The sequence below is a fragment of the Terriglobus albidus genome (assembly GCF_008000815.1).
GTDB classification, from domain to species: domain Bacteria; phylum Acidobacteriota; class Terriglobia; order Terriglobales; family Acidobacteriaceae; genus Terriglobus; species Terriglobus albidus_A.
In genome coordinates, this window is sequence record NZ_CP042806.1 from 748,184 (window position 1) to 863,526 (window position 115,343).

Annotated in this window: 96 protein-coding genes, 1 tRNA gene, 1 other RNA gene and 1 pseudogene (2 of these 99 running past the window's edge); 56 read left to right on the forward strand and 43 right to left on the reverse strand. The window is 59.7% G+C overall.

All coding sequences use genetic code 11. The annotated features are described in order from the left end of the window. Positions 1-184, reverse strand: partial view of an esterase-like activity of phytase family protein gene (locus tag FTW19_RS03120; RefSeq protein WP_147646283.1) — the beginning only. It extends 1,244 nt beyond the left edge of the window; the window shows 184 of its 1,428 coding nt (coding positions 1-184); the start codon lies at positions 182-184; the stop codon falls past the left edge of the window. Between the two features lie 549 nt (positions 185-733). Here FTW19_RS03120 and FTW19_RS03125 point away from each other — a divergent pair. Further along, on the forward strand, positions 734-1,162 hold the full coding sequence (locus tag FTW19_RS03125) for a winged helix-turn-helix domain-containing protein (protein ID WP_147646284.1): 429 nt from the start codon (positions 734-736) through the stop codon (positions 1,160-1,162). Between the two features lie 99 nt (positions 1,163-1,261). On the opposite strand, the gene FTW19_RS03130 is transcribed toward FTW19_RS03125, so the two are convergent. From FTW19_RS03130 to FTW19_RS03150, 5 genes are all read right to left on the reverse strand, one after another. Beyond that, positions 1,262-2,851, reverse strand: coding sequence for a S53 family peptidase (locus tag FTW19_RS03130; RefSeq protein WP_147646285.1), 1,590 nt, complete (start codon positions 2,849-2,851; stop codon positions 1,262-1,264). Positions 2,852-2,880: 29 nt separating this feature from the next. After that, positions 2,881-3,723 carry a hypothetical protein gene (locus FTW19_RS03135; protein WP_187143225.1) on the reverse strand — a complete coding sequence of 281 codons (843 nt, stop codon included), beginning with the start codon at positions 3,721-3,723 and terminating at the stop codon, positions 2,881-2,883. A 390-nt stretch (positions 3,724-4,113) separates the two neighbouring features. Beyond that, positions 4,114-4,689, reverse strand: coding sequence for a hypothetical protein (locus tag FTW19_RS03140; protein WP_147646287.1), 576 nt, complete (start codon positions 4,687-4,689; stop codon positions 4,114-4,116). Between the two features lie 221 nt (positions 4,690-4,910). Then, positions 4,911-5,573, reverse strand: a complete 663-nt coding sequence (locus tag FTW19_RS03145; protein ID WP_147646288.1) for a response regulator transcription factor — start codon at positions 5,571-5,573, stop codon at positions 4,911-4,913. Then, a complete protein-coding gene (locus FTW19_RS03150; protein WP_187143227.1) occupies positions 5,573-7,042 on the reverse strand; it encodes an ATP-binding protein in 1,470 nt (489 codons plus the stop codon). The genes FTW19_RS03145 and FTW19_RS03150 overlap by 1 nt, the downstream gene beginning before the upstream one ends. Before the next feature lie 167 nt (positions 7,043-7,209). On the opposite strand from FTW19_RS03150, the gene FTW19_RS03155 reads away from it, so the two are divergent. After that, positions 7,210-8,139, forward strand: coding sequence for a bestrophin family protein (locus FTW19_RS03155; protein ID WP_147646290.1), 930 nt, complete (start codon positions 7,210-7,212; stop codon positions 8,137-8,139). A gap of 15 nt (positions 8,140-8,154) precedes the next feature. Continuing rightward, on the forward strand, positions 8,155-9,042 hold the full coding sequence (locus tag FTW19_RS03160) for a universal stress protein (protein ID WP_147646291.1): 888 nt from the start codon (positions 8,155-8,157) through the stop codon (positions 9,040-9,042). A 193-nt stretch (positions 9,043-9,235) separates the two neighbouring features. Here the strand turns inward: FTW19_RS03160 and FTW19_RS03165 are convergent, their stop codons facing one another. Beyond that, positions 9,236-10,432 carry a hypothetical protein gene (locus tag FTW19_RS03165; RefSeq protein WP_147646292.1) on the reverse strand — a complete coding sequence of 399 codons (1,197 nt, stop codon included), beginning with the start codon at positions 10,430-10,432 and terminating at the stop codon, positions 9,236-9,238. A 66-nt stretch (positions 10,433-10,498) separates the two neighbouring features. Between FTW19_RS03165 and FTW19_RS03170 the strand changes: the two genes are divergently transcribed. Then, the gene (locus FTW19_RS03170; RefSeq protein ID WP_147646293.1) at positions 10,499-10,915 is read left to right on the forward strand and encodes a DUF2251 domain-containing protein; all 417 of its coding nucleotides are present in this window, start codon (positions 10,499-10,501) and stop codon (positions 10,913-10,915) included. 95 nt (positions 10,916-11,010) lie between these two features. On the opposite strand, the gene FTW19_RS03175 is transcribed toward FTW19_RS03170, so the two are convergent. Then, positions 11,011-13,080, reverse strand: coding sequence for a TonB-dependent receptor (locus tag FTW19_RS03175; RefSeq protein WP_187143228.1), 2,070 nt, complete (start codon positions 13,078-13,080; stop codon positions 11,011-11,013). Positions 13,081-13,162: 82 nt separating this feature from the next. Between FTW19_RS03175 and FTW19_RS03180 the strand changes: the two genes are divergently transcribed. Further along, entirely contained in the window at positions 13,163-13,549 is a 387-nt protein-coding gene (locus tag FTW19_RS03180) for an RNA-binding S4 domain-containing protein (RefSeq protein ID WP_147646295.1), read from the forward strand. Positions 13,550-13,561: 12 nt separating this feature from the next. Beyond that, complete coding sequence (locus FTW19_RS03185) at positions 13,562-13,852, forward strand: ArsR/SmtB family transcription factor (RefSeq protein ID WP_147646296.1); 291 nt, start codon at positions 13,562-13,564, stop codon at positions 13,850-13,852. A 279-nt stretch (positions 13,853-14,131) separates the two neighbouring features. On the opposite strand, the gene FTW19_RS03190 is transcribed toward FTW19_RS03185, so the two are convergent. Next, a complete protein-coding gene (locus tag FTW19_RS03190; RefSeq protein ID WP_147646297.1) occupies positions 14,132-15,994 on the reverse strand; it encodes a 30S ribosomal protein S1 in 1,863 nt (620 codons plus the stop codon). A 356-nt stretch (positions 15,995-16,350) separates the two neighbouring features. After that, positions 16,351-17,442, reverse strand: coding sequence for a Rieske 2Fe-2S domain-containing protein (locus tag FTW19_RS03195; RefSeq protein WP_147646298.1), 1,092 nt, complete (start codon positions 17,440-17,442; stop codon positions 16,351-16,353). Positions 17,443-17,664: 222 nt separating this feature from the next. Here FTW19_RS03195 and FTW19_RS03200 point away from each other — a divergent pair, with 222 nt between their 5' ends. Further along, positions 17,665-19,593: an ArnT family glycosyltransferase gene (locus FTW19_RS03200; RefSeq protein WP_147646299.1), complete on the forward strand. Its 1,929-nt coding sequence runs from the start codon at positions 17,665-17,667 to the stop codon at positions 19,591-19,593. Between the two features lie 170 nt (positions 19,594-19,763). Here FTW19_RS03200 and hpnI read toward each other — a convergent pair whose 3' ends face one another. From hpnI to FTW19_RS03215, 4 genes are read right to left on the reverse strand one after another with little or no spacing between them, the layout of a single operon-like run. Beyond that, positions 19,764-20,924 carry a bacteriohopanetetrol glucosamine biosynthesis glycosyltransferase HpnI gene (gene hpnI / locus FTW19_RS03205; RefSeq protein ID WP_147646300.1) on the reverse strand — a complete coding sequence of 387 codons (1,161 nt, stop codon included), beginning with the start codon at positions 20,922-20,924 and terminating at the stop codon, positions 19,764-19,766. Positions 20,925-20,929: 5 nt separating this feature from the next. Beyond that, positions 20,930-21,067, reverse strand: a complete 138-nt coding sequence (locus FTW19_RS25680) for a hypothetical protein (RefSeq protein ID WP_187143230.1) — start codon at positions 21,065-21,067, stop codon at positions 20,930-20,932. 5 nt (positions 21,068-21,072) lie between these two features. Continuing rightward, positions 21,073-22,320, reverse strand: coding sequence for an ABC transporter permease (locus FTW19_RS03210; protein ID WP_147646301.1), 1,248 nt, complete (start codon positions 22,318-22,320; stop codon positions 21,073-21,075). Continuing rightward, positions 22,321-23,547: an ABC transporter permease gene (locus tag FTW19_RS03215; protein ID WP_147646302.1), complete on the reverse strand. Its 1,227-nt coding sequence runs from the start codon at positions 23,545-23,547 to the stop codon at positions 22,321-22,323. 78 nt (positions 23,548-23,625) lie between these two features. Between FTW19_RS03215 and rnpB the strand changes: the two genes are divergently transcribed. From rnpB to FTW19_RS03240, 5 genes are all read left to right on the forward strand, one after another. After that, positions 23,626-24,052: RNase P RNA component class A (rnpB, locus tag FTW19_RS03220), an RNA gene on the forward strand. 502 nt (positions 24,053-24,554) lie between these two features. Beyond that, positions 24,555-25,124: a biotin transporter BioY gene (locus FTW19_RS03225; protein ID WP_147646303.1), complete on the forward strand. Its 570-nt coding sequence runs from the start codon at positions 24,555-24,557 to the stop codon at positions 25,122-25,124. 12 nt (positions 25,125-25,136) lie between these two features. Further along, positions 25,137-25,556, forward strand: a complete 420-nt coding sequence (locus FTW19_RS03230) for a DUF1284 domain-containing protein (protein ID WP_147646304.1) — start codon at positions 25,137-25,139, stop codon at positions 25,554-25,556. Between the two features lie 218 nt (positions 25,557-25,774). Next, positions 25,775-26,161 carry a PadR family transcriptional regulator gene (locus FTW19_RS03235; protein WP_147646305.1) on the forward strand — a complete coding sequence of 129 codons (387 nt, stop codon included), beginning with the start codon at positions 25,775-25,777 and terminating at the stop codon, positions 26,159-26,161. 5 nt (positions 26,162-26,166) lie between these two features. Then, entirely contained in the window at positions 26,167-27,210 is a 1,044-nt protein-coding gene (locus tag FTW19_RS03240; protein WP_147646306.1) for a hypothetical protein, read from the forward strand. A gap of 3 nt (positions 27,211-27,213) precedes the next feature. Here FTW19_RS03240 and FTW19_RS03245 read toward each other — a convergent pair whose 3' ends face one another. Next, entirely contained in the window at positions 27,214-27,786 is a 573-nt protein-coding gene (locus tag FTW19_RS03245; protein ID WP_147646307.1) for an NAD(P)H-dependent oxidoreductase, read from the reverse strand. On the opposite strand from FTW19_RS03245, the gene FTW19_RS03250 reads away from it, so the two are divergent. The 3 genes from FTW19_RS03250 (at position 27,757) to hemB (ending at position 31,206) form a co-directional block, all read left to right on the forward strand. Beyond that, on the forward strand, positions 27,757-29,232 hold the full coding sequence (locus FTW19_RS03250; RefSeq protein ID WP_147646308.1) for an ethanolamine ammonia-lyase subunit EutB: 1,476 nt from the start codon (positions 27,757-27,759) through the stop codon (positions 29,230-29,232). The two genes, FTW19_RS03245 and FTW19_RS03250, sit on opposite strands and share 30 nt — an antisense overlap. Further along, entirely contained in the window at positions 29,229-29,960 is a 732-nt protein-coding gene (gene eutC / locus FTW19_RS03255; protein ID WP_147646309.1) for an ethanolamine ammonia-lyase subunit EutC, read from the forward strand. Before FTW19_RS03250 ends, eutC begins: the two co-directional genes overlap by 4 nt. Before the next feature lie 253 nt (positions 29,961-30,213). Next, the gene (hemB, locus tag FTW19_RS03260; RefSeq protein ID WP_147646310.1) at positions 30,214-31,206 is read left to right on the forward strand and encodes a porphobilinogen synthase; all 993 of its coding nucleotides are present in this window, start codon (positions 30,214-30,216) and stop codon (positions 31,204-31,206) included. A 176-nt stretch (positions 31,207-31,382) separates the two neighbouring features. On the opposite strand, the gene FTW19_RS03265 is transcribed toward hemB, so the two are convergent. Continuing rightward, positions 31,383-31,928, reverse strand: a complete 546-nt coding sequence (locus FTW19_RS03265; protein WP_147646311.1) for a hypothetical protein — start codon at positions 31,926-31,928, stop codon at positions 31,383-31,385. A 127-nt stretch (positions 31,929-32,055) separates the two neighbouring features. On the opposite strand from FTW19_RS03265, the gene FTW19_RS03270 reads away from it, so the two are divergent. Then, positions 32,056-33,078: a VWA domain-containing protein gene (locus tag FTW19_RS03270; RefSeq protein WP_147646312.1), complete on the forward strand. Its 1,023-nt coding sequence runs from the start codon at positions 32,056-32,058 to the stop codon at positions 33,076-33,078. Between the two features lie 10 nt (positions 33,079-33,088). Continuing rightward, positions 33,089-35,503 carry an endonuclease MutS2 gene (locus FTW19_RS03275; RefSeq protein ID WP_147646313.1) on the forward strand — a complete coding sequence of 805 codons (2,415 nt, stop codon included), beginning with the start codon at positions 33,089-33,091 and terminating at the stop codon, positions 35,501-35,503. Between the two features lie 103 nt (positions 35,504-35,606). Here FTW19_RS03275 and FTW19_RS03280 read toward each other — a convergent pair whose 3' ends face one another. Next, a complete protein-coding gene (locus FTW19_RS03280; protein ID WP_147646314.1) occupies positions 35,607-36,551 on the reverse strand; it encodes a VWA domain-containing protein in 945 nt (314 codons plus the stop codon). 83 nt (positions 36,552-36,634) lie between these two features. Between FTW19_RS03280 and FTW19_RS03285 the strand changes: the two genes are divergently transcribed. From FTW19_RS03285 to FTW19_RS03305, 5 genes are all read left to right on the forward strand, one after another. Next, a complete protein-coding gene (locus FTW19_RS03285) occupies positions 36,635-37,243 on the forward strand; it encodes an AAA family ATPase (protein ID WP_147646315.1) in 609 nt (202 codons plus the stop codon). A gap of 3 nt (positions 37,244-37,246) precedes the next feature. Beyond that, positions 37,247-37,765 (forward strand): DinB family protein, encoded by a 519-nt coding sequence (locus FTW19_RS03290; protein WP_246153723.1) that lies wholly within the window; start codon positions 37,247-37,249, stop codon positions 37,763-37,765. A 107-nt stretch (positions 37,766-37,872) separates the two neighbouring features. Beyond that, entirely contained in the window at positions 37,873-39,288 is a 1,416-nt protein-coding gene (gene lpdA, locus FTW19_RS03295) for a dihydrolipoyl dehydrogenase (RefSeq protein WP_147646317.1), read from the forward strand. 119 nt (positions 39,289-39,407) lie between these two features. Further along, on the forward strand, positions 39,408-40,139 hold the full coding sequence (gene lipB, locus FTW19_RS03300; RefSeq protein WP_147646318.1) for a lipoyl(octanoyl) transferase LipB: 732 nt from the start codon (positions 39,408-39,410) through the stop codon (positions 40,137-40,139). Between the two features lie 141 nt (positions 40,140-40,280). Continuing rightward, the gene (locus tag FTW19_RS03305; protein WP_147646319.1) at positions 40,281-41,915 is read left to right on the forward strand and encodes a 2-oxo acid dehydrogenase subunit E2; all 1,635 of its coding nucleotides are present in this window, start codon (positions 40,281-40,283) and stop codon (positions 41,913-41,915) included. 113 nt (positions 41,916-42,028) lie between these two features. Here the strand turns inward: FTW19_RS03305 and FTW19_RS03310 are convergent, their stop codons facing one another. After that, a complete protein-coding gene (locus tag FTW19_RS03310; RefSeq protein WP_147646320.1) occupies positions 42,029-45,820 on the reverse strand; it encodes an Ig-like domain repeat protein in 3,792 nt (1,263 codons plus the stop codon). 280 nt (positions 45,821-46,100) lie between these two features. Further along, entirely contained in the window at positions 46,101-47,447 is a 1,347-nt protein-coding gene (locus FTW19_RS03315) for an aspartate aminotransferase family protein (RefSeq protein WP_147646321.1), read from the reverse strand. A gap of 230 nt (positions 47,448-47,677) precedes the next feature. Here FTW19_RS03315 and FTW19_RS03320 point away from each other — a divergent pair, with 230 nt between their 5' ends. The 5 genes from FTW19_RS03320 (at position 47,678) to purF (ending at position 53,758) form a co-directional block, all read left to right on the forward strand. Beyond that, positions 47,678-48,124 (forward strand): hypothetical protein, encoded by a 447-nt coding sequence (locus FTW19_RS03320; RefSeq protein ID WP_147646322.1) that lies wholly within the window; start codon positions 47,678-47,680, stop codon positions 48,122-48,124. 187 nt (positions 48,125-48,311) lie between these two features. Next, positions 48,312-48,752: a dUTP diphosphatase gene (gene dut / locus FTW19_RS03325; RefSeq protein WP_147646323.1), complete on the forward strand. Its 441-nt coding sequence runs from the start codon at positions 48,312-48,314 to the stop codon at positions 48,750-48,752. Positions 48,753-48,775: 23 nt separating this feature from the next. Beyond that, on the forward strand, positions 48,776-49,921 hold the full coding sequence (locus FTW19_RS03330; protein WP_147646324.1) for a hypothetical protein: 1,146 nt from the start codon (positions 48,776-48,778) through the stop codon (positions 49,919-49,921). 52 nt (positions 49,922-49,973) lie between these two features. Further along, positions 49,974-52,289 (forward strand): phosphoribosylformylglycinamidine synthase subunit PurL, encoded by a 2,316-nt coding sequence (gene purL / locus FTW19_RS03335; protein WP_147646325.1) that lies wholly within the window; start codon positions 49,974-49,976, stop codon positions 52,287-52,289. Further along, positions 52,289-53,758, forward strand: coding sequence for an amidophosphoribosyltransferase (gene purF / locus FTW19_RS03340; protein WP_147646326.1), 1,470 nt, complete (start codon positions 52,289-52,291; stop codon positions 53,756-53,758). Before purL ends, purF begins: the two co-directional genes overlap by 1 nt. A gap of 283 nt (positions 53,759-54,041) precedes the next feature. Here purF and FTW19_RS03345 read toward each other — a convergent pair whose 3' ends face one another. From FTW19_RS03345 to FTW19_RS03365, 5 genes are all read right to left on the reverse strand, one after another. After that, positions 54,042-54,509, reverse strand: a complete 468-nt coding sequence (locus FTW19_RS03345) for a Rid family hydrolase (RefSeq protein WP_147646327.1) — start codon at positions 54,507-54,509, stop codon at positions 54,042-54,044. Continuing rightward, positions 54,506-55,003 (reverse strand): DinB family protein, encoded by a 498-nt coding sequence (locus tag FTW19_RS03350; protein WP_147646328.1) that lies wholly within the window; start codon positions 55,001-55,003, stop codon positions 54,506-54,508. Before FTW19_RS03350 ends, FTW19_RS03345 begins: the two co-directional genes overlap by 4 nt. Further along, the gene (gene purD / locus FTW19_RS03355; protein ID WP_147646329.1) at positions 55,004-56,284 is read right to left on the reverse strand and encodes a phosphoribosylamine--glycine ligase; all 1,281 of its coding nucleotides are present in this window, start codon (positions 56,282-56,284) and stop codon (positions 55,004-55,006) included. 244 nt (positions 56,285-56,528) lie between these two features. Continuing rightward, a complete protein-coding gene (gene rsmI / locus FTW19_RS03360; RefSeq protein WP_147646330.1) occupies positions 56,529-57,395 on the reverse strand; it encodes a 16S rRNA (cytidine(1402)-2'-O)-methyltransferase in 867 nt (288 codons plus the stop codon). Further along, entirely contained in the window at positions 57,392-58,462 is a 1,071-nt protein-coding gene (locus FTW19_RS03365) for a CBS domain-containing protein (RefSeq protein WP_246153548.1), read from the reverse strand. Before FTW19_RS03365 ends, rsmI begins: the two co-directional genes overlap by 4 nt. Positions 58,463-58,534: 72 nt before the next feature. On the opposite strand from FTW19_RS03365, the gene rsmD reads away from it, so the two are divergent. Then, positions 58,535-59,110: a 16S rRNA (guanine(966)-N(2))-methyltransferase RsmD gene (gene rsmD, locus FTW19_RS03370; protein ID WP_147646332.1), complete on the forward strand. Its 576-nt coding sequence runs from the start codon at positions 58,535-58,537 to the stop codon at positions 59,108-59,110. A gap of 39 nt (positions 59,111-59,149) precedes the next feature. Further along, on the forward strand, positions 59,150-59,710 hold the full coding sequence (locus FTW19_RS03375; RefSeq protein ID WP_147646333.1) for a Maf family protein: 561 nt from the start codon (positions 59,150-59,152) through the stop codon (positions 59,708-59,710). A 247-nt stretch (positions 59,711-59,957) separates the two neighbouring features. Here FTW19_RS03375 and FTW19_RS03380 read toward each other — a convergent pair whose 3' ends face one another. From FTW19_RS03380 to FTW19_RS03395, 4 genes are all read right to left on the reverse strand, one after another. Further along, on the reverse strand, positions 59,958-61,058 hold the full coding sequence (locus FTW19_RS03380) for a M20 family metallopeptidase (protein WP_147646334.1): 1,101 nt from the start codon (positions 61,056-61,058) through the stop codon (positions 59,958-59,960). Further along, positions 61,055-61,825 (reverse strand): gamma-glutamyl-gamma-aminobutyrate hydrolase family protein, encoded by a 771-nt coding sequence (locus FTW19_RS03385; RefSeq protein WP_147646335.1) that lies wholly within the window; start codon positions 61,823-61,825, stop codon positions 61,055-61,057. Before FTW19_RS03385 ends, FTW19_RS03380 begins: the two co-directional genes overlap by 4 nt. A gap of 230 nt (positions 61,826-62,055) precedes the next feature. Further along, positions 62,056-62,739 (reverse strand): YqaA family protein, encoded by a 684-nt coding sequence (locus FTW19_RS03390; protein WP_147646336.1) that lies wholly within the window; start codon positions 62,737-62,739, stop codon positions 62,056-62,058. A 52-nt stretch (positions 62,740-62,791) separates the two neighbouring features. Next, positions 62,792-63,274 carry a MogA/MoaB family molybdenum cofactor biosynthesis protein gene (locus FTW19_RS03395; RefSeq protein ID WP_147646337.1) on the reverse strand — a complete coding sequence of 161 codons (483 nt, stop codon included), beginning with the start codon at positions 63,272-63,274 and terminating at the stop codon, positions 62,792-62,794. Positions 63,275-63,364: 90 nt separating this feature from the next. Between FTW19_RS03395 and FTW19_RS03400 the strand changes: the two genes are divergently transcribed. Both FTW19_RS03400 and miaA read left to right on the forward strand, forming a co-directional pair. After that, a complete protein-coding gene (locus tag FTW19_RS03400) occupies positions 63,365-64,444 on the forward strand; it encodes a TonB C-terminal domain-containing protein (RefSeq protein WP_147646338.1) in 1,080 nt (359 codons plus the stop codon). A 118-nt stretch (positions 64,445-64,562) separates the two neighbouring features. Further along, positions 64,563-65,507 carry a tRNA (adenosine(37)-N6)-dimethylallyltransferase MiaA gene (gene miaA, locus FTW19_RS03405; protein ID WP_147646339.1) on the forward strand — a complete coding sequence of 315 codons (945 nt, stop codon included), beginning with the start codon at positions 64,563-64,565 and terminating at the stop codon, positions 65,505-65,507. Positions 65,508-65,657: 150 nt separating this feature from the next. Here miaA and FTW19_RS03410 read toward each other — a convergent pair whose 3' ends face one another. Together FTW19_RS03410 and FTW19_RS03415 are read right to left on the reverse strand one after the other, a co-directional pair. Beyond that, a complete protein-coding gene (locus FTW19_RS03410) occupies positions 65,658-65,873 on the reverse strand; it encodes a PGPGW domain-containing protein (protein ID WP_147646340.1) in 216 nt (71 codons plus the stop codon). A gap of 6 nt (positions 65,874-65,879) precedes the next feature. Beyond that, on the reverse strand, positions 65,880-68,009 hold the full coding sequence (locus tag FTW19_RS03415; RefSeq protein ID WP_147646341.1) for a molybdopterin-containing oxidoreductase family protein: 2,130 nt from the start codon (positions 68,007-68,009) through the stop codon (positions 65,880-65,882). A 15-nt stretch (positions 68,010-68,024) separates the two neighbouring features. Here FTW19_RS03415 and FTW19_RS03420 point away from each other — a divergent pair, with 15 nt between their 5' ends. Further along, positions 68,025-68,465, forward strand: a complete 441-nt coding sequence (locus FTW19_RS03420; protein ID WP_147646342.1) for a YybH family protein — start codon at positions 68,025-68,027, stop codon at positions 68,463-68,465. Positions 68,466-68,726: 261 nt separating this feature from the next. Here FTW19_RS03420 and FTW19_RS03425 read toward each other — a convergent pair whose 3' ends face one another. Beyond that, positions 68,727-70,412, reverse strand: coding sequence for a M20/M25/M40 family metallo-hydrolase (locus FTW19_RS03425; protein ID WP_147646343.1), 1,686 nt, complete (start codon positions 70,410-70,412; stop codon positions 68,727-68,729). A gap of 143 nt (positions 70,413-70,555) precedes the next feature. Here FTW19_RS03425 and FTW19_RS03430 point away from each other — a divergent pair, with 143 nt between their 5' ends. The 3 genes from FTW19_RS03430 (at position 70,556) to plsX (ending at position 72,428) form a co-directional block, all read left to right on the forward strand. Next, on the forward strand, positions 70,556-71,101 hold the full coding sequence (locus FTW19_RS03430) for a YceD family protein (RefSeq protein WP_147646344.1): 546 nt from the start codon (positions 70,556-70,558) through the stop codon (positions 71,099-71,101). 79 nt (positions 71,102-71,180) lie between these two features. Then, the gene (rpmF, locus tag FTW19_RS03435) at positions 71,181-71,366 is read left to right on the forward strand and encodes a 50S ribosomal protein L32 (RefSeq protein WP_147646345.1); all 186 of its coding nucleotides are present in this window, start codon (positions 71,181-71,183) and stop codon (positions 71,364-71,366) included. A gap of 33 nt (positions 71,367-71,399) precedes the next feature. Next, positions 71,400-72,428 (forward strand): phosphate acyltransferase PlsX, encoded by a 1,029-nt coding sequence (plsX, locus tag FTW19_RS03440; RefSeq protein WP_147646346.1) that lies wholly within the window; start codon positions 71,400-71,402, stop codon positions 72,426-72,428. Positions 72,429-72,773: 345 nt separating this feature from the next. Here plsX and FTW19_RS03445 read toward each other — a convergent pair whose 3' ends face one another. Together FTW19_RS03445 and FTW19_RS03450 are read right to left on the reverse strand one after the other, a co-directional pair. Continuing rightward, positions 72,774-74,069, reverse strand: coding sequence for a GGDEF domain-containing protein (locus FTW19_RS03445; protein WP_147646347.1), 1,296 nt, complete (start codon positions 74,067-74,069; stop codon positions 72,774-72,776). Between the two features lie 111 nt (positions 74,070-74,180). Next, on the reverse strand, positions 74,181-74,762 hold the full coding sequence (locus FTW19_RS03450; protein ID WP_147646348.1) for an O-methyltransferase: 582 nt from the start codon (positions 74,760-74,762) through the stop codon (positions 74,181-74,183). A gap of 94 nt (positions 74,763-74,856) precedes the next feature. On the opposite strand from FTW19_RS03450, the gene FTW19_RS03455 reads away from it, so the two are divergent. The 4 genes from FTW19_RS03455 to FTW19_RS03470 all read left to right on the forward strand — a co-directional run bounded on the left by FTW19_RS03455 (position 74,857) and on the right by FTW19_RS03470 (position 79,670). Next, a complete protein-coding gene (locus FTW19_RS03455) occupies positions 74,857-76,119 on the forward strand; it encodes an NAD(P)/FAD-dependent oxidoreductase (protein WP_147646349.1) in 1,263 nt (420 codons plus the stop codon). 11 nt (positions 76,120-76,130) lie between these two features. Then, positions 76,131-77,534, forward strand: a complete 1,404-nt coding sequence (locus FTW19_RS03460; protein ID WP_246153549.1) for a serine hydrolase domain-containing protein — start codon at positions 76,131-76,133, stop codon at positions 77,532-77,534. Positions 77,535-77,606: 72 nt separating this feature from the next. Next, the gene (gene mltG, locus FTW19_RS03465; protein WP_147646350.1) at positions 77,607-78,668 is read left to right on the forward strand and encodes an endolytic transglycosylase MltG; all 1,062 of its coding nucleotides are present in this window, start codon (positions 77,607-77,609) and stop codon (positions 78,666-78,668) included. A 114-nt stretch (positions 78,669-78,782) separates the two neighbouring features. After that, the gene (locus FTW19_RS03470) at positions 78,783-79,670 is read left to right on the forward strand and encodes a DUF4292 domain-containing protein (protein ID WP_187143232.1); all 888 of its coding nucleotides are present in this window, start codon (positions 78,783-78,785) and stop codon (positions 79,668-79,670) included. Positions 79,671-79,941: 271 nt separating this feature from the next. On the opposite strand, the gene FTW19_RS03475 is transcribed toward FTW19_RS03470, so the two are convergent. The 3 genes from FTW19_RS03475 to FTW19_RS03485 form a co-directional block, all read right to left on the reverse strand. Next, positions 79,942-80,187 (reverse strand): GIY-YIG nuclease family protein, encoded by a 246-nt coding sequence (locus FTW19_RS03475; RefSeq protein ID WP_246153550.1) that lies wholly within the window; start codon positions 80,185-80,187, stop codon positions 79,942-79,944. A gap of 239 nt (positions 80,188-80,426) precedes the next feature. Then, positions 80,427-81,401, reverse strand: a complete 975-nt coding sequence (locus tag FTW19_RS03480; protein WP_147646352.1) for a Gfo/Idh/MocA family protein — start codon at positions 81,399-81,401, stop codon at positions 80,427-80,429. Between the two features lie 5 nt (positions 81,402-81,406). Continuing rightward, positions 81,407-81,607 (reverse strand): hypothetical protein, encoded by a 201-nt coding sequence (locus FTW19_RS03485; RefSeq protein ID WP_147650445.1) that lies wholly within the window; start codon positions 81,605-81,607, stop codon positions 81,407-81,409. Positions 81,608-81,753: 146 nt separating this feature from the next. Here FTW19_RS03485 and FTW19_RS03490 point away from each other — a divergent pair, with 146 nt between their 5' ends. The 5 genes from FTW19_RS03490 to FTW19_RS03510 all read left to right on the forward strand — a co-directional run bounded on the left by FTW19_RS03490 (position 81,754) and on the right by FTW19_RS03510 (position 85,581). Then, complete coding sequence (locus FTW19_RS03490) at positions 81,754-82,608, forward strand: HipA family kinase (protein ID WP_187143234.1); 855 nt, start codon at positions 81,754-81,756, stop codon at positions 82,606-82,608. A 109-nt stretch (positions 82,609-82,717) separates the two neighbouring features. Further along, positions 82,718-83,545, forward strand: a complete 828-nt coding sequence (locus FTW19_RS03495) for a DUF3037 domain-containing protein (RefSeq protein ID WP_348641841.1) — start codon at positions 82,718-82,720, stop codon at positions 83,543-83,545. Positions 83,546-83,704: 159 nt separating this feature from the next. Further along, entirely contained in the window at positions 83,705-84,202 is a 498-nt protein-coding gene (gene purE, locus FTW19_RS03500; protein WP_147646354.1) for a 5-(carboxyamino)imidazole ribonucleotide mutase, read from the forward strand. Beyond that, positions 84,199-85,353: a 5-(carboxyamino)imidazole ribonucleotide synthase gene (purK, locus tag FTW19_RS03505; RefSeq protein WP_147646355.1), complete on the forward strand. Its 1,155-nt coding sequence runs from the start codon at positions 84,199-84,201 to the stop codon at positions 85,351-85,353. The genes purE and purK overlap by 4 nt, the downstream gene beginning before the upstream one ends. A 30-nt stretch (positions 85,354-85,383) precedes the next feature. Further along, positions 85,384-85,581, forward strand: coding sequence for a hypothetical protein (locus FTW19_RS03510; RefSeq protein ID WP_147646356.1), 198 nt, complete (start codon positions 85,384-85,386; stop codon positions 85,579-85,581). A 511-nt stretch (positions 85,582-86,092) separates the two neighbouring features. Here the strand turns inward: FTW19_RS03510 and FTW19_RS03515 are convergent. Together FTW19_RS03515 and FTW19_RS03520 are read right to left on the reverse strand one after the other, a co-directional pair. Further along, a complete protein-coding gene (locus FTW19_RS03515) occupies positions 86,093-87,145 on the reverse strand; it encodes an IS110 family transposase (RefSeq protein ID WP_147645765.1) in 1,053 nt (350 codons plus the stop codon). A gap of 127 nt (positions 87,146-87,272) precedes the next feature. Then, a complete protein-coding gene (locus FTW19_RS03520) occupies positions 87,273-87,974 on the reverse strand; it encodes a hypothetical protein (protein ID WP_147646357.1) in 702 nt (233 codons plus the stop codon). A 455-nt stretch (positions 87,975-88,429) separates the two neighbouring features. Here FTW19_RS03520 and FTW19_RS03525 point away from each other — a divergent pair, with 455 nt between their 5' ends. Further along, positions 88,430-89,539 carry a serine hydrolase domain-containing protein gene (locus FTW19_RS03525; protein WP_147646358.1) on the forward strand — a complete coding sequence of 370 codons (1,110 nt, stop codon included), beginning with the start codon at positions 88,430-88,432 and terminating at the stop codon, positions 89,537-89,539. Between the two features lie 142 nt (positions 89,540-89,681). On the opposite strand, the gene FTW19_RS03530 is transcribed toward FTW19_RS03525, so the two are convergent. After that, positions 89,682-93,425 carry an NACHT domain-containing protein gene (locus tag FTW19_RS03530; RefSeq protein ID WP_147646359.1) on the reverse strand — a complete coding sequence of 1,248 codons (3,744 nt, stop codon included), beginning with the start codon at positions 93,423-93,425 and terminating at the stop codon, positions 89,682-89,684. Positions 93,426-93,573: 148 nt separating this feature from the next. On the opposite strand from FTW19_RS03530, the gene FTW19_RS03535 reads away from it, so the two are divergent. The 10 genes and pseudogenes from FTW19_RS03535 to FTW19_RS26390 all read left to right on the forward strand — a co-directional run. Next, positions 93,574-94,092 carry a cupin domain-containing protein gene (locus tag FTW19_RS03535; protein WP_147646360.1) on the forward strand — a complete coding sequence of 173 codons (519 nt, stop codon included), beginning with the start codon at positions 93,574-93,576 and terminating at the stop codon, positions 94,090-94,092. A 485-nt stretch (positions 94,093-94,577) separates the two neighbouring features. After that, on the forward strand, positions 94,578-95,669 hold the full coding sequence (locus tag FTW19_RS03540) for a LacI family DNA-binding transcriptional regulator (RefSeq protein WP_246153551.1): 1,092 nt from the start codon (positions 94,578-94,580) through the stop codon (positions 95,667-95,669). A 268-nt stretch (positions 95,670-95,937) separates the two neighbouring features. After that, on the forward strand, positions 95,938-99,300 hold the full coding sequence (locus FTW19_RS03545) for a TonB-dependent receptor (protein WP_147646361.1): 3,363 nt from the start codon (positions 95,938-95,940) through the stop codon (positions 99,298-99,300). Between the two features lie 519 nt (positions 99,301-99,819). Next, on the forward strand, positions 99,820-101,217 hold the full coding sequence (locus tag FTW19_RS03550) for a glycoside hydrolase family 30 protein (protein WP_147646362.1): 1,398 nt from the start codon (positions 99,820-99,822) through the stop codon (positions 101,215-101,217). A 258-nt stretch (positions 101,218-101,475) separates the two neighbouring features. Then, on the forward strand, positions 101,476-102,966 hold the full coding sequence (locus FTW19_RS03555) for a carboxylesterase/lipase family protein (protein WP_246153552.1): 1,491 nt from the start codon (positions 101,476-101,478) through the stop codon (positions 102,964-102,966). A gap of 25 nt (positions 102,967-102,991) precedes the next feature. Further along, positions 102,992-105,277 (forward strand): beta-glucosidase BglX, encoded by a 2,286-nt coding sequence (bglX, locus tag FTW19_RS03560; RefSeq protein WP_147646363.1) that lies wholly within the window; start codon positions 102,992-102,994, stop codon positions 105,275-105,277. Between the two features lie 13 nt (positions 105,278-105,290). After that, complete coding sequence (locus FTW19_RS03565; RefSeq protein ID WP_147646364.1) at positions 105,291-107,024, forward strand: coagulation factor 5/8 type domain-containing protein; 1,734 nt, start codon at positions 105,291-105,293, stop codon at positions 107,022-107,024. An 877-nt stretch (positions 107,025-107,901) separates the two neighbouring features. Next, on the forward strand, positions 107,902-109,005 hold the full coding sequence (locus FTW19_RS03570; protein WP_147646365.1) for an MFS transporter: 1,104 nt from the start codon (positions 107,902-107,904) through the stop codon (positions 109,003-109,005). 301 nt (positions 109,006-109,306) lie between these two features. Continuing rightward, positions 109,307-109,504 carry a hypothetical protein gene (locus tag FTW19_RS03575; protein ID WP_147646366.1) on the forward strand — a complete coding sequence of 66 codons (198 nt, stop codon included), beginning with the start codon at positions 109,307-109,309 and terminating at the stop codon, positions 109,502-109,504. A 978-nt stretch (positions 109,505-110,482) separates the two neighbouring features. After that, positions 110,483-110,932: pseudogene (locus tag FTW19_RS26390) on the forward strand (sce7726 family protein); the annotation flags it as partial. Positions 110,933-110,987: 55 nt separating this feature from the next. On the opposite strand, the gene FTW19_RS03585 reads toward FTW19_RS26390, so the two are convergent. The 3 genes from FTW19_RS03585 to FTW19_RS03595 all read right to left on the reverse strand — a co-directional run bounded on the left by FTW19_RS03585 (position 110,988) and on the right by FTW19_RS03595 (position 112,993). Then, positions 110,988-112,157 (reverse strand): beta family protein, encoded by a 1,170-nt coding sequence (locus FTW19_RS03585; RefSeq protein WP_147646368.1) that lies wholly within the window; start codon positions 112,155-112,157, stop codon positions 110,988-110,990. 269 nt (positions 112,158-112,426) lie between these two features. Further along, positions 112,427-112,503, reverse strand: a tRNA-Pro gene (locus FTW19_RS03590). A gap of 217 nt (positions 112,504-112,720) precedes the next feature. Continuing rightward, positions 112,721-112,993, reverse strand: a complete 273-nt coding sequence (locus FTW19_RS03595; protein WP_147646369.1) for an oxidative damage protection protein — start codon at positions 112,991-112,993, stop codon at positions 112,721-112,723. 174 nt (positions 112,994-113,167) lie between these two features. Here FTW19_RS03595 and FTW19_RS26080 point away from each other — a divergent pair, with 174 nt between their 5' ends. Then, positions 113,168-113,284 carry a DUF3565 domain-containing protein gene (locus FTW19_RS26080; RefSeq protein WP_246153553.1) on the forward strand — a complete coding sequence of 39 codons (117 nt, stop codon included), beginning with the start codon at positions 113,168-113,170 and terminating at the stop codon, positions 113,282-113,284. A 354-nt stretch (positions 113,285-113,638) separates the two neighbouring features. Here the strand turns inward: FTW19_RS26080 and FTW19_RS03605 are convergent, their stop codons facing one another. Beyond that, positions 113,639-115,343 carry the 3' portion of a M61 family metallopeptidase gene (locus FTW19_RS03605; protein WP_147646370.1) on the reverse strand. 185 nt of this gene lie beyond the right edge of the window, so 1,705 of the gene's 1,890 nt are visible here — the last part of the coding sequence; the start codon falls outside the window, past its right edge — the gene reads right to left on this strand; its stop codon occupies positions 113,639-113,641.

A 115,343-nucleotide genomic window follows, 5' to 3' on the forward strand; every position in this document is an offset into this window, starting at 1 on the left:
CACCCAGGAGATTCGCAGGTGCTCCATTTTCCAGGGTGTAGTTCAGTCCGGACAGGTCTTTGTAAAGACCGGCGCGAGAGGTTGTCAGTTTCCCATTCGCAATCAGACTGACTTGCGCCTTCGCCGGTAGCAGTACGCTGCTGCACACCAACGCCATCGACACGTGTAGGAATGCTTTCTTCATTGGGGGAAGTCTCCTGAATATCCGCGAACCGCAGCGGTGTAGCGGATGCTAAAGAGGCCTTCCGGCGGGCAGCATCAACACAGGATGAATTCGGTTCTGCCAGAGGTCACCAGAGACCTGCCATGGGGCGCAATGGTGGTCGTATCGGGTCGCCTGTGTCAGGGGAAAAGGAGACTCGATTCCCTCAGGCAACCGCGGTTATTCACTTAGTTTGAGGTTCACCCAAATTTCTTTTACCTGTCATTTGACAGTTGTCAAGGTCATGCGACCGCCTCTGCTGACTACGGTAGATAGCACGGAGAGTCTAAGACTGGTTACCTGGTACCTAGGAGAAGAAATACGCTTTTTCCCTTACAAAACCAAATTTGAATCAAGGGGGAAGCGGTTTTTTACGGTCGGATACTCTCCCAACTGGCAGTAAGGTAACCCGGAAAGAATAACCAAAGAGTTCGTGGGAAAACTCTTTGTTTCTTGTCATTTACCCTACATATCCGCCAGCATCACTAGACCGTTCGACAAAGAACGGGAGCTGTAGTGGAGAGGGGTAGTATGCAGTTCCTCGGACAATACACATTAGAACGTAACCCACTGAGCCTCACAAGAGGCCTGGTTGTTGTAAATGCGACGAAACGGCAGCTACAAGCGCTGTCAGTCCTGCTGGATGCCCAAGGTGAAGTTGTTAGCCGCGAAGACCTGCTCAACAAGGTCTGGTTCGATGCGGCGGTTGAAGATCACAATATCACTCAGACCATTTTTATGCTGCGGCGTCTTCTTGGCCGCTTGCCGAATGGAGCGGACTATATCGAAACCATCCCCAAGCGCGGATACCGTATCTCTCGTGCCGCGCTGCAACCTGTATGGGCCGACGATACATCGCTGACTCTGCTTCCCTTGGAAAAGAAGAAGCCGATGCGAGCGAAGGTCGCCGATGCGTTTCGAGGCATCTTTCATTTACATCGACATGTCCATGCCAGCTAAAGGATCTGGTTCGGCGCCTTTGAGGACGTAGTTCATCAGGCAGAACCGTGACGAGCCGCTTCCGGCGCGAATCGAAGCGCTCGTCACCTTCTGACCGGCTTATCGGTCTCTCAACTTCGCTACAGCCTTTTTCGTGGCCGATCGGCTTGCCAACAGCGAAATGATGGCGGTGCCGATAGGAGTTCCGAGGCCGGTGCAGGCATCCCAGCCGGTGGCAGCCTGGTAGTTGCCGTTGTTTCCGTTGGTGATATCCCGAAAGGCCTTGGATCCTGCTGCCGCGTAGAGCTTCGATTGAAGCAGGCCGGCGGCGTTCTTGTTCTGGCTATTACTCAGGGCGATGAGACCCGCCCATAGCGGAGCGACAGCGCTGGTTCCCCCAATCACCATCGTCTGACCGTCAACCCGTACCCGGTAGCCGGTGGTGGGATCGGCATCACCGGCAACGTCGGGAACACCCCGTCCCGGCTGTGTAGCGGTGATCGATGATTGCCATGTGGGTTGCGGGAAGGCGGTGCTGATGCCGCCGCCGGTAGCGCCTTCATTGCTGGCGGTTTCGTTCCACACCACCTCGCTGCTGATGCTATTGCCGGTGGCCGTGAGCCGCGTGCCTCCGCAGGCGAGAACATTGGGACTGCTCGCGGGAAAGTCCACGTGGTTTGCTCCATCGCCCACGCCGTCATCAGAGCCATTGTCGCCGGCAGCGGCGGTGACGGTAATGCCGAGCGCTGCTGCTGCCTTGCAGGCCTGATCGAGCGCGTTGCGGGCCTGTGCTGTCCATGACGATTCGGGGCCGCCCCAGCTTATCGAAATAACTGTTGGCTTGTTCCTGGTGTCATGCGTGGCAGTCGTGATGGCATCAAGAAAACCCTGATCGGTATTGGGAGCGAAGTAGACGGCGATCTTTGCCCCTGGAGCCACTGCCGCCGCAACTTCAATATCGAGCATCACTTCACCGTCGGCTCCGCTTGCGTCCCCAGGTGAGTTTTTGCCGCCATCGACAGAGACGGCGGTGACGGTGGGCTTCGCGATACCGAGAGATTTGAAGTAGGCGGTCAGATCGGCAGTGCGGAAACCACCCCCCAGCTCGATGAGAGCGATGGTCTGGCCGCTGGCTTTGGCGCCCTGGGGAAACTGGTAAAGCTGTGCGATCTGGGGTGGAGTAAAGGACGTCGAAGCAGCGCGAGGACTTACGATCCGAAAGTGAGGCTTCGCCTGGGGACGGTTATCGAGGCCGAGAACAGCCTGTACGTACGGCAGAAGCGATGCGGGAAGATGGATCGCTCCTTCGCGTACGCGATAACTGACATCGCCGGCGGCCTGCTCATGCAGGGTTACGCCGAATGCCTTCTCCATGCTGGCGACCGTGCCGGTCAGGACAACAGTGCAGCGTGCGGGTTCGGACTTGGCGGTGAGACCAAAAGCCTTGGCGAACGCTGTCACAGCTTTCACGCCTGCAGGGTCGGAGCTGTGGGCGGCTTTGAACTGAGCGCGGGTGAGGTGCTTGCCTGCAACCGCGGAGCTGGGGATGGGCTTACTGCAATGGAGAATGACGGAGACGCTGATGCGCTTGCGCGAGCTGGTAGCGGTGCGGGCTGTGGCTGCGGCGAATGAGGGCTTCTCGCTGCCAGGAAGCGGCGCCCGCGGTTCTGTCTGATAGTCGGCTCTGGTGTTTTGGTTTGCGCGAGGCATGATTGACTCCTGCGCGTTGGATGCACAAGTCACGGCACGTGTCGGTCGTTCTCATGAACAATGCGTGACGTGACTTGTAGCTGATGATAGTTGCGATAGGTGGCGAGGAAGGACCAGACGGTCTTGTGGAACGTTCCGGCGCCCTGGGTGACCTGCAGGTTGATTGTGGACGGCAGCCAGAAAGTCTCACCATTGAGTGCGACCGGTGCGTAGTCGACGGTGATGACCCGCTGACCCACAACAGCCGATTGATAGAAATATCCCGGTTGGATGACGTGACGCGGGGTACGGATCTCCAGGTGTGTGATCTCCATCGAGGTGGGATCAATGATGGCGACCCCGGTACTCTTCTCCGAGAGAAGACATTTGGCAGAGTCCTGGGAGGTGAGAACAGTAGCGAAGCGGGCGGTGTAAGGATCCATTGGCCGGTTCTTCTTGGCTCGCTGCAAGGTGTAGTTGATGCAGGCTGCCTGGTTGACAGAGACGACGGCGAGGCCGCCTTCAAACGCTCCATCAAGCAACGTGGGACTCTCTGTATTCTGTTTGCGGGCCGCTTTCCCGTTCGCACTCTTGATCTCGCGCGATTCGATAAGAGATGTCGTGCCATCGGGATTGGGAGTTCGCTTCAGGCGAAAGATGGCCTCAGTTACGGTGTTCTGGTCTGGAAGACCAGGCTCCACCTTCGAGATGACCTCCTCATCACAGAAAAGGCTGGGGAGCCGAGTGTCGTAGCGGTTCAGATTTGCTTCCAGCCGCTGCAGTATCTCTCCCAGGGTGGCCGCCTTCTGCACCTGGGCCGGTAGCAAGGGTGACATTGCAAGCGACGCAGTAAGCACAACGGTCGTAGAGGATGTTCTTAATTTATCCCGCAATTCGCACCTCCTTCGTCTCATCGATAGTCAGAGGTCAATATGTGCGATGTGTCGAGCTTATTGACGGTTGGTGGCGGCAGAAGGTCAACCCAGCTCGTGACGATCTATTTGGAGCACCGCAAACGATACGCCAGAAGTTGTTGCGCCCCTCGCAATCATTTCGCGCCGCAGGTGCGAATGTCTTGCTTAAGGGGACGGCTTCAGCCGTCCCACATCATGCCTGTTAAGAAAGCGGCTTCAGCCGCTGAGGTCCAGCTACATCGTGGAGCATGCTGTGGCGCCCCTAGCATTTTTCCTGTAGGTATAGGGCTTCCGTATCTATGGGCGTTTTCCGCAATGAAAACGCCGCTGCACATCCTTTCCGGGATACCCAGCAACAGAGAAAATGCCCTAATCAGCACCTGTAAGCTTCAACCAGCGTCCTCTTTCGAAATACCAAACGATGGATGCTTTCTCAAGAAACTCATCCTCAATTCCCTGGTGGTCGATCGCAGGCGGTTTCGGTCCTCCGTATGCGCGATAGTGCTCGAGTATGAAATCCTGGCCAACGGGCTGAATGGCACGCACGAATATCTGTCGTCCCTGAAAATCTGTTTCAAGATAATTGCGATCTGCCCGCGTTGCGAGACTAGCCGGTGCTCGATTCTCACCCTTCCTGTACACGAGGATGCTTGAAACACCTCGGACGGAGCAAAGCACAGCCAAATCCATCTGCCCTGGTCTTGCAAACTCTCCTCGGATGACGTTATTGGGTTTGCCATTATCTCCGGACTGAGGGATAAGACATCCTCGCTGCTTGAGGTCAGCGGAAACTCCCGCAGGCAACTCGCGAAATGCTGATGGAGAGAGATAGACACCTTGTTGCTTCGGGCCGCCGGATCTCTGGCCGTAAGTTAGAGCAGAACAAAAAAGAACAACTGTCGCCAACAAGGAGATATGCATAGCTTTGTTCGCCAACTCAGTCATAGCTGATCATTATCAAATTCGATTTGAGTTTTTACCAGGGAATATAGAGGTATTCCGAACCCACCCTAGCGTCTCAGAAGCTCTGGTTGCAAATGTTGTCATCCTGAACGTAGTGAAGGACCTGCTTTTCAATGCTTCGGACGGCAAAAGCTCTTCATGATCTAGCCACGAACTTTGGGGACAAGACACTAGCAACCAGGAACCAGCAACTAGCAACTAGTTCACAACTGTGCCCGATACCGCTCGATTGCCAACAGCACCAGTTGCGACCGTGTCCTCACACCGGTCTTCGAAAACAACTGTTGCAGCGTCGCCTTCACTGCACTCTCTGAGATGTTCAGCTCCGCGGCGATCTCTTTGTTGGCTAGCCCCTGCAGCAGGTAACGAAGTGTCGTGCGCTCCCTGTCTGTAAATCGCGGAGCATCCTGCGGTGTGTTCGCGGCGACGATAGTTTGCAGATACTGCTGATCGATCAGCACGCGTCCCTGCGAGACCTCGAAGATCGCGCGCTGCAATGACTCCGGCGAATCCTGCTTATGAAAGATTCCCGAGATGCCCAGGCGGATCAGTGTCAGCGCATCGTTATCCGGAAGCCCGGCAGTCACCAGCAGCACCCGGCCTTCGAACTTCTCGCGTTGCAGCGCCCGCATGAACTCCAGCGCCGTCTGACTGCCGAGGTCGTAGTCCAGGATCAGCACATCCGGCTTCGCCGCGATGATCTGCGGCAGTGCCGTCGATGGCGTGCCGCTGTGCCCCGTAATCTCAAACCGGTTGTCGCTCTCTAACAGACGCAGCAGGCCCTCACGGAAGAGCGCATGATCATCCAGAACAAACAGACGGACTGTCTTCGTACCCGTGCTCGAACTCGTATCTGTACTGCTCACTACGCCTCTACCTCCACCACATTGTGTTCGATGCTGCCTGAAGCGGCAAAGCGCAGAGTCAGCTCGAAGGTTGCGCCTGCCGCCGTCGGTACATGATGCAACTCGCCGCCGAAGCTCTTCACTATCGCACGCGCCACATACAGGCCTAGGCCTGTGCCGTTAGTCGAGGCCGTGCGGAAAGGCTGAAACAGCCCAGAAGGATCGGCAATGGCCGGCCCGTTGTTCGTGATCCGCAGTACCGCACGTCCATTGCGGTCCAGCGCATGGATCGTCAGCCGCGGCTCATCGGTCTCTTCGGCGGCGCGCAACGCATTCTGCGAGAGATTCAGCAGCACCTGCAGCAGTCCATCGCGTTCGGCCTGCACCAGGGGGAAACTCGCCGGTACATGCCACTCCAGTTGGCCGCCGATCTCCTCCCAGTCCTGCCCGATAATCACACGCAGCTCATCTGCCAGCGACGACAATTGCACCGGTGGATGCTGCATCCGGGCCTGGTTCCGCAGATCGAATGAGGCCATGTTGCTTAACCCGGAGACCAGGTTTCTCAACGCCTCAAAGTCTGGATCCCTCGAGAGATGCCCATGCCGCTCCAGGTTCGATGAGACCACGGCAATTGCCGAACACAGGTTGCGGATCTCATGCGATACCGCGCCTGCCAACACACGGTTATGCTGCGTCAACTGCTCGAAGTGCGCATGCTCGCGCTCGCGGACATCGTTGGATGTATCGACCAGGATTGCCGCCAGCCTCCGCTGCTCTCCATCGCCATAGATTGAGAACCACGCACTTGCTGGAAAGTGGGTTCCATCCGCGCGGCTTGCCCAGGTGCTTGTGCTGGTCCGGATGCGTCCCAAGTCCGCGGGCAGCCGCAGGGCATCATCGAAGAAGGTTACAAAGTCGCGGATCGGCCGCTGCAGCAGCGACTGCTCGTCACGCAGCTCGAACATCGTATGCGCCGCCCTGTTTGCCGCAAGTATGCGTCCATCGGCGGCGACTGTCAGGATCGCAGCCGGCGAGCTTTCGGCCATCAGCCGCAGTTGTTCCTCTGCCCTGCGTCGCAGCTTCTGCTCAAACCGCACGCGCGCGTAGTGCAGCAACACCACCCGTCGTGAGTCATTGATCTGGTAGATCAACAGACCGCAACCGGTGTATGCAAGCGTCGCCATGGCGAAACGCAGCAGGTGCTCGAGCTGGGTCTCATCGGCAGTAAACAGGCCGCGTGTGTAGGCGCAGAAGACGGACGCTACCACAATCTGCCATCGTGTCAGGACGGTGGAGGCAACCACTACCGGAAAGATATAGAGGATCCCCAGCGAGAAGTCGAAGTCGTAGATCCACTCCAGCAGCGCCAGCACCGCAACCATCGCTACCGCCAACGTCAGCATGTGTTTCCGGCTCGACGCGAAACGACGTACCCGGTTATTGATCCGGATACGGCGGCGTCTGCGGCGTGCGGCGGCGGTAGGCATCTCCTTTATTAGACGCCACCGTATCGCTCGATGCATCTCGCTTTATCCAAAAGATAGCCTTGCTACCCATCCTCCGGCAGCGGCAAAAGACCCATGGAACGATAGGCCGGGATAGCCCACGATCTCACGTCCAATCGAATGCAAAGAGAGAGGAACCGCATCCTTCCATGATTGTTCGTGACCGACTTCCGCTGAAACGTATCTGGCCGCAGGCCTGGCGCCGCCTGCTCATCCTTCTGTTCTTCGACTGCACCGTCGCCGTAATCTATACCGTCTTCAAGCACCATTGGATCTCGTTGAACGGCCTGCCCGTTGCGCCCCTTGCTTCGGCGTTGACCATCTTTCTCGCCTTCCGTACGAACGCAGCCTATGGCCGCTGGTGGGAAGCGCGCTCCCTCTGGGGACAGCTGGTCAACTACTCGCGCGCCCTCGCGCGGCAGTTCCTCACCATGCTCGATGACGAGCTTGAGCCCAAGGACCGCATCCCGCTGAGCAAACAACTTGTACTGCACCAGATCGCCTTTCCGCATGTACTGCGTTGCCATCTGCGGAAACAGACGCCCTTTTCTGAGATCCAGTCCATTCTCGGCAAAGACATTGCGGATGAGATGCGCCGGTACAAGAACGTTCCCGCCGCGCTGCTCGTCCGTATGGGCGGCCTCTTGAAGCAGGCTCGTAACGAAGGCATGCTCGACAGCTTCCGCTGGGCTGCCATTGACGAGAATCTCACCGTGCTCGCCAACATCCAGGGAGCCTGCGAGCGTATCAAGAACACGCCTCTGCCGCGCCAGTTCGACTATCTGCCGCGCATTCTGGTCGATGCTTTCTGCTGGCTGCTCCCGCTCGCGCTGGTCCAGGATCTTGGGCTGATGACGCCCATCGCCAGCACGCTCATCAGCTTCACTTTCATCGCCGCGGACCTGATGAGCCGCGAGATCTCCAACCCGTTCGACAACACCATCCATGACACGCCTATGACTGCGCTCTCCCGCACCATTGAGCTCAACCTGCGTGAAGAGATGGGCGACGAAGGTCTTCCTCGCGAGTTCCGCAAACAGCTCGCCGAGCTACAGCCCGTCGACGGATTTGTCTTCTAAAAAGGAGCAACACAGATGCTGCAGCACACACGTCACATCATCTTCGCCACCAACTTTTCAGATGCCTGCCACGCTGCTATTCCCGCCGTGGCCCGCTGGGTGGATATGCTCCAGTGCAAGCTCACCCTGCTGCATGTTTACGACGCTGATCGCGTCCTCTATCGCGACGCCAACTCGTTGCTGCAATCCTTTTTCGCCGAGGCCGACAACTATCCTCAATGCCAGCGTGTATTGATGAGCGGTGATCCGGCGGAGGGCATTTCGGAGTTTTGCCAGAGACACCGCGATGCCCTACTTGTCTTACCTCCCAGCGACCAGACCGGACTTCCGCGCCCGTGGCACCGCTCCCTCCGCGCACGCATGATCCAGACCCTGCCCATCCCCGTGTGGACGCTTGGCCGCACGCTCGTTGGCTCGGCACTTGCGGCCAACAGCGATCGTCATCTCGGTGTCTGGCTCAGCAGTCCGGAGGAAGGTCTCGCCCATGTCCGTCACGCTGCAAAGTATGCCGCGCAGACCGGGTCGACGCTGCATCTGTTGCACGTCGTACCCGATGTGAATGAAGGTTCACTGACACACACATTGCATACGCAGGCTCCGCTGGGCGAGGAGTACGCCGAAGAGTGGTTGACCCAGGTGGCCGCCAGCCTGGACAGCGCACAGCGCGTTGAGATTCACGTAGGCCAGGGAAAGGCCCGCCGTGTGTTGCCCAGGCTCATCCGGAGCAGTGGAGCGGAGTTGCTCATGGTCAGCCAGAACTCCGCCATAGAACGCGGCCTCTTCCGCTCTGAAGTAAGCTCCATCTTCCGCGAGTGCTGCTCGGGCATTGTCAGCGTACCGATGACTGGGCAGGGCAACCTGAAGATCAGCTCCTCTCCCGCAGTGCTGGAAGAAGTTGCTTAAAGCTCCCCTGTTGAACCCTTCTCGCCCCCGTTCCCTTCGCCTGGGAACGGGGGATTTTTTGGGATGGTTGAATGGTGGAATTGTTGAATGGTTGGGACACCACTAACCTTTTGGGTGTGTTCAGATATTCCATGCAATGGGTGGGAGATCGAGCGAAGCTCGATACGGTTTTTCCATTCAACTATTCAACCATTCAACTAACCAACCACACCGTAGCAACTAGCAACTGCACTGCCAGCAGTGCTCCACTCAATGCCAGGAACAACTTCCGCTGCTTCGTCTCCAGCGCATCTGCAAAGACGCCACCGGAAAAGGCGAACAGGAAGGGCAACGCCCATATCCATGGAGCAGATCGCACGCTCGTCGAGACCATCGGTAGCAGCAACAACGCCACCAGCAGCGGCACTGTGTTTCCGAAGTAGCGCGAGCGCCGTACGGTGAACCAGAGGAAGAGAGACACCAGCAAGGCGATCTCAATCGCTGCATTCTCCATCCAGTTGGCGAAGAAGAGGCCCGCTCCGTTCAGCGAGAACCAGAAGCGTGCTGCTCCTGCCGTAAAGACATAGCTGAAGGGCCCAATGCGGAAGGAGAAGAAGGCAAAGACGATCGCCATGGAACCCACAGCCGCCAGCACCATCGCCTGCATCACTGGACCGCGCCGGCGTTCCGCGAGATACATCATCAGGACGAAAGCGACGATGTAGCCGATCACCGCGGCCAGAATATGCGCGGTCGCGGTAAGTCCCAGCGCCAGGGTCAGCAGCAGGATGCGTGGCTTCCACTTGCGCCGCGGTCCCTGCATGGCGTGTGCCACACCGATGCCGGTATAGATCAGACCAAAGATGCCCGATGCCGCCAGGATCTCGTTGTTCGGTGTGGTTGAGATACGCAGGATTTCAGGACAGAAGCTGTACAGCCCCAGCGCGAAGAAGCCGCCTTCATTGCCGAAGAGCCGCCGGGCCACCCACCACAGCGCTCCGCCCAGCCATACCCCAAAGCAGAGAAAGGGCAACCGCAGCAGCCAGTTCACATATGACAACTGGTGCCGCGCCTCCCAGGTGGAGCCGTTCAACGTGCCGCCGGGGTAAAGCTTATTCTCCGGTGCACGGAAGTGATCTACGGCGAGCAGCGTCCAGCGCTGCACACTCAGTGGCAGACCGGCGACGCGATAGGCAAAGGTCCCATCGCCCTGCATGTTGCCGCAGGAGGTGAAGTAGCCCAACAGCGGAGAGGGGCGCTCCCACATCTCGCGTCCGCAGTGGGCATAGCGATAGTCGGTCTCGGTCAACGGAGCATGGGCAATGCGGTACAGCCCAAGCAGAGAGAAGACGAGGAGCAACAGCGCAGCCAGTTGCTGCGGTCGGCCAAACTGAATCCGTGGAAGGGTCATTGCCAGCGAAGCGCTCTTCCGCGCACCTCGCGGGTCAGAGTCCACTTTGAGTGTATCGTGAGGGGTATGGATTCCGTCTCGTTCCGGCCTGGCAAAGCCTATCTGTCCTCCCTCTCCCCGGCCGTGCCGTGGGCCGTTATCTTTGAGGATGAAGGCGATACCGCGTATTTTTACGCGATTGATACACGCCGCGGAGACTCCGACGACCGCATCCTCGACGCTGTGCTCATCTACAACGTCAAGCACATCCCCGACGCTGAGCGCGAACACCTCGCCTCTATCGTCTGGTCTCCAGACGGTCTGAAGGCACTGCTCTACCTGAACGGATACGCCCACGCCATCTTCGACTTCCAGAATCGCTGCGGCTACTGCCGCACCAACTTCCCAAACTTCATGGAAGACCAGCTCAGCGCCTGGCGAACCTCCAGCCACGCCTGGAACGACGATGTACTGCAGGAGTTCGAAGCGACACTCTATCGCTGATGGAATGATTGAATAACGAATAATTGAATGATGAGAAGGGCGTGCGTTCGGCGACCCCATAATGATTCAATGATTCAATCCCTTCAATTATTCAATTATTTTGCGCCATGAATCGCCAGCCTCATCGTCACTGTCTGTGGCGCCGCCAATGTCAGCACGCCCGTTCGTCCAGCATCGATGGAGCGGTCCAGCAGATTCTGCACTGCGACTGAGGCTGTAAACCGCCGCGCGAAGTCCCGCTCTGCTTGTACATCAAAGCGTGCATAGCTTCCCAGCTTCAACGTGTTCAGGGTGTCGTCATACTGACGTCCGCTCACATACGTCACTACGTTCAGCCGCCCGATGTGCTTGCTCTCCGCCGTGGTGGTCAGCGTAAAGGAGTGGCGTGGAACCTGCGGAGCCCATTTGTTCACAAGCTGCGGCTGCTGATCGAACCGTGTCACGGTTGCGACCGCAAGCTGATACGCTCCGGTAATCACCAGCGGACGGATGGGATGCACGCGCGCCTCCAGCATCATGCCGCGGCTGCGAAGCTGGCCGGCATTGAAGCGCTTGTCGGTAGTGGCTGTTGCAGTCTGGGTCTGGATGACGGTCGTGATCGGCCGGTTCACCATCGTCCAGAAGCCTGAGGCTCGTATCTGCACATCATGTGCCAGCGTGGCATTGCCGCCCAGCTCAAATCCGGTTGCCTTCTCTGACCGCAGGTCCGGATTCGCCAGCGTTGTCGTCGTACCCACGGTGCTGGTGCGGTACAGTTCGTTCAGTGTCGCTCCACGGAAGGCGCGGAAGACTGATCCCGTCAGCGAGACGCCGCGCCCGATATCGCGCACCACACCCAGTCTCGGGCTGAAGACATTCTCACCGCGTCCGGTCAGTGCCACCGCTGGTGTCGAGATCTGCCGGGGATCGATGATAGAGAAACGGTCATACCGTCCCGAAAGCTGCAACGTCCAGTGCCGCGGCTGCCACACGCCCAGCGCGTAGGCGCCTGTATCACGCTGGCGTGCCCGCGTATTCGTCTGGGCCTGCGGCACGCCGGCGGCGCTGTAGGGCGTCTCGATATTGGTTGCGCGGATGTCGCGCAGATCCGAACCGAAGGCAATGGTTACCGGAGCTCCGGCGAATCCACGCGCCCACTGCGCTGCATAGCCACGCTCCTCTGAAGGAACGCTCTGGGTGCGCACCACACGCTCTGAGCTGCGTGCAGTTCCCCCTAGCACCGTGCTGAAGCTCTGGCGGTAGTTCTCTTCCGCTCCGTAAAGCCGCAGGAAGGCGCGCCCATGATTGGCGGAGTTCCAGTCGCTGCCGGCGCTGTAGCGCCAGAGGCGCGTCGCATTCGTCGTCAGCGGAGTTCCGTTGCCGCGATTCTCATTCAGCAGATTGCCGCGCAGAAATCCTGAAAGCTCATTCGTGAACCGGCGCCGCACCTCGGTGCGCCCGCTCTGCCAATGCACAAAGGCTGGCACATCGACAGGGCCTCGCGCTGCCGGAGCCGTCAACTTGTATCCGTCAGTCTGAAAGAGTGTGACTGCTCCCAAACCGCTCCACGGTCCCTTAGCCAAGGTCAGCAGGCCATCACCGTCGGTTGTGTTCAGTCCCCCGCCTTCGATCGACGCTCCATAGCGCAGAGGTCCAGCCTCTTCAGGAGTCACATTGATGGCTCCGCCGATCGCTGACGATCCGTACAGGTCAGAGGCTCCGCCGCGCATCAGGTCTACCTGCTGCAACGCCAGCCGCGGCACTTCGTTCCAGTGCACCCAACCGCCGAAGGCATCGTTCAATGGCACCTGGTCGCTCAATACCAGCGTGCGGGAGGCAGCAGTCGATCCCAGGCCCCGCAGCGAGATGCCCTGCGAGGTGGGGTTGGCAACCCATGACGATGTTCTGCGGAAGAGCTGAAAGCCCGCCACCTGTTTCAATCGGTCATCAAGCGTGAATCCCGGAGTCCGATCCAGATCTTCGTTTGAAAGCACACGCACGCTGGAAGCGCCGGCATCCAGTGACAGGGCCTGCCGCGAGGCCGTCACCGTCACCTGCTCATTCACTGTTGGACGCGTCGTCTGAGCGGGAGTCGATGCGGTTTGCGAGCTCGGTACTGCTTGCGAAAAGGCCGGGGCAGGGAGACAAAGGACTGCAGCAACTGCGGCGTGCTTAACGTGCTTCATGGAATCGATCATGGCATAGGGTGCAGAGGTTTGGCTTGCCACCACTGGCGGAATGACGTTTCGGCGCGCGAGAATGTTTCTTATGGCAGTTCCCGCGCATGTGCGCATCGACAAATGGCTGTGGGCCGCGCGCTTCTTCAAGACCCGCTCCCTCGCCGTTAAAGCCTGTGAGCTTGGCCGCATCCTGTCCAACGGCCAGGCCGCTAAGCCGGCACGAGAGGTAAGACCAGGTGACCGGCTGCGCATCACCAACGACGGCGGTACGTTTGAGGTGACCGTCCTGGCTCTCAGCGAAGCGCGCGGACCTGCCGCTGTCGCTCAGGCCCTTTACCAGGAGAGTGAGGAGAGCAAAGCCGCCCGAGCTCTTGTCGCCGAAGCGCGCAAGTCCATGCCTGTCTTTGAGTTCGAGCACGAGGGCCGACCTTCCAAGCGAGATCGCCGTCAGCTCAGCCGCCTTCGCGGGAGATGAAATAATCGCGTTATGACATCCCGGAAGGTCACGCTCACCCCAAAAGAGTTCGCCCTGATTGGCCGTGCTCTGGCCGAGCCGCGTCGTGTGCAGATGCTGAAAGACCTTTCGGCCCGCGAGACCTGCATGACCTGCGGTGAGCTGCAGGAGACCCAGGACATCACCCTTCCCACACTCTCGCACCACATTAAGGAGCTCGAGGCCGCCGGCCTGATCGAGGTCCGCCGCGAAGGCCGCTGCGGCTTCCTCACACTGAATCGCGAAGTCCTCAAGGCCTACCTCGACGAGCTCTCCCGGATTTAATTGCATCTCTGCCGCGAGCCGCAGCGTCTTCCTTAAAGCTTCGACACCCGTCGAATCTTTGGCGCAGACCCATTCTTTATGCCACATGCGCCCGGCGGCCCCAACCTCATGCGGCCCCGGGCGCATTTTTACCAGCCCATACACGGGGTGCCCCAGGTCCCCAGGGGACCTGGGTATTCGAGCGAAGCTCGAACCGTCTTTACCAATGGGTACGATCAAAAAACAAAACAGCCACCCCAAAGGGTGGCTGTTCTGTTTATCAGAGAGAGTGTGTGAGAGTTACTCGCGCTCGCTGCGCTTCCAGTTGATCAGATCGCCCAGCGTGGTGCTGGAAGAGCTGGAGGTGCTGGAAGAGGAGGAGGCCTTGGACTTGTAGCTCTCGACCTCTGCGCGGCTGGCGTCGTCGCCGATACCGCGCAGGCTCAGACCAACCTTCTTCTCTTCCGGGCTCATCTTCACGATCTTGAACTCGCGCTCGTCACCGATTTCCAGGTGTACGGGTGCGCCGAAATCGTCGACCATCTCGGATACGTGGCACAGACCCTCAACACCTTCGGCGATCTCAACGAAGGCGCCGAACTGCGCGGTGCGGAGAACCTTACCCTTCACCACATCACTGGTACGGTGCTGTGCGAAGAAGGTATCCCAGACATCGGGCTCAAGCTGCTTGATACCGAGCGACAGGCGGCGGTTCTCCGGCTCGACGCCGAGAACAACAGCCTTGACCTTCTCACCCTTCTTCAGCACTTCCGAGGGGTGCTTCACGCGCTTGGTCCAGCTCAGGTTGCTGACGTGTACCAGGCCATCGATACCGTCTTCGATCTCGATGAAGGCGCCGAAGTCGGTGAGATTGCGGACGCGGCCTTCAACGGTGGAGCCCACCGGGAACTTGTCGTCCAACTGCTCCCACGGATTCTCCTGCAGCTGCTTCATGCCCAGCGAGATACGACGATCCTGCGGGTTGACCGCGAGGATGATGGTATCGACTTCGTCACCCGGCTTGACCAGCTTGGAGGGGTGCTTCAGGCGCTTGGACCAGCTCATCTCGCTGACGTGCACCAGACCCTCGATGCCCTGCTCCAGCTCGACGAACGCGCCGTAGTCGGTGACCGAGAGAACGCGGCCACGAACCTGGGCGCCGATCGGGTAACGCTCGACGGCGTCCAGCCACGGATCAGGTGTCAGCTGCTTGAAGCCGAGCGAAACACGCTGCTTATCTTTGTCGAACTTCAGAACCTTGACCTGGATCTCATCGCCAACCTGTACCAGGTCGCGCGGATGCGTCAGGCGGCCCCAGCTCATGTCGGTGATGTGCAGCAGACCATCCAGACCGGAGAGGTCAACGAACGCGCCGTAGTCGGTGAGGTTCTTCACAACACCGGTCAGCACTGCGCCCTCTTCCAGGGTCTCCAGCGTGGCAGACTTCTTGGAGTTCTGCTCCTCTTCCAGGATCTCCTTGCGGGAGACGACCACATTGCCGCGCTTCTTGTTCAGCTTGATGACGCGGACGTCGATCGGATGACCCACATAACCATCGAGGTTACGGACGGGGCGGATCTCAACCTGCGAACCCGGCAGGAAGGCCTTGATGCCGATATCAACGGTCAGGCCACCCTTCACGCGGCCGAGAACGGTGCCGGTGACGATGGTCTTCTCATTGGCAGCCTTCTCGAGCTCATCCCATACGCGAAGGCGCTGTGCCTTCTCGTAGCTGACCAGATAGCCGCCCTCGGACTCCTCACGCTCAACGACCACGTCCACCGTGTCACCGATATTGAACTTCGGTGCACCGGTGTGATCCACAACCTGATCCAGCGGAATCAGACCCTCGGACTTCAGGCCGATGTCGACCACGACATGCTTGTCGGTGATCTTCACCACGGTGCCTGTCGTGATGGTGTCGTCGGACATTGCCGACTGGGCTGCTTCCTTTTCGGCTGCCTGCTCGCGGTCGAAGCTCTCGAGCGCAGTAGCAAAGTCCGCCATGTCGTAGTCGACGTCATGCTCATCGGCTACATCAGTGGTGTGAGTGGTTTCGGTGGCGGCCGCAACGGCGGTCGTCTCTTCAGGGGTGAGGGTTTCCAGTTCGGTGTTCAGGGTTTTGCTCTCTGTTAAAGGATTTGGATTTTGGGGTTCAGCCATTGGACGAGTTTGGGATTCAACCATTGGACGAAGACTCCCGAGGCCAGGATTCACGCGACCTGCTAATTTCCGACAAGGCATCAAGTCAGCCCGCAGCATCTTGGGGGCCGGCTCAACTACTTGTCACACTTCCCAAAGGGAGGCTCGGCAGGCAGGAGCGAATCGGTTGTTGCAGGGTCCCCCCGCTGGTCTCGTGGAGCAGAGGGGCTCGACTTCTATGTTAGCAACGTGGATATCCTGCGTCAAACTAACCTGACACAAGATTTACATGCATTTGACGCGGATTTAAGCGCGATTTGCGGAGCGAATCAACCTGTGGGGTCCGTTGCAGGCTCTGAGCCCTATCTTTTGATAGGTCAGCTCCTCCAATGCAGCTCTACCGGGCCTGTAAGCGGGTGTTCTCCCTCGCCGGAAAGCCGACGCTGTTTCAAGGCGAAATACCACTTCGCCGGTTTGTCGGCGTCGTCGATCAGCATCATCGCCGGCCGGAAACGCAGGCCCTCAGCCTGTTCCATCATCGTTTCCTGGTCCTGGCGGACGAAACGCTTGCCAAACCACATCGCAACGGGCCGCACGATCGGCAGCCAGGTCAGCATGCTCCAGGCCGCAATCACATCGATCCGGCAGGTAGAGGCGGTAACCGGCGTGACCGTTGTCAGCGACGCGAACCAGTGGGTGATCTCGCCGTTCTTCCTTGCCACGACCGTTTCGAATCGGCGATTCGGCAAGGAAAAATCGATTGTCGTTTCCGGCTTTCCTATTAATTTGTAGGGCGCCGAGTTCGACGAGGGCGTGTGCGGCGACATCCGGAAGCCTTCCGGAATCGGTTCGAAGTGCTTGGTCTTCTCGTGAATGCTGGCGGCGCTGCGCCACCACCAGGCACGATGCACAAACGGGCCATGCGCCGGGTCCATCAGGCCGATGATGCCGTGATCCACATTGCACGGCAGATCCGCCTGCAGATGCGCAGTCGTGAACCGGGGGCCAAACTTCGGCAGCTCGGGAACGGGCGGCAGACTGGCAGGAGCGCGATTTTCGCCCGGTTTGGGGACGTAAACCCAGGCGTAGCCGTCCTGCTCCACGCAGGGATAGGCTCCGGCGAAAATCTTGCCGGGCTGCAGCGTGTCAAATTGCGTCAGCGACGGGATTTCGGCGCACTGGCCGCCGCAGGGCTCGAACTTCCAGCCGTGGTACTTGCACTGGACGTGCTCGCCATCGAACCAGCCGGCCGAAAGCGGAATGCCGCGATGGGGGCAGAGATCGCGCATGGCGAAGATGCGACCGTCGTTTTTGCGTCCCAGTAACAGCGGGACACCCAGCAGCAGCGAGGTCGTGGTCTTTCCCTTGCGCAGCAGGTCACTGCGAAGCGCCGGATACCAGTCGCCGAAGATCAGCTCGGTTGGCGGGCCATCGACATTGGCCAAAAGACTGTCATTGCGCAACTTCATCCGAGCCTGAGGCTACACCATCCGGGCCGTAGAGTAGTTCTCCTAAAAATGTAGAGCGGAGTATCGGGGCCCCGGCGAACTTGTTCGCAGGGGTGAAGTTCTGGCTGTCTGGGCCGTTTTTCTGCGAAGAAAACGGCATTCACTGATGTATCCAACGCTACATCATTAGGAGAACTGCTCTAAAGAAAGAGTGATGTGGCACACATACACTGAAGGGAAGCCATGCGTGAGATCGCCCCTTCTACCCGACGTCTGCTGTGGCTCCTGGCCCTGTGGGCTGTCTTTTATGCCAGCTTCACGCTGTTTACCCCGCCGTTGCTGGACGACGCCGACTCGGTTCACGCTGAGGTAGCCCGCGAGATGGTGCAGCGGCACGACTGGGTGACGCTGTACGCCAACGGCATCCGGTACCTGGAAAAGGCGCCGATCCTGTACTGGTCGATGGCCGCTTCCATCAAGCTGTTTGGGGCTTATGCCGCTGCCGCCAGAGTTCCTATGGCATTGATGGTGCTGGGCTTAGTCGCTGCAGCCTGGGCATTTGGACGGCTGCTGGCAGGGCACGAGCGGTCCGGGTTCTACGCGGCGATCGTACTGCTCTCCAGCTTCGGCATCTTCATCTTCAGCCGGATCCTGTTGCCTGACGTCGCGGTCTGCCTGTGGCTGACGCTGGCGATGTTCTGTTTCTGGCAGACGGAGAAGATCGACTTCGCCGACGCGGAGCACGGATGGGGCGGGCAGCGTCGCACCCAGCCGGCGGGCTGGTGCTGGGGTTTCGCCGCCTGCTGCGCCCTGGGGGTTCTGACCAAGGGACTGATCGGTATGGTCTTTCCTATCCTCATCGCCGGGGCTTACCTGCTGCTGACGCGCGGAGTGAGGGGTACGCTGGTCCGCCTCTGGCAGCTCCGGCCGGTCAGTTCGCTGCTGGTCTTTCTGGCTGTGGCAGCGCCGTGGCATGTCCTGATCGCGCGGGCGAACCCGAGCCAGGGGCATCCCGGCGGTCTGATGCACCTGAACGGACACTGGTTTGTGCCGGAACCCACGCTGGGCAATGTGCACGGGTGGACCTGGTTCTACTTCATGAACGAGCACGTGCTGCGCTACATGAACCTGCGCGTGCCGCGCGACTACGACACCGTGCCCCTCTGGCTCTTCTGGCTGCTGGTGCTGGTCTGGCTATTGCCCTGGTCGGTATTTCTTTTCCCCGCTCTGAAGCGGATCCGGCTGCGGGAACGGACAGCGGCTGGGCGGGCGAAGCTGTTTCTCGCCGTGTGGGCGGCGGTGCCGATGCTCTTCTTCAGCTTCTCCACGCGGCAGGAGTACTACGTACTCCCCGTGCTTCCGGCACTGGCATTGCTGATCGGATGGTGGATGCACGATGAAGCCACAGAGGCAGAGAGCTTTGCCGTTCCCCAGCCGCTGGTCGTCGCTGGGCAGCGTGCGGCCACGGCGTTGTTCGTCATCGGCGTCCTGGTGATGCTGGTCTGCGGCCTGCTGCTGCTGAATGCAAAACAGCCCGCTCCGGGCACGGATATCGCGTCGCTGCTTCAGCAGAATCCTGGTGACTACGCGCTCTCGTTCGGGCACTTCCTCGACCTGAACGCGGCGGCAATGGGAATGTTTGCCGGACCGCTGGGCCTGACCGCCATTGCCTTCGGCGTGGGAAGCGCGGTGGCATGGTGGAAGCGGCGGCAGTTCGAACCGCATCACTCGAACCTCTGGATCGCCGCGTTAGCCTTCACCTTTCTGCTGGCGGCGCATACTGGACTCCGCTTTTTCGCTCCGGCACTGAGTTCCAAACAGTTGGCCGATGCCATAAAAGATGAAGTGCAGCCGAACGACCTGATCGTGATTCACGGTGAGTACGAGGCTGGATCGACGCTGGGCTTCTATCTGCGAAGGAATGACATTCATATCTTCGAAGGACACAGCGCGAACCTCTGGTACGGATCGTTCTTCATCGACGCTCCAAAGATCTTCGAAGACGAGGCTTCGCTGAAGGCGAAGTGGAAGAGCCCGCAACGGATTTTCCTATGGGCCGAGAGCGCCAAAGTCCCGGCATTCCTCGGGAAGGACTACGTGGTCGTGATCGAGAGCGGAGGGAAACTGTTGATCGCGAATTACGCGATGAAAACTGAATCATTCAATCATTGAATAATTGAATGATTCAATCCGGGTGGGATATTGCGTTGTGCGCGACCGCCCTTCTTGTTTGTCATCCTGAGCATAGCGAAGGACCTGCTGTTAGCGATTTGTCCCAGTTATGGGACGATACGGAACACCTCAAATTCCCGCATCATTCAATCATTCCGTTATTCCATCATTCAATTTGCTCGAATCAACTTCCCCTTATCCAGCTTGAACCGTTCCCCCCGCCACTCGATGGTGTCGTCCAGCAATGCGAAGAGCCAAAGCAGAAGACAGGCAACATCCTTGAGGGGTATGACCCACAGATCACGCAACACCTGCCCGTCGCGCAGTACGCCGACACCTGCGGCCAGGCAAACAGTCATGCGCGCCAGCAGCGCCATTGAGAGCAATGAGAAGCTCCAGAGATCAAACCCGCTGGCGATGACAGTAGCCAACGCCCAGGGGACACAGTAGGTCGTAGGGAGTCCGAAGTAGCCGCCCGGGCGGGCATCGCGGATGGTGCGATACCAGCGAAGCTGGTGGTTCCAATAGCCTGAGGCGCTGTACTGCGGCACGGATGTCTCTACAACCTCGTCGGAGAGCACGACTTCATATCCAGCCTGGCTGATGCGAAGGCCGAGTTCGTAATCGTCGGCGAGGTATTCAACAATCGCTTCCAGCCCGCCGATCTCTTCAATGATCCGCTTGCGTGTGGCCAGCGTTGCGCCGAGGCCGAAGCGGATGCCCTTCTCCATGCGGCGCGCGGCAAACAGCCCGGGAACGAAGTCGCAGGAGACGCCGAGAGCCTCAAACTTCGCCCACAACGTAGCGCCGCGTGTCGCGGTAACGGCGCGATAAGCACACGTCACCATGCCGATGCGGGCGTTATCGAAGGGCGAGATGATACGCGTGAGGTAGCGCGGCGAGACGACGATATCGGCATCGTTGATGACGATGTACTCGTGGCGTGCATGCGGCAGCATCTGCGCCAGGTTGCTCACCTTGCCGCTGGTGCCCAGACGCAGCGGACAATGGACGAGCACGATGTCCATCTGTGGGAACTCGGCTTGCAGCCGATGAACCTCGGCGACTGCCGGGTCACCCATGTCAGAGACGCCGAAGAGCAATTGCACAGGCCCCTCATACTGCTGGGTGCAGTGGCTGGCGAAAGCTGCGTAAAGCTTCGGGTCAACGCCCTTGAGCGGCTTCATCACAGTAACGCCGGGAGCAAACTCCGGACGCTTGGCGGTGCGCCAGAAACGGACAAAGTCACGCGTGCCCCACAGGGCCAGAAGCGAAAAGGCAATACCTGCCAGCGTGAGCAGGGCGAAAAAGATCGCGACACCGAGAGCCATTATGGTTAGGGTAATTGGTCCGGGGAGAAACGAGTTGCCAGTTGCGAATGGGCGAGGCCGCCGTGGGTTGCCTTGGCGGGTGTGTCGAAGATCCCTATCTTGCCCATGCCGTACTTCGGCAACTGGTACCTGGCAACTGGCAACTGCTTTATTCGTAGCGCAGGGCCTCGATTGGATTCAGATTCGCAGCCTTCCACGCCGGATAGATACCGAAGACCAGGCCAATGCCGCAGGAGCCGATGAAGGCGACGATGATCCAGATCGGCGAGATGCTGACCGGAACGATGAAGTGAAGCAGGCTGGCGAGAATGCCTCCTACGGTGATGCCGATGAAGCCGCCGACTGCGCACAGCGTTATCGCCTCCAGCGTGAACTGCGAGAGGATCGTCTTCTTGGTGGCGCCGATCGCCTTGCGGACGCCGATCTCGCGCGTGCGTTCGGTGACGGAGACGAGCATGATGTTCATCACGCCGACGCCGCCGACCATCAGGCCGACGGAGGAAAGACCGAACATCAGGGCGAAGAGACCGCCGGTGATCTGCGACCACAGACGTGTGATCGAGTCTGAGGAGAAGATGGCGAAGTTGTCGTTCTTGTTGTTCGGCACCTTGCGGCGGCGGCGCAGCAAGTCGCGCAGCTCATCCTCAACAAGCGGACGGTTCTTCTGGTCGTCGTACTTCACGCTGACCCAGTAGTCCAGCACCTCGGGATGCAGCTTGTGGAAGGTGTTCAGCGGGACATAGGCATAGTTGTCCTGCGGATTCTTTCCGCCGCCAACCAGCGACTTCTGCTTGTCCATCACGCCGATAACCGTGAAGAAGCGGCCTTCCAGCGAGATCTCCTGGCCGATCGGATTTTCGCTGGGAAAGAGGCCGGCGGCGGTGTCGTGCCCAAGCACGACGACATCGGAGGCTCGCTCTTCTTCGGTGTCCGTGAACATACGGCCGGCGGTCATGTTGTAGTCGTAGACGTCCTTGACGGCGGCGGTGTCGCCTTCGATCGAGACCGACTGCACCTTGCGGCTCTTGTACTTGGCGGTGACGTTGCCTTCGTTGAACTGGAAGTTGGTGTAGCGCAGGCCGGGCGAGACGGCGGTGACGTGCGGCAGATCCTTCATCGCCATGGCATCTTCATAGGTAAGTTGCTTGCGTGTGAGCATCTCGGTGGAGGGCCGGCCGAAGCCGAACTCGAAGCGGAAGACCCACAGCACATTGGTGCCGAAGCTGGCGACTGCGTCCGAAACCTGGCCGTTAAGGCCGTTGATGACGGACGAGATCAGGATGACGGTGGAGACACCGATGACGATGCCAAGGATGGTGAGGCCGCTGCGCAGCTTGTTGGCGCGCAGCGTGTCCAGCGCCATGGTAACGGTCTCTTTGAAGTCGCCAAGGTTCATTTAGAGCTCCGACCGCAGCGCAACGATGGGATCCAGCATGGCTGCCTTTCTTGCGGGATAGACGCCGAAGAACAGACCGACGGCGGTGGCGACAAACAGGCCGGCGAAGATGCTCCAGACGGCGAGCGATGAAGGAAAACCGAGAGCCGCGGTGACACCCTGCGCTACACCGATGCCTCCGATGACGCCGAAGACACCGCCGACCAGCGAGAGTGTCGCGCTCTCGATCAGGAACTGCAGCATCACGTCGCTCCGCTTAGCCCCAAGGGCTTTGCGGACGCCGATCTCGCGGGTGCGTTCCGTCACCGAGACCAGCATGATGTTCATGATGACGATGCCGCCGACGACCAGCGAGACACCGGCGATAGCGACCGCCACGGCCTCAAAGCCGCCGGCGATCTGGTTCCACAGGCCGACAAAGCTGTCGTTGGTATCGAGGTTGAAATCGTCCTCTTCGCCCGGGCGGTTGTGGCGCTCGCTGCGCATCAGCGTGCGGACCTCTTCCACAGCCGCATTCAGCGGCTCGCCGGTGGACCCGGCCTTGGCATAGACCGTGATGGTCTTCGATGTACCGTAGCTGCGTTGGTAGGCCGTGATGGGGACGGCGACCCAGTTGTCCTGGCTGGCTCCGAAGCTCTTGCCCTGCTTTTCGCCGACACCAATCACGGTGTACGGAACCCCGTCGACGCGGATCTCCTGCCCGAGCGGGTCGTTGCCTCCGAGCACGTTGTCCTGAATATCGGTGCCGATGATGGCGACGTGCGAGTTATGTTCCTCTTCGGTGGGGGTAAAGCTGCGGCCAAGAATAACGTTGAGGTTGTACATGGGCGGCATGGAGGCGGTCCATCCGCGGATGTCGGTATCGGTGGTGGAGTGCGTTCCGGAGACGACCTTGCCCGTCGAGCTCTGCAGGGCGCCCACGGCCTGGCAGCGATGGCAGTGCTCAAGGACGAACTGGTAGTCCTCCAGGCGGATGATCTTCCGCTTCTGGAACTTCCTATACTCGTCGTACGAGGAGATGACGCGCGGCTGCTTGCTGACGGTGAAAACGTCGGCGCCGTAGCGGTAGATCTTTTCGGCGACGTAGACATTGGCGCCGTTGACCAGGGTGACGACGGCAATCACCGAGCCCACACCGATGACCACGCCAAGCAGCGTAAGTACCGAACGGAGCTTATTGGCCCACAGCGACTGCAGGGCGATCTTGATGGCTTCGCGGAATTCCATGGGTGGGTGATCTTTGTTCGATAAGGGTACGTCAGAAACGCGGTAGAAGTTCGATAGTTCGTTAGAATAGAACTCAGCAGATGGGGCCGGATGGTCGCTGCCGGCTTCGGCCGGGAGAGGAAAGTCCGAACTCCATAGGGCGGTGTGCCGGATAACGTCCGGGACTGCACCGTAAAGGGTGCAGGACGGCCAGTGCCACAGAGAAGATACCGCCCCGGGCAACCGGGGTAAGGGTGAAAAGGTGCGGTAAGAGCGCACCGCGCAGTCAGTAATGGCTGTGGCAGGGTAAACCCCACACGGAGCAAGACCAAATAGGCGGGGAGATGGCTCAAGACCCAGACGGGGCCATCGCGTGCCGGCCCGGCACGTTAAGGTGGGTCCCCAATGCGGTTCACCGCAAAGGGCCGGAACTCGCGGGTAGGTTGCTGTTGAGTGTCCGCAGTAATGCGGCGCCTAGAGGAATGACCGTCTAGAACAGAATTCGGCTTACGGGCCTTATCTGCGGTTACGGCCCGGAACGCATACGCGTTCCGGGCCTCCACGCTTTAAGGAGTTGAATGGTTGAATCGTTGAATAGTTGAATGGTTTCTGACGTCACCCTGAACCGGGTGCCCCATATCTGCGAAGCAGATGTGGGATATTTCGCGCTCCGCGCGAACCGCTTTTCGGCGGACGCTAATGGGGCCAGGGTGCCCCACCCTCACGGAGTTAGGGTGGGCACGGGAGCACCATAGATCTTCAATCACATTCCTAGTGAAACCCTGTCCAATGAATATCCATCCCCAGGCTTCCCAGGATGATGCCTCCCACTTCATAAAGCAACGAAAAGAATCACCAGGACAGATACGACCAATCGCCATCGCATATCACCATCGTTTCACGGCTTCCGTGGATGGCAATCCCGTCTGTCATACCCATGCATTAACGCTTCAACTTTTAACTTTCAACCTTTAACTCCCAGCAGGGGGAGCTTTTCCCCTGCTGGAAAAAGAGAGACAATCATCCCCATGGAACTTCGCGCTCGTCTCTCTCCGTTCGTAGATGCCGGAACCAACACGCTGACCCGCTCTGTGGTGAAGGTCGCTCTGGGAACACTCTTCCTGGCGGCTTCGTCGTGGCTGGCTGTGCCCATGTTCCCGGTGCCGATCACCATGCAGACCTATGCGGTGCTGGTGGTGGGAGCTCTCTTCGGCGCGCGCCTGGGAACCATTACCGTGTTGGCGTGGCTGGCGGAAGCGGTCATCGGTCTGCCGGTGCTGGCGCATGGCTCGGCCGGTGTTGCCCTGTTCATGGGACCGACCGCCGGTTACCTGGCAAGCTTCCCGGTAACGGCCGCCTTTATCGGCTGGCTCACCGACCGTAAGTGGATCAATGGCGTTGCCGCCAATCTGGGCGCAATGCTGGCAGGCAATGTCATCAACCTGGGTATGGGAGCTGCATGGCTGGCGACCCTGATCGGCTGGAACAAGGCCATCGCCGCGGGCGTGATGCCCTTCGTGATCGGCGCTCTGGTAAAGGCCGGCCTGGCGACGGCAACTGTGATGGCGGCGCGGCGTACCTTCAAGCCCGCGGCCTAAAGGCGGAACCTCATGATTCGTCTGCGTCCGCATCATCTGTTGTGCATGCTGACGTATAAGGGCGAGGGCTACTCGCCGGAGTTTATTGCGAACTTCGACCGGCTTACCCGGCAGCTTGCTGCCAGTGGTGAGCCGGTCGAAATCGTCTCCGGCCCGGATGACATCTGCGCCCCTCTGATCGCCGGCGGCGACTGCCACTGCTTCAACGAAAGTGTGCTGGAACGCGACCAGAAAGCCGCACAGCAGCTCTCTCGCTTGCTGGGAGAGCCCGTAGTTCCGGGAGCCATCCTGGAGCTGACCGGCACCCGTCTGGCCATGCTACGTACTGCCTTCCGCAACGGAGACATTCGCGCAGCCTGCGAGGAATGCCCCTGGAAGCAGCTCTGTGATGGGATTGCCGGCAGTGGCTTCAAGGGAGTGAAGCTGGCCTGAGGCGTTGAAAGTTGCAAGTTGAAAGTTGAAGCCGTGCTGTATTGGCGGTCTATGAATCCTCGCCACACCACCTGAACTCTTCTTCCGCGCTTTTTGTGGAGTGGCTATGCCCCCTAAGAAACCCATGCGGTACGTTTTCAACCCTTCAACTTGCAACTTTCAACTTAAAATACTTGACACCATACACTGTATGTTGCACAGTATGTGTTGTACAGGATATGAACACTATTCTCCCCACTTCCGAGGTTGCCGAAAGCCTGACGCTGGAGCTGCGCCGCGGCTCTCTGGTCTTGGCCGTCCTGGCAGCGCTGCAACAGGAGCACTACGGCTACACCCTGCGCAAGGCACTGGCAGAGCGCGGGTTGGAGATGGAAGAGAGCACGCTGTATCCGCTGTTGCGGCGGCTGGAGACCCAGGGTTTGCTCACCAGCGAGTGGCGCGAGGAAGATAAACGCCGCAAGCGGTTCTATCGCCTGTCGGCCACTGGAGTCACCGTTTTCGAAAAGCTGCTGGCCGAGTACGCCGGGCTGACCTCTGCCCTGGAACGGATTCTTAATTCGTCCGCACGGATTCTTGCTTCATCTGCTGTTGTCACCAAGGAGTGACTGCCATGAACCAGCCCGACACCGAACCGATCTATCCGCCCACCACCTTTGCTCTGCTGATGCCGTACCTCGCCGCCGTCGGCAAGCACCTCCCCACCCACCGCAAGAACGACATCCTGGCCGAGCTGGGTGCGAATCTGCTGGATGCCATGGAAGACCGTGAGGAAGAGCTTGGGCATCCGCTGACGTTGGAGGATCAGGCGGCAATCTTGCGTGCGCATGGACACCCGTTTGAGGTGGCGATGCGATATCAGCCACAGCGAGCTCTGATCGGTCCTCTCTTCGGTGTCTACTGGTATACCCTCAAGCGCGCAACGCCGCTGGTGGTGCTGGTCTTTGCGATCACGCAGACAGTGCTGCCTGCCATCGCTCCGGACGGGGAAAGTTTTGCGCATCGGCTGCTGGGGTTGCCGAGCGTTCTGTTTACCTTCTGGGCGGTGACGACGGCCGTCTTCGCATTTCTGGATTACGGCGTGACCCGCTACGGAGGAGCCCGGCGGTTAACCTCGCAGTGGGATCCTATGAAGTTGGCGGCACAGAAGCCGCGGCCGGTCCTGCACGGCATTGCGCCAAAGCATCCCGTGATCGACCTCATCGTCGATGCCTTCACTCTCGCCTGGCTGGTGGCGGTGCCACGGTTCCCGGCGCTTCTCTTCTTCGGGCCCGCCGCGCATCTCTTTCATATGGAGGCGGCGCCGGTCTGGCACCGTATGTTCGCTCCCATCATCGCCCTTCTGCTGGCGAGGCTGGTGCTGAAGGCGATTGCCCTCGACAGCCGGCATTCGGCGCGGCGGACCGGGCTGCTCTACGTGGCGGCGGACCTGTGCGCAGTGGTGGCCCTTTTGCTGTTGGTGCTTCCGGGAGAGGCGCTTTTCACCATGACGGCCGGAATTCCAGCGAAGGCGGAGACGGGAATTCAGTTCGGAATCATGATGGGGCTGAGAGTAGCGTTAGTCGCAGCTTCGCTGGCCGCGGCGTGGAAGCTGTGGCAGACCATGCGGCTGAGTGGTCCGGCAGATGGAGCGCCGACCGCTGTGATGATGTTGTAACCGCTATGCAGCAGCGCGTCCTAGGGCTTCCGCCTTCTGAATCCAGCGTCCCCGGCCCTGTTCGCTAACGCCCGCTACGTTGCCGAAAACAGTTGCCTTCACAGGCCCCGCACCCACGAGCGCAAGAATGTTGCGCTTCAGCAGCTTGAGGACATGTGCGCCAAACCACCAGCGGAAGACGAAGCCCGGCATGCCCATGGTGATGATGATGCGGGCATGTTTGCCTTTGAGCAGCTTTGGAAAACGGCCCTTTCGTGAGGGTTCCACCAGATCCGGCTGGAAAACACGTTCCAAAAACCCCTTCATCAGTGCGGGCATGTCGCCAAGCCACAGGGGAAAGAGGAAGACGATGCGGGTCGCCTTCAGCATGGCGTCGTGCACCGGCGCCAGGTCAGGCTCGAGCGGTTGAACTGTTTCGAAGCCGTTGTGCAGGATGGGATCGAATGAGATCCGGCTCAGCACAAAGAGCTCAACCTCATGCCCCGCAGACCTCGCACCCTTGGCATAGGCCTGCGCCAACGCCTCGCAAAGCGTATTTTGGCGGGGATGACCGACGACGATGACAATGCGTTCCATAGCCGTCAGTCTGCTGGTGGCGAGTCGCTCCCGGCGGTGATACTCGTCACGCATGCGACACGGGGGATTGCTACACTCGGGGCAACCGTGCAACTGCAACACACCATCGGCGGTATGACCTACAGCTTTCGCGATCTGAAAGATCTGCTGGCGAAGGCGACACCCCTGCGCTCCGGTGATGAACTTGCCGGAGTCGCGGCAAGCTCGACCGTGGAACGGGCCGCCGCGCAGATGGCGTTGGCTGATCTTCCACTGCGCATCTTCCTGGAAGAGACCCTCGTCCCTTACGAAGACGACGAGGTAACGCGGCTGATCGCCGACAGCCACGATCCTGTGGCCTTTGCTCCGGTCGGCAGCCTCACCATCGGTGGCTTCCGCGACTGGCTGTTGTCAGACGAAGCGACCGGCGGTCTCCTGGCGGGACTGGCCGCAGGCCTCACGCCGGAGATGGTGGCCGCTGTCAGCAAGCTGATGCGGGTGCAGGACCTGGTTGCGGCAGCACGCAAGATCCAGGTGGTCTCGCGCTTCCGGACGACGATTGGACTGGCAGGGAGACTCTCGACACGGCTTCAGCCAAACCATCCAACGGATGATGTCGTCGGCATCGCGGCATCCATGCTCGATGGTCTGCTGCTTGGCTCCGGCGATGCCGTCATCGGCATCAACCCAGCCACCGACAACGTGGAGACGACCGCGACCCTGCTTCGGCTCATCGATGCGGTGCGGGAGCGGTATGCCATTCCCACGCAGAGCTGTGTCCTGGCGCACGTGACCACGCAGATGGCGGCTATCGAGCGTGGCGCTCCACTGGACCTTGTCTTTCAGTCGATTGCAGGCACAGAGAAGGCAAATGTGTCCTTCGGTATCACGCTGGCAATGCTGGATGAGGCGCAAGCGATGGTACGGGAGCTCGGACGCGGCGGCGAGAACCTGATGTACTTCGAGACCGGGCAGGGATCAGCACTCTCAGCCGAGGCGCATCACGGCATGGACCAGCAAACCTGTGAGGCGCGCGCTTATGCTGTGGCACGCCGCTATAAACCTCTGCTGGTGAATACGGTCGTCGGCTTCATCGGGCCTGAGTATCTGTATGACGGCAAGCAGATTTTGCGCGCGGGCCTGGAAGATCACTTCTGCGGTAAGCTGCTGGGGCTGCCGATGGGGTGCGATGTCTGCTACACCAATCACGCCGAGGCCGACCAGGACGATATGGACACCCTGCTGACCATGCTGGGAGCAGCAGGAGTGAACTACATCATGGGCGTTCCCGGGGCGGACGATGTGATGCTGCAGTACCAGAGCACGTCGTTCCATGACGCTCTCTATCTGCGCCAGGTGCTTGGCCTGAAGCCCGCACCGGAGTTCGAAGCGTGGCTTGCGGGGGAGCATGCGGCAAGGCTGACAGAGGCGAGTCCGCTACATCTCACCGCCGGAGCCGGCACATGACGCGAGCACTCAGCACGCTACGCCGCTACACGCCCGCGCGAGTAGCGCTACCCTCTACCGGTGTGAGCCTCGCAACCAGCGAGGTGCTCGCCTTCCAGTTGGCGCACGCACAGGCGCGGGATGCCGTTCACGTTCCGCTGCATCTGCCGAGTCTCGCACTGCGCCTGCAACAGGAAGCAGGTGTCTCGCAGGTGTTGCAACTGACGACGGCTGCGCACGACCGCGCACACTATCTGCGCAATCCAGGGTTGGGACGACGGCTCAGCGATGCTTCGCGCACCCAGCTCGTACACGGATCGTATGACCTGGCGATTATCGTTGCGGATGGCCTGTCGGCGCTGGCAGTAGAACGGCATGCGGTTGAGACACTGGCGGCACTGCTCCCCAAGCTCGCTGAATGGAGCCTGGCGCCGATCGTCCTGCTGACCCAGGCTCGCGTTGCGGTAGCGGATGAGGTCGGCGAGTCTCTGGGAGCGAAGTGCTCACTGGTGCTGATCGGCGAGCGGCCAGGGCTGTCGTCGGCAGATTCGCTGGGAGCGTACCTGACCTGGGATCCATGTGTCGGCAAGACCGACGCAGACCGCAACTGCATCTCGAATATCCGCTACGGCGGTCTGGAGCCAAAGGCGGCCGCGGCAAAGATCCTGTGGTATCTGCAGGAGGCAAAGCGGTTGGGCTTGAGCGGAACGGGGCTCAAGGAGAGGCAGTTGCTGGTTGCTGGTTCCTAGTTGCTGGTTTGTACCGCCGCGAACATTTTCACTGTAAGACACATCTTCGTTGCACCAACTTTTGTCATTCCGTAGCGCAGCGGAGGAATCTGCTTCTCTACCGTTGACCTCCAGGCAGGAAATGGTGAAAAAGCAGATCCCTACGGGATGACAAACAAAAAGGATGTACCGCACGACATTTCAAGTAGCCTCCGCGCTTCACCAACCAGCAACCAGAAACTAGCAACCAGCAACCAGCAACTAGAATCAAGACATGGAGTTTCCTATCACCCGAATGCGCCGTCTTCGCCGTACCGCGGCGATGCGCTCGCTGGTCCGTGAGACCCATCTCCGTCCCGGCATGCTGTTGTATCCGCTCTTCATCTGTCCAGGAGAAAGTGTACGGAAGCCCATCTCTTCCATGCCCGATGTCTTCAACCTCTCCATCGATGAGGCATTGAAAGAAGCGCACGAGTGCGCCAAGCTTGGCATCGGCGGCCTGTTGCTCTTCGGCCTGCCGGAGAGCAAGGATGAAGCCGGCACAGGCGGTTACGCCGACGACGGCATCGTGCAGCGGGCGATCCGTGCCATCAAGGCAGATCGTGCGCTCGATGGGCTGCTGGTGATCTCCGATGTCTGCATGTGCGAGTACACCTCGCACGGACACTGCGGCATCATCGCCCGTGAGGGTGACCACTATCACGTCGACAATGATGCGACGCTCGAGCTGCTGGCAAAGACCGCGGTTTCGCATGCAAAGGCTGGCGCGGATATCGTTGCGCCGTCCGACATGATGGACGGCCGCGTCGAAGCGATTCGCGAAGAACTGGATATCGAAGGCTTCACCGAGGTGCCGATCCTCAGCTATGCGGCCAAGTTCGCCTCGGCGTTCTATGGACCCTTCCGCGAGGCCGCGGATTCAGCGCCGCAGTTTGGCGATCGCCGGACCTACCAGATGGATGCGGCGAATCCGCGCGAAGCCATGCGCGAGATCGAGCTGGACCTAATGGAAGGCGCGGACATGATCCTGATGAAGCCCGCCGGCGCTTACCTGGACATCATCCTCGCCGCCCGCGAGCGCTTCGAGGTACCGATCGGCGCCTACCAGGTCTCAGGCGAATACTCCATGCTCTGCGCAGCCTTCGAAAAGGGCTGGCTGGAACGCGAGCGGACCATCCTCGAGAGCCTGCTGGCGATCCACCGCTCCGGCGCCGACTTTATCTTTACGTACTTCGCGAAGGAAGCAGCGAGGCTGCTTCGCAGCTAGTTCCTGGTTGCTAGTTGCTTGCGTGGTGAGCTCGAAGCTAGCTACCCACTGGATTGGGTCATCCTGAGCGTATGCGAAGGACCTGCTTTTAGTTGAGCCACTGATCTTGGTGCCGACTAAGAAAGCAGGTCCTTCACTTCGTTCAGGATGACAATGCAAAAAGCTCCGGCAACTAGTCAGTCGATCGCAATAGCGTCATACTCCACACCCGAGGCGGACGGCGCCAGCACCCAAAGGGTATAGATCCCCAGAGCCGTACCGAACGGAAACTTCAGCAGCGCCAACACGCCAAAGACAATGGCAAGCACGCGCGCCCAGGGCTTGCGCTGCAGCAGACTCCAGCAGACCAGTGCGGCCGCTCCGGCCATCACCAGGGTGGTGGCGAAGATGAACGGCATCATGGCGTGAAAGAAGGGCATCTGTCCCGGCATGTTCCAGCGGAAAAAGTGCGAGCGCATCATAACGTTGGCAAAAGCCAGACCGAGAAAGACGCTGACGATGCGATAGGCAGCAAAGACACCCCACAACACACCAAGGGTTTGCAGGTGCCGCGGCACACGCGGAATGTAAGGCACGCCATAAGCCATCGGAACTCCGGCGGGCGCAGGTTGAGGCGCAGCGCCTGGCTGAGGGGTGGCTTGTGCAGCGGGTTGAGGAGCTCCACAGCGGGAGCAGAAGCCGCCGGCAGCGGCGGTAGGAGAACCACAGGTAGCGCAGGTCATTGTTCGCGCCTCCTTTTGAACCAGTCAGAGATACGCAGCGAAGAGACGACGAGTTCCGTTGCGGGGAATTCTACGCCTCCGTGGCGGCTACGATACTTTGCTCACGGTGCGCGGGCAGGTGCGTTTCATGAACATGCGTTGGAAGGTCGTCTGCATTCTGTTATGGGCACTTGCGACCGGAGCCTCGGCTCAGGATGCGCCGGTGATTCGGCGTGAGGCCAGGCTTGTTCTGGTTCCTGTACTTGTGACCGGCAAAGACGGTCTGCTGTCGGAACCATTGACCGCAAAGGACTTCTTTCTCACTGACGACGGAGCGGCCATGAACCTTCGTCTGGAAGATCGCTCTTCGCAGCCGCTGGCCGTACTGGTAGTGATGCAGACCGGAGGATCTGCGCCGCGGCAATTCCGCAACTACAGCACCCTGGAGACGATGCTGCAGTATGTAGCCGGCGCAGCCGATTGCCGGTTCGGTCTGTTGACCTTCGATAGCAAGCCGGAAGGGGTACTTCGCTTCTCCCGTGATGTCAGCAGGCTGCATGACCCGATTCAGGCTCCTGAAACGGGCGACGGCAGCGCGGCGATTCTGGATGCGGTGAGCACGGGTGTCGATCTGCTGGCGGCTCTGCCGCAGACGACGCGCAGGGTGATCCTGCTGTTGAGCCAGCCGCAGGATACTGCCAGCAAAACACCGGTTCATGAACTGCTGCGGAAGATGAGCGAGAACAACGTGGAGGTGTACAGCCTGACCTTCTCGCCGGAGAAGACGCAGCTGATGGATTCGCTGAAAGGCAATCGTCATGCGAATCCGCCATACCAGTTGGGCCCGGTAGGCCCAACCGTGATGGGGACCTTCGATCTGGGAACGCCTCTGGGCATGGCCTTCCGCGCTCTGCAGAAGAATGCGGCATCTGAGATGGCCGAGTTGTCGGGTGGGGAGAGCTTTCGCTTCGACGATCGGGCTGAACTGGAAAAGCAAATGGCAATTCTCGCGAATCACCTGCCCAACAGGTACCTGCTGAGTTTCCAACCTGTTTCGGGCAAAGAAGGCTTGCACCGGATCGAGGTACGGATACCGGCACATCCGGATCTGACTGTGCACGCACGCAACGCGTACTGGTCGAGCGCATCTACCCCAGCGCATCTACCATAGAGAAGTGAGTATGTTACGCGAGACGAGTGCGGCCGCCCTCGAGTGGCAGCGACTGCGGGAGCAGATGGCGAGGCTGACCGGCTCAGCGGCGGGCCGCGATCGTGTGCTCGCCCTTGAGCCCTCGACCGATGCCGTCTGGATCGCGCAGCAGCAGGACTGCATCGCCGAGGTGCGGCTGTATCTGGCAACCGGCGCCGCGTTCTATTTCACGGCTGTCTTTGCCCCAGGCTCCATGCTGGAGAAGGCGCGGATTCCCGGCGCTGCCCTGGAGCCCGCGGACTTGTTGCGCGTGCTTGCGCTGGCAGAGCTGATGGAAGAGTGGCGAGCCGTGGCGCAGCAGGAAGAGCCATGGAAGGCAATCGCCGAGATCTCGCTTCCGGTAACGCAGGCATACCTCGCTCCACTGCTTCACGCTCTGCGCGGCAAGATCGAGCCCGACGGCTCGCTGAGCGACGATGCCTCGCCGGAGCTGGCGCGGCTGCGCAACGCCATTGCACGCCAGCACCGTGCGATTGAGGAATCGCTGCGCCGCAGCCTGCGCGCCATCAGTGAGTCCGGAGCGGCCCAGGAAGAGCTGATCACGCTCCGTGGCGATCGCTTCGTCATTCCAGTCAAGACCGAACAGCGCCGCAAGGTGCCGGGCGTCATTCATGGCTCCAGCTCCAGCGGACAGACAGTCTTTGTCGAGCCATTGGAGACCGTCGAGAGCAATAACGAGCTGCTGCGCCTTCTGGATGAAGAGCAGGCTGAGGTGCATCGCATCCTGGTCGCGATGACCCGCGCCGTGGGCGACCATGCTGCCTCGCTGGAGTCAGGGGCAGAGGTACTGACGGAGCTCGATGCTCTCTTCGCCGGCGCACGCTTCGCGCAGACACTGGACTGTGTCCGGCCTGAGTTCGTAGAGCACGAGATTGCGGTGAAGGCGGCGCGGCATCCGCTGCTGGACCTGCAGTTGAAATCCGAGGGCGGAAGCGTGGTTCCGCTGACGCTTTCGCTGGAAGACGGAGCGCGGCAGTTGATCATCAGCGGACCCAACACCGGCGGAAAGACCGTCTCCCTCAAAACCGTTGGCCTGCTGGCGTTGATGGCTCAGGCGGGTCTGCCGGTGCCGGCCGAAGAGGCAAAGCTTCCGGTCTTCGCCGCCGTCTATGCCGACATCGGAGACGCGCAGTCGATCGAGCGCAACCTTTCCACCTTCTCCGCGCACATGACCAACCTCGATCGCATCACGCGCGAGGCCGATGCTTCCTCGCTGGTGTTGCTGGACGAGCTCGGCTCGGCGACCGATCCCGAAGAAGGCGCGGCACTGGCGGTGGCCATCAGCGGCCACTTCCTGCGCATGCGTGCCTGGAGCCTGGTCACCACCCACCTGAACTCCATGAAGATCTACGCCGCCACCAATGAGGGCGTCGTCAATGCAGCAGTGGGCTTCGATGAGGAGACGCTTGCGCCGACGTACACCCTGCGCATGGGCATTCCCGGAGCATCTGCCGGTATCAATATTGCGCAGCGTATCGGTCTGCAGCCGGAGATCATCGCTGCCGCGCGCAACCAGCTCGATCATCAGACCGCCGACATCGGCCGCTTCATCGACCAGTTGCACATGCAGCTTGCCGCGGCCAATGAAGAGCGCGAGGCGCTGCGTAAACGCGAGCTCGCACTGGAACGCGAGAAGCAGCGGCTGGAAGCCGAAGGACGCAACGAACAGCGGCAGAAGGCACGTGAGCTCGAGGGCAAACTGACCTCGCTGATGAAAGACTTCGAGCACCAGATGCGTGAGGCCGCCGGAGCCATCGCCGACAAGGCAGCGAGCCAAAAGCTGGCCAAGGAGACAGAGCGCAGACTGGCTCGTCTGAAGCGCGAGTTCTCCGAACAGTTCAATGCCACTGTTGTCGCGCACATCAGCGGCGCCGACAAGAAGGATCCGAACGCGCAGCCGCATGTGGTGAAGTCGATCAACGTCGGCGATACGGTAAAACTGCGCACCCTGGGCCGCGAAGTCCGCGTGGACCGCGAGGTCTCCTCGAATGTCTTCGAGGTCAGCATGGGGCCGATGAAGATGCGGGTGCAGCGCGACGACATCGCCGAGGTCGTGCGAAAGGCGCCTGCCGAGACACCGCTGCAGGCAGTGAAGCGCAAGGGCGGCGTGACGGTAGCCATGCAGACCGACCCCGACATCACCCCGCGCGAGATCAACGTCATCGGCCGTACCGCCGACGAAGCGCAGGACGAGGTGGAACGCTTCCTCGACCAGGCCTTTCTCGCCGGCCTGCCATCCATACGCGTCGTCCACGGAACCGGCATGGGCATCCTCCGCCGCACCCTGCGCGACTACCTGCGGCGCCATCCCCACGTAGCCAACGTCACCGAGCCTCCCTATAACGAGGGCGGTCAGGGAGCCACTGTCGTTGAACTGCGCCTGTAAGGCGCAATTGAAGAATGGAATAAGTGAATGATTGAATGATGATCCGTGGCGCGAATGTGGCTTTATTCAATCATTCAATTCTTCCATCATTCAATTACGCGCCTCAACGAGGCGCGTACCCCTCCCTCGCCCTCACCACCATCCCTTCCCCTGCCGTAATCGTGACCTTGCGGAAGCGGCGGTCGTGAGCAGGGTTGTTGGAGTAGTAGCCGATCTCGTAGAGCGACTTCAGGTCCGCGGCGATGGAGGTGAAGATCTCCTTGCTCGATTCTTTGCGGACGTCGAAGCTCTGGCCGCCGGTCGCCTCGGTCAGGTGGTCGAGCACGCGCATACCGTAGCGGTCGCGGGCGTTCATCTTCTTCTCTTTGTTCTCGGTGGTGCGTAGCGCGTAGACCAGGGTGTCGGCGCCCTGCGCGGCGGTGATGGTGTCGAGAAGGTCATGCTCACTGGAGTTCTCCTCTCCGTCGGAGAAGACGATGAGGACGCGGCGGTGTTCGCGTTCGGCCTCCATCTTCTCGGTGATGGAGAAGTAAACCGCGTCATAAAGAGCCGTGCCCAGATCACGCTCTTCCTTGGGACCGATCTCCGGGAAGTTGCGCTCGCCTTTGTTGAAGTGATGGACCCTCTCGATGATCTCGCTGGGGGCACTGGTCCAGTCGCTGACCAGGCGCAGATGATTTCCGAAGCAGATGGCGAAGGCGCGGTCGCGCGGCTCCATCACCTCCTTCAGGAAGTCTTCGATCTCGTGCTCGTGTTCTTTGACGAACTTATCCTGGCTGCCGCTGGCGTCGACGATCAGCGCGATGCTGAGCGGAAGCTCACGCTGGCTGGCGTAATAGCGTACGGTCTGGTCGGCTCCGTCTTCCTTGATATGGAAGGCCGTCTGCGGCAAGTTAGTGACCAGCTTGCCTTTGGCGTCGCGGACGGTGAGGGTCGTGCTGATCAGACGGCTGTTGACCTGTAGCCGGAACTCGGGCTGCTCCTGTTGCCCATGCGCATGCAAAACAAGACCGAGCGCGAGCACGGGCAGAAGGTGTCGCAGAGACATGCAGCCACAATACGGCACGGAGCAATGGATGATTCAGAAATCACGAATGCTTCGCAAAGTTGCCGTGCTATAGTTCGTCGCGTATGGTGCGCTTTTTTACGATCGAACGCGAATATGGCAGCGAGGGAGCGGAGTACGCCGCGGCCCTGGCGGAGAAGTTGGGCTGGAAGTTGTACGACAAGGCTCTGGTAGACGCCGCGGCTGCCGAGGCCGGGGTAGATCCAAGCCAGGTAGTGGCGGGCGACGAGAAACTTGATCCCTGGTATGCACGTCTGGGGAAGGGATTTCTGGCCGGGGGCGCTGAGCTGGGCTTCCCGCCGAGCGGCATCGATACCGACCAGATGCTCGGCTATCTGCAGCGGGCGATGAAGCGTGTCGCGGCAGAAGGTCACTGTGTCATCGTCGGCCGGGGCGGCTCGAGCTACCTCTGCGGTACGCCGGGAGCGTTCCACGTCTTCACCTACGCCTCTATGCCGCACAAAAAGCGCTGGTTCGAGGCAAAGTACCCGGAGCGCGCCCACCTGGCCGAACAAGAGATCCACGCCTTCGATGCAGCCCGGGCGACGTACGTCCGTCGGCACTATAACCGTGACTGGGCCGATCGCCATCTCTATCACCTGCTACTTAACTCCTGCATGGGCATTGACGCAATGGTGAAGGCGACGATTGATGCGGCGGGAACCATTGGGTAGGTGATGCCTACGCTCGGCGAGCTGGAGGAGCAGAAGAAGCTGTTGCTGGCGCCGCTCTTAGAGTGGACTCCCGCACGGCGATCGTTCCGCGAGGAGCCCGAGGCCTGGTCTGCGACTGAGGTGGTCTGCCATCTGGCGAAGACCGAGGCTACGGCTCTGCGGGCGGCGCGTCAAAATATCGCGCAGCCGCATGAGGTCGAGAAACAGGACCGTGTCAACGTCCGATTTCTTCACCGGCTCTTCTCAACCGATCGCAGAGTGAAGGTTCCGGAGATCGCCAGCCATGTCCTCCCGGAGAACAACCCCGATTGGGACCAGGTTCTGACGGAGTGGCAAAGGACGCGGAAGGAGTTGGAGACCTTTCTCTCAACAACACCGGAGGGATTGCAGGGCGGCATTTTCCGGCATCCATCGGCGGGCTGGATGGACCTTTCCAGCATGCTCGACTTCTTCGCTGTGCATATGCAGCACCACTGCTTCCAGTTGGAGCGAATCGCGGCGGCATCGTCCCACATCCTATAGTTGTGCTGTTATCGGCCATGTCATATCGAAAATCGCACGGCAATGCCGGGCAGCGTAAAATGGTGACGTTTGTGTCATCCCACGTCTTGAAGTAAACGGAGATTCCCTTGGCAGATACGATCTTTGATGTTGCAGTAATTGGCGGCGGACCCGCGGGATACACCTGTGCGATCCGTGCGGCGCAGTATGGGCTGAAGGTGGCATTGATTGAGGCTACCGACAAGATTGGCGGTACCTGCCTGCATGTGGGTTGCATTCCCACCAAGGCCATCCTGTTCTCCGCCGAGGTCTACGATCACTTCAAGCACGCCAAGGAGTTCGGCCTGGAGACCACCGGCGAGGTCAAGGTGAACTGGCCCGCCGTCGTCGGCCGCAAAGCGGACATCGTCACCAAGCACACCAAGGGTCTCGACTTTCTGATGAAGAAGAACAAGATCACGGTGGTGCGCGGCTACGGCAAGCTGACCGGTGCGGCCAAGGGTGGCGTGCACACCATCGCCATCGAGGGCGGTAAGGAGTCGCAGGTCCAGGCCAAGAATGTTGTGCTGGCTACCGGTTCCGATGCCCGTATGCTCCCCGGCTACACCGCTGACGACAAGATCATGACCAACATCGAGATCCTCTCGATGGACTCGGTTCCAAAGTCGCTCGTAGTCATCGGCTCAGGCGCCGTGGGTGTCGAGTTCGCCTCCATCTTCCGCAGCTTCGGCTCAGAGGTTACGGTTATCGAGGCTCTGCCGCGTATCGTGCCGGCCGAAGACGAAGAGGTCTCCAAGGAACTGCTGCGCCAGTTCAAAAAGCGCGGCATCGACGTGCATCTCTCCGCCAAGGTCGACAAGATCGAAAAGACCAAGAGCGGCGTGAAGGTCGACTTCACCACCAGCGACGGCAAGCCTGCCGCGAAGGAAGCGGAGAAGGTTCTGGTCGCCGTGGGCCGCGCTCCCCGCACCGGCAACGTCGGTATCGATAAGACTAAGGTCAAGGTAGACCGCGGCTTCGTCGAGGTGGACGAGTACATGCAGACCGCCGAGCCAGGCGTCTATGCCATTGGCGACATCGTCATGGGCTTCCCGCAGCTCGCACACTCCGGTTCCACCGCCGGCATGCTGGTTGCCGCCAAGCTGGCAGGAAAGTATGCCAAGCCGATGAAGCGCAACCTGATCCCGGGCTGCACCTACTGCGAGCCGCAGATCGGTTCCGTGGGTCTGACGGAAGCCAAGGCAAAGGAAGCCGGCTACGACGTGAAGGTCGGTAAGTTCCCGTTCGTCGGCAACTCCAAGGCAACGATCCTGGGTTCGCACGACGGCTTCATCAAGGTAGTCGCCGATAAGAAGTACGGCGAGATCCTCGGCGTACACATCATTGGTCCGCTGGCCACCGACATCATTGCGGAAGCGGTGACGGCGATGGAACTCGAAGCGACCATCGAGTCCATGATGTTCACCGTGCACGCTCACCCGACCGTTGCCGAGGCCCTGCTCGACGGCTTCGCCTCGGTTGAAGGCATGGCAATCAACGTTTAGCGATTCGATTCGAAGGACATGGGGCTTTAGCTTCTGAGGATGGACCTCAGGGGCTAAAGCCCCTTGCCTTCTCCAGATGGTTGCGGCACGGCTGAAGCCGTGCCCTTAAGCAAGGCGCGATGCAGTACATTCACCTCCTTCAACTCGGACGAACCACCTACGCTGACGGTCTTGAGATCCAACGGCAGGTCATCGAGGCGCGCAAGCAGAACCGTATCGGCGATACGCTGATCCTGCTGGAGCATCCTCCCGTACTGACGCTGGGCCGCAACTCCCATCGCGAAAACGTCCTCGCCAGCGATGAACTGCTGGCTCGCAAGGGCGTGGAGCTGCACGAGATCAACCGCGGCGGCGATGTGACCTATCACGGTCCGGGACAGCTTGTCGGCTATCCCATCTTCGATCTGCGCGGCGACTGGCCGGGCAAGCGCGGGCCGCACCTTGGGCCAGTCGACTACATGCGCATGCTGGAAGAGGTCATCATTCGCGTCTGCCATGACTTCGGTGTGCTCACTCAGCGGGTGAAAGGCCGCACCGGCGTCTGGACCATCCCCGGCGGATCGATCCCGGAGAAGAAGATCTGCGCCTTCGGCGTGCATGTCTCCATGGGCGTCACCTCGCATGGCTTTGCATTGAATGTGACCACGGACCTTCGCGATTTCGATCTGATCGTGCCCTGCGGCATCACCGACCGCGCCGTCACCAGCCTGGAGTTGGAGGCGCCGGAAGGCCGGGAACCAGCGCCGACGCTGGCCAACGCAGCCAACTCGGCGGCACGTCACATGGGCCACGTCTTTCAACGGCAGATGCTGGCGGTGGACTCACTCGACGAGTTGATGAATATCGCCTAAATGTTCGTTTATCGGTTTGGGACGGTTTTCGAGCCTGTTTTATGCGGTATAGAATCGGGAGTTGCAGTGAGCTCCGTTCGCTGGACGGCCGCTCGACCTCAGTTTCACTTGTAATTTGAATTCACTTTCTCAAGGATCATCATGCCGACTGACGTAGTCATGCCCCAGATGGGCGAGTCCATCACCGAAGGCACCCTGACCAAGTGGCTGAAGAAGCCGGGCGACAAGGTAGAGCGCGACGAGCCGCTCTTCGAGATCTCGACCGATAAGGTGGATGCCGAGATTCCCTCGCCCGCAGCCGGCATTCTGACCGAAGTCAAGGTGCAGGAAGGCGCCACGGTCGGCGTGAACAGTGTCGTTGCCATCATTGCGGAAGAGGGCTCGGCAGTTGTCGCCGCTCCCGCTCCGGCTGCCGCTGACGATAAAGCTGCCGCTACCGAAGCCAAGCAGGAGCCCGCACAGAACACTGGTTCTGCGGCTGCTTCGGCTCCCGCTGCTGCGCCTGCTGCCGGTCCGGGTACAGACGTCGTCATGCCCCAGATGGGTGAGTCCATCACGGAAGGCACCATCACCAAGTGGCTGAAGAAGGTCGGCGACTCCGTCCAGCGTGACGAGCCGCTCTTTGAGATCTCGACCGACAAGGTTGACGCCGAGATTCCCTCGCCCGCAGCCGGTGTGTTGAGCGAGATCAAGGTAGAGGCGGGTGCGACCGTTGCCATCAATACCGTGGTCGCCGTCATCGGCGGAGGCGCGGGCAAGGCTGCCGCTGCTCCTGCTGCCGCCCCGGCTCCCGCGGCCGCTGCTCCAGCCCCTGCTGCTGCTGCACCGACCACCGCCGAAACAGCCGCTGCCGGCGTCCGGAGCTCTCCGCTGGTCCGCAAGATGGCCAAGGAGAACGCCATCGATCTTTCGACCGTCACCGGCACCGGCGCCAGCGGCCGTATCACCAAGGACGACATCACCGGCGTGATCTCGGGTGCGAAGCCCGCAGCCGCCCCGGCTCCGGCTGCCGCTGCCCCGGCAGCGCCAAAGCCTGCTGCCGCTCCGGCCCCAGCCGCTGCTGTTCCGGCCCCGGGCACCCTGGAGCCGATGTCGAAGATGCGCTCGATCATTGCCAAGCGCATGGTCGAGTCCAAGCAGACCTCGCCGCACGTCCACACGATCTTCAAGGTGGACATGACCCGCATCGTGAAGCTGCGTGAGAAGGAGAAGAACAAGTACGAGCAGCGCAACGGCGTGAAGCTGACGTACATGCCCTTCATCACCCGCGCCGTCATCACCGCGCTCCGCAAGCACCCCGTCGTCAATGCCTCCGTCGAGGGTGATGCCATCCGCTATGCGAAGAACATCAACATCGGCATCGCCGTCGCTCTGGACTGGGGTCTGATCGTTCCGGTCCTCAAGCAGACTGAGGAGAAGAGCTTCCTGGGCATCGCCCGCGGCATCGTCGATATCGCTGAGCGCGCCCGCGGCAAGAAGCTGGCTCCGGATGAGATCGCCGGCGGCACCTTCACCATTACCAACGCCGGCATCTTCGGCGAACAGTTCGGAACACCGATCATCAACCAGCCGCAGGTCGCCATCCTCGGCATCGGTGGCCTGAACAGAGAGCCTCTGGTGCTCACCGACAAGGACGGCAACGAGTCCATCGCCATCCGCTCGGTGCAGCGCTTCACGCTCGGCTTCGATCACCGCATCGTTGACGGAGCCGACGCCGGCAAGTTCATGACCGACTTCAAGGCCTACCTCGAAAACTGGTCCGAAGACATCGGCTGAGCTGCGCGCTCGGCGGAACGCGCTTCGCGCCTTAATGCACTGGAAAGGGGCTGCCGCCGGCAGCCCCTTTTTGCTTTGCCTTACCAGTTATGGGTAGTTCGACCTGTGTTGCTCTAGTTGACCGTCAGGTTGATGGTGGCGGTACGCATCAGTGACTGCGAACCGCTGGTGGAAGTTGCGGTGACCGTAACAGTGGAGGTTCCTGTCGGAGTCCCTGTGGCGGTAGTGGTTGAGCTGGATTTAGTGCCGCTGCAGCCGCCCATGGCGAGCGAAGCGCCGAGAGCCAGGGCAAGGACGACGGCGCGCCATCTGCGTCTGCGGCGAACGGCAAGGATAGGAAGACTGAAGAGGCCGATGATGGCGGCGCCAACCGTGTTTTGAGCCTGACGCGCAGTGGTCAGAATGGAGAGGGTGACGGTCGTTGCTGTAGTTCCAGGGGTAACGGCTGTGGGTGATGCCGAGCAACTCGCGCCGGCTGGAAGCCCGGTGCAGGTGAAGCTGACGGCGGTCGTGAAGCCGCCGGAGCCGGGTGTAACAGTGAGACTGACGGTGTTGTTGGCGGAGGCGCCGGCGGTGAGTGCGAGGTTGGAGGTTGCCGGTGTGATGGTGAAGTCGCTGACGGCGAGAGTGATGCTGTTGGAGGTGGAGCCGATGAAGTCGCCCGTGTCGACGAAGGCGGCGGTAATGGCATGATTGCCGGCCGGGAGTGTGGTCACCGTCAGGGTGGCGACGCCGTTGCTGCCGAGCGTGCCTGTACCGAGCGTGTTGCTGCCGTCGAAGAAGGTGACGCTTCCCCCGGGTGTCGCGCTATTGCTTGCGGTGAGCGTTGCCGTGAGGGTGATGGAAGTACCGGCAAAGGCGCTGGAAGTGGAAGTCGTCAGCGTCGTTGTCGTCTGTGTTTTCGCTGAGGTCAGCGTGAGCGCCGAAGTGGGGGCGGCGGTCTGGTTATAGTTGTCTCCCTGGTAGGTCGCCGAGATCTGATGTGTGCCTGAGCTGAAGGGCCCCGCGGTGATGGAGGCAGTTCCCGAGGAAAGCGTGGCTGTACCCAATGTCGCCGAGCCGTCGAGGAAGACCACCGAGCCGGTGGGGTCAGGATAACCGCTTCCCGTGACGGTTGCGGTCAGGGTCGGTGTGGCCGAGGGCACCACATTCAGGGAAGAGGATGTCAGCTTGATGGTGGGCTGATTCTTGCTGACGAGATTGAAGGTGGTAGAGGCGACCTCGGTTCCTGTCGTGACGGTAAGTGTGCGCGTCCCGGTAGCGGCCGTAGCGGCGACGTTCAGGCTGACCGTGAGTGCTGTCGTTGAGGAGGCTGCCGGTGTGCCGACGGTAATTCCCGCGCCGGATACGGTGACGACGGAGGCGGGGCTGAAGCTGGTGTTCTGTCCGGTGATGGAGACAGGGATGGTCGTCCCTACAGCGCTGCTGGCGGGTGTCATGGTGATGGCGGCATCGCCGTTGACGATCAGTGTGCCGACGGCAATGATCGCTGCGGTCTGCGATTTAGAGCTGACCATGACATTGTCCACGTGAGCTCCGGTGAAGTTTTTATTGAAGCTGAGGTCAAGGGCGAAGGTGATCCGGTTGCCGTTGACGGTCACGACGCTGTTCTTTCCCGAGAGCGTGCAGACGGTGTTGCTGGAACTTCCGGAGGAGCCGGCAGTAAGCCCGGATGCGAAACCCGATGTGGTCGTGAGATAGTAGGTTGCTGAGCTGCTGCCCGAGGGATACATGTAGACGTTGCAGCCTTCAACGCTGGAGCCGGCGAGGTAGAGGACCACGTTCTGGAGATCGCTGAGCCCCTGGGTGTCATTGACCGTGATGGTGAAGACCTGGGAGACGCCGGGTGTGAGTGTGACGAGAGAAGGGCTGATTCCGGCCAGCGTCGCCACTGTGGCGGACTGTGTCAACGGAAGGCTCTGCCGCCCCGCAGTGATGTAGGTGGTGCGTTGTGAGCCTGTGTTGGCGGTTGCCGTATACGTCACCGATCCGTTGCCGGTTCCACTGATGATGCCGGAGGCATTGGCGCCGGTGAGGGTAAGCCAGGGAGCGTTCGCAAAGACGCTCCAGGTGCAGGTGGAGGGAGCGGTGAGGGTAACGCTACCGGTGCCGCCCGCGGCCGCTACAGTATCTGACGAAAGCGCGACGGTCGCGCATGGCGTGTCGTAGGAGATGGTAACGCTTGCGCCGGAGCTATCGGCGGAGTTGGTCTTAATGGTGAGCAGCGAATAGGGATCGGACCAGGACTTCCCGGGAAGTAGAGCACCATCGACGAAGTTATTGCCGACAGAGCTGGAGGTGCTGGTGGGAGTCATGTCGAGGAGACGTGTTCCCGTTCCGCTGTTGTTGTAGCCGTCCTCGTAGTGCACCTGGACACCCTGCGTGATGTTGTTACCGGTGTTCGCATTGAAGTTCGCCGTGGCATACGGAGCGGATGCCTGATGGTACTCAAGCCATACCCAGGAGCCGGTGCGTGGGTCGCGCAGGGCGCGAACGGAACGTGTGCCGGAGCTGCCCTCAAGTGGTTTCAGCGTCACCGTGGTGGAACCGGTGGTGAGGAGCTTTGAGTCAGGGCCGGCGATCCAGGCGAGCGACTGGGTGCGATGTTGCGCGTTGAACGGGCCTGCTGGATAGGCGACGCCCATATCGTCAAAGGCATCTCCGTACTCCTTGTTGATGGCAGGAATGCGGCTTGTCGTGCTGGTGGTCCCGCCGCCGCCAACTGTATTTGGATTGGTGGCGTCGAAGTCGACCGGGCCGAGCGGGATGGTGGTGAAATCGAGCGTGTTGGCGTGATTCATGCCAAGGTTGTGACCGAGTTCATGACCCATGGGAGAGACGATGCTGCTGGCCGGTGGAGCTGTGCTGTTGGCCGCGACAGGAATCCAGGTGGTGGCGTTCTGTGTGGGGAAGGTACTGTCGGCGGAACGGCAGCCGACATCGCCGAGCCCACCGAAGGCACAACTGGTCACCGGATAGACCAGCATGACGCGGTTGTATTTGGAGAAGTCAACCGTGCCCGCGGCGGCGGCCAGGGCGGCGGTGCGCATGGCCGTTGTGGTGGTGCAGTCGTAGGTTGTGGAGAGCGTGATCGGATACACATCGCCGCTAATGCTCGCCTGTCCGTACGAGGACTCGTTGTAGAAGGTGGTCACCGATGGAGAGGTTGCGTTGAAGAGGTACTTATTCACCGTGTTGCCGACATCGGCATTGGTTCCGAAGCTCGGACCGTTGGAGAACTTGAGGACGAGGACGGCGACCTTCTGATCGCCAAGAGTGGAGCAAACGGCCGGCGGTGCGCCGCTAACCGCAGGGAGGGCAAAGGTATCTGTCTTGATATCGGTTTCGGTCGGGGCAGCTGCATACGGAGAGACTGTATCGGCGGCCATGATGTCGTCGAGGACAACGCCGGTGGCGTCGACCTGACGATGGTAGAGCGATGAAGGAGGCGTAATGCCAAAGAGATCGATATCGTCGGTCGAGGTGTGGACCTGAAAGCGCGTAGAGGATGTGTTGTGCTCGAAGTCGTCGGCGATCATGGGCACCAGCTCACCGCTGACGGTTTTGATCTGTTCGAGAAGGTTGCCGGCAGCAGCGTTGACGGCTTGAATCTCGGCAACCACGGCCGCGGGTAACAGCACCGAATGTGCTTCCTCCGGATGTTCGCGGAGAAGCTGAAGTACCAGGTCATGGCGGGCCTGGAGCAGGCTGCGTCCGGGAGCGACCATCGCTGTGGGACGCGTTGAGGAGCTCATTCCAGAGATCTGTGCGTTGAGGGCAACGATCTGTTGTGCCAGTTGAGAGCTTTGTACGTTTTGATCCTCGACCATGCAGGAAGATGCGGCAGCAAACATCGACAGGCAGGAGAGAAAAAACAGGACGGCAATGGTTCGGCAATAGTTCATTGATATCCCTCCGACGTGCGATGACGCTGGCACTTCACACAAAGGGCCTGCTCAAAGACACGTCTGAATTTGCGATCTACGAAAGAAAGCGAAGCCGCGGGCAAAAAAAGGACAGGAGCCTGAAAGATTTTTTGAGGACTTTCCCAAAAGCAAAGGGGCCGCCAATGGCAGCCCCTTCCTGCTTTCCTTTTTGAGTGGTACGAACCGGGTTTCCCGCAACTGTAAGTAGAGCCCGACACCGGCCATTGCAATGCGATGGCCGGGCAATTCAACCATTCAACTAACCAGCAACTAGCTGGTCCGCGATCGCCAGGTGTTCGTCCAATGCTGTCAGGGCGAAGTCGATCTCTTCTTTCGAGACGATGAGCGGTGGTGCGATGACGAAGTGGTTCATCCATGCCTGCAGGAAGATTCCTGAGGCAATCATCTTGCCGGCGATCTGATCGACGACCAGCGTCTTTCCGTCGAGCTTCTCCTGCCACACGTTGAACGGTGTCTTCTTTGCCTGGTCCTTTACCAGCTCGACGGCCCAGAAGAGACCGAGGCCGCGTACGTCGCCGATCGATTTATGTTTGGCCTTCAGCGCCTGCAGCTTTTCGCCGAGATAGGCTCCTACCTCGACAGCGCGCTCTACCAGGTTGAGACGCTGCATCTCGCGGATGGTGGCGATGGCCGGGCCGAGCGTCAGCGGGTGCGCTTCATACGTATGTCCATGCGCGAAGAGGTTGTCTTCAAAGAATGCGGAGATCTTTTCCGAGACGGCCATCAGGCCCAGCGGAACATAGGCCGAGGTGATTCCTTTTGCGGTGGTGAGGATGTCGGGCTGCACACCCCAGTGATCGATGGCGAACCACTTGCCGGTGCGTCCCCATCCGGCCATGACCTCATCGGCGATGAGCAGCACATTGTTTTCGTCGCAGATGCGGCGCAGCTTCTGGTAGTAGCCGGGCGGAGGAATCAGCACGCCGTTGGTACCAACAACTGTCTCCGCCAGAACGGCGGCGACATCGCCCTCGTTCTGGATCATGTACTCGAGGTAGTCCGCGCAGGCGATGCCGCACTCGGGATACGAGTGTTTCAGCGGACACTTGTAGCAGTTCACTTCGGGCGAGAAGACTACGCCGGGAAGCTTGCTCCGAGGCTCCGATGGCCAGCGGCGCGCGTCGCCGGTCGCGCCGATCGAAGAAGCCGTCGAGCCGTGATACGAACGATAGCGGCCGATGATCTTGGTCTTGCCGGTGTACATGCGAGCGACCTTGAAGGCGGCCTCATTCGCATCGGTACCTGAGGTGCAGAAGAAGAACTTCGTCAGTCCCTTGGGCAGCACCTCCAGCAGCAACTGGCTCAGCTCTGCACGCGCGGTGGTGGTGTATGAGGGCTGAATGTACGCCAGCTCCGCGGCCTGCTGCTGGATCGACTGGATCACCGCCTGGTTGTTGTAGCCGAGGTTCACGCACATCAACTGTGCAGAGAAGTCGAGATACCGCTTTCCGTTGGCGTCGGTAAACCAGCAGCCGTCGCCACTGACCACGTGGAGCGGGTTCCACTGCTTGCCACGGCGCCAGGTGCCGAAGTTGTGTTGCTTGGTGATATCGACGACCTGCTGCGAGCTGAGTGTTTCGGCCATAGTGCTGCACCCCTGCGATTGGAGATAGCAGTATAGCCAGAAACAAATGGGGGCATGGTGGTTTTCATGGGGGCTTTACCAGAGTGGTTAAGGTGGGTCGATATATTCGACGGACTATCTCGTGATTTGCGCCCACCACACGCCGCTCATTCACCAGGCGCGCGTGCAAGGATTCTTGTCAGAGTCTTGATTATTGGGCGTAGACTGTCTTCAAACTCAACAGCTAACAAGTGGACAAAGGGAAACGGTTGCGTTCCATTTATTACATTGCGGGCGTGGTGCTAATAGCGCTGTTGTGGCCGACGCGCAGCCTGGACGCGCCCTCGTGGGATGTCTATGTGGTCGACGAATCGAATCATCCTGTTGCCAAGGTCCTGGTGCGCGAAAGCTACCAGAATTACTCCGCCGAGTCGCAAGGACACGAAGAAGATTTGTATACAGACGAAACGGGGCATGTCCACTTTTCGCCGAAATGGATCAGCGTCTCTTTTCTGATGCGCCTCCGTGCCATGGCGTCCTCGGCCAACGCTGGCGTTCATGCGAGTTTCGGCCCGCACAGCTACGTGACCGCATTCAGAGGCAAAGAGGTGGGGGATGATGTGAGGGATGGATACTTATATCAGTGGCAGGGATCGCCCTCACAAGTTGTGTCCCATCTTATCTTGAAGAGAAACTGAGATCCCCAACCCTTTGCGTATGTGGGGCACCCAGCCAGGCCCCGCGTAGCGAAATGACAAACAAAAAGACGGATCGAGCTGCGCTCGAATTATTCCACATCTCGGAAGTGCCGAGATATGACGCACCCGGTGTATGGGGTTGTGGACATCTTTAGCTACAGGTTTGCATGCAACAATCGAAGCTGTCATGTCACATCCGATTACGATTCGTACCCGCCGCCTTCACCCTGAAGCTCGTCTGCCGCGCTATGCGCATGATGGTCCGTGGGGAGACCTCGCCGCCGATCTTTATGCCGCTGAGGCTACGACACTCACGCCGGGGCAGACGGCTCTGGTGCCTACCGGACTGGCCATGGAGTTTCCGGATAACTATGGCGCGTTGGTGCAGGACCGTTCCGGTCTGGCAGTGAAGGGCGTCACGACGCTGGCCGGTGTTATCGATCCCGGCTATCGCGGCGAGATCAAGGTGGTGATCACCAACCTGTCGCAGCAGCCGGTCACATTGGCTGTGGGCGACCGTGTGGCGCAGCTTCGTATTGTCCAGCGTCTGACGGCTCACTTTGAGGAGTCTGAGGTCATCGCTGAGGCTCCGCGTGGCGCTGGCGGCTTCGGTTCCACCGGAGCATAATCTCTGCGGGGAGAAACGCTGGGATGATCGAGGCACGAACGAGACGTTTCAAGGTGCGGCGCATCCTGTATGTCTCACTTGCTGTGCCTCTCGCCGTGATTCTTCTCACTGCCGCGTTCTGGCACCTTCAGATCTTTCTCTTTCAGCACCGAGCCCGGGTCGTCCTGCAGCAGTTCAAGCAGGTGACGCCGGGCGTTACTTCAGGAGCGCAGGCGCTCGCACTGCTTCCGCGAATGAGGCCTCTTGAGAGACCCGAAGATTATCGGCAATGGTGCGCCCCGGATGCCACGTGCTACTCCTCTGTAGAGCCCGAAGATTCCGCTTTTTTGAAGGGTCTCGTCTGGTTGATCGATAAGACCCGTTCAGGCCGATTTGTCGGTCCAACACTCTCGACGCTGGGATGGCGCGACTTTTACCTGACAGAGAATCTGGCGATCCGGAATGGCACCGTCGCGATATGGAACGTCGATCTACATATCGATGATGGAAACAAGGGTGTGGCCGCCGTCGATTTTGTTTCGCTGCCCCGAATACGATCGGACGGGTTTTTCAGTTCTCTCCAGGAACAGGATGATGGCTTTTGGAGTAGGCCCAAGTTCACCAATTGGGGCGACACATGGCTTGTTGTCCTGATGACTCCTCAGATTGAGCCGCAATTACGGGATGCCCTTCTGCAACCTGGTTTCTCCTGCGCCAACGCGTTCCACTTCTGTCCGAATGGCGCCAAGGACCTTCTCCCCATACTTGCTGCCCGGCAATCAACAACACGAGAGGCCGCAAAGAAGCGGCTTTTGAGCAGCGATCCGTGCCCGGAGACGATTGTCCGGAATCATGTCCGGGATGCCGAATGGATCATTGCGGGGCGCATCGATGCGATCACGGGAGACACGCCCTATATCGAGTCCGTCCAGATGTCTGAGATGCGGACGCTCAAAGGCAATCCTCATCTTCAAAAGGATGCCCTGCTGGCAGATGCCTCGAGTTGGCTGACCGAGCCGACCGGGCGTATGTTGCTGGATCAAAAACCGTTTCTCAGATCGGGCAAAGAGATTCTCTTCATCTCCGATGGGATGAGTCAGATTGATGACAGCTGCCACACGTTGGAGGCGACTCCGGAGAATGTCGCGTTGATTACATCGCTTGCGGCGAAAACAGTGCAGCGTCCATAGCGCTGGGATCATTAACCGGGCAGCAACGTGCGACAATCAAGGTAGCCAAGCTATGCCTAACGAAACGCAAGCCCAGGCCACCCACGTTCCCACTCCGGCTCGCATTACCCCCGAGCTGCTCAAACTGCACAGCATTACCGCCGACGAATACGCTCGTATTGAGCAGGCGCTCGGCCGTACTCCGTCGCTGACGGAGCTGGGCATTTATTCGGTGATGTGGAGTGAGCACTGCTCCTATAAGTCATCGCGCGTCCATCTGAAGCGCCTTCCCACGAAGAGCGAGCTGGTCGTCCAGGGTCCTGGCGAGAACGCCGGCATCATCGACGTCGGCGACGGCTGGGCCTGCGCCTTTAAGATCGAGAGCCACAACCACCCCAGCTACATTGAGCCCTACCAGGGCGCGGCGACGGGTGTTGGCGGCATTCTGCGCGACATCTTCACCATGGGTGCGCGTCCGCTGGCCGTGATGGACTCGCTCCGCTTCGGTCCGCTGGACGACACAACGCTGCCCAAGGAGATCACGCACAAGAACCACGCCGTGGTTGAGGGCGTGGTGCATGGCATTGCCGGTTACGGCAACTGCTTCGGCGTTCCCAACCTGGGCGGTGAGACTCGCTTTGAGCCCTGTTACAGTGGCAATCCGCTGGTGAACGCTTTCGCGCTGGGCCTGGTGAAGCGCGACGAGATCTTCTACGCCAAGGCCACCGGTATTGGAAACCCAGTGATCTATGTCGGCGCCAAGACGGGCCGCGACGGTATCCACGGCGCGACCATGGCCAGCGAGGAGTTTAAGGAAGGTTCTGAGCAGAAGCGCCCCAATGTGCAGATGGGCGATCCGTTCATGGAGAAGCTGCTTCTTGAGGCCTGCCTTGAGGTCATGCAGATTCCGGGTGCGGTTGCCGGTATTCAGGACATGGGTGCTGCGGGCCTGACCTGCTCTACCTGCGAGATGGGCGCCCGTGGTGGCGTCGGCCTGGAAGTCGAACTGGACAACGTGCCCCAGCGCGAGACCGGCATGAACAGCTACGAGATCATGCTGTCGGAGTCGCAGGAGCGCATGCTGCTGGTGGCCAATGAGGGCCGCGAGCAGGAGGTTCTGGATGTCTTCGCCAAATGGGGTCTGGATGCACGGATCGTCGGTAAGGTGATTGCCCAGAACCGGATGCGCATCTTCCATCACGGTGAGCTGGTCGCCGATCTCTCCAATGAGTCATTGACGGATGACGCGCCGCTGTACCACCGCCCTGTGGGCACCTGGGTGCCACCGGTCTCAAAGGAAGCTCCCGAGGGTCTGCTGGATAAGGCTGTGGACTATACCGCTGCGCTGAAGAAGCTGCTGGCGGCATCGAACATCTGCGACAAGCGCTGGGTCTTTGAGCAGTACGACTCCATGGTGCAGACCAACACGGTGCAAGGCCCCGGCAATGAGGCCGGCGTGATGCGCATCAAGGGCACCAGCCGCGCGCTTTCGATGGCGCTGGCGGGCAACGGGCGGTGGTGCTATCTCGATCCGCTGACCGGCGCGAAGCACGCGGTCGCCGAGGCGGCGCGTAAGGTTGCCTGCACCGGAGCGAAGCCGGTTGCCGCGACCAACTGCCTGAACTTCGGCAATCCGGAGAAGCCCGAGATTATGGCGCAGCTTTCTGCCGCCATCGACGGCATCACCGAGAGCTGCAACGCGCTTGGCACGCCGGTCACCGGCGGCAATGTCTCGCTCTACAACGAGACCCGCGGCGTGGGGATCTATCCAACCCCGGTTCTCGGCATTGTGGGCATTCTGGACGACGTCACCAAAGCGACCCCGGCGCACTTCAGCCAGGCCGGCGACGTGATCGTGTTGATCTCTCCCAACACTGCCAAACCGTCTAACTGGCAGGCAGAGTTCGGATCGAGCGAGTTCGCCAAGACCATTCTGGGCGATCTGTGGGGTATTCCTCCCGCGATCGACCTAAGCAAGGAAGCAGCGCTGCACCAGATGCTGCAGCTGCTGGCGCGGAGGAACTTCATCACCTCGGCCTCCGACATCTCGGACGGCGGCCTGGCGGTTGCACTGGCGAAGGCCACCTTCCGTGCGGGTTTGGGCGCGGAGATCAAGATCGATACAGACCTCGCAGCGCTGCAAACCCTTTTCAGCGAGCCGGCGAGCACCATTCTGGTGACCTGTTCGCATAAATCCGTAGAAGCCCTGGTGGGCACGATCGAGAAGGATGGTACATTGATGGCGCAGCCGATCGGCACAGTGACAGCGGAGGCCACGCTGTCGGTCACGGTAGGCAGTGAGAACGTGATCCGCGCGGCTGTAGGTGAGTTGAAGCAGGTCTGGTCCCAGGCTCTTGAATCACGCCTGGCGACGGAGGTGCTGGCGTAATGAATCACGTGCAGCCGGACGAGATCGAACTCGACGCCACTCCCTTTGACAAGCTGCGCGAAGAGTGCGGCGTGATGGCGGTGTACGGCCACCCTGAGGCCGCCCGTATGACCTACTGGGGCCTGTACTCGCTGCAGCACCGCGGACAGGAGTCGGGCGGTATCGCCACTTCGAACGGCGAAGACATCATTGACGTCAAAGGCATGGGTCTGGTCTCGGAGATCTTCACCGACGACGTCCTGCAGAAGCTTCCCGGGCAGATGGCCATCGGCCACACCCGCTACTCCACGACCGGCGACTCGGCGCTGCTGAACGCGCAGCCGATTCGGGTGGAGTCGACCAAGGGCCTGATCGCGATTGCGCACAACGGCAACCTGGTAAACCTGGGTACCGCCAAGGAGCGCCTGGAGCGCGATGGAGCGGTCTTCCAGACCACCAGCGATACCGAGATCATTGTGCAGTTGATCGCGCACTCCGCAGAGACGACGCTGGTCGATTGCATCGCCGACTCGCTCTCGCAGGTCGACGGCGCTTTCTCCATCGTGATGATGACGCGCAACCGCATCTTCGCTGCGCGCGATCCTCGCGGCTTCCGGCCGCTGTGCATGGGACGTATCCCGGGCGTCGACGGCAAGCCGGACACCTTCGTCTTCGCCTCGGAGACCTGTGCCCTCGACCTGCTGCATGCGAAGTACGAGCGCGATGTGCAGCCGGGCGAGCTGGTCATGGTCTCGGAAGACGGCGTCACCTCGCGCTACTTCAACACCACCACCAAGCAGGCAAGCTGCATCTTTGAGCACGTTTACTTCGCCCGGCCTGATTCGAAGGTCTTCGGCCGTTGGGTGCAGAAGAGCCGTGAAGAAATGGGCCGTCAGCTCGCGCGCGAGTCGGCTGTCGAAGCCGACCTGGTGGTTCCGGTTCCGGATTCCGGCGTGACCGCCGCCATCGGCTACTCCGCCGAATCAGGGATTCCGTTCAACTTCGGTCTGATTCGCAACCACTACGTGGGCCGCACCTTCATTGAGCCGACACAGCGGGTGCGTGACTTCGGTGTGCGCATGAAGTTGAATCCGTCGCGGGCGTTGCTGGAAGGCAAACGCATCATCCTGATTGATGATTCGATCATTCGCGGAACGACGAGCCGTAAGATCGTGCGTATGTGTCGCGCTGCCGGAGCCAAGGAGGTGCACATGCGCATCTCCTGTCCGCCGACGATTTCGCCTTGTTTCTACGGTGTCGATACACCCAGCACCAAGGAGCTGATCGCCGCCAATAACACCATCGAAGAGATCCGTCAGTTCATCGAGGCTGACTCACTTGCGTATCTGTCGCTTGGTGGGGTGTTGAAGGCTTGTGGGGCGTATGAGCCGCATGGCAACAGCTTCTGCACCGCGTGCTATACGGGGAACTATCCGACGCAATGGGTGGATGTGGATGAGATTCTGCCGGCGGTGGCGGTGAAAGTTTAGGACATACTTGTCCCTATTAGTTCAGGGGATCGCGCAATGCGCGATCCCTTTCTTATTCCAGCAACATCGTGACGAAGTGTTTGGACTTGTGTTGTTCCAGGATTCCGGGAGAACCGTTTCTGTCTTGGAGACAGACCCTCAGCGGCCGAAGCCGCTTTCCTTTTTCACCCTATTGCGGGACGGGTGGAGACGTCCTGTAAGCAAGGCATTCGCACTACGCGCGAACAGGGTGGAATGCGCTCGCTACTAATCGAATTTGTCGAGACCGTATGAAGCACGGCTGTTACTTCTTCGGGCGGGCGGCTACGACCATGACTTCGATCAAGCCTGTGGGGACTACCAGGCGGCTGACCTGGACTGTAGCGCGGACGGGTTTGTTGGGTTGTTCTTTCGTGCCGAAGCGTGACTGGTAGGCGCGGTTCATGCCGTCCAGGTCCATGACGCCGGTCTTTGGATCGGGTGCGAGGAAGACCTGCATCTGCACAATATCACCGAGGCCGAGGCCCTGTTCCTTGAGCACCTTCTCGATGTTGCGGAAGGCGCCGAGCGTCTGCTGCTCTGTGTTCTGGTGAAAGACCGGAGGTGTCCCCGGCTCATCCGGAGTTCCCATCACGCCGCAGACATACAGCATGTCGCCAACCCAGATTGCCGGCTCGATCTTTACATCCGGAGCGCCGAGGCGCTTGACCACCACACCCTGCTGGGCGAAGACGGTGCCGGAGAGCAGGAGCGCGGCGATGGCTCGTTTCATACGCGCCTCGCGGCCACGAAGAGATAGTCCAGAGGGAACTTCATGGTGATTTCGTGCTGACGCAGCAGGGTTGTGATCTGCGCGTAGTGGCGGATGGCGTGGGTCAGAGCGTGGAAGAAGACCGCCTTGCGCGTTGCCACCATCGCGCCCAGCGAGCGGGTCACGAACTCTATCTCTTCGTCCCAGTTCACGCTGCTGTCGGCCAGGACCTTCCGGTATAGCTCCATGGCGCGGTCGTGAGTCGCATAGACCTCGGCTACGGTGCCGTAGGGAATCGTGTCGTACTCGGTTGCCGGCTCGCCGGCAAGACGCTCTGCGTAGCGCAGCTCGACGGCGACGATGTGCTGCAGCAGGCCGCCGAGCGTGCTCGTCTTCGCGATGTCGCAGGGAAACGCCAGTGCTTCAGGGTGTTGTTCTAACAGCCCACGGAGGCGGTCTGAGGTTTGGGTGTGCCACAGCAACATCTCGTCGGCGGAGAGAACAGGTGCGCTCATTTATTTACCTTCCTTTGCCAGGGCCCGGTGGCCGATATCGCGGCGATAGAACATGCCTTCGAACTCGATGCTCTCCAGGCGGCCGTAGATCATCGCCAGTGCCGTCTTCAGGTCATCTGCAGCGGCGGAGACGGCCAGCACGCGCCCTCCGGCGGTGCGGAATTCCCCGTCCACGAGCGAGGTTCCGGCGTGGAAGACCTGCACCGCGCCGATATCGCTGGTTGGCGTGAGGCCGTCGATCTTCAAGCCGGAACGATAGCTGCCGGGATAGCCTCCGCTGGCTGCGATGACGCATGCGCTGGCGCCCGGCTTGAGCCGGACGGCGACTTCGTTCGCGCGTCCGTCGATGGCCGCATCGAAGAGGTCAAAGAGATCGCTCTCGAGGCGAAGCACGATGGCCTCGGTCTCCGGATCTCCCCAGCGTGTGTTGAACTCCAGCACCATGGGACCGCGTGCAGTCATCATCAGACCGCAGAACAGGATGCCGGTGAAGGGCGTGCCCTCCTGCGCCATGCCGTCGACAACATTCTGGGTGACGTGCGTGGTGAGCCAGTCCACCATGGTCGGCTCCAGCAGCGCGTCGGTGCAGTATGCGCCCATGCCGCCGGTATTCAGCCCAGTATCACCTTCGCCGACTCGCTTGTGATCCTGCGCCGCGGCGATGGGAATCGCGTGGCTGCCGTCGCATAAAGCGAAGAAGCTTACCTCTTCGCCTTCGAGGAACTCTTCCAACACAAGGCGGGTATCGCTTGAGCCGAGCAGCGAACCGGAGAAGATGCCTGCGGCAACCTCTTCCGCTTCGGCTTTGGTCTGACAGATGACTACGCCCTTACCGGCGGCCAGGCCGTCGGCCTTCACCACCAGGGGCGTATGGAAGATGGGCAGCGACTTCCGCACCTCTTCCAGCGAGGTGCATACGGCGTAGTGCGCCGTGGGAATGCGGCGGCGCTGCATGAATTCTTTGGCGAAGGCCTTGCTGCTCTCCAGTTGGGCGGCGGCCTGTGTCGGACCGAAGACACGGAGACCGCGCTGCTGCATGGCATCGACGATGCCGGCGGCCAGGGGAACCTCGGGGCCGATGACGGTCATCCCGGGCTGTTCCTGCTCGACGATGGCGAGCATCGAGGCGACGTCTTTCACGTCGACCGGCAGGCAGCGCGCAATTGCGGCGATGCCTCCATTGCCGGGAGCGCAGACAACTTCACTTACTTTGGAACTCTGCTGCAACGACCAGACGAGAGCATGTTCGCGTCCGCCACCACCGATTACCAAAACCTTCATATGCTTCGAGCCTAGCAAACTCGACGAGGTACGGGTTGGGTGGATAGCCATGGGCGGCACGAAGCGGGTCCTTCGCTTTGCTCAGGATGACAAACTAAAGGCGGTTCGCGCGAAGCTTCACCCCAGCCAGCGAAGCTGGCCGGGAACCCCGGAGCGCGAATACCCAGGTCCCTATGGGGACCCGGGGCACCCGATGTATGGGCAGCCTGGATTATTCAATTCTTCAATCATTCCATCCGCCGCTTTAGCGGCGAGTCTTTTCGCGTTGCCACTGGCGGTAGACTTCGCTCTTGCCCAGGTTGCGGTCGCGGGCTACCTGCTTGAGGGCGTCTTTTTCGGAGAGCCCCTGTTTCATAAGCGCATCGACAGTCGACGCGATGGAAGCGGGCGCTGCCTGCGCGGCCTCTTCCGCGGGAGGCTCGCCGCTGAGCAGGAGGACGAACTCTCCGCGAATTGAGTCACGGGCTTTGAGTATGTCCAGTATCTCGGAGACTGGACCGCGCAGATGTTCTTCGTGCAGCTTCGTCACCTCGCGCGCCAGCGCTACCGGATGCTGCGCTCCAAAGACTGCCGCCACGTCTTCCAGCGTTTCGACGATGCGGTGCGGGGCTTCGTAGAAGATGTGCGTTGTGCCGTCCAGTACGAGCGACTCCAACTGGGTTCTGCGCTGGCCTGATTTGGGCGGCAGGAATCCGTGGAAGGTGAAGCTTTCTGTCGACAGACCGCTGGCAATGAGTGCGGAGATCGCCGCGTTCGCTCCTGGAATCGGATAGACGGGTATGCCTGCGGCGATGGCTGCCGCAACCACCTCGACGCCTGGATCGGCGATGCCGGGTGTGCCGGCGTCGGAGACGATGGCGATGCGCTGCCCGGCCTGCAGCGCTATCACCAACTCATCACTGCGCGAGCGCTCGTTGTGCTGGTGATAGCTGATGGTCGGCTTCTGAATCTGGTAGTGATTCAGAAGCTTCTGCGTCTGCCGTGTGTCTTCGCAGGCGATGCGGTCGACCGACTGCAAGACACGCAGAGCGCGCAGGGTAATGTCTTCCAGATTGCCGATCGGCGTTGCGACAAGATACAAACCCGGCGCCAGCGGCGCAGGCTCACTCACGACTGCTGCTCCTCAAAGTTGCGCATGCGGCGCTTGAGGGCAAGCAGGCTCATCGACTGGTTCAGGTTCTGTGGCGTGATGATGCCCACGATCCGTTCGCCGTCGAGTACAGGAACGAGCTGTGCCTGGGCACGTGGTCCCATCATGCGGCGCAGGGTCTGCACCAGCGAGTCGCCGGACTGCGCCGTATGGAAGGCGCGCGACATGATCGCCTGCACATAGCCGTTGCCCTCGGACTGCAGCGCCTCCAGGATGCTCTGCCGGCTGATAACGCCCACCAGGTTATTGCCGCGGGTCACGGGGAAGACATCCTGCATGGAGTGGATCGACTTCTCCAGTGCATCTTCCAGCGTGTCGGAGGCGGAAAGGGTGGCGAACTCTGTCAGCATGACATCGCGCATCACCACCGTATCGACCGAGCTCTGCAACATGAGGCCGTGGTCTTCCATCTGTGCGCCGATCAACACAAAGGCGCCGATCAGCAGAAGCCACATGTTGAAGGTGACGATACCGGCGATGATCATCACCAGCGCGATCATCTGGCCGAAGCCCACGGCGGCGCGGGTTCCGCCGGCCAGTCCACGAGAGCGCGAGAATTCGCCGCGCAGCACGCGGCCCGCATCGAGCGGCCACGCCGGCAGCAGATTGATGGCGCCCAGCAGGAGCTGGATCCAGAAGGCGGCGCGCAGGAGGTGGAAGGGCGTGATCCAGGGGCGGCTCAACATGTCTACATCGGGGGTGGCTGCGAAGATCAGCAGACCGATCATGCCGCCAAACAGGAAGCTGGTGATCGGACCGACGATGGCGATCTTGCGCTGGATGGCGCCTTCGTTGGCGCGCTCCATCGAGTCGGCGGTAGCGAACTGGATCAGGCCGCCGGTCGGTAGCAATTGAATAGAGCGCAGTTCCAGGTTGAACCACGAGCAAGCCAGCAGCCGTGCGATCTCACGTACCACCACGGCGAAGACGAGGATCAGCCAGAGGGCCACGCCGCGCATGCCGTTGTGGTTGGACATCGAAGCCCAGCTCACCGAGAGCGCGAGCAGCAGCACGAAGAAGGTGTGCATACGTATCTCTACGCCGAACCAACGGCCGAGCGGGATGGACCAGGAGCGCATGAGGTTTATTGTAGTCACGGGATGAGGATCATCGGTGGGAAGTGGAGATCGAGGCAGATTGCGGCGCCAAAAAGCGAGGCAACCAGGCCGACCAGCGACCGTCTGCGCGAGACGCTCTTTAACGTGCTGGGGCAGGACTGTACCGGCTTGCGTGTGCTGGACTTATACGCCGGTTCGGGCGCTGTGGGCCTGGAGGCGCTGAGCCGGGGAGCACGCCGCGTCTGGTTTGCGGAGAAATCTTCGCCCGCCCTGGCCACGCTGCGGGCCAATCTGCGGACGCTGGGAGCCGAGGGAGCCGTAGTCGATAACAGTGGTGTTTCAACCCTTCTCTCCAAACTCGCCAAAGAAAAGACGGCGATCGACCTGATCTTCCTCGACCCTCCATGGGATATGGCGCAGGAGTATGAGCGCACCCTTGCCTTCCTGGGCTCGCATGAAGAGCTGCTGAACGACGGAGCCCGCGTGGTCGCCGAGCATCGCAACAAAGTGGAGCTTCCCGAGCGCGTCGGCAACCTGGAACGCACGCGTGTGCTCAAACAAGGGGACGCCTCCCTGAGCTTTTATCAGTGGAATGATGAAGGCGACAGAATAAGCTGACGCTTCAATTCTCCCATCATTCCGTTATTCAATAGACATATGCGCTTGATTCTCGCCTCCGCCTCTCCTCGCCGCCGGGAACTCCTGACCCAGGCCGGTATCGTCTTTACGGTGGAGACGACCGACATCGACGAGTCGCAGTATCCGGGAGAAGACCCTGTCAGCTACACCACGCGCCTGGCCCGCGAGAAGGCCCAGATCGTACTGGCCAGACATCCCTGTGAGCACGATCTGGTAGTGCTTGGCGCCGATACCACCGTGACGCTGGACAATGTCCTGCTTGGGAAACCGACAGGCGCTGCCGACGCCGTAGTCATGCTCCGTGCCCTGAGCGGACGCGCTCACCAGGTGGTCACCGGTATTGCCCTGCTCTCGTTCCAGAAGGCGGTGACTCATGCCGAAACGACCAGTGTTTTCTTCCAGGCTATGACGGAGCACGAGATCGCTGAGTACGTCGCCACAGGGGAGCCGATGGATAAAGCCGGGGCGTATGGCATCCAGGGCGGCGCGGCCCGGTTTATTCCCCGGATTGAAGGGGATTATTCCAATGTCGTGGGTCTGCCGATTGCTGCTGTGGCGAATCTTTTGAAGAGCTTTTGAATAACTCCGGGCTGGCATGGGTTATCGAAAGCGGGTCCTTCGCCTGCGGCTCAGGATGACAAGCAAAAACGGATTCGAGCGAAGCTCGAACCCGGTTGGGCTGAACTAGCAACCAGGGACTAGCAGCTAGTGCCCTGAGTCTGAAGTTCTTGTAGTAAATTTTGTCATCCTGAACGTAGTGAAGGACCTGCTTTTTCAACGTTTCGGATGGCAAAGCTGTTCATGATTTATGTCGCGGACTTTAGACTCAGCAACTAGCAACCATCTGCGCCAGCAGCTCTGTGCGTAGGGCAATGTGGGCGATCTCGATCTGTTCGTGCACGGCGTGGGCTCCGATGCCGACTGCGCCCATGCCGTCGAGCGTTGGCGCGAACGGAGCCGTGAAATTGCCATCCGAGCCTCCGCCGGTCGCTGCCTCGTCCAGTGAAAATCCAAGGCCGGCCGCCAGCTTCTTTGCCTGCCGATAGAGCCGCACAGTTCCTGCAGACCGCTCCATCGGAGGGCGATTGATGCCGCCGGTCACCGACAGGGTGCATGCCTTATCCACTGCCTTCAGCGCACGCAGCTTGCGGTCGATCCGTTCGCCATCGCGCACGGTTGGAATTCGCAGATCGATCTCGGCCCAGGCTTCCGCAGCAATCACGTTCGACTTGGTGCCGCCGCTGATGACTCCGGCATTCAACGTGACGCCGCGCTTCACGTCATTGAACTCAGCGATCTTCAGCAACTGCCGCGAGAGCTCCAGCGTCGCCGAGTGGCCCTTTTCCGGATCGACGCCTGCGTGTGCGCTGACGCCGGTTACGGCAATGCGGTAGTTACCGATGCCCTTGCGTTGCGTCTTGTAAGCCCAGTTCGGCGCCTGTGCCGGCTCCAGCACAAAGACAGCCTCGGCGGTCTGCGCGATCTTCTCCGTGATGGGGCGTGATATCGGGCTGCCGATCTCTTCGTCGGAGACGAGCAGCAGCACCAACTCGCGCTGCAATGGTGCAGAGCGCAATGCTTCCAGCGCCATTGCCACGCCGAGCTTCATGTCCAGTACGCCCGGGCCATAGAGATGTGTCGCCGTCTGCCGCCAGGGCATCGTCTTCAGCGTACCGATGGGCCATACGGTATCGAGATGACCGAGCAGCACGACCGGCCTGCGCCCCTTGCGTTTCGCTCCGAAACGCAATTCGAGCAGGTCGCCGTGCTGCTTCTGCCGATGACGCTTGATCTGAGGCTGCAGCGCGGCGGCAAGCTCCAGAAGGGTATCGTTACAACGATCGACTGCGGCCTTGTCGTCCGATGGAGACTCGATCTCCACCAGCTTCCGTGTCTGCACAATCACGCGGGCAACATCGACGGTCATGCGATGGAATCCTTGATCTCGCGCGGCTTCCACTGCCGTGCCTCGTCGACAAAGCGCTCAAAGATCGCCCGTGAAGCCGGCGAATGATCGAAGGTGCGCTCCGGATGCCACTGCACTCCGAGCACGAAGTGGCCCGGATGCTGGCCACCTTCGACAGCCTCGATGACGCCGTCCGCAGGACACCGCGCAACGATCCGCAGACCGTCACCAGGATCCTGCAGAGCCTGGTGATGGCTGCTGTTCACCGGTACGGTCAGCATGTGATCGTGCTCCGCAACCCCCGTTGCCGCCACGATTCCGCCCAGCATGGAGTCAGCCGCAACCTCGGCCGGATGAGCCTCCATCACCTCGCGCCCGGCGCGATGATCGATTCCCGTGCCCTCCACATGCTGCACCAGCGATCCGGTGCGCCATACATTCAACATCTGCACGCCGAAGCAGATGCAGAGCAGCGGCTTGTGCATGTTGTGCGCATCCTGCAGCAGCAGCTCATCGACATTCTCGCGCGCGGGATCTGGCTCGGCGGTTTCAGGATCGCGCGGCTGCCCATACTTCTGCGGATTCACATCAGCGCCGCTGCCGGGCAGAAGAAAGGCCTGGCAGCTATTGGCGATCCTGGCAATCTCATCGTTGGTGCTGTCCAGCGGCACCGGAACCGGCTCCGCTCCGCAACGCCGAAGCGCCTCAGCATACTGCGGCCACGCACGCTGCGAGTACGCCGCATCGGTGGACCAGGGAATGGGAATGGCAATACGGGGGGTGTTCATGAAGCAATAGTTTATTGAAGGATGGAGTGGCGGGAGAATTGAATGATTGAATAAGCCAACGGCGGCCGCTACATTCTCCGATTATTCAATTCTTCCATTCTTCAATCATTCAATCGTTTACCACCCCTATTTTATTGAAGGATGGAATAACGGAATAATTGAATAAGGAATAGGCGCCAACGGCAGCCACTACGCTTTCCGATTATTCAATTCTTCCATTCTTCCATTCTTCAATCATTCAATTCGTTTACCACTGGTTCAACCGCGGCGTTTTCCTCCACTGGAAATCGGTCGCCCTTGCGGCGGTCGAAGAGTTTGCGGACGATCCAGAAGCCTACCAGCAGCAGCAGCAAGCCACCGATACCGATGACATAGCCGGTGTGCTCATGAATCATGTTGCCGGCCGTATCGATAATCTGTGGGCCGTAGAGGATGGTGATGGCGGCTTCGGCCCCGAAGCGCAGGAACTTGCCCAGGAAGATCGCCAGGAAGAACGTTGCTGTGCGCATCTCGAAGACACCGGCGGCAAATTCGAAGAGTTTGATCGGGGTCGGCGGCGGCAGCATGGCCGGGATCATGATGGCCAGGAACTCCTGCCGTTCAAAGCGGTCGCGAAGCTGTTCATACCGCTTGCGGTTGATGCGCTTCAGCAGAAACAGCTCGCCACCGGCACGGCCGACATAGAAGGGCACCAGGCTTCCAATCGCGGAACCCGCCGCTGCCAGCAGCACAAACAGGAACGCCTTGGGGTGATCGTGGACGACATAAGCGATGAGCAGAGCGTCGATCGGGACCGGAATGGTCGCGGAGTCAATGAGCGCAAGGGCGCCGATTCCCCAGAAGCCGAGCGGCAGCAGCAGCTTGAGCAGCCAAGCGAGGAACTTGTGAATAAGTGCTGAAGGCGAAGATTTCACGGAAGTTCCATTTTATCGTGCCTGGATTAATCTCATTTGACTTCGGACCGGCTTATCGGGCTGGGCTGGCGTGATCGGTGTGCCCGGCCAGAAGCTCCAGGGCATGCGGCAGAAGAGGAAGCACGGTCTCCAGTGACTCCTGCGCGCCGCTGGGGCTTCCCGGAAGGTTGATGACCAGGGTGCGGTCGAGGATGCCACAGACACCCCGGCTGAGTGCAGCCAGCGGCGTCATTTTTGCGCCCTCAGAACGCATACGCTCCGCCAGGCCGGGAACCAGCCGCGTGCAAACCGAAAGTGTGGCCTCCGGCGTGACATCCCGTTCCGCCAGCCCTGTTCCCCCGGTAGTAACCACAAGCTGCGCCGCCTGCGAGGACTCCCGCAGGGTAGATGCAATCGCCTCCACATTGTCCGGAACCAGCCGCTGATCGACCGTAAACCCTGCCGCTTCAAGCACCTTCCTCACCCTGGGACCGGAGAGATCTGGTCTTCGGCCGGCGAAACTGCTGTCGGAAACAGTAATGACTGTGGCGCGCATCCGGTCATTGTACGGGGCGGGGGTGAGAAAATAGCAAGAAGGTCAACTGCCGGCGAGACTTCCTGTCCGCGGTAGAAGTCTTATCTCAAGATGACGCCAGTGGAAACGCCACCCAACGCTCCTTCGCCGGAGCTTCGCGGCCGTAAAGCCCGCCGCTACGACGAGATGGAGCACCATGAGCTGCTCCACCTGATGGATGAGATCGACGATGAGCGCGCCCGGGCGCGCTTCCGTGAGTCGATCTACATCTCGGTCATCGTCTGGCTGATCCTTGGTTGGTTCATGTTCTATGGGCCCAGGGTGCTCTTCCACCAGGGCAAGGTCATCTCCGTTGTGGACGCCCTGAAGCAGCGCGACAAGGAGCTGCGTTACCTCGATCTGCCGCCGGATGTCAGCAAGAAGCTGCCGAAGAAGCCCACGGACATCATCAGCGACAAAGATCGCGTCGCCCAGACGAAGACTCCGACGCTCGACAAGAAGACGCTGCAGCAGTTGCAGGCCATGCAGCGTAGCGCTCCTCCGGCTCCGGTGCAGGCGCCTCCCGCGCCCCAGCCTGCTCCGCAGCAGGCAGCCCCCGCACCTGCTCCACAGCAGCAGCAGCCGGCGCCGCAACAGGCGCAGCAGCAGCCGTTGCCGTCTACGCCGCTGCCGCAGCATCAGCCTCCGCCACAGCAGCAGGCGTCTCTGGATGCGCCTAAGCCCAACTTCAATACCAATCGCGCCTCTACCGGCTTTGGCAATCTGGTGCAGCAGGCCGCACAGGCGGCTCGCAGCGGCGGTGGTGGCGGCAATTATGGGCAGAACGCGAACCCGCAGCACCCAGGCCTGCAGGCAGGCGCCGAGATTCTCTCCGACACCATGGGCGTGGACTTCGGTCCCTACATGCGCCGCCTGCGGAACGACATCCAGCGCAACTGGGATCCGTTGATTCCAGAGTCGGTCCGTCCGCCGATCCTGAAGCAGGGCGTCACCGGTATTCGCTTCGTGATCCTTCCCGACGGCCGCATCGGCAACATCCTGCTGGAGACCAAGTCCGGCGATGTCGCGCTCGACAAAGCCGCCTGGGGAGCCATCACCGCCGAGGGACAATTTCCCCCCCTGCCCAAGGAGTTCAAAGGACCGTACCTTGAGCTGCGCTGCGGATTCTTCTACAACATGCCCGTGCAATGAAGCCTGATGCGTTAATCTCCATCGCACGCGGTCTTCTTGTCCTGGCTCTTCTGGTCATCGCGGGAGCTCTGTGGCGGGCTCATCTGCACCACACGCTGGGGGCTGGGTGGTGGAAGCCATGGTAGAGCATTTGTTGGTAGTGCTTGTCGGCCCGACGGCAAGCGGCAAAACTTCGCTGGGTATCCATCTGGCGCAGCGCTTCAACGGTGAGATTGTGAGCTGTGACTCGGTCTCCGTCTATCGCGGCATGGATGTCGGCTCCGCCAAGCCCTCGCCCGAGGAACGCGCGGCTGTACCTCATCACCTGATCGACATCCGCAATCCGGATGAGCCCTGCACTGCGGGCGACTACAGCCGCGAGGCCCGCGCCGCTATAGCCGAGATCGCCGCACGTGGCCACCTGCCGATCGTCAGCGGAGGCACCGGCCTCTATCTTCGGGCGCTCACCGATGGTCTCTTCGAAGGTCCTCAGCGCGACGAGGAGCTGCGGGATCGGCTCCGTCAGCGCGCTGCTGCACGCGGCAGTGAATATCTGCACCGCCTGCTCACTCGCCTGGACTGCAAGGCCGCTGAGAGCATCCACGCCAATGACACACCAAAGCTGATTCGCGCCATCGAGGTCTGTCTTACGGCAAAGACACCAATGACCGAGGCCTGGCAGCAACAGGGACGTGATCCGCTCACCGGCTACCGCATTCTGCGTATCGGCCTCAACCCCGACCGAGCGCTGCTCTACGACCGCATCAATCTCCGCGCCGCGGCCATGTTCGACCACGGACTGGTTGAAGAGACTGCCGCACTTGCGGCGAAATATGGCGCCGATGTGCGGCCCCTGACCTCACTCGGCTACGCCCAGGCGCTGGCATTACTGCAAGGCTCACTCACTCGTGGAGAGGCCGTCGCTGCCGCACAGCAGGGCCATCGCAACTACGCTAAACGCCAGCTCACCTGGTTCCGCCGGGATGAGGATGTGCGTTGGTTGAGTGGTTTCGGCGATACGGATGAGGTGAGGGGAAAAGCGGTGGAGCTGGTAAGGGAATTGAATAATGGAAGAATGGAATGATTGAATGACGGTTCGCCCGCGCGATGATTTATTCAATCATTCATTGGGCTCAATTATCGAAAAATGAAGCATTGAATCATTGACCTGCCACAGACGCAGTGGGTGAATTATTCAATCATTCCGTTATTCAATTATTCAATTGAGGCTCAACTATTCCACCTTCTGCGGCGTCCTCGCCCGCTCTTTTGCCTTCCCCCACTTTTCCTTCACGCGCTCCAGCAGCCGCGCCGCCCACACGCGGTCGACTGCGAGGACGGCCAGACCGGCGATCAGAAGAGGAATTCCGGGGATTACGGGCAGGACACAGCCTGCCACCCCGATAAGGATCAGAAGCCAGGCGCCGGTCTCACGAAGGATTCGCTTCACCTGTCGTTAGACGCAGGATTTGCGAACCTCTACCAATGTGGAATAAAAAGTTGCACCTCCGCCGATATCGGTAAGGCGTTCGCTGGTGAGCAGATTGATGCCCTGACCTTCGGCATGTGTCTTATTCCAGGAGAGACGGGCAGCCACCACGCCTTCCGGTACCGTGCCGTTGACGTGGGCGATAAGTTGCATCCGTCCCCGATCGTTAAAGATTTCCACCGGGTCTCCGGTGGCGATGCCGCGCAGGGCAGCATCGGTGCGATGCATCTCCAGTACGCCGATTCGTCCGGACTCCAGCTTCTGATGGCTCTCCAGGTTGGCGAAGGTGGAATTCATGTAGTTGTCGGCCTTGCGCGGCAGGAACTCCAGCGGATAGATCGCCGCCTGGGGACTCAACCGCGATTCGTTGGGAACGTGGAAGGTCGGAAGCGCATCGCTTCCCGCCTCGGCGATCGCTGTAGACGAAAACTCACCTTTTCCGGAGGGCGTACGGAACCACTCCGGATAAGAGAATGGCTCGCCTTCCGGCAGATTCAGGCGGACATGGCCTTCTTTCTCCAGGCGTTCCGGCGTAATGCCTGCAAACCACGGATGCGTTGTCTCATATGCCTGCGCGATCAGGTCGTCTTCGGTGTCGCGGAAGCAAGTCTCTGGAAATCCCATGCGTTGGCCGAGCTGGCCAAAAAGCCACACGTTCGATCTCGCTTCGCCTAATGGCGCAATCGCCGGTGACGAAAGCTGTGCGAAGAGATGCCCGTAGGCTCCCTGCGTGTCTTTTACTTCCAGGAAGGTCGGTGCGGGCAGCAGGACGTCCGCGTAGTCGGCCGTGTCGGTGAAGAACTGCTCGTGCACCACGGTGAACAGGTCTTCGCGAGCCATCCCGCGCAGCACCGCATTCTGGTTTGGAGCCACTGCCGCGGGATTGCTGTTGTAGACAAACATCGCCTTCACCGGCGGATCATTCAACTCCGTCAGCGCCTGGCCGAGCTGTGACATGTTCACCACGCGCGCCTCACGCTTCAGCGGGCTGGCCAGCATCAGCTCTGGCATCTGTAGCCGCGTTGAATTGAACGGAAAGGAGCCTGAGGTGGAAAGCTGTACACCGCCGCCGCGATGCATCCAGGCGCCGGTCAGCAGCGGCAGCATCAGCACGGCACGGGCGCCGGCGCCGCCGTTCTCACTGCGCTGGATGCCGTAGTTCAACCGGATGGCCGAAGGCACGGCACGGGCATATTCCCGCGCGAGGCGCTCGATATCGGCAGCGGCAACGCCGGTCACCTTCTCCACCTGTGCCGGAGCGTATTCAGGTTGCCGGACATGGCGCTTGAGGTCGTCGAAGCCATGCGTGCAGCGGGCGATGTATTCCGTGTTCTCCAGACCGTCGCGCACGATGACGTGCATCATGCCGAGCGCCAGAGCCGTGTCGGTTCCGGGATGGATGGCGATGTGCCAGTCCGCCAGAGCCGCGGTGCGGGTCTTATACGGATCGATGACGATCAGTTTCGCTCCATCGCGGCGCGCCTGTTCGATGAAAGGCCACAGGTGGATGTTGTTGCCGTGAATATTCGCGCCCCAGGCGATGATGTAGCGGGCGTGCGCGAAGTTCTGCGGCTCGACACCGAGCTTTACACCGTAGACGCTCATCATGGCAGCACCGCCGGCGCTGGCGCAGATGGTGCGGTCGAGCTGCGAGGCTCCCAGGCGATGGAAGAAGCGGCGATCCATCGAACCGTAGCCGAGCTGACCGATGGTGCCCGCATAGGAGTAGGGGAGCACCGACTCCGGCCCGTGAGTCTCTGTAATGGCCTTCAGGCGCCCAGCAATCAGATCCAGCGCCTCATCCCAGGAGATGCGCTCGAAGGCTGCAGCCTCGTTGCCCTTCTCCAGTGGGCCTTTCGGCACATCCGAACGGCGGCGCATGGGGTAAAGCAGGCGGTCTGGCGAATAGACGCGGTCGAGATACTTGGCGACCTTACCGCAGAGAAAGCCGCGTGTGACCGGATGCGAGGGATCTCCCTGCACCTTGGTGGCGCGTCCGGTCAGCGTGTCGACCGTCACCAGGACTCCGCAGGAGTCCGGGCAGTCATGCGAACAGACGGCGTGCACCACTTTCGTATTGGCCTGCGCGTGGGGCATAGATACATTTTAGTCATGCGCCGTATTTTGCTCGCCCTGGTCTTCGCCTCCGCCACCCTTGCACCTGCCCAGTTGGGAACCGTACCCCAGCAGACCCTGGATTGCGTCAAGGTTCTGCTCGCGCAGGAACGTTCCTGGAATGCAGGCGACATTGAAGGCTTTCTGACGGGCTATAAGGACTCTCCGGAGACGATCTTCGTCAGCCGCGGCGTGCACAAAGGATTTGCGGAACTGGCAGACAACTACCGCCGGAGCTATCCGACGAAGGCCGCGATGGGCACGCTGAGTTTTTCCGATTTCGATGTGAAGCAGCTGGATGAGAATTTTGCGGTGGTGCTGGGAAGATTCCATCTCGAGCGAAAAAAACAGGATGGCGGAAATGCCGAGGGTGTCTTTTCGCTGGTGATGGAGAAGACTGAGGGTGGTTGGAAGATCGTGGTGGATCACACGACGTAAAAGCAGTTGCCAGTTAACAGTTGCCGGTTGCCAGTTGGGAAGTAAGGCGGGATGAGCTGTTGGCATGCCAATAGGCACAGGTGTGCCCTAAGCACTATGGTTCGCGCGTAGCGCGAATGTCTCATTCTTCGCTTTGCGAAAAATGAGAAGTAAAAAGCGGGTCCTTCGCTTCGCTCAGGATGACAAATTGAAAGGTTGGGGATCCCACCCTTTGTCTTCGACAAAGAATGGGGCAACGGGATTATTCAATCATTCAATGATTCAATTCACCTTTGGGTACAGGCCCGCAAGCGGCTTCGGCACACTGAGGTTCACGGTCTTCCTCGGCATCATGGCGTCGCGCTGCGATGCGTTCCATAGAAAGATCGCCATGATGGTTGCGGCCTGACGCAGGTCCGGCTCGGAGAGGCGCTCGTAGGTATCGAGCGCGGTGTGGTGGCTGCGGGTGTCGTAGTCGCGGGGGTCCTGAATGAACTGGAAGCCTGGAAGGCCTACCTGGTCGAAGCTGACGTGATCGGTGGCGCCTGTCGCGCGTTCTGAGATGGCTGTGAAGCCCAGGTCTTTCACCGGCTCCATCCACTGGCGGAAGATGCTCGCGGCTTCGCTGTTGCCCTCGGCATAGACGCCGAGGAACTTGCCAGTGCCATTATCCATGTTGAAATAGGCGTCGAAGTTCGCGTAGTCGGCCTTGGGCGTGACGCTGCTCGGCAGCATGACGAATGCGGGAAGGTTCTTGTACTTCTCTCCTTCGGGATACTTCATGCTTGCCAGGTGGTTCACGACGTAACCACGCGATCCGTAGATGCCCTGTTCTTCACCGCCCCACAGCGCAACACGAATCGTTCGCCGCGGTTTGAGATCGAGCGCCTTCAAAATGCGCAGCGCCTCCATCGCCACTACCACACCCGCACCGTCATCGGTGGCGCCGGTGCCGGCGACCCAGCTATCGAGATGTCCGCCGGCCATTACGATCTGATCCTGGAGCGCGGGATCGGTGCCGGGCAGATCGGCGACCACATTCAGGCCATCGACCTTGTCGCCCGTGAACTCCGTCTGGATGTTGATGCGCACGCTCACCGGTACCTTGTGCTCGAGCAGGCGGGACATGCGTAGAAATGATTCGGTGTTGATCACGGCGCCGGGAATCATCTGCCTGTGCTCCGGCTTGAAGACAAACCAACCGAAGCCCGCCGTGCTGGTGTCGTCATGCAGCGCTCCGTTACTTCCGCCTGGAATCAGCGCGGCTACAGCGTGCTCGGCGGCAAAGAACTTCGCGAGGTCCTCCTTGAAGGTCGTAAAACGCTTGCCCCAGAAATTGGGATCGGTGGGCAGTACATCCGTCTCGCCCTGGTCGCCGTCCAGCGGAAACTCGGAGAGGTGCTGCAGCTTTGCAGCGTCATAGCTCTCGAGCGGAGCCGACGGATTGGGTGAGGTCTTCGGGGCGTCTCCGTAGAGAACCACCTTCCCGGCCAGCTTGCCCTTCCACTTATCGAGATCGGCCGGCGTGTGCAGCGTGGGTACGGCGATCACCTCGGCCGTGATCTCTCCCTTGGTCGCGGGCGACCAGGGACCGGCCTGCGCCAGCATGGTCGCAGTTCCCGGCTGGGTCATCAGCACCGACGTGCCGATCTGCCGCCATCCCATGCCGGTCTCGCCGAAGCTCTCGGTATGGGCATTCACGAGCCCCATGTGCTTGAACTGGTCGACGGACCAGTCGGCGGCTTTCTGGTAGTCCGGCGAGAAGGTCAGGCGCGGACCGGAGAGATCGAAGAGCGCCCCGGCGTATTCCATCACGTGCGACCGGCCGATGCCTTCCTCGCGGATGCGGGCGATGGTGGCGAGGTCGAGCGTCTCGGCTGCTGGCTGCGCGGGCTTGGTTGTGGAGGGTTTGTCCGCAGCGAACGCCGTCAGGCTCAGGGCGAGGGGAAGGGCAATGTACCGGTGCATTGTGAAGGAATCATAAATGTATGGGAATTGATGATTGAATGACGGAATGATTGAATAAGGCCGCCAATCAGCAGGAGAGGCGTCTCTATTCTTCCATCATTCAATCCCCCTCCGGGTGGATAATAAAGAGGGGAGAAACGCTGGTGCTCATTACGCCGCTGCTATTGGAAAAAGAGCCGCTGGAGCTGGACGAGAAGCTGCCGGCGCTGGACTATACGCCGGATGTCCGCCAGGTGGGCGTTCTGGCCGTGAATGGCCGGGCGGAGTTGCTGGCGGAACATCGTGGACCCCGCGAAATTGTGCAGGATATCCGCCTGCGGGCCAAATATTCGGGTGACTTCGAGGTGCTTTGCGCCCGGTGTGTCGACCCGGTTCCACAGCACATCGAGGGCGAGTTCGACCTCCTCTTCCGTCCCACCGGGATCGATGCCGGACAGGGGGAACGATCCATTTCGGAGGCGGAGACCGAAATCGGGTATTATGAGAAGAGCGGCCTCGTGCTGGAGGACGTCGTGCGGGAGCAGGTGTTGCTCTCCCTGCCCGGACGGACGCTCTGTCGCGAAGACTGCAAAGGACTTTGCCCGCGTTGCGGACAGAATCTGAACCAGGGAAGCTGTGACTGCGAGGACCGCACGGTCGATCCGCGGTGGAACGCTCTCGCAGATCTGGCCAGCCGGATGAAATCTTGAAAATCTCAAGGATTGTGCCGTAGAAGCGTGCGAAGAACTGATAAGCGCGCCACTGCGGTGATGTGAAAGGAACATTGCCATGCCGAATCCGAAACGGCGCCACTCCAAGCAGCGCACAGCGAAGCGCCGCAGCCACGACTTCCTCGTTCCCACGGGCGTTTCCGAGTGCCCGAACTGCCATGAGCGCAAGCTGCCCCACCGTGCGTGCCCCAAGTGCGGCACCTACAAGGGCCGCGAAGTTCTCGCAGTGAAGAGCGAAGCCTAACTTCTGACATCCGAAAGAGACCCCTGGCGCTGAATGCTGATTGATATCGTTCTGGACGCGATGGGCTCTGATAAGGCCCCCGAGCCCGAGCTTCGTGGGGCCATCCTTGCCTGCCGTCATCTGCCGGTCAGGGTCCACCTTGTTGGGCCCAGGGAAGTTCTGCGCCCTGCGCTTGACCAGCATCTGCGCGGCGAACGGCTGCCGATCGAGATCGTCCACGCCAGCGAATGGATCAGCATGGAGGACAAGGCGGCGCAGGCCGTCCGCTCCAAGCGCGACTCTTCCATGCGTGTCGGCCTGAAGATGGTCCGCGAAGGCCGCGCCGCCGGCTTCTTCACCGCCGGCAACACCGGCGCCGCCATGGCCACCGCCAAGATGGTGTTGGGCGGCCTGGAGGGTGTTGACCGCCCGGCGCTGGCGACGATTCTGCCAACACAAACCGGACTTCCCTGCCTGTTGCTGGATGTGGGCGCGAATGTCGACTCCGAGCCGAAGAACCTGCTGGACTTCGCCATTATGGGCAAGGTCTACAGCGAACAGGTGCTGAAGACCAGAGACACCTCTGTCGGTCTGCTGTCGATCGGCGAAGAGGACTCCAAAGGGAATTCGCTTACTCGGGAGACCCTGCCACTGCTACGCGATCTGCTGGGCCGAAACTTCATCGGCAACGTAGAAGGCCGCGATCTCTACAACGGCCGCGCTGACGTCGTTGTTTGCGATGGCTTTACCGGCAATGTTGCCCTCAAGACCAGCGAGGGCCTGGTCAAGCTGTTCTCGTCGTCGCTCAAGAATGCCCTTAAGTCGACCGTGACCGCACAGGTGGGAGCGCTGCTCTCCCGCAAGGCCTTCAACACCTTCAAGCGTAAGCTCGACTACTCCGAGTACGGTGGCGCTCCGCTTCTGGGTGTACGCGGCGTCTGCACCATCGGTCACGGCAGTTCCAATGAGCGCGCGATCATGAATGGTATCCGCGTTACCGCCGAAGTCGCTCAGGCCAACGTTAATGGCCAGATCGAAGCGGCGCTCCGTAACAGCAATGGCAACGGCGATATGACGTTGTAAGCGGTCCCTAACCACCCAGTCAGCGTCATAAATTTTGTCATCCTGAACGTTCGGGATCCCCAGCGAACTTGTTCGCTGGGGTGATTAGTGAAGGACCTGCTTTTTCATCGCTTCGGATGGCAAAAACTCTTCATGATTTATGTCACGAACGTTAGGTTCACTACCCTGGTAGCTGCAGAGTTATAGAGCGGGCCTTCAGCCCTTGGAACTCTCGTGTGCCGCATACCTGGGGCGTTGCCCCAGGCTGATATAGAACGCGCCTTCAGCGCTGTTTGGGGGTCTCCGTCTCGGAATCCAACGATCCGGTCGATGGAGTAAATGGTCACCAGAGATCGATCCGTCTTGCTACTTCGCGATCGGGATGCCCAGGTCGCTGGAGCTAATGCCGCCTGTGACCGGCCGCAGCGGCTTATTGCGGTACATGCGGTCGTCGGCAATGCGTAGTAGCTCTGTAACCGTGCCGGCGTCCTCGGGAAAGACTGCCGCTCCGACTGCGGCTTCGACGGCGAAGGTATGTCCCTGCACCTCGTAGTCCCTGGCTCCGGCTCGCCGCATCGCTTCTACTAACCGGTCTACGGGCTGGCCCCGGACGATATCACCAACGACCACTACGAATTCGTCTCCGCCATACCGTGCCAGCGTGTCGGCGGTCCGTACCGCCTTCTTCAGCTCTTCCACAAACTGACACAGGAGGTGGTCGCCGGCGGCATGGCCAAGAGTATCGTTCACTCGCTTGAAGCCGTTCAGATCCAGCATCACGACAGCTGTACTGCTTCCGTTTCTCTCCGCCCGCGCCATCGCCTGGGCCAGCCTGTCTTCCAGCAGGCGGCGATTGGGCAGGCCGGTCAGGTCGTCATGCAACGCCAGCGAGTGATTGTGGGCGATCTGCTCATCGAGCAGCACCATCAGCATGCCGACCATGATGATGAACTTCTGCAGATCCCAGAACCGGCTCATGATCGGTCCCCAGAACCCGTTGTCACTCACAAACGGATGCGTGCCGAAACAGAAGGCCCACATGGTGAATCCCGCCACAATGGCGAGTTTGCCTGCTCCGCTGCGCTCCAACATCTGGTGCATGCTGATGCCGGCGGCAAGAAATAGCGTCGCCAGCAGCCAGTACACGGCTGCACGGACCTCGTGCGTATACAGAAAGCCGATCGTTGGACCCCAGATGAGGACGCGGAAGACGAGATAGGTCCCCAACCGGCTGGACAAGCTGCTGCGAAAGACCGTCGCCATCAGACCGCCGGTTATCAGCGCGAACGCGCAGCACAGGTAGTAGGGGAGCATACTGCCGCGGTACTCGGCGCCATACATCGCAGCGATGATTACCATTGGCAGTACGTTGACCGCGTGCACCACAAACCGGGTGGTCCAGGGAATCGCGTTACGATGGGCGCTGTAAACGAAGATTGTCCCGGCGATGACATACGAGTCCAGCGCTATGACATGAAGGAATCGGTGATAAGGGGCATGGCGCTCGTAGAACATCCGTGCCACGCACTCCACGAAGATCCACAGCATGCCGATCAGCCACAACCGCACCCGGTCCGCGGGGTGACGACGCCGAAAGACCTCCAGCAACGCGATCAGCGTTACCAGGGCAACCGTATCCGGAATGAGCTGGGCATTCAGCATCAGCACGTTACTTGCGCAGGCCGGTCTCCTATGCCATACCCGAAAAGCTTACCTCAGGCCGAATAGCCCAACCTTGCACTTCCGTGGAAGCGATCTGGGTCCCAATCCCCTTTAGGGAAGATGGGCGACGCTCAATCCCTTTCCGATGGGTATGACGATATGGATGACCCCTGGCAGTTCATCGACACGCCGGAGATAGTCTTGAATCTGTTCCGGGTGCGAGAGCGCATTATCGGTGAGTAACAGGGCGGGACGAGACAGCTTTGGCAACAGCAGATTGAGTTGAGCCGGAGCACTGACGCGATCGGCGTCGAAGAAAACACAGTCGTATGGGCCGAAGAGAGCCGCGACGATATCTGTCGCCTCGCCCAGTCTCCAATCCACATAATCTGACAAGTCTGCTTCGGCAACATTCGCCTGTGCCCTCGCCTGCTTTACGGGGTCACGCTCGATCGTCGTCACTCGCCCACCCTGTTCCTGGAGTACGGAAGCGATACAGATCGTGCTGTAGCCGGTGGACGTACCAATCTCCAAAACATCGTGCACCCGGGAGAGTCTGAGGAGGACCGAGAGGAGAGAACCTGTCTCAGGTTCGAGATTGAGCCACTTTCGGGCGTGCTCTGACTCTCGGTTGTCGTTCTCTGCCCCTTCCGCTTCCATTCGTTGCAAGACGCTCAGCGTTGAGGGATTCATGGGCAGTCACCTCGGCGCAATGCTACACGGCATCAAGAACGAACAAAGGACTGCGGTACTATGGGGCGGCTCTAGTACTCTGGGAGCGAAATCTATGAACGACATTGATGTGCTTGTGGTGGGCGCCGGTCCGTCCGGGTCCACAGCTGCCAAACTGCTTGGTGAAGCCGGTGTGCGTGCACTCGTGCTGGAAAAAGCCGAGGTCTTCCCTCGGGAGAAACCCTGCGGAGGCGGCCTCTCCGCCCGCATGCTGACACGCTTTCCGTATGTCAAAGACGTCCTTGCCGAAATCGGCACCAACCCCATCCGGCGCGTGTACCTGGAGTCTCCCGACGGCACCGGCGTGACCTGGGAGCAGGACGATCCCATCATGTACCTGATCCGCCGCTGGGAGTTCGATGCTGCTCTGTTCCGCCGCGCCCAGGCAGTGGCCCAGGTGGAGCTGGGTGTCACGGTTCGTGCACTCCGCGTCCTGCCAGATGGCGTTGAAGTCGAAGCCACGGATGGCCGCACCTTTCGCGCCAAAATGGTCATCGGCTGCGACTCAGCTAACTCCGTCATCGCCCGCCATAGCGGCCTGCGAGTCGGCGACATCCGGTCAGAATACGCAGTCGACATGATGGAGGAGACACCGGTCGCCAGGCTGCAGGCCGCGCGTCCCGATACGGTTTCGCTCTTCCTCACGCTGACCAAAACCTTCGGCTACGGCTACATCTTCCCTAAGACCGACCACTGCAACCTCGGCTTCGGGTGCAAGCTCAATTACTACCTGGAGGAGCTGCGCGGCAGGGGCAAAGAACATCACGCTGCCTGGGTGGAGGAGATGAAGCAGAAAGGCTTCGTCACCGGCGAAACGCAGAAGGACAGCTATAAAGCATTCCCCATTCCCGTCGGCGGTCCACTGGCGAAGACCTATACCGGACGTGTTCTTCTGGCAGGCGATGCCGGCGGATTCGTGAACGCCTTCACCGCCGAAGGCATCTTCTACGCCATGAGCTCAGGCGCCCTGGCTGCCGAGGCGGCAATCGCCGCCATCCAGGCAGGCGATTTCTCCGAGGGGCAGTTGAAGAGCTACGAGCGCGTATGGAAGGCGGAGATCGGCGGAGATCTTGAACACTCGGTCGATATCCAGCGCCGTCTCTTCAACGACTCCGGCCGTATCGATCAGATCGTTCGCGCCGCCGCGCGCGATCAAGATCTTCTGCGGCTTCTGATCGGCTACAGCATGGGAGCGGTCCGCTACGAGGAGCTGCGGAACTACATGGCGGCCTCAGCATTGCCCAAGTGGGTGATGAGCAAGATCACGTCGGTCTTTCGCTTCGGTTCGAAAGGCACTGCGGCTACGTCTGGCGTCTAATGAAGAAACCGATGCGGATACAGACAAGAACCTATGGCACTCTCGCCGCTGCTGCGGCAATGTGGACACTCTGCGCTACGCTCCACGCACAGGAGATTTCGCCGGAGCTGAAGCAGAAGATCGATGAGACCGCGCAGAAGGTGCTGAGAGAAACCGGCGCGCCCTCGGCCTCGGTTGGCATCGTGAAAGACGGAGCGATCGTCTACACCACAGCCTTCGGCAAATCGCGTCTCGACATCAACGCTGACGCCATGCCGGAGATGGCCTACGCCATCGGCTCCATCAGCAAGCAGTTCACCGCGGCCTGCATCCTGCTGCTGCAGGAGGACGGCAAACTCAAGCTCGACGATCCGGTGGCGAAGTGGTTTCCGGAGCTCACCCGCTCCAAAGACATCACCCTGCGCAACCTGCTGACCCACACTTCCGGCTACTCAGACTACGCTCCGCAGGACTACACCATTCCCGAGTGGACCAAACCGGGTGACCCGCTCAAGCTGGTCCACACCTGGGCAGGCAAGCCGCTGGACTTCGAGCCGGGAACGAAGTGGCAGTACTCCAACACCAACTTCGTCCTCGCCGGTCTGATCGTCGAGAAGGCAGGCGGGATGAAGTTCGCCGACTTCCGCCGCCAGCGCATCCTGGAGCCGCTGCACATGCAGCACGTCCTCGATCTGAATACGGATCAAGCTCGACTGCAGGTAGCCGGCTACTTCCGCAATGCCCTCGGCCCGCTGCGCAAGGCTACCCTGGAAGCTCCGGGCTGGTACTTCGCCGACGGCGACCTGGCGATGCCGGTGGAGGACCTGCTCACCTGGGATATCAGCGTGATGAACCAGACGCTGCTCAAGCCGGAGAGCTATCGCGAGCTGACCACCAGCTTCAAGCTGAAGGACGGCGCCGACACCCATTACGGCCTTGGCATCAGTGTCGGCGACCGCAACGGACATCACGTCGTCTCGCACACGGGCGAGGTCGGAGGCTTCGTCGCCTCCAACAGCGTCTTTCCCGAGGACAAGGTCGCCATTGCCGTCCTTACCAACCAGGAGGCCAGCTCCGCCGCCAGTGCAATTGCGCGCGGCATCGCCGGCGCCATGCTTCCACCGGGACCCAACGCCGCTGCCAGCCCCGAAACCCAGGCGAAGACCATCCTCTCCGGCCTGCAGCAAGGCAAGATCGACCGCTCGATCTTTACCGGCAACGCCAACTTCTACTTCAACCAGGAGGCACTGGATGACTTCTCCTCCAGCCTGCAGCCTCTGGGTGAGGTGAAGTCTGTCGTCAAACAGGATGAAAGCCTGCGCGGAGGCATGACCCTGCGCAGCTTCACGGTGACCTTTGCCGGGGGCAAAGAGGTCAGGCTATCCACGTTCACCACCACCGACGGCAAGCTGGAACAGTTCCTGATTATTCCGTGATGTGGCATCGAAGTTCAGCGGGCGGCGAACACCTGCCTGCCATCTTGAATCAAACTCATTAGAAGGAGCGGCGTGAACGTACTCGGAGTCTTGATTCTTATTCTGTTGTTGGTCGCGGCCGCGGGAGCGTATGTCCTGCTGACGCCCTTTGGTCCTTCCACCGAAACCTTCGTCGATATCCCCTCCGGCACCGGCGTTCGCGGCATCGCCGGATCCCTGGAACGCGCCGGCGTGGTCCGCAGCCGTTACGCCTTCGAGGCCTGGCACACCTATCAGCACGGCACACTCAAGGCCGGCGAGTACCGCTTCGATCATCCGGCAACCGTCCGCGAGATCTATGACCGCATGGCCCGCGGCGATGTCTACACCATCTCCGTTACCGTTCCGGAAGGCTACAACCTCTTCGATATCGCGACCGCGGTACAGCACGCCGGTCTGGGCACAGCCGATGCCTTCCTTGCCGCCGCACGTACGAACACCGCCCTGATCAGCGACCTCTCGCCCGATGCCAGGTCGCTCGAGGGCTATCTCTTCCCGGAGACCTACAAGTTCTCCCGCCATGCGACGCCGGAGCAGATGCAGGCCGCGATGGTGAAGCGTTTCCGGCGCGAAGCAACTTCCCTGGGGCTGACCACCGACGTCGCCCGCACCGTTACCATGGCCTCGCTGGTCGAAAAAGAGGTGCGCGTCGATACCGAGCGTCCCCTGGTCGCCGGGGTCTTCGTCAACCGGCTGGCAAAAGGCATGCCGCTGGCCACCGATCCCACGGTGATCTACGCCGCTCTGCTCGACAACCGGTGGCGGGGCACCATCTACCGTTCCGATCTGGACTATGACTCGCCCTACAACACCTACCGGCATAGCGGCCTGCCGCCGGGGCCGATCGCCAGCCCAGGGGTCGCGGCTCTGAAGGCCGCAATGCATCCTGCTGAGACGGATTACCTTTATTTTGTTGCAGATGCATCGGGACACAGCGTCTTCTCCGCCGATTTGAAAGAGCACGCCGAGCAGGTGCAGGCCTATCGTCGCGCCAGCGGTGAGGCTCCGGCTGCGTCTGCTCCGTCCATGCAGGAAAGCAGATCGCCAAAACACGCCGTGCCTGGCACCGCTTCTGGCAGGAAACGGCAGAAATAACGAATCTGCGAACCCTTGACCGTGGATGGAACATCCAAGAGAAGTCTGCGTAAATTCAAGAACATGCGTTCGGGCGCCAAAGTGCGACCCGATATACTTGGCAGGTTGGGTAGGATGACGAGAGTACGATGGCGAGCTGGAGTATTGCTGGCGGCAGTGTTGCTGACCAGCGGATGTTTCCGGCATACCTACCGTGTCCAGAAGGCCCCCCCGGTCGCCAACGTTAAATCCGCCACGCTGGATGAGCTGATCCACCAGATCCAGGGCCGCTTCGATGCCATCAAGACGATGAATGCTTCGGTGGATATCATCACCAGCACCGGCGGCAGTAAGCAGGGCAAGGTCACGGTCTATACCACCTTCAGCGGCTACATCCTGCTGCGTAAGCCGGAGGATCTGCGGGTGCTTCTGTTTCTGCCGGTGGTGCATACCCGCGCCATCGACATGGTGACCGACGGAAAGACCTTCAAGATGATGATTCCGCCGCGCAGCCGTGCGATTACGGGAAGTAATGAGCTGGCAACCCCGTCGAAGAACCCACTCGAAAATCTTCGCCCGGCGGTCTTCTATGACTCGCTGCTGATCAAGGGAGTGCAGGCTGGGGAGTTGGTTGCGATCACCTCGGATGAACGGGTGATTCAGACAGACTCCAAGAAGAAAGAGATGGTCACGGAGCCGGACTACGACGTCAGCCTCTTCGTCCAGAAGAACGGCGGCGTGGAGCTCGCGACCCACCGCGTGATTCATATCGGCCGCAGCACCCTGTTGCCCTACGCCCAGGACATCTATGACGGCGAAGGCCGCGTGGTCACCCACGCCACCTACGAGGGTTACCAGAAGTTCGGAGATATCGATTTTCCGACCCGCATTACTATCGAACGCCCGCTCGACGAACTCAAGATCGCGATGACACTCACAAAGGTCTCTCCTAATCAGGAGATGGAGAACGATCAGTTCGAACTGACTATTCCGCAGGGGACACAGGTGCAGCAACTGCCCTGAACGCTTGGGCGACAAACAGCGGGTCCTTCGCCTGCGGCTCAGGATGACAACCCTGTATTTGGGGACAAACTGAGAATTCTTGCTACAACCGATAATTTTATGGTTTGTCATCCTGAGTGTAGGCGTAGCCGGAGCGAAGGACCTGCTTCACCTTTGCAGGATTCTTACTCTTCAGAACTCTTTTCTGCCGCTGGCTCCTGATACTGCGGAACAGGGAGCCGTACGAACAAACTAGGATATAAATCCTCCCATGTCGGGTTCTTTTGCTCGATCAAAGCAATCTTTTTTGACCGCAGCCATCCCTTGATCTGTTTCTCGCGGCGGATTGCCATTCGGATATCAGTGAAGTGCTCAAAGTAGACCGGCCGGTAGATGTTATACCGGTGGTGAACGCACTCCCAGAGCCATCGCGATGTGCCCCAATACGACGGACCAATTGATTCGTGACCCCGATATAAAGCGTTCGAGACCGACTCGCGAGGATATAGACGTAGTAGTGATGCTCTTCTTTCGGCACGATCTGCTATCTAAGTCTGCTGGTGATTCACCATAACATCCTGCAAAAGAAAAGCAGGTCCTTCGCTTCGGCTACGCCTACACTCAGGATGACAAATCATAAATTATGGGTTGTCATCCTGAGCGTAGCGAAGGACCTGCTGTTCTGACCTGTCACCTGCTCGGAAGCAAAGCGTAACGTTCTCACTTTGTCATCCTGAGCCGCAGGCAAAGGACCCGCTTCACCTTTGCAGGAAACCCTCATAAAAGCCCCGCCCGCTCGGCATGCTGGGCGATCATCTGATTAATCTCCAGCGCCAGTTCCAATGCAGCGCGTCCCTGCTGCCCGGTCACACGCGGCTCTTGCCGTGTCTGTACCGATGTCAGGAACGATTCGATCTCCAGCTTCAGCGGCTCACCGTTCTCGACCGGCAGTTTGCGCAGCGAAAGCCCTGCGGAGGGATGCTGCAACCCGGCGCCCTGGGTAAACGCAGCGATGGCCGCGGCGGGGTCGGCGACATCGATCACCAGCAGGTCCTGCCGGGCGAAATCGAGTGAGACATACTGGCGCGGCTGGAAGTAGCGCAGCTTACGCACGCGTTCCGTCGAGACCCGGCTGGCGGTAAAGTTCGCGACGCAGCCGGTGGCAAACTCCAGACGGACATTCGCGATATCGACCTTCGGCGACAGCACCGGCAGCCCGACGGCGCGCACCTCTGTCACCGGTGCATTCACCATCGTTAGAACGATGTCGAGATCGTGGATCATCAGGTCCAGCACCACATCCACATCGAGCGACCGCGGCGTAAAGACGCTGAGGCGGTGCGACTCGAAGAACATGGGCTTGGTCAGGATGGGCATCGTCGCCGTCACCGCCGGATTGAACCGCTCCAGATGACCGATCTGCACGATGCGGCCATACTGCCCGGCGAGCGCAAGCACCTGGTCCGCCTCCGCCAGAGATGCAGCAAAGGGCTTTTCGATCAGGCAGTCGATGCCGGCGCGCAGAAGCTGTGACGCCACCTGCGCATGCGCCACCGTGGGGACACAGACCGAAGCACAATCGATGGGAATGCCGCTGGCCAGCAGCTCGTCCACGCTGGCAAAGACCGGGGTGTCTTCCAGGGTGACGGCCGGGTCAACCACGGCGGCGAGGTGAACCCCGGGAAGCTCGCGATAGATACGGATGTGGTTCTTGCCGAAGACTCCGGCGCCTATGACTGCGATCTGAAGCACGTACCTTAGCCTTCCACAGCCTTCTTGCAGCGGGCGTACAGGTCCAGAATCTGGGTGACCTGTTCTTCCGTTTTATGTGGCGCCGTCGAGGCGCCGAAACCAGTGGAGGCGGCGGCGGGCTTGGCGATTTGGATGGTGTTCGCGATGAACTTCATAAGGTCCAGCGCGATGTCTTCGTTACGGCGGGCTCCAAGACTCTGATCCATAGAAATCAAGTGTAGAACTCCAAAAAGGAAATGCAAACCCGCGCTCTTTTAGAGCGCTTTCCCCGTTGCGGGGTATCCCGGAAGAATCCACCTTCAAGGAAAATGCTCTATGCTGGCGAAACACCTACGAGGGAGAGCAGATCAGGTTGGCGGTTCTGGCAGTGCAGGCGATACGGCGGATGCGCGGAGGCGCCCAGAGCCAGCTCATGCTCGGCGCCGACGGCCAGCTCTGGGTCGTGAAGTTCCGCAACAACGCCCAGCACCTTCGCATCCTGGTCAACGAGTTCCTCGCGACACGGCTGGCCGCCCACGCCGGGCTGAGCGTTCCCACATGCGAGGTCATCGAGGTCACGCCGTGGCTGGTCGAAAACTCACCGCAGATGTGGATCGAGCTCGGGAGAAACAAGCGGGAACGCTGTTGCGCCGGCCTGAACTTCGGCTCGCAGTTCGTTGGCGGGCTTCTGCCCGGACAGGTCGTCGACTACCTGCCCGAGGAGCAGCTCCGCGAGGTCCGGAACCTCGGCGAGTTTGCCGGCATGCTCGCCATCGACAAGTGGACCGGCAACATTAACGGACGCCAGGCCGTCTTTCATCGCAAACCCCGGGAGCGCAAGTACCGCGCGACCTTCATTGACCAGGGTTTCTGCTTCGGCGCCGGTGACTGGGTCTATCGCGATCCGCCGCTGCGGGGCGTCTATCTGCGCAACACCGTCTACGAAGGCGTGACCGGATGGCAGAGCTTCGACCCCTGGCTGCATCGCATCGAGACCATGGACCCGAACACAGCCTGGAAGATCGCCGAAGAGATTCCGCCCGAATGGTACGGGGGCGATACGGATGCCCTGGAGGAGTTGATCGCGGGCTTGCTGACGCGGCGTGGAAGAGTAAGAGAGTTGATCGTGCAGTTTCGGGAATCAGATCGAAACCCCTTCCCGAACTGGATCGAGGGCGTGAAGGTTCCCGTACCCCGCCAGTTCTCGGAGTCCGGTTATGTCATGTGAGTTTTGTTGAGGAATGATGCGGGGATTTCGACTGGAGCACAGAGGAAGACCATTCCGCGAAGATGCTTTGGTCTTGCATGTGCAGAAGGTTCTAAAGAAGAGGTAAGTGATGGAGCGGGTTCCCTGCGAGTTCTTTCTGCTGCGCTATGTGCCGGATGCGGTGAAGGACGAGTTCGTGAACATCGGTGTGTTGCTGCGCGAGGCGGCTCGGCCGGAAGAGGCCGTGGTGCGTTTCACGCGTGACTGGAGCCGCGTGCGCTGCATCGATCCGGACGCCGATACCGCGATGCTGGAGGCGATGGAGGCTGAGATCGCACTTCGCCTGCGCACCAGCGCCACCGATCCCAAGCCGGTGATGACTGTGCTGGAGGATACCTTTTCCAACAGCATTCGCATCACCGAGGCCCGGGCGACGCTGGCCGAGAGTGTGCCCGCGGAGCTGGAGCAGTTGATGCAGCTCTACGTCGATTCCCGAAAGCTGCCGGCGGCCCGCCGCCGCACCGGCCGAGCCGCCATTGCAGCCGCCATGCGTGGCGAGTTCGAACGCGCCGGCGTCTGGGAGCTGATGCGGAAACGCATCGCCGCTTCCGCCTACACGCGTCCCGGAGATCCGCTGAAGATCGACTGCGGCTACCGGCCGAATGGCATCGTCCGTATGTTTCACGCCGTGTCCCTCGAAGGCGATCTGGAAGCCGCCAAGGTGCTGGCGTTCTCCTCAACCTCTTTGCGCGAGGGTGTGCAACGCGTGGAAAACGCCGGACTCGAGCTGACCGCCGTGGTCGAGCCGCTCCGCCAGGTCGACGAGACCACCGAAGGCGAAGCCGCGGAACGCTACCGCTTCGGCGTCGAAACCATGGAACGCGAGGCAATCCGTGTGCTGACGGTCAGTGATTTGCCGCGTCTGGCCGAGACGGCCAGACGAGAGTTGAATGGTTGAGGGAATTGAATGATTGGTTTATTGAATGATTGAATGATTTCTTTCGGTATGCACTGAACCCAAGGCCATCATTCAATTATTCCGTTATTCAATCCTTCAATTTCTCCCCTCCCCTGTGGAACCGTAACCCACACGATCCACACTGATATCATCAGGCCCATGAGCACCTCGCCGCTGGTTGGAGTGGTGATGGGCAGCCGCAGTGACTACAAGGTCATGAAGGCTGCCGTTACTGTGTTGCAGGAGTTTGGCGTTCCCTGTGAGGCGCGTGTCGTCTCCGCCCATCGAACACCGGATCTCCTGATGGAGTACGCCGCTACCGCCGAAACGCGGGGCCTGCGTGTCATCGTCGCCGGCGCCGGCGGCGCCGCGCATCTGCCCGGAATGCTGGCGGCCAAGACCGTCGTTCCCGTGCTTGGAGTTCCCGTGCCTGCGACTATGTTGCAGGGCACCGATTCGCTGCTCTCGATCGTCCAGATGCCCAAAGGGGTTCCCGTCGGCACGCTCGCTATCGGAGAAGCCGGAGCCATGAACGCCGGGCTGCTGGCTGTCGCGATCCTGGCCACTACCGACGACGCTCTGCGCGAGAAGCTCAAGGCATGGCGTGCCGCACGCACCGCCGCCGTCCTGGCTGAGTCCCTGGAGGACGAGGCGTGAGCGCAATTCTTCCCGGTAAGACCGTCGGCATCTTCGGCGGTGGACAGCTCGGCCGCATGATGGCCATGGCCGCACGCTCCTTCGGCTACAAGATTCACGTCCTCGATCCCGATCCCGCCTGCCCCGCCGCTTATGTGGTCGACAAGGTGATTGAAGCAAGCTGGCGCGATGACTGGGAGGCCGGTAACCTTGCTCGCGGATGCGACGTGGTCACGCTCGAGATCGAGCAGATCTCACCTGAGAGCATGGCGATGGCCTCGCGCTTTGCGCCGGTGCGCCCCGGAGCGCAGATGCTCGCCATCATCCAGGACAAAATTGAACAGAAGACCTGGCTGCAGAAGATGGGCTTCCCCGTCGGTCCCTTCCGCGGCGTCCGTAGCCTGGAAGAGTTGTCCAGCGCAGTGATGGAGCTGGGCGGTGACTGCTTCATCAAGAGCGCCCGCGGCGGCTACGACGGCCGTGGACAGGCCCGCATGTATCCCGAAGAGGTCTCCGATGGCTCCATCCGCGATGCCTGGCTCGCCGTCGGCGAGACCGACTGCGTCGTCGAAAAGGCAGTCGATCTCGAGCAGGAGATCTCGGTCATGGTCTCGCGCTCGCCCAGCGGCGAGGTGAAGGTCTTTCCCGCCGCCGGCAACGTGCATGAGAACCAGATCCTGGTCTGGAGCGTGATCCCCGCCCCGATACCGCATGAGCTCGATCGCCAGGCGCGCCAGATCGGGGAGGCGCTGGCCGATACCTTCCAGCTCGAAGGCCTGCTGGCGGTGGAGATGTTCGTCACCAAAGACGGCAAGCTGCTGATCAACGAACTGGCTCCGCGGCCGCACAACAGCTACCACCAGAGCGAGCGCGCCTGCGTGACCGGCCAGTTCGAACAGGCGATTCGCGCTGTCTGCGATCTGCCTCTCGGTGATGTCTCCCTGGTAGAGCCCGCAGCGATCGTCAATCTGCTGGGCGAGGTCTGGCTCGATGAGCAGGGCAACGAGCGTCAGCCGCACTTCGATGCAGCCTTGGCCGTCCCGGGAGTGCGCCTGCATCTCTACGAAAAGCTGAAGCCGCGCCGCGGCCGCAAGATGGGTCACCTCTCTGCCGTCGGAGCAACCGGAGATGAAGCGATTGCCAGGGTGCGGGAGGCGAAGTCGCGGCTGTGATCGCTGCCGCACCGGTGTACGATCTTCCCTATGAGTCATGATCTTGTTCCCAAAGCACCCCTTCGCAAAACTGGCCTAAGCCCCAAAGAGCAGAAGCTGCAGGCGATGCTTGAGAAGATGAAAGGCAAGGCCGCAGGCGCCAAGCCTGGCAGCGCCGGCGCTACCGGCGGTTTCAAAGCAAAGGGCAACGTCGCCAAGAAGACCTCGTTCCAGCGCAAAGCCACGTAGAGCGCGGACCCGACGTTAAGGAAGAAGACTGTGTCAAGGGGTAAAAAGAGCGTACGTCATTATTCGATGCGAGAGCACCGTTTGAGAGTCCAGAGGCAAGGGGTTAGAGGACCGGTGTCTTCTGGGGTAACTCAACGCTGCATCACATCTCTGTGGGGCCTAGCCCCACCAACCATCGATTCGACCGTATAAAACAGGCCATGATGCTTCTATGCGGACATCCAGCCTGTGCTGGATGCGAAAGCGCTCACTCAACGTCACGACCATGGATGGCCATCGATAAGGAAGAAGACTGTGTCAAGGGGTAAAAAGAGCGTACGTCATTATTCGATGCGGGAGCACCGTTTGAGAGTCCAGAGGCAAGGGGTTAGAGGACCGGTGTCTTCTGGGGTAACTCAACGCTGCATCACATCTCTGTGGGGCCTAGCCCCACCAACCATCGATTCGACCGTATGAAACAGGCCATGATGCTTCTATGCGGACATCCAGCCTGTGCTGGATGCGAGAGCGCTCACTCAACGTCACGACCATGGATGGCCAGGGGCACCCCCGAGCTGCTCTCGATATGGGCGATCTCTGGATAGCGTTTGTTCAGCCTGAGCATCCAGTAGAGTCGCACTGCTAACCTCCTTGCTGCCGCCACCTTGGCCACTGCTTTCGGCTTGTGGTGGCAGCGAGCCTGATACTGCTTTCGAAATCCCTCATCCAGCCGGCAGGCCGTCTGTGCTGCTTCCACCAGCAACTGGCGCATGAACCGGTTACCCTGCTTGCTGATGGCTCCCAGTTTGCGCTTGCCGCCCGAGGTGTATTCGCTGGGGATCAGGCCCAGATAGCTGGCGACCTTCCCGCTGTACTCGAACCGGCTCACATCGCCGATCGTCAGTACGAAGGCCATCGCCGTGATCGGACCGACTCCCGGCTGGCTCATCAACAGCTCCGCCTTCGCATCCTCCCTGGCCGCCTGCACGACTGCCTCATCCAGCTCCTTGATCTGCTGATCCAGACCCTTCATCAGCTCCAGCAGATCCTCCCGTCGCCGGGCACTCCAGCCCTCCAGAGGAAGCTTTTCCAACTCAGCCCTCCCCCGAACGCTCCACAGCCGCGACTGCTTCTGTACGCCACGGTTCATCGCCAGGTGCTGCAGCCCGTTCTTCACCCGGGTCCGGATCTCCACCAGCTTGTGTCGGTGGATCAGCAGCTGACGAAGATCCCGCTGCTTGGCTGAAGGCGTCCACAACCGCGGAAACCGGTCCTCCACCAGCAGCTTCAGGATATGGTCCGCATCCCGGCGGTCCGTCTTCTGCTTCCGTACATAGCTGGCTCGGATCTTCGCCGCATCTCCGACCCACACCGTGTGACCCAGACTGCCTAGCAGATCAATAAACCACTGCGCGTTGCCGCACGACTCGATCCCTACAAGCGCTCCTGGAGACAACGACCGGTAGAACCGCTCCGCCTCCCCGTCCCCGTTGACCAGCTTCGCTTCCCGGTACTCGCCAGTCTCCTGATCTAAAAATGAAACCTGCTGCCACTGCGGATGGAAATCACAACCTACAATCTGCATAAGAAGGCTTCTCCTGATCTTCCCGATAGGTCAGTCCTCTAACCCTTACCTATCTCGATCTTCGCTGAAGCCTTCTTCCTTATCCCATCAATATCTGCGGAGCAGATGTGGGAATATCACACACAGCTCACTTCCCCGCCGCCGCCTCAACCCCACGCAAACTAAAGCTAGCAACACTCGCCGGATCCGACCCGGCCCGCACCTGCAGCGTCCCCAGCACCTCAAATGCCGGCGGCTTCTGGCTCTGAAGCCGAAAGACCAGCACCCCAGGCTGAACCTCTTTCGCCGACAGAAGAGCAAACCCACCCGTCTGCTCCCGCAAATCCATCTGCGCGGCAACCACCTCTTCGCTCGCCGGCGTGGGAACAGCCTCAGCCAGCGCCGGCGCACTCGCCTGGTTGAAAGCCGCAAGCCACTTATAAAGCAGATGCCCCGCCGGACTGTCAGGAATAAGCCCCGTCTGGTTCCCATAACGAGGCAGATGAACCAGCAGCGTAGGGTGAACCGGGCTCACATAATCGCCCTTACGCGCCGGCGCCGGAGCATCGGCCGGATCGGAAAGCACAATGGTATCGATCTGGTTCGGATCGTCGTTCTCGTCATCATGCGACCTCGCCGAAGCACCACCACCGGAGGAACGCGAGACCTCATCACTGTCCGGACGGAAACGAATGTGCCCATTGTGACGCAGGGCATAAGCAACCGCGAACAGCACAACAACCGCCATCACCATCGCGAGCAACACGGCAGAACGCCGTATCGGTTGCCGCTCACTGACATAGAACCGCGGAGCGCTATGAATCGCGGGTCTCTCGGGAAGGGGCTGCATAAGACGGTGTCCTCTGCACGTTCCACGGCGGACTACACTCAGAAGGATCGCAGCCGCCATCAACAGTCTAGTCGCGACGGCCGTTCCGCTATGAGTCACGCCAGAATTCCAGCGTGGGCCTCACAGATGTTGTCATCCTGAGCTACGAATCCGGGTGCCCCGGGTCCCTGGGGGACCTGGGCATTCGCGCGGAGCGCGAACCGCTTTTTGGGTTGTCATCCGCTGAACGAAGTGAAGGACCCGTTTTTCCCGCTGCACACAGTGCAGCCAGTTCGCACCAAAGGTGCGAATGTATTGCTTAAGGGGACGGCTTCAGCCGTCCCGTAAATTGAGCAAGAAGAAAAGCGGTTTTAACCGCTGAGGGCAATCCTCCAACCCTCCAACAAACCCGTGGCCGCCATCAACAATCGAGCCACCCGCTATCATGGTCACGCCACAATTCCAGCGGAGGCCCAATGAACCGAAGAACCTTCCTCCGCCTCCTGCCGGCGGCATCGCTTTCGTCCGCCCAATCACAATCCCAACTCAAAAACCTCGAAACCCAAATCCCCACCTTCCTGAAGTCCAACAACGTCCCAGGCCTCTCCCTCGCAGTCTTCAAAAACAGCCAAATCATCTGGCTCCAGGGCTTCGGCGTCACCGATCGCGCATCGGGCGCTCCTGTCGACAGCAACACACTCTTCGAAGCCGCCTCCATGAGCAAACCCGTCTTCGCCTATCTGGTCCTGAAGCTATGTGAGCAGCGCACACTCTCGCTCGATACGCCGCTCACCACCTACACCAGCCGGCGAATCATCGAAGGCGATCCCCGCATCAACCGCATCACCGCCCGACACATCCTCTCGCACTCCAGCGGCCTCGTCCCCGACTGGCGCTCGCCGGACCAGCCATTAAGAATCGCATTCAACCCCGGAGAGCGATGGTCCTACTCCGGCGAGGGATACTGCTACCTTCAATCGGTCATCACCGATCTCATCGGCCACACTGACCCGAAGCAGTGCGATCAGTTCGAAGCAGGAGTAAAGGTCTGCGCAACCGACTTCGGCGAAACCATGGAATCCCGGGTCATCAAACCATTGGGCATGACCTCCAGCGGCTATACCTTGAATTTCAAGCCCGCCAAACGCCGCGCACGTCCCCATGACGCAAACGGAAACCCATTACCCTATGGAACCAGCCGAGCCACCGATCTCGCGCGCTATGGCGCCGCCGGTGGACTCATCACTACTCCTGCCGACTACGCAAAGTTCCTGATGCAGATCATCGATCCCAAACCACAGGACGATCATCACCTCAGTGCAGCCAGCCTGCGAGAGATGACAACTCCCCAGATCGAAGTCAGCAAGGCAGACGATTACACCATCGCATGGGGACTCGGCTGGCGCATCGCGCGCACACCGAAACGCGTCTACTTCGGACACGACGGCGCGAACCCCGGCTTCCAGTGCATCGCAGAAGCCTGCGCAGCAGACCGCTCAGGCTTCGTCCTGATGACCAACAGCGACAACGGCATGAAGGTACTGGAAAAACTAGCTCCCGAAATATCGAAACGCCTTCATTCGTAGGGTGAGTCAAAGGTGACTTTTGGCGAAATCTGCTCTCGACATCAGGTCAATTGCTGACAAGAATCGATTCTCATCTTTGAATTCCGAAATGAGATATTGCTCAGCCTCTTCTCGCCTCGTGATTACCAGTCATCTCCACTCGCTACTGCTTGGGTCTTCGATCCAGCATTTTTAAGCGGATCACAGAACCGGCGAGGATGAGGAAAATCGCGCTGCAAAGAATCAACACCACGAAACGCCATGTCCCATCCGCAGTGATGAAGCTGGCGATTCCGACGGCAAGGCTTAGGAAGCCGACAATGAATAGGATAATCTGGGACTTTTTCTTCAGATACCAAGGGATGCCGTTCTCCGCGGCCATGCGCAAGAGCCCTTCGGATGTTTCAACTTGCCACCGGCGATGGAAGTGCGCTTCTTCAACGTATGCCAGTTGAGCGCGTAGCCATCCTACTTCGGGGAGGGCTTGTAACACGGAGCGGAAAACCTTGAGGTTGCCTCGGCTGCGCATGCTCACCAGTGCCGACTCGCGCAACATCCGAATTGTCACCGGCCCGGCGAAGAATGTTGCGCCTTGAATTTGTCCGATATTTGCCGGGAATTGCCGGTTCATCCATATATATAGCTCAGCGACTTCACCATCTCCCATTTGTTTCAGCCAGTTATTTTCTTGCGATACGTCTCCGGCGCGACCAATCGCCTGCTGGCCAATCGAGGGTTCTGCAAAAATTAGATCCCTCAGCGCAGTCCAAGTTCCGGGCTTTGCGTAGCGCAATAAGAGCGCGACGATTGTAACCAAGCGCTCATCTCTGCTTTTACCGAAATAGATGCATAACCGCCTAAATTCTTGCCAAAGGTACTCTTCAAAGAGTTGCTGTGCTTCGGTAAAGCCAAGCGCGACGAGTGTATCCCAACAAGAGTTAGCGAGGTCGATGCGCCGAGTCTGTTCCAACATGAAGCGTGTGATTTCCGCCGCCCAGTTGAAGCGCAGACCATCCACAATGGAATGGCAGCTGCCTGCGGGAATGTACAAACTCAGGACCTGTTCCATTGCGGCTATAAATGGCGGTAGTCGTTGTGCGAGAAAGTTACGAAAGTCTCGATCGCGCCTGTTCGTTCCTGTAAATGCATACCATATGGCCAAGGTAGACCAGCGCTGCCACACATCGTCATCGACGCCTAGAAGATCGGCCGGACTGTTCTCGACTGTATTTAGCAGTGCAGCAAACTCGGCCGCAGCCCAACCTGGCCATCCGGTCCGACCGAGAAAATCGGGTGGTGGCCGAGTGCCATTCAATAGGCAACGTTGCGCTGCCAAGTAGAGACGAGCACGCGTCTGGTTATCGAAATAGATCCAGCAGGTCAATTGCTCGAGTCTCGAAGCTCCTCCCCAACTGTGAACGTCAGGCCAATCTGCCACAAGTATTGAGTCCCAGATAGAAAACCACGCGTTGGGTTCACCTCCTTCGCTTCTATCCAAGAGTTGATTGAGCGTTTCTAACTTCTCTTCGATCTTGTTATGGCGGGCACGCGCCTGACGGTCTCCGCGCCCATACTCGTTCTGTAACTGTTGAGCCGTCGTTGATCCAAGCTCTACGCTGAGCACCTGGGCAAGGAACGCATCAATGACACCCTCTTGGGTTCCCCGATAAATTGCGGCCAGGGCAGCCGGATGCTCTCGGCCTAACATGAAAAAAATGGTGCTAATTTTTTTGCGCAGCGCGTCATCGCCTTCGCGGGCCATCTCCAGTAGCTGATCAGAATCGGTCGCTCCCACAAGCAGCGCTTCGAAAACCCTCCGCAAGATGTAAGGGGAATTCTCGACGGAAAGGATCGCCGAGCGCAGCACAAGAGTTCGACGTTCGCCATCCCGCGTCAAGCGTTCCGGCCACTGATTCCGCGACCGCAGCCCAATCCCTTCCGGGAATCCGGACAGGTGGCTGCGGAGACGGTGCAGTAACGATGCAACAAAAGCTCTTCGGACCGCAGCGTCTTGAACGCCCTCCCAAGCCACCACCATGATCCTGTCAATGATGGGATCAAAGTAAGCATTCCGGCTTCCAGCCAGCCAATCTTGCTGTGCCCAGCGCATCAAAATCAGACGGTCGGCTGTTGGCAGAGTCGCTTCCAGTTCGTTCGCGAATTTCACCAGAAAGATTTCATATCCACCGGCGTGATGAGGATTACGCGGTGGCGTCAGCAGTGGCATCAGTTCTGTGAGGGTGAAGTTGCCGGGCCAGTTAGCCGAAAGCGCGCATCCTTTAAGGTTGTCGTTGACATCTTCGATCACAGGATCAGCCGCGAAGCGCCGAATAGCCTTCCGCGCTTCTTTCGTCCCCGTCTGCGCGATGGCCGATGCGGCAAGCTGTCGCAAATCTAATGACGCCTTCTTGTTTTCGACGAGCGTGACAAGCTCATCGCTCAGTTCCGAGAGGTCACATGCTATGGCAATATGGAGTGCTGTTGAGCACTCCCAGTCTTTCCGTGGACGACGGATGTACTTAGATAGCTGCTTGACGATACCTGGATACTTGAAGCGGTGAGCATACGAGGAAACCTGCGATGCCAACTCCCACGTCGTCTTTCTTTCAATCGAATGCTTCACCAGTCTCGGCAGAATGGCCGTGTTGACTGCGTCTTCGTCAATGAACAGGAGCAAACTAGGGTTCAATTCAACAAGATGGCGCTGCAACTCGCGTCGAAGTTCGCCTATCCATATCGCGGTCGATGACAATTGCTGGGGTATGCCTGTGCCTTGGTCCCCAGCAACAGAGATCAGATTCCGGATGCTGGCTGTCGTTAGTTGCTGCGAGATACACCACGAGGCCGCGAGAAATTCTGCGTAGCTCCAATTGGTCCATACCAAGACATTAGGGCTCAGGAAGCTGAATAAAGCTGACGCCAGCACCTCGCGTAATTCAGTGGGCGTCACATCAATCGAGCAGATTTCGGATGCCGTTAGGGTGCCTTCGGGTAGGAGAACTTCAGCAGCGTTTGGGTGTTGAAGGAGGCGCCGATCGCAGAACACACTCATCGCTGCGATACGTTCGACAATCACCATCCTTCGATCGATCGGAACGCTCGTCAGGCGATGCCCTTCAAGCACGTCGATATTATGCTCACTTGCCAGATATCGGCAGCCCTGTTGATACATTGCTACGTGAGTAGCAGGAAGCCGGTTTTGCTCGGTGAAGATGCCGAGGATCATTTTCAGCGTTAGTGGTCGAGCTGCAAACGTCGCCGCATTGGCGCGCCGGATCTCGTTCAATAAGCTGTTTGACTGGATAGAGTGTTCCAGGGCAGCGCTTTCGACGTCGCGTTGGCGTAGCGGCGCAAGATTCGCCTTACTGGGGTTGTTCCCAAACCCCATTGAAAGAGCGAGCTCGAGGGAATCTGGCCAGAACGCCGGTCTACACGTAATGCGAAACCAAAGCCGTTGGACCGGCCATTTCCCTAGCGCCCTAGTTAAAAGAGTGGACCAAGTATCCACCCTGAGCAGAGCCTCGTCGAGGCTGTCGAGGAATAGAAAGAGTTCGGCTTTATCGTCAGTGATCCATGTCGCAATAGCCGGCGAGGCGAGAAACTGTTCCGCCGTTACGTCTGAACCGAAGTCTCGAAGGGAACAGAAGATCACGTTTTCGGGTTGCGGCGCGCTTTTCCGAACCCGTTCATACTCCTTTCGAAGGACATCTGATTTCCCGATGCCGGCATCCCCTAAAAGAATGCAGCAACGCTGGTTGAAGAATTCTCCTAGGGTGAGCAAACCCGGATTGGAGTATTGCTCATAACGACCTTCCGGATCGGGAAGAAATCCGTCCGACAACGACAGCGACGCGCCTGTGGGTAGGACATAACGTGGCCAATTATGATCCAAATCCGGCAGGCGCATGGAGAACTCAGTTCAGAGGAAACTGATTGTAAGCTGGCGACCAGTCGCGGCTCAAGAATCATTAGCGTGGGTATCTGATTCTCCGACCACCAAATGCCCATCATTTCCTCAACCTGATACTCTGATGCTCGAAAAGAGGCTTTCACCCATGAAGACACGTTCGTCCCGCCGTTCGTTCCTCGGTTCCGCGTCTGCTGCTGCGCTTGGCTTGGGCGCTGCTGCCCTGTCCTCCAAAGACGCCGCCGCGCAGGCCGCTCCTTCAGGACCTCCGGTAGCCTTTCAGCCGATCACTGCGGAGAAGTTGGCGGAGCTGCTGCAGGCTGTCCACCAGAAGCCGGGCAACAAGGACCTGGTCGATGGCAAGGGAACCGCCGTGACTATGGTGCTGACCAACGAGGTCGCCAAGTCCGCTCCCGAATTTGAGTATCACCAGACCCGTGACCATGTCTTCCAGATCCTCGATGGCGAGGCGACTTACTATGTCGGCGGAACCCCGAAGAATCCGCGTCAGACCAAGCCGGGTGAGTTCCTCTGCCCTGACTCCGAAGGCGCCACCGCCGTCACGCTCAAGAAGGGCGACTACTTCTTCATCCCCCGCATGACCCCGCACAAGCGCGTCACCAAGACCAGCGTCAGCTTTGTCCTGATCAGCGCCACCACTGCGTGAGGAATCCGATTGAGCTTTGCCAGAAGTTGGGGTATTCCTAACTCACCCTAGCGTTGCGAGTGTTCACCCCAACGAACATAGTTCGTTGGGGACCCCGAGGGTGGGGCACCCGAGGTCGGGAAGCTCCTTTAGAAGCGGGTCCTTCGCTTTGCTCAGGATGACAAAGTGACGGTAGGTGTAAGCGCTGAAGGCCGGGGTCCCCAATGAACTTGTTCATTGGGGTGAAAAGCGCGCTCTATATCAGCCTGGGGCAACGCCCCAGGTTTGGTGCCCACAGGATTGTTAAAGGGCTGAAAGGCCCGCTCTATAGTTCTTCAGTAAAGGCAAATTTGCCGATGCGCCCTAAGCGCTGTAGCCGGACCCGCAGGAAGGTCCGTCGAAAAGAGATGCGCCCTGCGCTGCAAGAATTCTGCATACTGAGAGCGGGCCGGTTGTCAGCCAGCCGGCCTTCTACTTTTTGAAAGTGTTTCCTGGTCTAGTCAAGAGTGTCTGAATCGACAAAAGGTCGTGGTCGCAAGCCGGCGCCGGCAAAGCCGTCCGTCGCGGGAAAACGCATCAGCCTCAAGGAGCTTGCCGCTTTCCTGAAGGTCGACCCCTCCACCGTCTCCGTGGTGCTGAACGACGTGCCCGGCCGCTCCATCTCGCCGGCCACGCGCCAGCGTATCAAGGACGCCGCCAAAGAGTTCAACTACAGCCCCAGCCTGCTCGCCCGATCGCTGCGCCAGCAGGACACACGCACCTTCGGCATTCTTCTGCCGCTGGTCGGCGAGGAGTACCACGCCCAGGTACTGAGCGGCGTCGCCAGTGAGCTGGAGCGCAATCAGTACTCCTACCTGATCGCGCAGCACCGCCACAGCGAAGAGAAGACCGAAGCCTACATCGAGATGCTGATCTCGCGCGGCGTACAGGGCTTCATCGCCATCGATACGCACCTGACCAGGTCGCTGCAGGTGCCCTGTGTTGCCGTCGCCGGTCATGCGCATATCCCCGGCATCACTAACGTGATGCTGAACCACGATCACGCCGCCGAGCTGACCATGCGCCACCTCCGCGACCTCGGACACAAGCGCATCGCCTTCATCCGCGGACAGGCTTTCAGCTCCGACTCCGAAAGCCGCTGGAAGGCAATGTCGCAGGCGGCAAAGCACTTCAAGATCTCCATCCCCGAAGGTCTGGTGATGCAGCTCGACCGCGACATCACCTCACCGGAGCTGGGCTACACCGTGGTGCAGAAGCTGATGAAGCAGTCGCGCGACTTTACCGCCATCGTCTGCTTCAACGACATCGCCGCCCTGGGCGCCATCCGTGCGGTAGGCGACGCCGGCCTGCGCGTGCCGGAAGATGTTTCGATCATCGGCTTTGACGACATCCGCGTCTCTGTCTTCGCCCGGCCATCGATCACCACCATCCGCCAGCCGCTGCAGGAGATGGGTGAAACCGCCGCCAAGGTCCTCTTTAGTCGTCTCAAAGGCGAGCGGGACGGCGATGACATCGCGGTTGAGCCGGAATTGATCATTCGTGAGTCCACTGGACGGGCGCCGTACCGGTATCCGGTCGGGCGCGCCTCTGCGAAATAAAGCATTTTTCCTGCTGCTGGGTATACCGGAAGGGGCGTGCGGCGGCGTTTTCATTGCGGAAAACGCCCATAGATGCGGGAACCCTACATGACACCTGCAGGAAAAATACTTTAGGCCTTGACAGGGCTGTAAGCCAAAGCCTCTAATGACTGCCGGCAGACCTGCGTCTCTCACAAACAATCGATTGTCTTCATGAGTGGAGAAATATGCATTTTCAAAACAATCGATTGTTCATGGCGCACGGATCCTGCTCATTTGGAGGCACGATATGTCAATCTCTCGCAAGCAGCTTGCTGCAGCGGGCGTTCTTTTACTTTCTCTGGCGACGTACTCGGCAGAGGCTCAGAATGCGAATGCAGGCGATATCCGCGGTGTGGTCACTGATCCGACAGGAGCCGTGATCGCCGGAGCAACCGTCACTGTTCTCGATAAGGACAAGGGCGTCACCACTACCTACACCACAGACACATCCGGTCTGTACGACACCGGCCCGATCGTTACCGACAACTACCAGGTCACCGTCGCCAAGCAAGGCTTCGCCAGCTACGTTCGCTCGCAGATCACCCTGCAGGTCGGCGTCATCACGGTGAACGCACAGCTCAAGGTAGGCACCACTGAGACCTCGGTCGTTGTGGCTGAAGATGTTCCGCTGATTCAGACCGAGACCGGCGAACAGTCCACCACGCTCGAGAGCAAGGTTCTGTCGAAGCTGCCGAACCCCACCCCTGATTGGCAGAACTTCATCAAGCTGATTCCGGGCGCGACCGCGACCTCGACCTCCGGCACCACCAACACCGGTCAGGCCTACTCGGTAAACGGCAACCTGCCCTACAACGCTGTGCTGGCGGACGGCGCCTCGTCCGCTCTGTCGCACTCCGGCAATGCCGACGTGTCGACCTTCGAGACGGTGCAGGAGGTGCAGGTCAATACCTCGGCCTTCTCCGCACAGTTCGGTACCGGCGGCGTGATCATGAACCAGATCAGCAAGGGCGGAAGCTCTACCTTCCACGGAGCGCTGTACGAGTACGCACAGAACGATGCGGTGAACGCTCGCAGCTTCTACCAGACCTCGAAGCCTTACCGTCGTTATCACGACTTCGGCGGATCGATCGGCGGACCGGTATGGCTGCCGCAGTCGCTGGGCGGTAAGAACCGCTTGTTCTTCTACTTCAACTACGACCGCACCATCAGCCTGAGCGCCAGCACCGGCTACCAGACCGTACCCACCGATGCGATGCGCCGCGGCGACTTCTCCGGCATGGCTCCGGTCTATGATCCGAACACCACGACGCAGGTCACGGTCGGCGGAAAGACCTACATCAAGCGCACCCAGTTCGCGAACAACCAGGTGCCCATCTCTGCGACGGCCGCGAAGGTACTGGCGCTGTATCCGAAGGCCAACTACAACGGGTCAAACATGACCGTCAGCCCGACCACCGGTGTTGCGACGAACAACTACTACTACAACCTGCGTTCCAGCAATCCCTACAGCCGCTTCTTCGGCCGCTTCGATTACGACATCTCGCCGACGAACCGCCTGACCGGATCGGTCACCGAGCGTGACAACCCGGCGCGTTACGTCAACGGCCTGGGATGCCCCCTTGTGTGTATGACAGGCGACGTCAGCAGCTATAACTCGCAGATCACCGACGTGTGGAACATCAGCTCGCACACCATCAACGAGGCGCGCCTGGGTTACACCAACCAGCTCAACTTCTTCATTCCGGATACACAGGGCTCCGGCCTTGGACCGTCGCTGGGTCTGCCCTACCTGAAGTTCGACATCATTCCGACCTTCAACATCTCGTCCTACTCAGGCATCAACCAGCCGCTCTCGCCCTTCACCTACAAGGAGCACAACTACGATCCGTCGGACGTGGTGACCATGATTCGCGGCAAGCACATCCTTCACGTCGGCGGCGAGTACATGATCTTCCAGGACAACTCGACCGCATACGGCAACATCAACGGATCGACGCTCGGTTTCACCGGCGTGTACACGCAGTGCACCTACTGCCAGACGGCGGCGGGCGGCAATCAGGCCTCTACCGGCAATGCCTGGGCCGATCTCTATACCGAGCAGATCAACAGCTGGTCGGCACAGGTCACTCCTGAGTTTGCCGGACGCCAGAAGGCTCCGCAGATGTTCATCCAGGACGACTGGAAGCTGACGCCGAACCTCACCGTCAACCTCGGCCTGCGCTACCAGATCATGGAAGGCTGGTCTGACACCAAGAACAACCAGCGTACCTTCGATCCCAACGTGACCAACAGCGTCACCAACACACTGGGCGGCATGTGGTACGCGGGCACCAAGGCGAACGGACGCTCGCAGTTGCAGAACAACGTCTATGACACCGTGCTTCCGCGCGTGGGCTTTGCCTGGCAGTACCAGCCCGGCTTTGTCATCCGCGGCGGCTACGGTCTGTATGCCTACCTGTGGAGCCTGGATACCTACGGTAGCGACGAGGGCTCGGCCTTCGGCTTCAAGGGATCGCTGTCGGATACCAGCAACGGTCAGACCGCGGTCGGTAAGCTGTCAGCTGCGAATCCGCAGTTCCCGTACATCGGACCGACGACGGATTCAGGCGCGTACAACGGACAGGGTGTCAACTTCACCAACCAGCACACGCCGGTGACGAAGATTCACCAGTACAACATCACGGTGGAAAAGCAGATCGGCACCGACATGAAGGCGAGCCTCGCCTATGTAGGCAGCCGCTCGGTCAACCTGACCTTCAGCCGCGACATCAACCAGGTGCCGGTCGACAAGCTGGCTGTCGTCGATCAGCAGTTCCGTCCGTTCCCACAGTTCACCTCCATCAACGGAAGCACCTTCAACTCCGACGCCAACTACAACTCGCTGCAGGCCACCCTTCAGAAGCGTCTGACCCACAGCCTGTCCTTCGATGCCAGCTATGTGTGGTCGAAGTTCCTCAACGAGTTCGACTCGTCAGCATGGGGCAGCCGTAACGGCACCACCACCTACCAGAACTCGTATGACGTGGGAGCCAACTACGGTCCCTCGAACTTCGATGTTCGCAACGCCTTCAAGGGAGATGCGATCTATGTGCTTCCTTTCGGCAAGGGACAGCGCTTCCTGAACAACAACTACCTGGTTGATCAGGCCGTCGGTGGATGGCAGCTTTCCACTACCTATGTGCTGCAGTCCGGTAACCCGATGACCGTCACCATTCCGACCACGTTGGCGCAGACCTATGCCGGTTCGGGCAACATGTATCCGAACTGGGCCAGCAGCCCCACGCTGTCGGACCGCACCCGCGACCACTGGTTCAACACCACCTACATCAGCCAGAGCGGTCAGAAGGTGGGCCCTGACACCAACGCGGCGTACATCATCCCTGCGAACGGAACCTTCGGCAACTTCCATCGCAACAACGTCTACGGCCCCGGCATGGTGAGCTTCAACACCTCGCTCGGAAAGACCTTCAACCTCTACAAGGAGCAGTACAAGTTTGAGCTGCGTGCCGACGCAACCAACGTACTGAACCACCCGGTCTTCGCGAATCCGAATACTTCCATCACCAACGGAAACTTCGGAAAGATCACCTCAACCAACCTGTTCGTCGGCGGGCGAGCCATCCAGCTCATGGGTCGCTTCTCGTTCTGATCTCCTGGCCTGAGAGGCGGGTGTTGCAACGACCCGCCTCTCATTTTTTATGTGCATCGACAAATTCGATTTTCGTTAGGAACTGTCATAAATGTTGTCATCCTGAACGAACGGGGTCCCCAGACAGCTTCGCTGGCTGGGGTGGAGAAGTGAAGGACCTGCTTTTTGAACAGTTCGGATGGCAAAGGCTCTTCAGGGATCCCAAAAGGTAAGGCCCCGGATAATAGACGGAGCCGGGCAATAAGCGCTGAAGGCGCGCTCCATACCAGCCTGGGGCAACGCCCCAGGTACGCAGTAGATAAAAGTCTAAGGGCTGAAGGCCCGCTCCATAGTTCGGCAATCAAAGAGGGCACTCAAACGAAATTTATCGACATGGTGTCCCACAAGTTCGTGAACATAAATCATGAAGGACATTGCCATCCGAAGCGTTGAAGAAAGCAGGTCCTTCGCTTTGCTCAGGATGACAACATTTTGCCGGGAACTTAGATCCACGACACCAGGTCCCAAAGAACAAACTCTATGCGATTGAAAACCACGCTGCTCGGAATCCTCGCACTTTCGCTGACCGTCGCAATGCACGCCCAAAAACCCACCCAGGTCTGGCTCACCACCAGCGACGGCGCCACACTCCTGCATCGTGAAGCCGATCTGAAATGGAGCAAGACCCCCGCCACCGGCGCCATAATTTCGGTCGATGATGCAAAACGTTTCCAGACCATCGACGGCTTCGGACACGCCCTGACTGGCGGCTCCGCACAGCTCCTGATGAAGATGACTCCCGCGGCCCGCAATACCTTGCTGCATGAGCTCTTCGGCAACGGCGACGGACAGATCGGTATGTCGTATCTCCGTGTCTCTGTCGGCGCGTCGGACATGAACGCCTACGTCTACACCTACGACGACATGCCCACCGGTGAAACCGATCCCGAGCTGAAACACTTCACGCTCGCCGAGGATGAGAAGGATGTCATCCCCGTACTGAAAGAGATCCTGGCCATCAATCCCAGGATCAAGATTCTCGCCTCTCCATGGACCGCGCCGTCCTGGATGAAGACCAACGAAAACGTAAAAGGCGGAGCCCTCAAGAAAGAGTATTACCCGGTCTACGCGCAGTACTGGGTGAAGTATCTCCAGGGCATGAAGGCGCACGGCATCACCATCGACGCGCTGACGGTGCAGAACGAGCCGGAGAATCCGAAGAACACACCCAGCCTGGTAATGACCGCTGACGAAGAGGCCGAGTTCATCGGTCAGCATCTGGGGCCGGCTTTACACATCGCCGGTCTGCAAACCAGGATCATCGCCTTCGATCACAACTGCGACCATCCCAACTATCCGGAGACCGTCCTCAAGGATGCAAAATCCGGCCCCGTGACCGACGGCTCCGGCTTCCATCTGTATCTCGGCGACATTAGCGCCATGACGCAAGTACACGATGCCTATCCGCAGAAGAACATCTACTTCACCGAACAGATGGTGGTTGCTTACAAGACGAAGGAACCGATGCCGATTGCGCGTCCCTTCTCGCGCGTGGTGATTGGGGCACTGAATAACTGGAGCCGTAACGTGTTGCTCTGGAACCTCGCCGCCGATCCGCAGAATGGGCCGCACACCAACAACGGCGGCTGCCCCATGTGCTCAGGCTCGCTGACGCTGGACGGCGACAAGGTCACGCGCCTGGTGGCGCACTACACCGCCGCCCACGCCTCAAAGTTTGTGCCGCCGGGCTCAGTTCGTATCGGCTCATCGTGCGAGGGAAGCTGCCCTGCCGAAGTGGTGTTGCGCACGCCCAAGGGAAAGTATGTTCTGCTGGTCAGCAACCCGGATGCGGAGGCGCGTGACTTAAGCGTACGTTTCCATGGAAAGACCTTCCATACCTCGCTGGCCGCCGGCGCTGTCGCAACCTACGTCTGGTGAGAGATTTTTTCTGTAGGTGTAGTGTAGGGATTCCGCATCTATGGGCGTTTTCCGCAATGAAAACGCCGCTGCACTTCCCTTCGGGATACGTAGCAACAGGAAAAATACTCTAAGGAAAGGTTCTAGTGTGGTGAATCTGAAGTTCATAGCAAAACGTTGTCATCCTGAACGAATGTGAAGGACCTGCTTTTTCAACGCTTCGGATGGCAAAAGCTCTAAATGATTTACGTCACGAACTAATGACGCAGGATACTTGCGATGCTGACACGGAGAGAGTTTGTTCAACAGGCCGCACTGGCCATCGGCGGTCTGCGCTATGCCACCGCGCAGACCGCGAATGGGGTCGTCCTCAAGACGCCCTCAGGCCCATTGCGTGGGTTGCAGACCGACGGTGTGCGCGTCTTCCGCGGTGTTCCCTTTGCGCAGCCCCCTGTTGGCGATCTCCGTTTCCGTGCACCACAGCCGGTCACTCCGTGGAAGCAGGTACGTAACGCGACCGAGTTTGCTCCCGCCGCTTGGCAGCAGGACAAAAGTCATCGCCGGAGCGAAGACTGCCTGTATCTGAATATCTGGGCGCCGCAGGGGACTGGGCCATTCTCGGTTTATGTCTGGATTCACGGCGGCGGCTTTACCGGTGGACGCTCGTTCGATCCGATGTTCGATGGAACGAACTTTGCAAAGAACGGCATCGTCGTCATCACGGTGGCGTATCGCCTCGGCGTCTTCGGCTTCCTCGATATGGAGCCGCTTTTAGGCAGCAGCTATCGCGGCTCGGCGAATAATGCGCTGCGCGACCTGATCGCGTCGCTCACCTGGGTCAAGCAGAACGTAGCCGCCTTCGGCGGAGATCCAGACAAGGTAACCATCGGCGGTGAATCGGCGGGCGCGAAGCTCACCTGCCTGCTGATGGGTGTTCCTTCTGCAAGCGGCCTCTTCCATCAGATGATCTCCGAGAGCGGCGGCGCCGAGCGCATCTGGTCGAAAGATCGCGCCAACCAGATCGCCGACGAGTTCGGCGCAGCATGGAGAGCAGTTGGCGGCGGAGCCGCGATTACCAAGGCCGCGCCCGGCGAGCTGATCGTCGCGCAGGAGCGGATGATTCGCACCTCGCCCGTGCACTTCCCGCTACGTGTAGAGATCGACGGCGACCTCATCCAGCAGACACCGCTGGCCACCATTCGAGGCGGCTCGACACGCGGGAAGCGCCTGCTGATCGGCACCAACCTCGATGAGAGCGCCTCCTTCATCGGAACGCATCCGGCAAAGGATGCTGACAGCCAGGACCTCGGCAATCTGCCGGTAGAAAAGTTCCATCCCATCGACCATGCTTACAAGAAGCTCTACCCCAATCTCTCGCCGGAGATGCGCCGCATCCGCAGCGTGACGGCAGAAGAGTATTGGGTACCCACCATGCGCGTTGCCGAAGCGCATGCCGGCGGCGGCAATGAGACGTACCTCTATCGCCTCGACTTCCCCGGCGAAGGACACTACGCAGGGCTGGCCTTCCACTCCTACGACCTGCGCTTTGCCTGGAACCACCTCCCGCCGGAAGCAGCCGCCAATGCGAAGACGTTAGCGGGCACCATGAACACGGCGTGGACTGCCTTCCTGAAGGGCGAAGCTCTGTCAGGATGGCCGGCCTTCGACAACAACAAACAGACAACGATGATCCTCGACGTGCCCAGCCACGTCGCGCAGCGTCCGCATGCCGAAGAGTTGGCCTTGTGGAATGGCCTGCTTACGCAGTGAACCTTAACGAAAAGAAAGTGAGCTCATGCTGAACCGTCTTCCCAATCGCCTTCCCCGCGCCGTCGCCGGTGCTCTTCTGTTTTCCCTTGCTGCCTGCCTCTCTGGACAGACCGCGAAGGACGACGCGGCGATCGAGAAGAAGGTCGACGCGTTGCTAAGGCAAATGACGCTGGAAGAAAAGGTTGAGCAGATGGAGCAGGCCGCCGGCCAGCCCATGTACACACCCAAAGAGAAGGCCGATGCCCTGGCAAAGAACGGCATCGGCAGCTTTCTCTTCTTCACCGATCCCGAGCGCATCAACGCTCTACAGCGCATCGCGATGACCGAGTCGCGGCTGCATATCCCCATCCTCTTCGGCTACGACGTCATCCACGGCTTCCGCACCATCATGCCGGTGCCGCTGGCGATGGCCTCGTCATGGGATCCCGCTCTGGTCGAGCGCACGCAATCGATGGCCGCACGTGAGGCGCGCGCCGCCGGTGTGCATTGGACCTTCGCTCCCATGGTCGATATCGCCCGTGACGCACGTTGGGGACGCATCATGGAAGGCGCAGGCGAAGATCCCTATCTCGGCGAGCAGATGGCGGCAGCGCAGGTGCGCGGCTTCCAGGGCAAGTATGCCGGCGCTCCCGATCACATCCTCGTCTCGGTAAAGCACTTCGCAGGCTACGGCGCGGCAGAAGGCGGTCGTGACTACGACAGCACCAACATCTCCGACGAGCAGTTGCAGAACGTCTACCTGCGTCCCTACAAGGCAGGCGTCGAGGCAGGCGCGGCAACCGTGATGTCTGCCTATCAGAACCTCAACGGCGTGCCGGCAACCGGCAACCGCTGGCTGCTGACCGATGTGCTGCGGCACGAGTGGGGATTCAAAGGCTTCGTCGTCAGCGACTGGGAGTCGGTCGGCAGCATGAAGACCCACGGCTTCGCGAAGGATGAAGAAGACGCCGCCATCCGCGGTGTGCAGGCTGGCGTGAACATGGAGATGACCGGCTCAACCTATCGCAAGTGGATTCCCGCGGCGGTGAAGTCGGGCAAGATTCCCGAGTCGGAGATCGATGCGCTGGTGCGTCCGATCCTCACGATCAAGTACCGCATGGGCCTCTTCGAGAACCCATATGTCGACCTCAAGAACTTCCAGCAGGTGACGCTCTCCGCCGAAGAGCGCAACGCATCGCGCACCGCAGCCGAACAGACCGCTGTGCTGCTCAAGAACGAAAGCCATCTGTTGCCGCTCAACAGCAATCTGAAGCACCTGGCTGTGATCGGCCCGCTTGCCGACAGCAAGCTCGACACCATGGGCTCATGGGCCATCCACGGTGACCGCCGCGATACGGTGACCGTACTCGAAGCTCTGCGCGAGTCTCTGCCGCAGACCAGGATCGACGCAGCAGTTGGTGTCGAGATCGAGCGCGGCTCCGCCACCATCTTCGACGAGCAGGTCGTTCCCGAGAAGCCGACGCTGACGACCGACGCTGCTAAAGCCGAGGCCTTCGCGCACGCAGTCGAGCTCGCGCGCAACGCCGAGGCCACCGTGCTGGTGTTGGGCGAAGCGCAGACCATGAGCGGCGAGGCCGCATCGCGTGCCCGCCTGAATCTTCCCGGCGAGCAACAGAAATTACTGGAAGCAGTCGTGGCGCTGGGCAAGCCTGTGGTGCTGGTGCTGATGACCGGCCGTCCGCTCGACATCACCTGGGCGCAGCAGCACGTGCCCGCAATCCTGAACATCTGGTATCCCGGCACCGAAGGCGGCCACGCAGCGGCAAACCTGTTGCTCGGCAAGGTCAACCCCAGCGGACACCTGCCGGTCACCTGGCCACGAGAGTCCGGGCAGGAACCGCTGTACTACTACCAATCCATTCCACAGAATCCTGACAACACAGAGCATCGCTACTGGGACGCCTCCAGCGCTCCGCTCTATCCCTTCGGCTATGGGCTCAGCTACGCTGATATCCGCATGAAGGGCATGACGCTCGACGCCGACTCGGTCAACACCGACGGGACCATCTGCGCCCGCGTCACGGTAGAGAACACCTCGAAGGTGGCGGGTGCACAGGTCGTGCAGGTCTATACGCATCAGCGGGCCGGCAGCGCCGCACGTCCGGTGCGTGAGCTCAAGGCCTTCCAGAAGGTATGGCTAGCCGCGGGCGAAACCAAAACCGTCGAGCTACAGATCCCAGTCAAAGAGCTCTCCTACTGGAGCCCGGTTTCGAAGAAGGTCGTACTCGAACCCGGTGAGTTCGATCTCTGGGCAGGCTTCGACGCCACCGCGGCAGAGCACAAGAGCTTCCACGTAACAGCAGGTAAGTAAGGACAAATTGCAGATGAAGATGCGAGTCATTGCAGGTGCAGTACTGGGTTTTGTCTCTGCCGTAGCAGTAGCGCAGCAAAAGTCCCCCGACTTTGGTCCGAATGTAAAACTATTCAATCCGTCGATGAGCCACGACGAGATGCAGCAGGCCATCGACAAGGTCTACACCGAACAACAACACGCCGAGTTCGGCAGCTCGCGCTATGCCTTCCTGCTCATGCCGGGCAAGTACAACCTCGACATTCCTGTCGGCTTCTACACCCAGGTTCTTGGCCTGGGTGCGAGTCCTGACGACGTCCGCGTAACCGGCGACGTGCACGCTGACGCAGCCTCCAAAAACAACAACGCCACCACCACCTTCTGGCGCGGTGTCGAGGGCTTCTCGGTTGTGCCGACGAGCGGCACGATGCAGTGGGCGGTCTCGCAGGCCATTGCAGCGCGGCGCATGCATGTGCTGGGTAACATGGTGCTGCATCAGAAGCGCGGCTGGGCCAGCGGCGGCTGGCTCTCAGACTCATCGGTCGACGGCACCGTCGACTCCGGCACACAGCAGCAATGGATCTCGCGTAACACCGAGTGGCAGCAGTGGACCGGCGCAAACTGGAACATGGTCTTCGTTGGCGCCGAACACGCACCTGAAGGCGAGTGGCCCAAGCCTCCCTTCACCAAGGTCGCGACCGTGCCTGTCGTCCGCGAGAAGCCCTTCCTGCAGGTCGATGCCAAGGGCAACTTCAGCGTGCGCGTCCCAATCATCCGCGAGAACTCCTCGGGCATTACCTGGAAGAAGGGTGCTACTGCCGGAAGGTCTGTTCCTCTCTCCCACTTCTACATCGCCCGTCCCGACCGCGATACCGACGTCACCATCAACGCCGCGCTCGACAAGGGCAAAGACCTGCTGCTGCTCCCCGGCAACTACGACCTGAACGCACCCATCAAGATCCGCAAGGCCAATACCGTAGTGCTAGGTCTCGGCTTCGCCACGCTGCGCCAGGTGCATGGGACTGAGGCAATGACGGTGGCCGACGTAGACGGCGTCACCGTCTCCGGCCTGTTGTTCGATGCGGGCACGGTCGTCTCTCCCTCGCTGCTGCATGTTGGTACTCAAGGCAGCAAGCTTCGCCACAAGACCAATCCGATCTCGCTGCACGATGTCTTCTTCCGCGTGGGCGGAGCAGGCGAAGGCCGCACCGACGCGAACCTTGTGATCGACAGCAACGACACCATCGTCGACCACACCTGGATCTGGCGCGCCGACCACGGCCACAACGTCGGCTGGGACAAGAACCAGAGCAACTACGGCCTGGTCGTGCACGGCAACGACGTCACCATCTACGGCCTCTTCGTCGAGCACCACCAGAAGTATCAGGTGCTGTGGGCAGGCGAGCGCGGCCGCACCTACTTCTATCAATCCGAAATTCCCTACGACCCGCCGACACAGCCGCAGTGGACGGATGAAAAAGGCGCCAAAGGCTGGGCCTCGTACAAGGTGGCCGACAACGTCCGCGAACACGAAGCCTGGGGCCTGGGCATCTACAGCGTCTTCCGCTTTCCCGATGTCGTGATGGACCGCGCCATCGAGGTTCCCGACACCCCCGGCGTAAAGTTCCACCACATGATCACGGTAGCGCTGCTGGACAAAGGCGCAATCCTGAACGTCATCAACCAAACCGGCGGCAGCACCAGAACCAGCTCCGCAGGCCAACCACCCCGCATCGAACCCAAAATCACGGACTACCCCGCACCGTAAGAGAGCCAATACACCGGGTGCCTAGGTCGGGGTCCCCGACGAACCGTGTTCGTAGGGGTGACAAGTCCCTCGGGGACCTGGGACGTTCGAGCGAAGCTCGAATGTTTTTGAGCGCTGAAGGCGCGTTCTATACCAGCCTGGGGCAACGCCCCAGGTTTCGGTGTCCGCAAGGTGTTAAAGGGCTGAAGGCCTGCTCTATAATTCCGCAGCCGGGTGCACGTTCGCGCGCAACAAGCCGATCCATTACTTTGGTTTGTTATGTCCTGTCGTCTCCTCAAGCTCAAACGTGATCATGACGATGGAGACAACAAGTAGTCACCTATTCACCTTCAGAGAAGCACATCCTTCCAGAAGCTACACAGGATGTGCTTCTCTTTGTTGCTCAGGACAAGCTTCCGAATCATTCTGCCCTCAGGGGCTAAAGCCCGCTTTTGGGAGCGACGTACGGGACGGCTGAAGCCGTCCCCTTAAGCACTACATTCGCGCTCCGCGCGAACCATCTTCTATTGCCTGTCAATTCTGAGTACCCGCTGTCGCTTGTCATCCTGGGCGTAGCGAAGGACCTGCTTTCCCTTGCCATCCCGCAGGGGGCTTTTTTCATTTCGCGCTACGCGCGAAACAGATGTGCCCAACGGGCACATTGTCTTGCTTAAGGGGACGGCTTCAGTCGTCCCGTAGAACGTCCCCAAGGAAAGGGGCTTCAGCCCCTGAGGGCAAGATCGTGCCCGGGATAACCGCACTTTTTGTTTTTGTCATTTCGTAGCGCAGCGAAGAAATCCGCTTCTCCACTAGGATCATCTGCGATCCTCCCACATCTGCTCCGCAGATATGGGGCACCCAGTGCATCGACTCACCTCAACCGCATACACTTCCACAGGTGACACTCCGCAACAAACTGTGGACCTATCTCGGCTTCTGGGCAACCGGCGTAAGCCTCATCATGCCCGGCGCCATGCTGCCCGCCATCACGCACGCCTGGCATCTCACCGACCGCGGAGCAGGAGCCATGCTCTTCTGCGTCTACTTCGGCGCGGCGGTGGGAGCATTGTTGGTCCGCGGCGCCCTGCAACGCCTCATCGCCACCTACTCCCTGCTGCTATGCGTGGCGGCAGCACTATGGGCATCGACCACAACCTGGCCACAACTCCCTGCATTGGTCTGGGGCATAGGCCTCGGCACGGTCATGACCTCAACCAGCATCCTCTTCAAGCAACAACAAGCCTCCGCGGCAGCGCTGGTTCGCTTGAACTTCGTATGGGCCGTAGGAGCACTCCTGGCCCCCGCGGTAGTAACCCAGGCACTCCGCACCGGCAGTCCCCGCGCAGTGCTGCTTGGCTTCGCCATCTTCTGGGCCATCTATGCGGCGGGAACCTGGCTGACAATCGGCAGCAGCGCATCCCAACTCACCGCACCACGTCTCGACGCCAACGCGTCCATGCTGCAAGGCCTGCGCGGAGTCCCCACGGCACTGATCATCGCCACCATCCTCGCCCCCGGCATCGAAGCCGCCTGCTCAGGCTGGCTCTCCACTTACGCCGACCGCTACGCCATGCGCCTGGCCATCACGATCGCCGCGCCCTCCTGCTTCTGGGCAGGACTACTACTAAGCCGCGCCATGGCCTTCCTCCCCGGCGCAGACCGCTACCTGGAAACCCGCTGGCGCCGGCTACCGCTCCTGGTCCTCGCCGGCACTGGAGGTTTACTGCTACCTCTGCAAAGCGCCTGGATGCTGACCTGCGCCTTCTGCACCGGCTTCGGCCTCGGCCCACTCTACCCAGCCCTACTCTCAAAGGTCCTGGACCGCCGCCAGAACAACACCATCTTCTTCCTGGCAGGAGTAGCCTCCTCCGCCCTGCCATGGCTGACAGGCCAGGTCTCAGCCTTCAGCCATTCACTGCGTTGGGGGATGGCGGTGCCGGTGCTGGGAGCGGGGATGTTGTTCACATTGACAAGGTTGCCGCTACTTGACTGGGGCGAGTGAAAGAATCCTTGCCACTCTGCGGAACCGTTTAGCCAGAGTAGAGGGCGGGTGCAACTTGTTGATTCCTAGCGCCTTCCAATGTGTGGGAAGTCGAGGCTTGAACAAAAAGCCGTTTTAGGCAGCCATGCATCCAATGAACAGGTGTGCTGATGAATAGGCCGATATAAAGAAATTTCGCCGCTTTGCCGATTTCGGCACTAGACTTGACGCTACGTAACGCCTGTGCGTAGGCTGCGCGTTATGCGCGCTGGCCGGTCGCTCGGTTGAAGGATATGAAATGAATGGAATAGAGATCACGCGCATGCTTCGGATGATTGACGAGAACATGGCGGAGAACGAGCACCTTGTTGCCGTAGAGATTCTGGACTACATGGAGAAAAATCAAGATAAACTCCTGGCAGAATTTTCAAAGCATGGTGTCGCTGTGATTCCAACATCCATTGGCGAGCTCAGAATCACCCCAGAACTTCTACAGGAAGTTGAGGGTGCTACTGTCTAATTGCCTGCCTTTGTTCTGACGTTCCTCTTTGCAGTGTACGTTTTGGGACCCGACCTCGCGTCGCGTTGGATATTAGGATTCGTGGCACCGCGAAGGATTCTGACGCAAAGTCGTGGAGAGGAAATATCGCGTGCCATCGTGTGGGCTCTAGTCCCTCTGCAACTGGCCTATCTTTGGGCGGCCAAATGTGGGAGTCTGTGGTCCATCGGCAATATGGGAGATGTACGGACCTTTTATGCTGGTCTCTCAAGTGACTCATTTTTCAATTCATTTCGTGAGGGCTTCTATAGATCTGTATCGATCTTCATCCGAATGAATTGGGCATTGATTTGGAGAGAGTACACCATCGTTATTTTGACTGCGCTTCTGGTGACGCTAACTGCGTGGAAGTATGGGACTATAAGAAGTCGTTATCTCAAGGATAGGCCTAATTTAGAAGCCATCATATCTTCTCTGATTCTCCCGCGAATTTCGTATTGGCATATTCTTCTATCTCCAATGCTCATTCCTGCTAGACATTACATGGTGCTAGATGTCATGACTAAAGGCGATGACTTATTTCAAGGAAAGGTAAAGGAGTATGCGATCGGGGCAAACGGAGAGCTCCTCAGTATTACCCTATCGAGCCCCAGGAAATATAAACGCAAGGAGCTCCTAGATGCGCGAACTGCCTTCGCAGCGAAAACTATCAGTAATGAACCCGATCCTGCAAAATATTGGAAAGACGTGCCCGGCACGTTGTTCGTGGTCTTAAGCTCGGAGGTGAAAACGCTGAATATTCAATACAAGCCAGATATCGCAGCTATGCTTCGATCTAAGGTGGTAGCGAAGAGGCTGCGGCAATTTGCGGATCAAACTAAGAAGACATCGTCGGCGAACTGAAAGGAAAGGTCGGTGGCGTACAATTCCGACGTGAAAAAACGGACTAGGCTAAAGCGAGATTACGTGACTCGTGATTCTGACATAAGGCAAGTTCTCATGAGAGAACTGCGACAGGAATACAGCGATGAGAATCACGATCTCATTCTCGAAGAATTTGGATGCAATTCCTCTCGCGCGGATGTAGCAGTCATCAATGGAGCACTACACGCCTTTGAGATCAAAAGTGATAGTGACACACTGGAACGCCTTTATGCGCAGGTGGAGGCATACAAGGGGGTCTTTCAATATGTCACTCTTGTTTGTGGCGAGCGGCTATTGGAAAGCGCACGGAAGGTCATTCCCAGGTGGTGGGGCTTACAGCGAGCGCAGCATAACAACGGAAAAGTAGTTTTAATAACCATTCGGAAAAGCAAGAAGAATCCGACCCAAGATGCCTCCGCACTTGCGCGAATGCTTTGGAAGACCGAAGCTCTTACTGTCCTGCGCAAATATGGTCATAGTATTGTGACTTCACGCAGCCCTGCTGAAGATGTCGTTCAGGCCGTAGCGAAGTGCATTCCAGTACATCTCCTGAGTGACGAGGTTCGTTATGCGATCAAGGCTAGGGGAGGTTCTGGATTTGCGAAGCGGTCATCTCTAGATGATGATTTGTACACCACTGAATCCATTGCTCGGCAGAACCATTTGTTAGATTTGTCATGGCTGCTTTCGCCGCAATATCAGCATCCCCCTGACTGAATTGCGTGCCACTAAAATGTGGCTGTGCCACAAGATCGGCGCAAATTGCACCCATCGAACCTGCTGTTCTTGGACCCTTGCGAACCCATGTTGTCTGAGGTGCAGAGTAGCGGATGTTTGGCGCAGGTGAATTCGGTATAAAGTTTGGTTTTCCGCCGCAGCGCACGCCATAATCTCCGTACGATGGAAGCCGCAGTTTCGCACTACGCCGTTGTCCATATATGGCTAACCAGCCATTCCAGTCTGATCTATTAAATGGAAGCCATGTGCCGACGGGTTCATCGCTAATGGATTCAGGAAAGCATCCTGCTGCCAAGGTTACGGTCCGCCAATTGCCTATATGCGGTAGCTTGTTTAAGCAAGATCCTCCCAGACTCTGTACTTCAATGACATTTGGCCGGAATGCTAAATCGATCAGGATATCGACTTCGTTTCGAGAAATTTCAAGAAATGTAGTCAAGCCATCGAGGTAGCCTGCAGGATTTGGTAGATCGAAAAATGCAACCGGGAGACGGAGCATCACTCCTCTTCCATCGGTTTTGATGGTGTCGCGGATCACTTGTTGAAACTGCGGGGAGTGGTAAGGGGATGTTACCGGCACTGCATTTACATTTAGGTTTCTTGCGGTTGCGAATACCGTTTGTGCATTGCCTGGAGATGGTGCGCCCCCTGCCTGAAGATACTGGGTGTCGATATAGCAGGGAAGGTTGGCCCATTCTATTGCAAGGATCCCAAGTAGATCGCTGACATGTTGTGTAAGAGGTTTGGCGGGTTTAATTGCAGTCCCTGGATTAGGAGGCCACATCTCGAAAAGGGGTGTGATTTGGCCTTTAGCTGGCAAATTTAGCTGATTTAAGGCCCACACTTCGCCCCTCTTCAGCTTTGCGATAAAGATGTGATGCTTATAGCCGAATTCGTGATTGGGGTGAGGTACTGCAATTTGAGCACGTTCGGCACGAAGGGATTTTTTTGTTTGCTTAACGGCTTGCGTGACAGTTTTTCTGGACTTCGAGGCGGCTTTCTTGCTCGACATTGCCACTCCAAATATTTGAGGTATGGGAAAGTTATCACCAATACTTCTTCCATGACCATCAGATTTTCATCCACGTAGTTATATACCCGGACTGTATGTCAGCTGATATTACGAATAGGGTACGCAAGTAATTCCTGGGAGGGATAATTCAGTTACGATTCTTCCTGATAAAACTTGTCCGCTCTGCAAGTGAGGGCGTGAGCAGGCACCTTAGAACTCGATACGGATTTCGGACTGGATGGGTCTGCGTGGAACTGCGGAAAGGAAAATGGTCGGGACGACTAGATTCGAACTAGCGACCTCACCCACCCCAAGGGTGCGCTCTACCAGGCTGAGCCACGTCCCGACTCTTACGTACGACAGCGGGTTGCGCCGGGCGGCGCTGGGGCTATTGCCCGCTGTCTCTTAAGTCTACTACACCCCGAAGGGGAGGCCTTTCCGGCCTGCCCTAAGAGCGTTTTCCCTGTTGCTGGGTATCCCGGAAGAGTCGAGCAGCGGCGTTTTCATTGCGGAAAACGCCCCATGCTGTGGAAGCTCTGGACGACACCCACAGGGAAAATGCTCTAGTGCTCCGGAGCGACGTATTCCTTAGGCAGCTCGCCGCCGGAGCCGTAGAAGAAGTCGTTCATCTGCTCTACCAGGAACTCCTGTGCCTGCGGCGTCCAGGGCTGCAGCCGATACTCGTTCAGCAGCATCTTCTGGCGTTCAAGCCACTCATTCCAGGCCTTCTTGGAGACAGTCTTGTAGACCTTCTGCCCCAGTTCAGAATCGAACGGAGGCTCGTCAAGACCCTCCATCTCCTGCTTGTACTTCGCGCAAAAAACTGTGTTTGCCATCAGGAATATCTTACTGCGGGCGGCGCCCGCAGGTTGAATGGTGGAATTGTTGAATGGTTGAATAGTAGGCCCTAGTGGGGTGGAGCGTATGGGCGTGCATCGGGCGATTGTCGGGTTTCATCAGGATGATGAGGGCATTGGGTAGCCGATCTGGAGTGCGGCCATACCCGGCATGTGCGGCACGATCCGCCCTGGCAAATGCGGGAGTGGGTGGTGACGCCGGAAGGCCGAGCGGAGTGGATCGGAAAGTCTTTCGAGTGCCTCAAGTGTGGGGAAGTAACCGCTAAGTGAGCCACAACACCGGGTGCCCCGGCGTGGGGTCCCCGGCGAACTTTGTTCGTTGGGGTGACGCGTCCCGATTCTGGGACCTGGGTATTCGCGCGGGAGCGCGAATTGTCTTGCTTAAGGGGACGGCTTTCAGCCGTCCCGTTCCGGGGCCCTTAGGAAAGGGGCTTTCAGCCCCTGAGGGCGGTATTACAAAGCCCAGACATTGACCTCAGCGGCTGAAGCCGCTTGCTTTGTTGAACTTTGTACGGCACGGCTGAAAGCCGTGCCCTTAAGCAAAACGGTTCGCGCGGAGCGCGAATGCCCAGGTCCCCGAGGGACCTGGGGCACCCAGTGTCGTTATTCATCATCGACTGAACGCTAATTCACCATCGGCTTGATGATCTCATCCAGATACGCCGGCGATCCCTCTGCCCGCACCAGATGCGGATACTTCTCCCCATCGTGATAACTCAGCGAGATCGTCTTCAGATCGTTCCCAATCGCCACGAGCAGATCGATCGCCTTGTCCGTCCCCTTCGCCGCCTTGATCGCTCCATACAACGCGTCGCCGGAGAACGCCGTGCTGTTCACACCCACAATCTTGATTCCCGGCCCCAGGCCCGCCTTGTACGCGACTGAGTCCATATAGACATCGCTGATCACGCCCTCGCGATTCGCCCGGAAGCCAAGCGAGTAAAGCGCATCCACCGTCCCGCGGCGGCCCAGACCGCCGCGCTGATAGGACGACATCGTGTCCGTGTAGGCCAGCGTGTAGCCAGCCTGCGCCAGGCCCTCGATCGACGGATCTCCAGGCCCATGCGACAGAATGCGATCCTTCAGGAACTTCGCCCAGTCATACGCGACGACCTGGTTGAGATCCTTCACCAACTCATCGAACTCATACGGAAGCACCTTCGCAGGAGTATCGCCGCCAACTCCAAGGAACATAGCCGCGAAGTCGTTCAACGACTTCTGATCGTTGGTCAGCTTGCGGATGATGGTGTCGGCGTCCAGCCAGATCAGCTCACCCTCCGGGTAGTAGTCCTGCGACCGCCGCCAGGTCACCCACGCCTGTGATCCACCTCGGATCGACTGCGCCGAAATCGCCGTGTCCTCCGTATTGCGCCACAAACGGCCCGGCCGCGTATCCAGCGACGCGGCAGACGACGCCAGCGCATCGCGATAGCTCTCCGCTGTCCAGAAGCCCGCACGCGCCGCCAGCACATTGCCCCAGTACTGCGTCATGCCTTCATACACCCACAGCAGATCACCCTGCTGCGGCGTAGCGTAGTCCGGCTGATACAGCCGCGCCGGCCGGCGATACTTACCGTTCCACGAGTGAGTAAACTCATGCGGCAGCAGATCGGCATTGCTCACCGCCATCGCCGGGCTGCTATAGCCATCCAGCTCCACACCGTTGTCCGACGACTGATGATGCTCCAGCCCCTCACCGCGAATCTTGTCCGAGAGCGAGAGCACAAAGTGATAGTCGCGATAGTGCGAGCTCTTATAGAGCGGCCGCGTCTCACGCACCAGCTTGCTGGCCGCCTCGATGGTCGCCTTGGGCAGATTCGCAGCCTCTTCCGTATCGGCAGCAACATCGAGAAAATGCTTCGGTGTGCACTCAGGCGCCAGCGCAATCTCATGGAAGTACTTGCCCGCAATATAAGGCGAGTCGACCAGCGTCTCCACATCGGTGGTCTCAAACGTAATGGTGTTGCCGCTGGTGTTCGCAGGCACCAGTGCTCCACCGCCATGCCAGCCCGCAGGCAGCGTGATCGACGGCGTCACCTTGATCTTCGCCACCGGAACCTTTGCCGGATACAGCACAGCCGTATTCCACTCCAGCACCGCGAGGTTGTTGCTGGTAAACGCGCGCTGATCGGTGGAGTCGAGATAGTCGAACTTCGCTTCAACCTCGCTGACACCCGCAGGAATCTCCAGGTGGAAGGCATACATATCGACATCGTCACGACGCCAACCAATCGGCTTGCCATTCGCCGTAAAGAAGATGCCGGCAAACTGCGCAATCGGCCCGGCAGGCATATGCGTTCCAGGAATCCACTCCGGATACTCCAGTGTG

Bases quoted from the DNA above. Each gene is read 5' to 3' on its own strand.
- FTW19_RS03125 (WP_147646284.1), top strand. From the start codon at position 734: ATGCAGTTCCTCGGACAATACACATTAGAACGTAACCCACTGAGCCTC.
- hemB (WP_147646310.1), top strand. From the start codon at position 30,214: ATGGAGTTTCCTATCACCCGAATGCGCCGTCTTCGCCGTACCGCGGCG.
- FTW19_RS03575 (WP_147646366.1), top strand. From the start codon at position 109,307: ATGCTTCGGATGATTGACGAGAACATGGCGGAGAACGAGCACCTTGTT.
- FTW19_RS03520 (WP_147646357.1), bottom strand. From the start codon at position 87,974: ATGCAGCCCCTTCCCGAGAGACCCGCGATTCATAGCGCTCCGCGGTTC.
- FTW19_RS03380 (WP_147646334.1), bottom strand. From the start codon at position 61,058: ATGACCGTCGATGTTGCCCGCGTGATTGTGCAGACACGGAAGCTGGTG.
- FTW19_RS03450 (WP_147646348.1), bottom strand. From the start codon at position 74,762: ATGAATCCCTCAACGCTGAGCGTCTTGCAACGAATGGAAGCGGAAGGG.
- FTW19_RS03275 (WP_147646313.1), top strand. From the start codon at position 33,089: ATGTTACGCGAGACGAGTGCGGCCGCCCTCGAGTGGCAGCGACTGCGG.
- FTW19_RS03185 (WP_147646296.1), top strand. From the start codon at position 13,562: ATGACATCCCGGAAGGTCACGCTCACCCCAAAAGAGTTCGCCCTGATT.
- FTW19_RS03215 (WP_147646302.1), bottom strand. From the start codon at position 23,547: ATGGAATTCCGCGAAGCCATCAAGATCGCCCTGCAGTCGCTGTGGGCC.
- rsmD (WP_147646332.1), top strand. From the start codon at position 58,535: ATGAGGATCATCGGTGGGAAGTGGAGATCGAGGCAGATTGCGGCGCCA.
- FTW19_RS03175 (WP_187143228.1), bottom strand. From the start codon at position 13,080: ATGAAGCACGTTAAGCACGCCGCAGTTGCTGCAGTCCTTTGTCTCCCT.
- FTW19_RS03290 (WP_246153723.1), top strand. From the start codon at position 37,247: ATGCCTACGCTCGGCGAGCTGGAGGAGCAGAAGAAGCTGTTGCTGGCG.
- eutC (WP_147646309.1), top strand. From the start codon at position 29,229: ATGACGCGAGCACTCAGCACGCTACGCCGCTACACGCCCGCGCGAGTA.
- rpmF (WP_147646345.1), top strand. From the start codon at position 71,181: ATGCCGAATCCGAAACGGCGCCACTCCAAGCAGCGCACAGCGAAGCGC.
- FTW19_RS03595 (WP_147646369.1), bottom strand. From the start codon at position 112,993: ATGGCAAACACAGTTTTTTGCGCGAAGTACAAGCAGGAGATGGAGGGT.
- purD (WP_147646329.1), bottom strand. From the start codon at position 56,284: ATGAAGGTTTTGGTAATCGGTGGTGGCGGACGCGAACATGCTCTCGTC.
- dut (WP_147646323.1), top strand. From the start codon at position 48,312: ATGTCACATCCGATTACGATTCGTACCCGCCGCCTTCACCCTGAAGCT.
- FTW19_RS03545 (WP_147646361.1), top strand. From the start codon at position 95,938: ATGTCAATCTCTCGCAAGCAGCTTGCTGCAGCGGGCGTTCTTTTACTT.
- FTW19_RS03495 (WP_348641841.1), top strand. From the start codon at position 82,718: ATGGAGCGGGTTCCCTGCGAGTTCTTTCTGCTGCGCTATGTGCCGGAT.
- FTW19_RS03515 (WP_147645765.1), bottom strand. From the start codon at position 87,145: ATGCAGATTGTAGGTTGTGATTTCCATCCGCAGTGGCAGCAGGTTTCA.
- purF (WP_147646326.1), top strand. From the start codon at position 52,289: ATGAATCACGTGCAGCCGGACGAGATCGAACTCGACGCCACTCCCTTT.
- FTW19_RS03225 (WP_147646303.1), top strand. From the start codon at position 24,555: ATGGAACTTCGCGCTCGTCTCTCTCCGTTCGTAGATGCCGGAACCAAC.
- FTW19_RS03375 (WP_147646333.1), top strand. From the start codon at position 59,150: ATGCGCTTGATTCTCGCCTCCGCCTCTCCTCGCCGCCGGGAACTCCTG.
- FTW19_RS03195 (WP_147646298.1), bottom strand. From the start codon at position 17,442: ATGAAGTTGCGCAATGACAGTCTTTTGGCCAATGTCGATGGCCCGCCA.
- FTW19_RS03200 (WP_147646299.1), top strand. From the start codon at position 17,665: ATGCGTGAGATCGCCCCTTCTACCCGACGTCTGCTGTGGCTCCTGGCC.
- FTW19_RS03310 (WP_147646320.1), bottom strand. From the start codon at position 45,820: ATGAACTATTGCCGAACCATTGCCGTCCTGTTTTTTCTCTCCTGCCTG.
- FTW19_RS03485 (WP_147650445.1), bottom strand. From the start codon at position 81,607: ATGGATCAGAGTCTTGGAGCCCGCCGTAACGAAGACATCGCGCTGGAC.
- purE (WP_147646354.1), top strand. From the start codon at position 83,705: ATGAGCACCTCGCCGCTGGTTGGAGTGGTGATGGGCAGCCGCAGTGAC.
- FTW19_RS03535 (WP_147646360.1), top strand. From the start codon at position 93,574: ATGAAGACACGTTCGTCCCGCCGTTCGTTCCTCGGTTCCGCGTCTGCT.
- FTW19_RS03250 (WP_147646308.1), top strand. From the start codon at position 27,757: ATGACCGACGACGATGACAATGCGTTCCATAGCCGTCAGTCTGCTGGT.
- FTW19_RS03240 (WP_147646306.1), top strand. From the start codon at position 26,167: ATGAACCAGCCCGACACCGAACCGATCTATCCGCCCACCACCTTTGCT.
- FTW19_RS03140 (WP_147646287.1), bottom strand. From the start codon at position 4,689: ATGACTGAGTTGGCGAACAAAGCTATGCATATCTCCTTGTTGGCGACA.
- FTW19_RS03385 (WP_147646335.1), bottom strand. From the start codon at position 61,825: ATGAACACCCCCCGTATTGCCATTCCCATTCCCTGGTCCACCGATGCG.
- bglX (WP_147646363.1), top strand. From the start codon at position 102,992: ATGCTGAACCGTCTTCCCAATCGCCTTCCCCGCGCCGTCGCCGGTGCT.
- FTW19_RS03415 (WP_147646341.1), bottom strand. From the start codon at position 68,009: ATGCCCCACGCGCAGGCCAATACGAAAGTGGTGCACGCCGTCTGTTCG.
- FTW19_RS03455 (WP_147646349.1), top strand. From the start codon at position 74,857: ATGAACGACATTGATGTGCTTGTGGTGGGCGCCGGTCCGTCCGGGTCC.
- FTW19_RS03400 (WP_147646338.1), top strand. From the start codon at position 63,365: ATGACGCCAGTGGAAACGCCACCCAACGCTCCTTCGCCGGAGCTTCGC.
- FTW19_RS03345 (WP_147646327.1), bottom strand. From the start codon at position 54,509: ATGAAACGAGCCATCGCCGCGCTCCTGCTCTCCGGCACCGTCTTCGCC.
- FTW19_RS03425 (WP_147646343.1), bottom strand. From the start codon at position 70,412: ATGCACCGGTACATTGCCCTTCCCCTCGCCCTGAGCCTGACGGCGTTC.
- FTW19_RS03180 (WP_147646295.1), top strand. From the start codon at position 13,163: ATGGCAGTTCCCGCGCATGTGCGCATCGACAAATGGCTGTGGGCCGCG.
- FTW19_RS03420 (WP_147646342.1), top strand. From the start codon at position 68,025: ATGCGCCGTATTTTGCTCGCCCTGGTCTTCGCCTCCGCCACCCTTGCA.
- FTW19_RS03470 (WP_187143232.1), top strand. From the start codon at position 78,783: ATGACGAGAGTACGATGGCGAGCTGGAGTATTGCTGGCGGCAGTGTTG.
- FTW19_RS03365 (WP_246153548.1), bottom strand. From the start codon at position 58,462: ATGCACACCTTCTTCGTGCTGCTGCTCGCGCTCTCGGTGAGCTGGGCT.
- FTW19_RS03330 (WP_147646324.1), top strand. From the start codon at position 48,776: ATGATCGAGGCACGAACGAGACGTTTCAAGGTGCGGCGCATCCTGTAT.
- FTW19_RS03555 (WP_246153552.1), top strand. From the start codon at position 101,476: ATGCTGACACGGAGAGAGTTTGTTCAACAGGCCGCACTGGCCATCGGC.
- FTW19_RS03130 (WP_147646285.1), bottom strand. From the start codon at position 2,851: ATGCCTCGCGCAAACCAAAACACCAGAGCCGACTATCAGACAGAACCG.
- FTW19_RS03525 (WP_147646358.1), top strand. From the start codon at position 88,430: ATGAACCGAAGAACCTTCCTCCGCCTCCTGCCGGCGGCATCGCTTTCG.
- FTW19_RS03305 (WP_147646319.1), top strand. From the start codon at position 40,281: ATGCCGACTGACGTAGTCATGCCCCAGATGGGCGAGTCCATCACCGAA.
- FTW19_RS03155 (WP_147646290.1), top strand. From the start codon at position 7,210: ATGATTGTTCGTGACCGACTTCCGCTGAAACGTATCTGGCCGCAGGCC.
- FTW19_RS03585 (WP_147646368.1), bottom strand. From the start codon at position 112,157: ATGTCGAGCAAGAAAGCCGCCTCGAAGTCCAGAAAAACTGTCACGCAA.
- FTW19_RS03460 (WP_246153549.1), top strand. From the start codon at position 76,131: ATGCGGATACAGACAAGAACCTATGGCACTCTCGCCGCTGCTGCGGCA.
- FTW19_RS03315 (WP_147646321.1), bottom strand. From the start codon at position 47,447: ATGGCCGAAACACTCAGCTCGCAGCAGGTCGTCGATATCACCAAGCAA.
- FTW19_RS03160 (WP_147646291.1), top strand. From the start codon at position 8,155: ATGCTGCAGCACACACGTCACATCATCTTCGCCACCAACTTTTCAGAT.
- FTW19_RS03530 (WP_147646359.1), bottom strand. From the start codon at position 93,425: ATGCGCCTGCCGGATTTGGATCATAATTGGCCACGTTATGTCCTACCC.
- FTW19_RS03565 (WP_147646364.1), top strand. From the start codon at position 105,291: ATGAAGATGCGAGTCATTGCAGGTGCAGTACTGGGTTTTGTCTCTGCC.
- FTW19_RS03550 (WP_147646362.1), top strand. From the start codon at position 99,820: ATGCGATTGAAAACCACGCTGCTCGGAATCCTCGCACTTTCGCTGACC.
- FTW19_RS03235 (WP_147646305.1), top strand. From the start codon at position 25,775: ATGAACACTATTCTCCCCACTTCCGAGGTTGCCGAAAGCCTGACGCTG.
- lipB (WP_147646318.1), top strand. From the start codon at position 39,408: ATGCAGTACATTCACCTCCTTCAACTCGGACGAACCACCTACGCTGAC.
- FTW19_RS03395 (WP_147646337.1), bottom strand. From the start codon at position 63,274: ATGCGCGCCACAGTCATTACTGTTTCCGACAGCAGTTTCGCCGGCCGA.
- FTW19_RS03210 (WP_147646301.1), bottom strand. From the start codon at position 22,320: ATGAACCTTGGCGACTTCAAAGAGACCGTTACCATGGCGCTGGACACG.
- FTW19_RS03285 (WP_147646315.1), top strand. From the start codon at position 36,635: ATGGTGCGCTTTTTTACGATCGAACGCGAATATGGCAGCGAGGGAGCG.
- FTW19_RS03445 (WP_147646347.1), bottom strand. From the start codon at position 74,069: ATGCTGAATGCCCAGCTCATTCCGGATACGGTTGCCCTGGTAACGCTG.
- FTW19_RS03510 (WP_147646356.1), top strand. From the start codon at position 85,384: ATGAGTCATGATCTTGTTCCCAAAGCACCCCTTCGCAAAACTGGCCTA.
- FTW19_RS03150 (WP_187143227.1), bottom strand. From the start codon at position 7,042: ATGCCTACCGCCGCCGCACGCCGCAGACGCCGCCGTATCCGGATCAAT.
- hpnI (WP_147646300.1), bottom strand. From the start codon at position 20,924: ATGGCTCTCGGTGTCGCGATCTTTTTCGCCCTGCTCACGCTGGCAGGT.
- FTW19_RS03170 (WP_147646293.1), top strand. From the start codon at position 10,499: ATGGATTCCGTCTCGTTCCGGCCTGGCAAAGCCTATCTGTCCTCCCTC.
- FTW19_RS03265 (WP_147646311.1), bottom strand. From the start codon at position 31,928: ATGACCTGCGCTACCTGTGGTTCTCCTACCGCCGCTGCCGGCGGCTTC.
- FTW19_RS03190 (WP_147646297.1), bottom strand. From the start codon at position 15,994: ATGGCTGAACCCCAAAATCCAAATCCTTTAACAGAGAGCAAAACCCTG.
- FTW19_RS03245 (WP_147646307.1), bottom strand. From the start codon at position 27,786: ATGGAACGCATTGTCATCGTCGTCGGTCATCCCCGCCAAAATACGCTT.
- purL (WP_147646325.1), top strand. From the start codon at position 49,974: ATGCCTAACGAAACGCAAGCCCAGGCCACCCACGTTCCCACTCCGGCT.
- FTW19_RS03350 (WP_147646328.1), bottom strand. From the start codon at position 55,003: ATGAGCGCACCTGTTCTCTCCGCCGACGAGATGTTGCTGTGGCACACC.
- FTW19_RS03230 (WP_147646304.1), top strand. From the start codon at position 25,137: ATGATTCGTCTGCGTCCGCATCATCTGTTGTGCATGCTGACGTATAAG.
- FTW19_RS03280 (WP_147646314.1), bottom strand. From the start codon at position 36,551: ATGTCTCTGCGACACCTTCTGCCCGTGCTCGCGCTCGGTCTTGTTTTG.
- FTW19_RS03165 (WP_147646292.1), bottom strand. From the start codon at position 10,432: ATGACCCTTCCACGGATTCAGTTTGGCCGACCGCAGCAACTGGCTGCG.
- plsX (WP_147646346.1), top strand. From the start codon at position 71,400: ATGCTGATTGATATCGTTCTGGACGCGATGGGCTCTGATAAGGCCCCC.
- FTW19_RS03270 (WP_147646312.1), top strand. From the start codon at position 32,056: ATGAACATGCGTTGGAAGGTCGTCTGCATTCTGTTATGGGCACTTGCG.
- miaA (WP_147646339.1), top strand. From the start codon at position 64,563: ATGGTAGAGCATTTGTTGGTAGTGCTTGTCGGCCCGACGGCAAGCGGC.